Origin of the sequence: Nocardia flavorosea NBRC 108225, assembly GCF_001613385.1 — a bacterium.
GTDB lineage: Bacteria > Actinomycetota > Actinomycetes > Mycobacteriales > Mycobacteriaceae > Nocardia > Nocardia flavorosea.
Genome location: NZ_BDCG01000004.1, coordinates 230,686 through 346,028, shown reverse-complemented (window position 1 = coordinate 346,028; position 115,343 = coordinate 230,686). Strand labels below are relative to the sequence as shown.

Below are 115,343 nucleotides of genomic sequence, written 5' to 3'. Positions count from 1 at the left end.
TCGTGTTCATCCACGGCTGGAGCTGCTGTATCGAGTACTGGAATCCGCAGATCAACGCCTTCGCCGGCCGCTACCGGGTGATCTCCTACGATCAGCGCGGCCACGGCGAGAGCACGCTGGGCCGCGCTCCGCTCGGCGACCGCACCCTCGCCGATGATCTCGCCGCCGTCCTGGATGCCACCCTGCGCCCTGCTCGCACTGCGCTGCTGGTCGGCCACAGCATGGGCGGCATCACCTTGCAGGCATGGGCCGCCCGCCATCCGGAGCAGGTCACCCGGCGGGCCCGCGCAGTGGTGCTCGCCAACACCACGTCGGGCAATATCCGCTACGACACCGATCTGCTCCCCCTGCTGAACAAGCCACTCAGCGTGGGAAACCAGCCGATCACCGTGCTCGGCTCGCCCGTCCGGCTCCCGATGATCGTTGCGGAATCCATCCTCACGTCTCCGGTACCTCTGCCCGGCGGCTGGGCGGCCCGGGAACTGCTCAAACAGCGCATCATGGCCCGTGGCGCCACCAACGAGCAGGCCGATTTCGCCCTGAGCATCGTGCGCTCCTGCCGCCCCTTGGCCCGCGGCCGGCATGCCGCCATCCTGGCGGACCTGCAGCTGGGCGAAGCGGCCGCGAATCTGACGGTGCCCACCACAATCATCGCCGGACAGTACGACCGGCTACTGCCCGAACGGATGTCACGCATCATCGCCGACACCATGGAGAAGGCCGGTCACCGCCCCGATTACCAGGTTTGGCCCACCGGCCACCTCGGCAATATCGAGGCCGCCGACCGCTTCGACACCGAGCTCACCTCCATCCTGAATCGCACCGGTTCGCGGTCTGTGGCCGCGGGCTGAGCGGAGGTCCCCGAGTTCGGTCGACGATGCCCGGCTCGGCGGACTTCATTACGGCGCCACCGGCGAAAGCCGGCGGCAGGTAACTGCGTCCCGCCGGGCAGGGACGCCGACCCACCACCGCGACAAGGACGGACGGCGCCACGCGAACAGAAATATCGGCAATGGCGCGTCGTTGCACCCAGCGACAGCACCCTCCGATAGGAATGGACTATGCGCGCAGCGACCTACGACCGCTACACCGCCGACGACAACGATGTACGAGTCCGTGACCTGCCCACACCCAAACTGTTCCCCGGTTCGGTCCTGATCGAAGTCCGCGCGGCCGGGGTGAACCCGGTCGACTGGAAGTTGATGTCGGGCGCGCTCGACGGATTGATCGATGCAGTGTTCCCCGTGATTCCCGGTTGGGATGTCGCCGGAACCGTGGTCGATACCGGGTTGGACACCCCGGAGTTCTCGGTGGGCGACGACGTACTCGCCTACGCCCGCAAGGACGTCTTGCACGCAGGCACCTTCGCCGAACTGGTCACAGTGGCGGCCGCGCACATCGCCCGTAAACCGGCCGAGCTGCCCTGGGAGCAGGCCGGTGCCCTCCCGCTGGCCGGTGGCACGGCACTGCGCACCCTCGACTTACTCGAGGTGACCGCCGACGACACGGTGCTGATCCACGCCGCGGCGGGCGGTGTCGGCAGCCTGGGCGTGCAGATCGCGACGGCCCGCGGCGCCCGGGTCCTGGGCACCGCCTCCCAGAAGAACCACGAGTATCTGCGGGAACTCGGGGCCGAACCGGTGGAGTACGGCGACGGCGTCGTCGACCGGATCCGCGAACTTGCCCCCGCCGGTGTACACGCGGTGGCCGATTTCGTCGGTGGTCAGCTCGGCACCACACGTGCGGTCCTCGCCCCCGGTGGCCGGCACGCCTCGGTCGCCGACAACGCCGTGGCCGAACATGGCGGGCATATCGTCTGGGTCCGGCCCGACGGTACGCAGACCCAGCGCCTGGCCGACCTTGCCGCCGAGGGCGGCCTCACGGTCCCCATCGCTCGCACCTTCTCCCTCGACGAGATCCCCGAGGCCTTCGCGGCGAGCCGCACCGGGCACACCCGCGGGAAGAACGTCATCGTTCTCTAGGGCTCCCGGTAGCGCGGCTCTCGAACCGGTCACATACTGCGGCGTCCGACCTCCCGGCTCGGCGAAGGAGATCTCGTGCCCACGTTCCCGTTCCGGCCGGCTCTTCCGCATCAGGTGTTCAGCGCCGGTTTCTACCCGGATGCGGAGGCCGACTATGTGGTGCGCTGCGTCCTCGGCGCCACCGCATCCGGAGCGGCCGATATCGGCGAGGTCCTGTGGGCAATCGATGCCGCCGATCCCGGTGACCACGAAAACTGGTGCCGCGCCTGGGAGGCCGCCGGCGACCGTGCGCGCGCCCTCGCCGACACCGCCGCTGCCCGCGGCCACCGGCTGAGCGCATCCTGGGCATACCTGCGATCCGCCACCTATTTCGCCGCCGCCGTCGATGCGCTCAGCGGTTCCGGCGCCGACGGCCGGCTTCTCTCGGCCTTCCGTAACCACCGTTCCGGTTGGGATCGTTTCGTCGATACCGGCACGTATGACGTCGAACGCATCGCCATACCGTACGAGAACGGCACTCTGCCCGGCTATTTCTTCCGCCCCGGGCCGGACAGCACGCTCCGGCCCACGTTTGTGATGGTCAACGGCAGCGACGGCGCGCTCAGCACACTGTGGAACTCGGGGGCCGCCGGCGCGCTGGCCCGCGGCTACAACGTGCTGATGTTCGACGGCCCGGGCCAGCAGTCGATGTTGTTCGAACGGGAAACGGCATTCCGTCCGGATTGGGAGGCGGTACTCACCCCGGTCTTCGACCATCTGCTCGAACTGCCCGGCGTCGACGCCGAACGGGTCGCGCTGTACGGGATCAGTCAGGGCGGATTCTGGATCGCCCGGGCGCTGGCCTTCGAACACCGTTTCGCGGCCGCTGTCGCCGATCCCGGCGTGGTCGATGTTTCGGCCTCCTGGGCGGCGAATATCCCGAATTCGCTGATGAAGCTGTTCCGTGCAGGCAAGAAGAAGCAGTTCGACACCGAACTGGGCATCGGCCTGAAACTCTCCGGGAAAAGTGCCCACACCTGGAACTTCCGGGCGCGGCCATATCGGCGTGACAGCTACTTCGACACCCTCACCGCGGTCGGCGAATACACACTCGGCACAGCCGAGGCCGCCCGGATCACGACCCCACTGTTCATCGCCGATCCCGAGGACGAACAGTTCTGGCCGGGCCAGTCCCGGCGTCTGGCCGACATGGTTTCGGGGCCGGTGCACCGCTGCCGGTTCACCGCGGCCGAAGGCGCGAACCACCACTGCCAGCCGCTGGCCCGGACCCTCACCGACCAGCGGGTATTCGACTGGTTGGCCGAAACGATGGGCATACGGTGACATCGGCGCGGCCACCACTGACTGGGACCGGCCTTCCGTCGGATGCAGCGGTACGCGTATTCCCGGATCCGGCCGCCCGTCCGGAAGGTAGGTTCGCACGATGGCTTTGCGTGTAGTTCAGTGGGCGACCGGGGGTGTCGGACAAGCCGCGATCGAACATATCCTGGCCCATCCCGACCTCGAACTGGTCGGCTGCTGGGTTCATTCACCGGAGAAATCCGGTAAGGATGCCGGCGATATCGTCGGGTCGGACAAGACCGGTGTCATCGCGACCCACAGTGTCGAGGAAATCCTCGCGCTGGACGCGGACTGTGTCCTGTACGCACCGCTACTGCCCGACGCCGGCCAGGTCCGGGCGATTCTGCGTTCCGGCAAGAATGTCGTCACTCCCCTGGGCTGGTTCTGGCCGACCGACAGGGAGCGGTCGAAAATGGAACCCGCGGCCCTGGAAGGCGGGGTCACCTTGCACGGCACCGGTATCGACCCCGGCGGCGCCACCGAACAGCAGCCCCTCTTCTTCAGCGGACTGTCCTCGGCGATCACCTTCGTCCGCGGCGAGGAATTCTCCGATATCCGCACCTACAACGCGCCCGATGTGGTCCGGCACATCATGGGTTTCGGTGGAACCCCCGAGGAGGCGAAAGCGGGGCCGATGCTCGGCCTGCTCGCGCGCGGTTTCGAACAGTCGGTGCGTATGTGCCTGGATACGCTGGGTTTCGCGGACGCGGAGATCCGCAGTAGCCACGAGATCGCGGTTGCCACCGCAGAAATCGATTCTCCGGCCGGCGTGATCGAACCCGGCCGTGTCGCCGCGCAGCGTTTCGCCTGGGAAGCGTTCATCGGCGAGACCAAGGTCGTGCGGGTGGCGGTCAACTGGCTGATGGGCGAGGAAAATCTCGACCCGGCATGGGAATTCGGCCCGGGTGGTGAACGCTTCGAAATCGAGGTCGAAGGCGACCCCGACTGCTCGGTCGTCATCCACGGCTGGCACCCGTCCAGTGTCACGGCCGGACTGCTCCGCAACCCCGGGATCGTGGTCACCGCCGCGCATTGCGTCAACTCGATCCCCACGGTCTGCGCCGCGCCGCCCGGCATTCTCACGTTCGTGGATATGCCCGTGGTCACCGGCCGCGCGCACCCTGATCTCGCGAGATAACAACACCTTTCGGGACAACAGCGAACGAACCGGTACCGGTCCGGTTCGTTCGGGCAGCCGTCAGACGGCGGCGATCACGACCGCCAGCGCGATCAGCGCGGTCAATTGCAGTCCGACCCGCGGGAGAATGATGCTGTCCCAACGCTGTTGCAGCGCACGAGCATTCTCCGGGATGACCCCGGAAACCGCGGCCGCCTTCTGCGCCACATTGACCGGTTTCGCGATCCGCGCGTAAAGGGCGAGCCAGACGACCAGCGCAACCACGGCCACGGCCGCTGCTACCGCAGAAACCGAGCGACCGCCGAGAGCGGCCACAACGGCGGCTGCGAGCGCGCTCACCAATCCGGTGATGCCGACTGGCGGCATTCGCGCGTCGGCGTAATAGTGACCCCATCCGGCGCTGAGGGTCATGGTGGTGTCGTCGAGCCGGGAATTGACCGAGCGCGCGACGAGCGCGGCGAACGCATCGGTGCCGTATACCACGGCATTGGTGGCGAGGGCGAGCACGGCGAGCAGGTGAATGAGCGTGGTCACGGAAGCTCCTGAAGGTTCTCGGTTTCGGATGGTTCCGCTGCGCTATGCGGCCTGGGCAGCCGCATCGGCGCCGGCGCGCTCGCGGATCAGCAGCACCCCGGTGAGTGCGACGAACACGGCGGTCAATCCATGGATCCCGAATGCCGCGGCGGTGGAACCGTTGTGGAACAGAACGGTGAGCATGTCGCCCACCGGGATCAGCGCGAACCCGAGCAGCACGACTCCCAGCGCGTACCGCTGTCCGAGCGCGAGGAGAGCGAGCCCGACAATTCCGGTGACCGTGTCGCGAACTCCTTTGAGATTCAAGAACGCTGCCGCTTCACCGGTAGGCCATACAGGCAAACCGAAGCCGGTAGCGATCCATTCCGGAGCGACCAGGTAGCTGATCCCCAAGTACAGGATGAATGCCGCCAGACTCAGGGACAACACGGTGGCGATGCGGTGTGCGGTAATCATGACCAACTCCATATCTAGCATTGCTATATTGAGTAGCGACACTATATTTTTTGCGCTATTTTGTCTAGCGCTGCTAGTTTCGAGACTGTGGGCATCCAGAACAGGCGAGAACGAGAACGAGCCGACCGGTATCGACTCATCGTCGATACCGCCCGCGAACTGGCGGAAACCGAAGGCTGGGATGCCGTCACCATCCGCAAACTCGCGGACCGCATCGAATACAGCCAGCCCGTCCTCTACAGTCACTTCGCCGGCAAACGCGCCATCGTCACCGCGGTCGCGCTCGACGGCATCAACGAAGCAGCCGCCGTCCTCCACCGCGCCCGCACCGCCGCCCCGGACGAATCCACCGCCCTCGCCGCCGTGGCCCGCGCATACACCGATTTCGCCGCCGAAAACCCCGCCGTCTACGACGCCATGTTCGTCCTCCCCACCGATCTCACCTTCGGCGACGGCGCCCCCGAACCCCTCCGCAACGCCTTCACCGAACTGGTCACCACCTTCGCCCCCTTCGCCGCGGAAACCGACGTGGAAACCCTCACCGAAACCATCTGGAGCACCCTCCACGGCCTCGCCACCCTGGAGCGCAACAATCGCCTGCGCCCAGGTCACCGACAAGAACGATTGACCATCCTCCAGAAGTGGCTCGAAACAAGCCGAAACACCGCGACCGATTGAGCGCGGAAGCAAAGCAGCCGGTCATCGACGCCATACTCCACCGGGCGGGCTGGTCCGGTTAGCCCGCGTATCCGGGCGTCGGCTGCCGCGCTGAGCGTGATACGGGCGCGCCGGCGGCGGCTTCGTCCGCGACCCGCGCAGCCGGTTCGTTGACCCGCGTGGGCGGGTGGGTTTCAATGCAGCGGCGCCCGAAGGGCGTTTTTCGCTGCTCAGGCATATGCACAGCCCGTCAGACCGCACCGGCATCCGGCCGTCCGGGGCCGCGCGTGGAAACGCCGGCGGTTGCCGGGGAACGGAGGCGCCGATGAGGAGGGTCGCGTTCGATTCCGGGGTGGGGTCACGGCTGATCCGCATCCTGGTCACCACGGCGCTGTTGCTGGCGGGCGGCACAGCGGTGATCCCGGCCGCCGTGAACGCCGAACCGCCACTCCCTGCCGACGACCCCTTCTACGCCTACGACCAACCACTGGCCAACACCACTCCAGGCACAGTCCTGCGTTCCCGGCCCGCGCCGTTCGCCTTCCCGAAGTTATCCACACCCATCACCAGTACCCAGGTGCTGTACCGGACCACCACCCAGCAGAACAAGCCCACTGCCGCAGTCACCACCGTGCTCCGGCCGCTCGTCCCCGGCCCCACGCGGCTGCTGTCGTACCACATGGCCTACGACGCGCTCGGGTCCCAATGCAACCCCTCCTACACGCTCACCGGCCGCACCGACAGCCCCGGTGCCGTCCTGGAGCAGGCCGTTGTCGCCGGCTATCTCGCCGCCGGATACACCGTCGTAGTGCCCGATTACGAGGGCCTCGACCTGGAGTGGACCGTCGGCCGGCAATCCGGCTACGCCGCCCTCGACGGAATCCGGGCCGCCGAACAGATCCTGGGCTTACCCGCATCGACACCGGTCGCAATGACCGGGTACTCGGGCGGTTCGGTGGCCACCGAATGGGCAGCCGAGACCGCCCCGCACTATGCCCCCGAACTCGCCCTGATCGGCGCCGCCGCCGGCGGGTTACCCGTCCACCTCGCCCATAACCTTCCCTATGTCAGTGGCAGCGCCAACTGGGCGGGCGTCATCCCGGCCATGGTCGTCTCCTTCCGGCGCGCCTACGGCCTCGACACCGCGGCGTTCCTCTCCGCACGCGGAGCCGAACTCACCGACGCCGTGGAAAATCTGTGCCTCGGCCAGTTCGCGAAGCGCTACCCCGGCCTCACCGACGCCGAAATGGTCCGCGCCCCCTACCGTTCCCTACTCGATGTCCCCGCGGCCGCGGCCGCAGTCAACGACAGCATCATGGGCACCGCCGGCACACCCGCAGTTCCGCTGTTGCTCGCCGTAGGCCAGAGCGATCCGATCGGCGACTCGGTAATGGTCGCCCGCGATATCGAAGCCCTGGCCCACCGGTACTGCGGCCGCGGCGTCCCGGTGACCTACGCCCGATACCAGCACCACGACCACATTGCCGCCTTCGCCCGCTTCCAAGCCGACGCCGCCCAGTTCCTCACCGGCCGTTTCGCCGGCACCCCACCCACGACGAACTGCGCCGCCATCGGCCGCGGAAACTCCCTCGCACCGGTCCCCACCCCGGCAGGTTGATCGACCGGCCCCGCATCCGCACCGGCGTCGAGTTATGGCCAGGTGTCGCAAGACACGCGGATCGAAGGGTGCCACCATCGGAACATGCCGAAAGATCCCGTGGACCTGGCCGCGAAGTTGTCGCTGTTCTCCGAACACTGGTCACCCAAAGTGGTGGCGCGGCTGAACGATTACGAAATCAAGGTGGTCAAACTGCAAGGCGAGTTCGTATGGCACAAGCACGACGACACCGGACGAACTCTTCTTCGTGGTCGATGGGGAACTGACGATCCAGATGCGTGATGGCGATGTCCAGGTCCGGCCGGGGCAGTTGTTCGTCGTTCCGAAGGGGGTCGAGCACTGTCCCGTAGCAGATGGGGAAGTGCACGCGATGCTCATCGAACCGGCAGGAGTTCAGAACACCGGCGATGCGGGTGGTTCGCTCACCGCGAGGTACGACGACTCACTCGCGTGACGGAGATCGCGCCGGCACCCCGAGCGCCGGACCGGAACGGCCGCATTGGTCGACAATGCGCCGCGGTTGGCGGCGGAGCATCCGAAGGTCACCGCACATCCGGCTGTCGCTCGTACCGCCACAGATTTTGTTAACTCACCCGTGCTAACATAACCGGGTGCCGATGCTGATCGACCATGAGCAACGGCGAGCCGAGCTCGCCGCCGCGACCTGGAAAGTCATCCAGCAGAAGGGCGTCGCTGCGGTGTCACTGCGCACCGTCGCCGCGGAGGCCGGATTGTCCACGGGCTCGCTCCGTCATGTTTTCCCAGCGAAGGCCGATCTGCTGGCGTTCTCGATGGAGCTGGTACACCGGCATTTCAGCGCCCGCGTCGAGAAACACAACACCGAACAGACCCCAGACCTCATGGCGTGGCTCTGCGAGCTGTTACCGCTGGACGACGAACGCCGGCTGGAGATGGATGTCAACCTCGCCCTCTTCGCCGAAGGTGGAGCAAGTCCGCATTCGTTGCGTATGCGGGAGAGCACGGCGTCCGGGGTTCACGAGGTCTGCCGACACGCTCTGCGGCATCCCGGAATCCGTTCCCGCCTCCGACCCGACCTCGATCTCGAAAGGGAGGTGCCGCGATTGGCAGTGCTCGTCGACGGCCTGGCACTCCAGCTACAAGCACGGACCCCACTACTCACCCCGGAATCGGCGGTGCAGATCCTGCGAGACCATATCGAGAACCTGCGCGCACACTGACCGGGCACTTCCCCCGACTACGCGACTCCGCCGGACATCACACCATCTCTGGAGCATCAATGGCCTCCCTGCCGACCCGATCCCGGATCGCCGCCGCCTGGCACCGAGCCCCCACCCCGCTCCACTGGCTGATCTGGTGCGGTGTGCTGAGCATCATCGCGCTCATCGCCTTACCGATCGTCATGACCTTCGACCGGGTCGGCATCGAAACGACGATCGCACAAGCGAATCCGGGTCTACCACCGGATCAGATGGAATTCGCCTGGATCGCCTCGTTGGCCTACACCTATATCCTGCATTTCGCGAATGTCGCCGTCTTCGTCTGGCTCGGGTGGAAAATCCTGCTCGGCCGCCGCTGGGCGCAGGTAACACTGACCGTGGTACTCGTCTCCGTGATCTGCGCGGCGATGATTTCGGCGACGGCCGGCTCCATGTACCTGTGGGCTGTCGCGATCGGCCACCTGGCCCACTCGGCCGGATTGGCATTGTTGTGGATACCGCCAACGGTGCGCGCCTACTTCCGCACCGAGCCGAGCAGACCCCGCCCAGCGCGAACCGGAACTCTCGGAGGCAGCCGACCCGGCCCACGGTGACGCAGTTGCCGAAATGCACGCCGGTCAAATCCAAACTATTGGACGAAACATCCGGCGGCCGCCATGATTGCAGCGGCCCGACGTCGGGCCATGTGCGAAAAGAGAGAATATCGATGAGCATGATGGGTAAGGCCGCTTTCACTCTCGCGGTCAGCTGCCTTTCTGTGGCGGTGGTGTCCGGCGCGGGGTCGGCAAACGCTCAGGGCGGTCTGTACGCGGCGATCGCGATGAGCGAAAGCACGTTCATCTACGCAGTGAGCACCGATGAACCGGGCTTCGAAGAAGCGAAGGCCGCGGCGATCGCCAATTGCGGTGTCGAGGACTGCAGGGTGCTGGTGTCATGGGCGAACGGCTGCGGTGCGCTGGCCGAGAGTAAGGATGGTGTGGGCGCAGGATCCGGCCCGAACCGGGCCGAGGCCGAGCGCGCCGCCTATCAGCGGCTCGCGGAACTCACCCCGACGGCGGTACTCGCCAACTTCGGCTCCGCCGACCTGAGCGGCGCAAAGATCGTCGAGGTCGCCTGCACGAGCAACGCCCGCTGATTCGGTCCGGGCTCCGGACGCCTGGAGCCCGGCCTTCCGAAATATGGTTACAGCGGGTCCTCGACCCGACAAACCAACCGGTGTTCCTGGGTGATACCCATCGACCTCCATCCGGCTCCATCCGGCGAGACTGTGCAGCGGCTCCGGCTTGCCGATCCCATCGGCTCGGCCATTGACGACGATGTCATCGACAAGGCGATTCATCGTGCGTGGGAGATCTGATTCATGCACCTACGTACAGGTTTCTGTACATCGGTCAGCGCTGCTGCACCTGGTCAGTCCATCGACGTCCGTCGAACCAGCGTAGTTGTGCACGATTCCAGCTGTCCGGGTACCAGCCGGGCTGGGGCGCAGTAGGCAGTTGCTGCGGGCGAGGCCGACTCGATGTCATACCCGCCACGACCACTATCAGCGGCACAGCCACGATCAAGAGAACAACGAAAGGATGACGAAGTGCCAGGTACTGAGTGCTCCCACTGATCGTCGTCCTGTCACCTAGCTCGGCGCCTCGGCGAGGGAGCGGCCATCCGTCCGGTTCGGGATACCGAACCGCAGCCGGTTGAACCGGGCAGATCAGCAGCGGAAACCAACTGGCTGGAGTTGGTTTCCGAGTGGAGCCGCCTAGGAGAATCGAACTCCTGACCTTTTCATTACGAGTGAAGCGCTCTACCGACTGAGCTAAGGCGGCGTGCCTTTCGGCGTGGCGAGTCTATCGTCTCCCGCCGGGGAACGCGAAAACGGGTGGTCAGGACGCTTGAGCGAGGAGGGTGGCGGCCATCGCGGCGAGGGCGAAACGGGGTTTGACGTTCCGGTCGAGGGCTTCGCGGCAGGCCAGTACGGCGTCTATCGAGCGGAGCAGGCCCTCGGGGCGGATGCGGGTGGCGAGGTTGCGGGCGCGGTCGGCCATATCGGGATGGGTCATGGTGAGGCCGGTGGGATCGCCGAAGCTCACCGCCAAGGCGTCGCGGTAAAGGCCGGCGATATCGAGGAGAGCGCGGTCCAGGGCGTCGCGGCCGGTGCGGGTGGCGCGGGATTTCTGGCGTTTTTCCAGATCTTTCAGGACCCCCGCGGAACCGCGCGTGGCGCCCGCCGCACCCTTGCCGGTACCACCGGCGCCCAGGGCGGTGGCGAGTTCGTCGCGTTCGCGTTCGTCGCGTTCGGCGCTGAGCTCCTTCGCCTCGTCGTCGGCAGCCTTCACCAGTTCATCGGCCGCCAGGTAGGCGTTGCCGCGGAAAACTGCGGCGACCAGGTCGAGCGCGCGGCGGCGACGGTCGCGGGCCTCGTCGTCGGTGGCGAGGCGGCGGGCGCGGCCCACATGGCCACCGCTCACCGCGGCCGCCCAGTCGGCGGTTTCCGCGTCCAGGCCGTCGTGGTCGCGCAATACTTGGGCGATGGCGGCGGCCGACGGGGTGACCAGATGGATATGGCGGCAGCGGGAGCGCAGCGTCACCGAGATGTCCTCGGGATCCACCGAGGGGGCGCACAGCAGGAAAACCGTCCGTTCCGGCGGCTCTTCGACCACCTTGAGCAAGACATTGCCCGCGGCTTCGGTGAGCCGGTCGGCGTCTTCGATCACGACCACCTGCCAGCGCCCGGTGCTGGGGCGGCGAGCGGCGATCTGCACGATTGCGCGCATCTCCCTGGTGGAAATGCTCAATCCCTCCGGTATCACTCGGCGCACGTCGCCGTGGGTTCCGGCCATCGTGGTGGTGCAGGCGTGGCAGTGGCCGCAACCCGGCCGGTCGGGATCGGTGCATTGCAGGGCCGCGGCAAAGCACAACGCGGCGACGGACCGTCCGGAACCCGGCGGGCCCGTGAACAGCCACGAATGTGTCATCGCCGAGTCCGCGGTGCCGGAGCGGCCCGCCACCGCGGCGGCGGTCAATTCGGCCGCTACCGTCTCCTGCCCCACCAGCCGATCGAAGACGTCCGTCACGTCCGACACCCTAATGGACCCGCGGGGCCCTGCTCACCGGATGGCCTCGGACGGCCGAGCGGAGGGGCCGCAGGCTTATCCAGCACGCTGAGCGGTGGTGTTCGCACCGTCCAACTGTTCGCGGATGATATCGGCGTGCCCACTGTGGTGGGCGATCTCACGCAGGATGTGCAGAATCAGGAAACGCGCCGACCACCACACCCGGCCGGGTACCCACGGGTTGGTGGGGGTGGGGATGGAGGCATCCAGATCGGCCACGGAACGGATGAGTTCCGCGGTGTTCGCCGCCACGATCTCCCACTCCGCGAGCAGCCCGGCCACCGTTTCCGAATCGCCGATGCTGTACTGGCCTTCGAAGTCTTCCAACTTCTGTTCCGCGTTCTCGTCCCGGTCCACGAGGACTTTTGTCCACAACCGTTCACAACCGACCAGATGGTGCAGCAGCCCGCCCAGGGTGAGTTCGCTCGCGGTGGTGCGTTGTCTTGCCTGCTCTTCGCTGATACCCCGGACGGTGATACGGAACATCTCGCGCTGTTCGTCCAGCAACTGGATGAGGTCGTCGTGCTCCTGGCGACCGGCCATGAACGCTCCTTCTGATCGGTGACGCGCGTCAGGCTACGGCTCGGGTACGACAGGTTTATTCGCCGTCCTCGGCAGCGGCACCGCTCGCTGCCTGCTGTGCGGGCGCCTTCTTCGCGGCGGCCTTCTTGGCAGTCGTTTTCTTTGCCGTGGTCTTCTTCGCGGTGGTCGACTTCTTCGCCGCGGTAGTGGTCTTCTTCGCTGCAGCCTTCTTCGCCGGAGCCTTCTTCGCGGTCTTCTTGGCCGCTTTCTTCACCGGCCCCCGGGCACGGCGGTCGGCCAGTAGTTCCGAGGCCCGTTCGTCGGTGATCGACTCCACCTCGTCGCCCTTACGCAGGCTGGCGTTGGTCTCCCCGTCGGTGACATAGGGCCCGAAACGCCCGTCCTTGATCACCATGGGTTTACCGGTGGCCGAATCATTGCCGAGTTCCCGCAGCGGCGCAGCGGCCGCGGCCTGTCTACCTCTACGTTTGGGTTCGGCATATAACTTGAGGGCCTCGTCCAGGGTCACCGTGAAGATCTGATCCTCGGTGGCCAGCGAACGCGAATCCGTACCCTTCTTGAGGTAGGGGCCGTAGCGTCCGTTCTGCGCGGTGATCTCCTCACCGGATGCCGGATCGGTACCGACCACCCGCGGCAGCGACAGCAGCTTGAGCGCGTCGTCGAGCGTGACGGTCGCCGGATCCATGGATTTCAGCAGCGAGCCGGTGCGCGGTTTCGGGCCGTTGTTCTTCTTCGTCGTCTTCTTGGCCGCCTCGTCCTCCGGCGGTTCCGGCAGGATCTCGGTGACATAGGGCCCGAAACGCCCTTCCTTGGCGACGATTTCGTGCCCGGTCACCGGATCGACACCCAGCGTCCGTCCCTCCTGGGGGGTCGCGAACAGTTTCTCCGCGACATCGGGGGTCAATTCGTCGGGCGGCAGATCGTCGGGCAGGTTCGCGCGTTGCGAGGTCGGTTCCGCGTCGGGCTTGTCCGGGTCGGTGACCATACGTTCCAGATACGGCCCGTACCGGCCGACCCGCACCACCACATCGCGGCCCGCGTCATCGGTGAAGAGTTTGATCGAGTTGATCTCGCGAGCATCGATATCGTCGAGCCGCTCCCCGACCATCTTCTTGAGCCCGCCCGACCGCGCGACCGATCCCTCGGCACCGTCGTCGCCACCGAAGTAGAAACCGGACAACCAGTTTCCGCGCTGGGCCCGGCCCGTGGCGATGGCGTCCAGATCGTCTTCCATCGCGGCGGTGAAGTCGAAATCCACCAGCCGACCGAAATGCGACTCCAACAACCCGGTCACCGAGAACGCCACCCAGGACGGCACCAGTGCGCTGCCACGCTTGTAGATATAGCCGCGGTCGAGAATGGTCTTGATGATCGAGGAGTAGGTGGACGGACGCCCGATGCCCAGTTCCTCGAGCGTTTTGATCAGCGACGCTTCGGTGTATCGGGCAGGCGGATTGGTGCTGTGCCCGTCGGGGTTCAGTTCGACGGCGGTTACGCCCTCGCCCTCCGCGAGCTGCGGCAACCGGGTTTCCGCGTCGTCGGATTGGCCGCCGGCCTCCTCGTCGACGCTCTCCACGTAGGCCCTGAGGAACCCGGGGAAGGTAATGGTGCGGCCGGAGGCGGAGAACACACACTCCTCGCCGGTACCGGCCGTGCCGGTGATCCGGAGGGTGAGCGTGGTGCCCTTGGCGTCGGCCATCTGCGAAGCGACGGTGCGCTGCCAGATCAGTTCGTAGAGCCGGAACTCGTCGTTGTCCAGCCGGGCATGGAGCTGGCCTGGCGTGGCGAAGGTATCACCGGCCGGGCGGATCGCCTCGTGTGCTTCCTGCGCGTTCTTGACCTTGCGGGTGTACTGCCGCGCGGTCGGGTGCACGTATTCCGCGCCGTAGAGCTGGGTCGCCTGGGTGCGGGCGGCATTGATCGCCGACTCCGACAGTGTCGTCGAGTCGGTACGCATATAGGTGATGTAGCCGTTCTCGTACAGCCGCTGCGCGGTGCGCATGGTGCGTTCCGACGTGAAACGCAGTTTGCGGCCGGCTTCCTGCTGCAGGGTGGAGGTCATGAACGGCGCATACGGTTTGCGGGTGTACGGCTTGGACTCGGCCGAGGTCACCACCAGATCGACGCCGTGCAACGCCTCGGCCAGCCGCCGAGCGCGCGCCTCGTCCAGTACCAGGGCACGCGAATCGACCTTGAGCTGCCCGTCGGAACCGAAATCCCGGCCGGTGGCGACCCGGGCACCGTCGACATCGACCAGCCGCGCGGAGAACACTCGCGGGTTGGCGGTATCGGAGTCCCCACCGGCGTCCAGCCTTGCCGCGATATCCCAGTACTCGGCCGACCGGAACGCCATCCGCTCACGTTCACGCTGCACGACCACCCGGGTCGCGACGGACTGCACCCGGCCCGCCGACAGCCGCGGCATAACCTTCTTCCACAGCACCGGGCTGACCTCGTAGCCGTACAGCCGGTCCAGGATGCGCCTGGTTTCCTGCGCGTCGACCAGGTCGTTGTCCAGGTCGCGGGTATCGGCGGCGGCCGCCTGGATGGCGGATTCGGTGATCTCGTGGAACACCATCCGGCGAACCGGGACCTTCGGCTTCAACGTCTCCAGCAGATGCCAGGCGATCGCCTCGCCCTCACGGTCGGGGTCGGTGGCGAGATAGAGCTCGTCGGCGTCGGCCAGCAGCCCCTTGAGCTCGGTAACCTTGCCCTTTTTGTCCGGACTGACCACATAGATGGGTTCGAAGTCGTTGTTGACGTCCACCCCGAGCCGGGCCCAGTCCTGCCCCTTGTATTTGGCCGGCACATCGGCGGCGCCGCGGGGCAGATCGCGGATATGTCCTACCGATGCCTCGACCGTATAGTTCCGGCCCAGGTAAGGCGCGATTTTACGGGCCTTTGTCGGGGACTCGACGATCACGAGACGACGCACGGGACGACCCGCCTCGGCTGCGCTACGGTCTCGTGTTGCCACCGGCGAATCCCTTTCCTTCTCGACCCGCTGGACGCTGCTGGGGCGCAGGACGCGGCTGGATGAACAGATGGTGAAGGCGAACATCACCACCAGACACGTTTATACCTTGACGCTGCGCGTGGTCGAGCGGTTGCGACCATCGGGCGATGGCGCGTCGATGCCGTTCAGTATGCAGGGCGCGGGGCCACCACAGCACGCACGGTAGGTCACGAAGTCGTGCCTTGTCGAGGTGGGCGGTGTACGAAGACGGTAATCGGCCCTCCGTCCGCGCGTGGCGCAATTCGGACGAGCCGAGCCGGCGACTCGCGGAAAGTGTGACGCAACACCATGCGCCGGAGTCTGATCGCAGGTGCCCGGAAAATTCGTGGCCGACGGCGGTATACCCGGATACCGTACGGCCGGAGCCGAAACCCGGCGGCGCGGCGAGCGCACGACTCGGGCGGGCGCGCCGGGGCGCGCGGGCTTCACGACCGCGGAAGTACACATACTGCACATATAGTTCGTCCCTCGCTCCCGTTACGGGATCGAGGGACGAACTGGGAGGTGTACTCGCTCAGCTGAGCGCACGAACTCCGGTGGCCTGGGGGCCTTTGGTGCCCTGACCAACCTCGAACTCGACCTTCTGGTTTTCCTCGAGGGTACGGAACCCCGAACCCTGGATTTCGGAGTAGTGGACGAAGACGTCCGCAGAGCCGTCTTCGGGCGCGATGAAGCCGAAGCCCTTCTCCGCGTTGAACCACTTCACAGTTCCCTGTGCCATTCTGTTCCTTCTCTTTTCTTACTCGGAACGGCGGACAACTGTTTCATCCACCGGGCCTGTTCCGAACCCCTGTACTCTGGACTCCCGCAGGGCCTTCGTAAGCGGTTCGCAACATCGATCCTGCCAAGGTTTGGACTTTGCATCCGTTCCCTCGAACACAGAAGCTTGCGACCGAGACCCAGTGAACCATGTCTTTGGGAAATTCAACAGCGGAGTTACCGACAATTTGCAAAAAAATTGATCTCGCGAATGCGGCTATAAGGGATAGCCCAGCGGAATCTGAACCTCCGGTATGTTTGCCTACCGATAACCAGCGAGCGGACCGCCTACCCGGCTGTGACCCAGATCGCTATTGGGTATCGAATCCGCAGGCAACAGGCCGCGGATGCCGATGTTTCACATCATTCGGACGCGCGGAGGGTGTTGCGACATGACTCGCGAGGTCCGATCCGAGGAAAGCTACGGGCGATCGTTGCTGAATCGTGTCCTGCGCGGAGCAGAGGATACCGATTCGCGGCTGACGCATATCGCGGAGGTGCCCGGCCGCGCGGCCCGGACCACCGAATGGCCGATCTGGGCGGCACCTGCGGTGATCGATGGCCTCCGCGAGGAAGGCATCGGGGCGCCGTGGAGTCATCAGGCCGCCACCGCCGAACTCGCCCACGGCGGGCAGAACGTGGTCGTATCCACCGGAACCGCCTCCGGGAAATCGCTGGGCTACCACCTCCCGGTGCTCACCGCCCTGCACGACGACCCGCGTGCCACGGCGCTCTACCTCGCGCCGACCAAAGCGCTCGGCGCCGACCAGTTGCGAATGGCCGGCGAGCTCACCCGGCACAAACCGCTACACCGGATCCCGGTGGCCGCCTACGACGGCGATACGCCGACGGAAATCCGTCAGCTGGTGCGGGCCGAGGCCCGCTGGGTGTTCACCAACCCCGATATGCTGCACCTCGGGCTACTGCGCTCCCATCAGCGCTGGGCACGACTGTTGCGCCGGTTGCGCTATGTGGTTGTCGACGAATGCCACGCCTACCGGGGAATCTTCGGCTCCCATGTAGCACTGGTACTGCGGCGCCTGCGCCGATTGGCCGCCCACTACGGCGCCGACCCGGTGTTCGTGCTGTGCTCCGCGACCGCCGCCGATCCGGCCGCCGCCGCATCGCGGTTGATCGGCGCGGATTGTGTCGCAGTGACCGAGGACGGGTCGCCCCGGGGACCGCGCACCGTCGCGTTCTGGGAGCCCCCGCTGCTCACCTCGGTACAGGGCGAGCACGGAGCCCCAGTACGACTCGGCGCCACCACCGAGGCCGCCCGCATCACCGCCGGCCTGGTACTCGAGGGAGCCCGGACGCTGACCTTCGCGCGCTCTCGGCGAGCTGCCGAGCTGATCGCCCTGCACACCCGGCAGCGACTGGCGGAAACCGTCCCTGAACTGGCCGATCGCATCGCCGCCTACCGTGGCGGCTACCTACCGGAAGACCGCCGGGCACTCGAAGCGGGACTCGCCGACGGATCGCTACTGGCCGCGGCGACGACCAATGCCCTGGAACTCGGCGTGGATATCGCAGGCCTGGACGCAGTGGTGCTCGCCGGTTTCCCCGGCACCGTGGCGTCGTTCCGCCAGCAGATCGGACGCGCCGGACGGCGGACCCAAGGGGCCCTGGCGGTACTGGTGGCCCGCGACGATCCGCTGGACACCTACCTCGTGCACCATCCGGAGGCCCTGCTGGACCGCCCGGTGGAGGCCACGATCATCGACCCCGCCAACCCCTATGTGCTCGGTCCGCAACTGCTGTGCGCGGCCGCGGAACTGCCGCTCGACGATGCCGAGGTCCAGCACCTTGCCGACCACCACATAGTTGCTGAACTAGCAGGTAGAGGGTTGATTCGCCGGCGACGGGCGAACAGCGGCCACCGCTGGTTCTATACCGCTTCCGAACCACCCCACGATTCGGTCGATGTCCGCGGCGGTATCGGCACCCCCGTGGCGATCGTGGTCGGCCAGACCGGGCGGTTTCTCGGCACGGCGGACGCCGCCCGCGCGCCGGCCACTCTCCACCAGGGAGCGGTACACCTGCACCAAGGCGAGACCTATGTGGTGGACGAACTCGACCTCGACGGGGGCGTCGCATTCGTACGCGAAGAGACGCCGGGCTGGACAACCAGCGCCCGGCAGATCACCTCCCTCACCATTGATTCGATCCGGGAAACCCGCGCATTCGGGCAGGTCACTGCCGCTTTGGCAACGGTGACTGTGCACAGCCAGGTCATCGGTTACCTGCGTACCGCGGTCACCGGCGAGGTACTCGATATGGTCGAGCTCGACCTGCCGCCGCAGCAGTTGCCCACGACCGCGGTGCTCTACACGGTGACCCCGGACTTGTTGACGCGTGCAGGAATCGCAGCCGCCGACGTACCCGGCTCCTTACACGCGGCCGAACACGCTGCGATCGGACTGTTACCGCTGGTCGCGACCTGCGATAGGTGGGATATCGGCGGTGTGTCCACCGCCGAGCATCCCGATACCGGTCTGCCCACGGTGTTCGTCTACGACGGCCAGGCCGGTGGCGCCGGCTTCGCCGAACGCGGTTACGCCCTGATGTGGCATTGGCTGGGTGCCACGCTGGCCGCCGTGGAGTCGTGTTCCTGCCGCACCGGCTGTCCGTCGTGTGTGCAATCACCCAAATGCGGAAACGGGAACGACCCGCTCGACAAGGCCGGAGCAGCCAGGTTGTTGACGGCCATTCTGGCCAAGGCGGCCGGGTATGGCCGCCCATCCGGCCTTGCTTGACGAGTACACACTGGTCAGTACGTTCGCCGGCCACGGCAACATCGGGCAACCACCCCACACCCTCGCTCGATTTAAGAGGAAGATGATCATGTTAACTGGATTGTTGCCCTGTAACGAATCGGTAGCTGCGGGCAATGCACCCGAATCAATTCAATAACAAACTCCTATTTCCGGTAGCGGGCCATTAATTGCCCTACCTAAGCGAATGCTGTATTCGCCGTTAACATATTTTTCCGAAAGCCGATCACCCACCTTCTTCGACCGGGCCTGCACGCGCAATCGCTCGTATACTCGGCGAACCGAACGGACCCGCCGGTACTTTTTCTTCGACCTCGATCAGCACGTCCCATCCGGCAACCTCGCATCGGACGACTCCGGCCTTCATACGCCGACCGAGCGCTTCGGCGGCGGCACATCCCGCATCGGCGCCTTCGACCAGTTCCGCAGCAGCGGCCAGCGCCGCAAGATCGGCCGCTGCCTGTGCCCGGTGCCGGGCAGCGATCACCCCGCCCACGTGCGCGACGAGCACAGTCAGCGCAAGCAGCGCGGCCAAGGCGAGGCACGCGGTCACCGTTGCCGAGCCGTCGTCCCGGGAAAAGCGCGCGGTTTTCATACGCCCTCCCCTGGCTCCCGCGCGGCCACCGCCTCGGCACGCAGCTCGAGAACGGGTAACAGCGGAACATCTGCGATGACCACCGCGACCACCCGACCGGCCTCGTACCGCACCGAGATATCCGCACCGTCCGGCGCGACCCGCCGTGCAGTGGGCTCGGCAGCCGCCCGGTCGCCTCGTGCGGCGAGCCGGGCAGCCTCCCGGGCGGCGTCGACACAGCGCACCTGGGTGACGGCAGCGAAGACGGCCCCCATGCACAGGGCGACCGCGGCGGCCAGCGCCGCGAGAGCAATCGCCGCCTCGACAGTCACCGAACCGGTGTCGTCCCCCAGCATCGCCGGTGCACGCGCAGCCGCAGGAGATCGGGGGCCGGACCGCCGGTGAGTCTCGACCTGCTCGCTAGACACTTGTGTTCAAAGCTTTTTCGATGATCCCGGTCAACGCGTCAGGGATACTGTCGCCGGTCACCACCGTGTACAGGACAGCGCCGAACGCCGCCGCCGCGATCGTGCCGATTGCGTATTCCACGGTGCTCATCCCGTCGTCCGCGACCACGGCATGCATGAGGCGTGCATTGAACTGCCCGCCCGCCGTGCGCAATCGCCGTACCGGCCCGCATCCGATCACTTTCCACATCTGTATTCCCCTTGTCTCGACCTCGTACGGCCGGTCCGTACGCAGGTACATCTCGGTGTCCGGCGGTGCGATCACAGCAGTGCACCACCCAGCACCCGGCCTGCCAGCCCCACGATCACCGGGACGATGCCCAGGCAGACGAACGCCGGCAGAAAGCACAGGCCCAGCGGGCCGCCGATGAGTACTCCGGCGCGTTCGGCGCGCGCTGTCGCCGCTTCCGCGACCAGGGCCCGGTGCTCTTCGGCCAGCTCACCCACCGCCGCCGCCAGCGAAGCCCCGGAGCGAGCCGACCGGCGTGCCAGCCGAGCCAGAGCTTCGAATTCGGGTGCCGCGGCATGCGGCTCGGCCGACGCCCAGGCGGTGGCCGGGTCGGCTCCCATGGCGAGCAGGTCGGCGGCGTGCTGTAGCGGTGCCGCCAGGCGGGCGGGGCATGTGGGCACCACGGCGCGGACCGCGGCATCGGCCGGTAAGCCGGCACGTAAACACGCCGCAAGCAGATCGAAGAGGGTCGCAGTCGCTACCGGATCGGCCGGGCCGCGCGTACCCGGCACCGCCGGTCGTACCTCGACCGGGCCGGCACACAGCCGAGCGATCACCGGCACACGAGCCGGGACCAGCAGTAATGCAGTGGCCAGTAGCAGGTAGGGCCATTCCGGACCGGCCGTCATCGGCCGCGCCTGTACGGCAGCGCGCGGCAGCCCGGATACCGTCCGGCCTCGGACCGGTATCGAAAGTGCCGGCGTGGGCGACGATCACGGCGGGCAGGCGGGCTCATCGCGATACCACCCGGTGTGTTATCTCGTCCGCCCACAGCAACCCGGCACAGGCCAGGCCGGCGCCGAGCGGCAGGAGGTAGGTGCCTATACCGGAGAACAGGAGAACGCGTAGCGGATCGGCCCCCATCAGCTGCCCCAAACCGATGCCCAGCACGGGCAGTATCGCCAGGATGGCTGCGGTGGCACGGGCGCCGGCCAAGGCCGCTTCCGTGCGGCTGCGGAATTTGGCCCTGGCTGCCAGATCGGTGCGGGCCGCCGACAGCAGATCGGCGAGGGCGAGCCCGTGACGCTCGGCGACCCGCCAAGCATCCGCGACCCGGGCCAGCTCGGCGGCGACGATCGTTCCCGGGCACAGCATCCCGTCGGCCCCGGATCCCCCCAGCCGGCTGCGGGCAGCGCCGACCGCGAACGCCTGTGCCGCGATTCCGGCGGTTTCGCGGGCTGCGACGGCGGCAGCAGCGCTGGGATGCGCCCCCACATGTAGTTCCGCGATCACGGCCGCCAACCCGTCGAGCAGATATCCGCATTCGGTGCGGTGCCGCCCGGACCGGCGGGCCCGGCGTACCCGCACCGCAACAGTCGCCCCGACGAGAACTGCGGCGACGAGTACCCCGCTGCCCAGCCCCAGCGCCATCGCGCCGCCCGCTCCGGCGAGGCAGAGGAGGGATCGGTGCACGGGTATCCGGCGCCTCCGCTTCGAACGGAGAGCCTGCGCGTATCGCCGCTGAGCAGCCGGTGCCGGGAGGATGAGCAGTCCAAGCACAAGACAGCCGAGGGCCGCGATCGCCGGCCCGGCCGGTCCTCCGGGAATCATCCGCCCAGCCGTTCTTCGAGCAACCCGGTCAGCAGCTCCGCTCCGGGCCCCGGTCCGCCGAGGCCCCAGGCCGGGCAGATCTCGACCCACCCGTGGCCGTCCCGTCGCACCACGCCGATTTCCCGGAGGATGCGCGCGCCGTCGGTACGCCGCTGAACGTGCAGTACGACCTGAACCGCTGCGGCCAGCTGACTGTGCAGGGCAGGGCGATCCATACCGCCCGAGCCGGCAAGCGCCTCGAGCCGGGCCGGAACCTCATGTGGCGAGTTGGCATGTACGGTTCCCGCACCGCCGTCGTGGCCGGTGTTGAGAGCGGTGAGCAGGTCCACGACCTCTGCGCCGCGCACCTCCCCGACCACGATCCGATCGGGCCGCATCCGCAGCGCCTGGCGCACCAGATCGCGCAGCGTGATCTCACCGGCGCCTTCGATATTCGCCGGGCGGGCCACCAACCGGACCACATGGGGATGCGGCGGCGCGAGTTCGGCGGCATCCTCCACGCAGACGATTCGCTCCCCGACCGCCACCTCGGCGAGCAGCGCCGACAGCAGCGTAGTTTTCCCGGCTCCCGTTCCACCCACAACCAGGAATGCGAGCCGAGCCCGGATGATCCTGCGCAACAGGGCTTTCGCTTCGGCCGATACCGTCCCTGCCCGGGACAGGGCGTCCAGGCCCTGAGTCGCCGGACGCAGGACGCGCAGCGATAGGCAGGTACCGCCGAGCGCGACCGGAGAGAGTACCGCGTGCAGGCGGACACCGAAATTGTTACCCAGGACGAGTTCCCGACCCGAGAGCCGCCCGTCCACCCAGGGTTGCGCGTCGTCGAGCCGACGGCCCGCCGAGAGCGCCAGCCGCTGGGCCAGGCGCCGTACCGCGGCTTCGTCGGGGAAGGTTACCGAGGTTTTCTCGACCCCGTGCCCACGATCGACCCATACCGCGTCGGGCGCGGTCACCAGGACGTCGGCAACTGCCGGATCGTGCAGGAGCGGTTCGAGTACGCCGGCGCCGGTGAGTTCGGTCTGCAGTAGTCGCAATGCGCGCAGGAGATCGGTATCACCCAGCATTCCGCCTGCTTCGGCCCGGATGGCCGCGGCGACCCGCGCAGGTTCGGGCTCGGCGGATTCGCCGGCCAGCCGTCGGCGCACCCGGTCCAGGAGTTCGGCCGTGACGACGGTGTCCTCGGCGCCGGCGGTCATCCCGGACGCCGTTCGTCCGGTGGGCTCAGTACCGCGAGAACCGCGTCGCAGGCAGTACGCAGTGGACCACGCGGTAACCGCAGGCCACCACGTTCGAGGCGGGCACCGAGGCCCGGCTGTGCGCGTACGGCGGCCAGGAGCGGCAGTTGGAGGACCTTGGCGATTTCGTGACCACGGAGATTACCGGGGGCCGGACCGCGAACCACCAGGCCTTGATTCGGATTCCGGTCTGCTATCCACCGCGCAACGGCCTCGGCCGCAGCCACCGCGCGTAACCGGGCGGGTACGACGAGCACCACCAGATCCGCAGCGTCCAGTACGCGGTCTACATGAGGGCCCCGTTCGCTCGAGATATCGCAGACGACGAGATCGCCTGCCCCACGGGTTGCTTCGATCACCGCGTGGACGGCGGCGGCGCCGATAGGACTCGCCCGGCCCGCGCCGCGGCCGCAGGACAGCACAGACAGGCCGGCGCAGGCGCCGGGCAAGGCCTTGTGTAGTTCGGCGGCGGCCACCCGGCCGTCGTCGATGACCAGATCGGGCCAGCGCAGGCCGGGCGTGCCCTCGATACCGAGCAGCAGATCCAGACCCCCGCCCTGTGGCACGCCGTCGACGAGCACGGTATGCGGCCGGAACCGGGAGGTGGCCGATCGCAACGCGACCGCCGCGGCCAAGGTGGACGCCCCCGCACCGCCACCGGCGCCGGCCAGCGCGATAACAACTCCACCGTCGGCATGCTGTTCGGCGTATTCGGCGAACTTTTCGATGAGCCCGACGGCCGCGGCGGGCAGCGCGACCACACGTTCGGCGCCGATCACCGCCGCCGCCTGCCAATCGCGCGATTCGGGTTCGCCGTCGGTGACGGTGACCACCCCGTTGCGCCGCGGCGGCGCGGCCGCGGCGCATTCCACCGCGGCCCGGGTGTCCAAGACGACGAGTGGCGCCACCGACCAGATATGCCGGCCCGCCGGTGGATCGGTCTCCTCGATGCGCCGACCGGCCGCCGCGGCCACCCGCCGGACTTCCTCGCGGAGCCGGTGATCCCGAATGACCACCAGTACAGCGGGTTCGGTGTTCTCCGCAGTGGTCGTGTCGTGGTCCATAGAGCCAGCGTGGCCGACGAAACCCCGGCCGATGTGGGCCGTGGCGGCGAATGTGGACAACTCGCGGGCTGTGGATAACTCTGCGGGACGTGACCGTCCCTTGAATAGAGGACGGCCCCAGCCGGGGGGGGAGGAGGCTGGGGCCGTCGGGGTTCAGCCCCGGGGGGTCGGGCTGAACGCGCCTGGAACATGTCCAGGTGACAGCCATACTACACCCAATCCCCGACGGGAACGCAAGCCCCGCGGCAAAGAAGTTCGCCGGTTCACACCCACTCGCGCATACCAGAAGAAAGCACAGGTCAGGACGGCCGAAATGCACCCGGCAGCGCAGACACGCCAGGTACGGATATCTATCCTGAACCCGTGACGGACTCCGACGATTCGACACCGCTGACCGGCGATCGCCACGGCACGAATGGCCGTATCGCCGCCTTTTTCGACCTGGACAAGACGGTGATAGCCCGCTCGAGCACCTATGTGTTCAGCAAACCCTTCTTCGCCGAAGGCCTGATCAACCGACGCGCGGTACTGGAGAGCAGCTATGCCCATTTCATGTTCCTGCTCTCGGGAGCCGACCACGATCAGATGGAGCGGATGCGCGCCAACCTGACGAATATGGTCGCCGGCTGGGATGTCGCCCAGATCCGGTCGATCGTGGCCGAAACCTTGCACGACCTGGTGGATCCGCTGATCTATGCGGAGGCAGTCGATCTGATCGCCGATCACCGGATCCGCGGCCACGATGTGGTGATCGTCTCCGCCTCCGGGGAGGAAGTGGTGGCGCCGATCGCCGAGGCGCTCGGGGCCACACATACCGCCGCCACCCGAATGGAGGTCGTCGACGGTAAGTACACCGGCGCCGTCGACTTCTACTGCTACGGGGAGGGCAAGGTCACCGCCATGGAAAAACTGGCCGCCACAGCAGGTTACGACCTGTCGCGGAGCTACGCGTATTCCGATTCGATCACCGATCTACCGATGCTGTCAGCGGTCGGCCACCCGACCGCGGTCAATCCCGATCGCAGCCTCCGGCGGGAGGCAACAGCGCGGGGTTGGCCGGTCCTCACGTTCTCCAATCCGGTTTCGCTGTGGTCACGGTTTCGCGCACCGTCGAAAACGACGGCCACCGGTATTGCGGTCGGCCTGAGCGCGCTTGCCGCCGGCGCGCTCACCTACCGACTCCTGCGTCGCCGCTGAAGATGTCCATCCACCTGGTCTTATAGCACATTCCTCCGATTCACGGGACCGTTCGGCGAATGTCCGGCGATGTTCCACGAAGGCTTGATGTGAGTGCAATCACAGTGTAGAAATGGAGGCACGGAAGGACGGAAGGCCAAGGCGCAGCCGGAAGAGAAGGCTCCGCCTCCCGACCCACCCTTCCCAGCACGGACACCAGGTACCCACGCGGAGCTCGCCGCGACAAGGGCAGGAGTGTTGTGGGCCTGCGAAATCCGGTTCGTTGCCGGCGATGGCCTCGCATAGCTGCGGGGATGAGCTGCTGCGGAGCCCGGAGGAACGCCGAGGCCGGAGAACACAACCCATTTCAGCACGCATGGTAACCGGGTAGTCCGTGCTCGCGGGCGGTGAGGTCCAAAGGACCACGCCGCCCGCTTTAACATGCGGGGGCGGCCGCGTTCGAACTCAGCCGGCTGCCGCCTCTGCGATCGACATCGCTTCCCGGGCGCCGTCTTCGAGTGCCCCGCAACAGAAAACCACCCATCCGCCGACTCCCGCGGCGGTACCGGCGCCGAAACCCGCCGCCGCGTCCAGGTAGGCCTGCCGGCGCCGCAACAGGAAAACCTCCGGTACACCGAGCGCGTGCGGATCCAGCCCGCTGGACACGGTCACCAGCCGCGACGCCGCCCGGGCGACCATTGCGTCCGCGGTCCCGAACGGTTTCAGCGTCATCAGCTCACCGTGAACCACAGCTGCCGTCACCGGGGCGGGTGCCGAGGTGGACAGCAGGGTCTGAGCCAGAACGTCCAAGCGTTCGGCAACACCTCCGTGGGCACGCGGCCGGCCCAGTTCGCCTTCGTCGTCGACCAGGTCCGCGGCGGCCAGCAGGTGCAGCCGGGCCAGCGCCTGCAGCGGCGCCCGCTCCCAGACCCCGACCAGGTTGCGCAGCGCATCGCCTTCCAGGGCCTGCCCCACGCGCAGCGCCCCGGCCAGGATCGGATCGGCGACCGCGCCGTCGGCCGGGAGTTCGGTACTGCCGCCGTCGAGCGCCGCCGAGGATCGCGCGGCGCGGACCGCAGCCTCGGCCGCGGTGGTCGGCCAGCCCCGGCGATTGGCTTTGTGCCGGTGTACCTCGGCCAATGCGTCGCGGGCCTTGTCGGCGGCGGCCCGGACACCGGGCAGTTCGGTGAGGGGCGCGAGCGGATCGGTCACGGGGTAGCAGGCTACGCGGCGCGGCGGCAGGGCGGGTGCGAGACCCGCGTGGTCCCCGTTACCCGACGAGCAGGTCCCGCCCCGGAATGGCCGCGAGCAGGCTGCGCGTGTACTCCTCGGCGGGTGATTCGAAGATCTGCTCGGTCGGTGCTGCCTCGACGATGCGGCCGTCGTGCATCACCAGGACCTCGTCCGCGATCTGGCGGACCACGGCCAGATCATGGGTGATGAAGAGGTAGGTGAGACCCAGGTCGCGCTGCAGACGATCCAGTAGGTCCAGGATATTGGCCTGGACGAGCACGTCGAGCGCCGAAACCGCCTCGTCGCAGACCAGCAGATCCGGTTCCAGGGCCAGTGCCCGGGCGATGGCGACCCGTTGCCGCTGCCCGCCGGACAGTTCGTTGGGGTAGCGGGATGCGATATCGGCCGGCAGCGCGACCTGATCCAGCAGTTCACGGACCCGGGCATCGCGTTCGGCACGGGTTCCGAGGCGGTGGGTCCACAATGGTTCGGCGATGCACCGGTGGATCGAGTACATCGGGTCGAGCGAGGCGTAGGGGTTCTGGAAAATGGGCTGTACCCGGCGGCGGAAGCGGGTCTGTTCACGCCTGGACAGCCGCGCGAGATCGGTACCGTCGAAAATCACCGACCCCGAGCTGGGGTCGAGCAGACCGAGGACCAGTTGGGCAACCGTCGATTTTCCGGAACCCGATTCGCCGACCAGCGCAGTGGTGGTGCCGCGGTCCAGGCGGAATGAGACGTTCTCCGCGGCCGTGCTCTCCCGCGAGCGCCACGGGGCCGAACCGCGCACCCGGTAGCGCTTGGTGAGCCGGTCGGCGACCAGGATCGGTTGTGTGCCCGCCCGGACCTCGGCATCGCGGATACGCGCCACTCGCCGCCCGGCGGCCAGCGAAGGTGCCGAATCGACCAGTTTCCGGGTGTAGGCATGGCGCGGATCCCGCAGTAGTTCGAGCGCCGGACCCGATTCGACAACGCGGCCCCGATACAGCACGACCAGGTGTTCCGCACGTTCGGCGGCCAAAGCCAGGTCGTGGGTGATGAGCAGCATGGCCGTGCCGAATTCACCGGTGAGACTGTCTATGTGGTCGAGAATCCGGCGCTGCACGGTGACGTCCAGGGCCGATGTGGGTTCGTCGGCGATCAACAGCGCCGGTCGCGCGGACAAGGCCATGGCGATCAGCGCGCGCTGCCGCAGCCCGCCGGACAGTTCGTGCGGGTACTGGCCCGCCCGGCGTTCCGGGTCGGGTATTCCGGCGGCGCGCAGTAATTCCACCGTCCGTTCCCGGGCCGCCCGGCCGCGGGCTACACCGTCGGCGACCAGGGTCTCCCGGATCTGGAAGCCGATCGTATAGACCGGGTCGAGATTCGACATCGGATCCTGCGGTACGAAACCGATCTCGGTCCCGCGCACGGCCAGCAGCCGGGATTCCGGCGCGCGGGCCAGTTCCGTACCGTGGAAGCGGATACTGCCGCCGGTGATTCGGCCACCGGGCGGCAACAGGCCGAGGACGGCGTGCGCGGTGGTCGATTTACCGGATCCGCTCTCCCCGACGATCGCCACGGTTTCGCCGGTGTACACGCTGAGATCGATACCGCGTACCGCTTCGACGCTGTCGTCGCCGGCTCCGAAAGCGATGTGGAGATCCCGGATCTCCAGCAATGGGCGGTCGTCGGTGGCACCGGTCATGATCGCTTCCTGTCTCGGGTCCGCGGATACGGTGCGCCGTACCGGCTTCCGGCCGGCCGTATTCGCCGGTTTCCGTCCTTCACCGGGACCGCCGGGTTTTCGGATCGATGGCGTCGCCCAGCGCGTCGCCGAGCATGATGAAGCTGAGCACCGTCAGCGCCAGGGCGGTGGCCGGGAAGAACAGAATCAGCGAACCTCCGCGCAACTGCTGCTGGCCGGTGGCGATATCGGCTCCCCAGGAAACCTCGGTCGGTGGCAGGCCGACGCCCAGGAACGACAGTGTCGCCTCGGTGACGATGAAAACGCCCAGCCAGATCGCTGTCACCACGATGATCGGGCCCACCGAGTTCGGCAGCACATGGCGGATCAGAATGCCGAGGCGGGATACGCCCAGAGCGCGGGCGGCCAGGACATATTCGCTGTTATTCGCAGCGATCACCGAACCGCGGGCGATACGCGCAGCCTGGGGCCACGTGAAGCCGGCCAGGGTGCCGATCACCAGCCAGATGGTGCGCTCGGTGGACAGCTGCATGAGAACGATGGCGGCGAGCATGAGCGGGATGGCGTAGACGATCTCCGAGATCCTGGATATGACCGAATCGAGCAGTCCACCGTAATAGCCGGCCAACGCCCCCAGAGTGGCTCCGATAAGGACGAACAACGTCGCAGCCCCGACTCCGGTGAGGATGGAGGCCCGCGCCCCGTAAACGGTACGCGCGTATATATCGCAGCCCTGCAGGTCGAAACCGAACCAATGCGCCGAACTCGGCGGCAGCAGACTGTTGTCCACCAGGCAGTAGCGCGGGTCCTGGCCGGTGAACAGTCCGGGGAACGCGGCCACCGCGACCACGAGCAGAATGAGCGCCGCCGCGATCCAGAACAGCGGATTGCTGCGCAGATTCCGCCAGGCCTGACCCCAGAATCCGCGCGGTGCGCCCGCGACCCGGACCCGATCGGCGGGCTCCACTGTCACTGCGTCCGGTTCGGCGACCCAGCGTTGCCGGCCGGGACGGCGGGGCAGCTCATCCGACATTGCCGCACTCCTGTTCAGGCATAACGGATCCGGGGGTCGAGTACCGCGTACAGCAGGTCCACCACGAGGTTGGCGAGCAGGAACACCACGATCAGCACCGTGACGAAGGAAACCACGGTCGGCGCTTCACCCCGCACCACCGCCTGATACAGCGTGCCGCCGACACCGGGGACGTTGAAAATGCCCTCGGTGACGATCGCGCCGCCCATGAGCGCGCCGAGGTCTGCCCCCAGGAAGGTGACCACCGGTATGAGCGAATTCCGCAGGATGTGGACGGGGACCACGCGGCGCCGGGGCAGGCCCTTGGCCGTCGCCGTACGCACATAGTCGGCGTCTCGATTGTCCGCGACCGAATTGCGGGTCAGCCGCAGAACGTAGGCGAACGAAAGCGAGCCCAGCACCAGCGCGGGCACCACCAGGCGACCCCAGCTCGCGTCCGCGCCGACCGTGACGGGTGCGATCCCCCATTTCACGCCGAACAGGAATTGTGCAAGGAAGCCGAGGACGAAAACCGGTATCGCGATCACCAGCAGGCTCACCACCAGCATGGCCGAATCGAACAATTTGCCCTTACGCAATCCGGCCAGGACACCGAACAGCACCCCGAGCACCGCCTCGAACACCAGCGCCAGGATCGCGAGCCGGAAGGTGATCGGAAATGCGCGTACCAGTTCGTCTTTCACCGAACGGCCGGAGAACGAGGTGCCCAGATCGAAGGTGAAGATGCCTTTGAGGTAGTAGAAGTACTGCACGAAGAAGGAACGGTCCAGGTGGTACCGCGCGCGCAGTTGCTCCTCCAGGGCGGGGGTGAGGGTGCGGTCACCGGCCAGCGCCGCCACCGAACCTCCGGAGATCTTGTAGATCAGGAAGTAGACGAGCAGGGTGGCGCCGAAGAACACCGGAACCATCTGCAGCAGACGCCGCACTACGTACCAGGCCATACGCGCTCCTCACGCCTGTGGGGTCCGGGCGTCATATCAACTCGAGATTCTCGAAATCCGCCATCCCGTTCCAGCCGAAGGTGACTCCGCGGACGCGGTCGGAGTATCCGGACGAGTTCACATAGTCGAAGACCGGAATAGTGGGTAGATCGTGCAGGAGAACCGTCTGGGCCCGGGCGACGAGCGCCCACGATTCCGGCTCGGTCGCCGCGGCTTCGGCGGCCGCGATGAGGGCGTCGAATTCGGGGTTGTGGTAGTCGAAATCGTTGGTTTCGGAATGGCTGAGGAACGAGGGCTCGAGGAACTGGAGCATGGTCGGATAGTCGCCCTGCCAGCCGGACCGGAAGGCCTTACCGACGGTCCGCGAGGTGATCTGGTCGCGTAACTGTTTGAACGTCGGATAGGCAGCCCCGACCGCCTCGATACCGAGGGTGTTCTTGATACTGTTCGCGACCGCGTCGACCCAGGGCTGATGGTCGCCGTCCGCGTTGTACGCGATCTCGAAGCGGCCACTCCACGGCGCGATCTCGTTCGCCCGCGCCCACAGCCTGCGCGCCTGCACCGGATCGAACTCGAGAACCTCCGATCCCGGCAGGTCGTCGTCGAAACCGGGCAGCACGCTGGAGGTGTAGTCGCGGGCGGGCGCGCGGGTACCGCGGAAGATCTTGTCGCCGATGGCCTGCCGGTCGATAGCCCGCGATATCGCATGCCGGCGCAGCCGCCCCTCCTCACCGCCGAAATGCGGGAGTCCCGGTTGCGTACCGATCCACTGGTTCTTCGCGGTCGCCGCGGTGACGGCACGATCCCCCAGGTCGGCGTGGACGACGGTCAGCGCGCTGGTGGGAACCGTATCGAGCACATCCAGGTTGCCGGCGAGCAGATCGGCATAGGCGGCATCGATATCGGAATAGAAGACGAAGGTCAGACCCTTGTTCCGGGCCGGCCGCCCACCCCGGTACGACTCGTTCGGCACCACATCGAGTTTCACATCGTGCTGCCACGCCTCCGGACCCGCGAAACGGTAGGGGCCGTTGCCGATCGGGTGCTGCCCGAATGCCTCCATATCCGCGAACGCCGCCGCGGGCAGCGGGTAGTAAGGGGCATAGGCCAGGCGGGTGCGGAAATCGATGGTGGGTACCTTCAGGTCCACGGTGAAGGTGAGATCGTCGAGCACCCGCAGACCCGACATGGTCTGCGCCCGCGGCGGATCGGCCTGAACATCTTCGAAACCGACGATCGGCTCGTAGGTATAGCTCTGCAACTGGGCGTTGGTGATCAGGGCACCGTAGTTCCAGGCGTCCACAAAGGAATGGGCAGTGACCGGTGAGCCGTCGCTGAACGTCCAGCCGGATTCCAGGCGGATGCGGTAGTGCTGCTGATCGGTGGTCTCGATGGATTCGGCGACCTCGTCGTGCAGGCTGCCGTCGGCGGCGATCCGGCGCAGCCCCGCGAACAACCGGTCGACGATCCGCCCGCCGCCGTTCTCGTTCGTATTCGACGGCACCAGCGGATTCTGCGGCTCCGAACCGTTGACGGCAATGGAATCACCCAGCGCCGGCGTCACCGTGCAGGCGGGCAGCATCGCTACAGCCGCCAGTACCAGCACCAAACCGATCGCCCGCCACGACCACGACGCTCCCCGCACCCAAACTCCCCGCTCGTTCGCTCCGCTCGGTGTCAAGAGTTGACCGAGGATACCGGCACACGCTCGGTCACGCGCGGCTTCGCGAACTTCGCGCCCGGTTGCGGACGACCGTTCATCCGGTCCCGGCGGCCGTTCGTCCCATGTCCGCGGCCTTTCGTCCGGGGATGCGCACGGCCGGGGCCGGGAGAGTTTAGGGTCACAGTCAGCCCTCATGGTGCAGGTAACGCGAAGGAAGTGACTCAGATGACCGAAACGCCGGACGCCTACCCGCCGAGCGCGGAGTTCGCTGCCGCGGCGAATGTGGATGCTGGTATCTACGAGCGTGCCGCGCAGGATCACGAAGGGTTCTGGGCAGACCAGGCCGACCGGCTCCACTGGCACCAGCGCTGGAACCAGGTGCTGGACTGGAGCGAGGCCCCGGTGGCGAAATGGTTCGTCGGCGGGCGCCTGAACGTCGCCTACAACTGCGTGGACCGCCACGTCCTCGAAGGGCGCGGCGACAAGGTCGCACTGCACTGGGAGGGCGAGCCCGGCGATTCCCGCACGGTCACCTATGCGGATCTGCTCGCCGAGGTCGGCCGGGCGGCCAACTATCTGACCTCGCTCGGGCTCACGGCCGGCGATCGGGTGGCGATCTACATGCCGATGATCCCGGAGACCATCGTGGCGATGCTGGCCTGCGCGCGGCTGGGGTTGACACATTCGCTGGTTTTCGCCGGGTTCTCCCCGACCGCTCTCCGCCAGCGCATCGACGACGCCGAAGCGCGGCTGGTGATCACCACCGACGGCCAGTGGCGCCGCGGTAATCCCGCACCGCTGAAAGAAGCGGTCGACGAGGCGCTGTTCGCGCACGGTGACGTTCCGTCCAGCGTGGAACACGTGCTGGTGGTGCGCCGGGTCGGTATCGAGGTGGCCTGGACCGAGGGCCGCGACCTGTGGTGGCACGAAACAGTCGCCGAGGCCGAGCCGGCACACGAGGCCGAGGCGTTCGATTCCGAACATCCGCTCTTCATCCTCTACACCTCCGGCACCACCGGTAAACCCAAGGGCATCCTGCACACCAGCGGTGGATACCTGACCCAGACCAGCTACACCCACCGCGTGGTGTTCGACCACAAACCGGAAACCGATATCTACTGGTGCACCGCCGATGTCGGCTGGGTGACCGGGCACAGCTATATCGTCTACGGTCCGCTTGCCAACGGCGCCACCCAGGTGCTCTACGAGGGCACCCCGAACTTCCCCGACGAGCACCGGCACTGGCAGATCATCGAGAAGTACGGGGTGACGATCTACTACACCGCGCCGACTCTGGTCCGCACCTTCATGAAGTGGGGCCGCCAGATCCCGGATGCCCACGATCTGTCCTCGATCCGGGTGCTCGGCTCGGTCGGCGAGCCGATCAACCCGGAGGCCTGGCGCTGGTACCGCGATGTGATCGGCGGCGGTACCGCGCCGATCGTCGACACCTGGTGGCAGACCGAGACCGGCGCCATCATGATCTCTCCGCTGCCCGGTGTCACCGCCACCAAACCGGGCGCCGCCATGACCCCGCTGCCCGGTATCTCGGCCACCGTGGTGGACGAGGAGGGCAACACGGTGCGCCGCGGCGAAACCGAGGCCAACGGATATCTGGTCCTGGATCAGCCGTGGCCGGCCATGCTGCGCGGCATCTGGGGCGATATGGAACGCTACCGGGCCACCTACTGGGAGCGTTTCGCCGAACAGGGCTGGTACTTCGCCGGTGACGGCGCAAAACTCGATGTCAACGGCGATCTCTGGGTGCTCGGCCGGGTCGACGACGTGATGAACATATCCGGGCATCGCATCTCCACCGCCGAGGTCGAGTCCGCTCTCGTCGGCCATTCCGGAGTCGCGGAGGCGGCGGTGGTCGGCGCCACCGACGAAACCACCGGCCAGGGCATCGTGGCCTTCGTGATCCTGTCCGCCGGTGCCACCGATACCGGGGCGGCCATGGTCGACGAATTGAAGGCCGAGGTGGCGCGCGAGATCAGCCCGATCGCCCGCCCGCGGGAGATCCACGTGGTGCCGGAACTGCCCAAGACCCGCAGCGGCAAGATCATGCGCCGGTTGCTGCGGGATGTGGCCGAGGGCCGCGAACTGGGCGATACCTCCACCCTGGTCGACCCGCAGGTCTTCGAGAACATTCGCGCGGGCCGTTCCGAATAGCCCACTCGCCGGGCCCGGGACAGCCCACGCTTCCCGGGCCCGCACGGGGCACGAGTTCGACGCCGACATCGCTCCCGGCGATCGGGTGAGCCCGCCCAGGCGCCGAACGTCCTTGCCTGCACACCCGAGCGGCGCGCTGCCGGCGAGTGCCGAACCGGTGTTCCGCGCTGCCGGGTACCGCCAAGGGTTGCTGGTCGCTCGCGCAGCCCGCCAGGCGTCCGGAACAGGGTGGCCGGCGTGGTAGTCCATAACGCGTCGATCCGAGGGGCGAACCCGTTCGGAGGTGTGCGTGGCGAACGCCGGATTACCGACCGTTAAGATTGCATATGGTGTGCCGGGAAGTCTGGTCGGCGAGAAGGTCGTGCGTTCGCCGGTGATCACCCGGTCGAGCGGACGCAGCAATTGTCCGTACGACCGAAAGGTTCCCCGTGCTGAGTAGCCCCCGGTCGGAACTCGCCAGATATCTGCGCACCGAAACCGTGGGCGGTTCACTGTTGTTGGTCGCCGCCGCGGTGGCGCTGCTCTGGGTGAACTCACCGTGGGGTGAGAGCTATCTGACTCTCACCGAAACCCATCTGGCGATTCCGCCCCTGCACCTCGACCTGACCGCCGCCGACTGGGTCAAGGACGGCCTGCTGGCCATCTTCTTCTTCGTCGTCGGGCTGGAACTCAAACGCGAACTCGTGGTCGGTGAACTGGCCGACCCCAAACGGGCCGCGCTGCCGATCATCGCGGCTGTGGGCGGTGTGATGACCCCCGCGCTGATCGCCTACGGCGTCGGTTTCGGTGTCGTGGGCATGGACCGCGCCTGGGCCGTCCCGGTCGCCACCGATATCGCCTTCGCGCTGGCGGTGCTGGCGATGACCGGGTCCCGGATCCCCGCCAGCGCTCGGGTCTTCCTGCTCAGCCTCGCCGTGGTGGACGATCTGATGGCGATCTTGCTCATCGCGGTGCTGTTCACCACCGGGCTGGCACTCACCTGGCTGCTGGTAGCGCTCGCATGCTGCGCCGCCTGGTGGTTCGCCCAGCATCGGCGCTGGAACTCCCCGCTGATCTATATCCCGCTCGCGCTGCTGTGCTGGTACGCGCTGCACGAAGCACATATTCATCCGACTCTCGCCGGGGTCGCCTGCGGCTTGCTCACCCGCGTCCGCACCGACGAAGGTGAGGACGAAGCGCCCGCCACCCGCTGGGAACACAAGTTCCAGCCGATTTCGGCCGGTCTGTGTGTACCGCTGTTCGCGCTGTTCGCCTCGGGCGTGCCGATCAACGGCGAAGTCCTGGGTGACCTGTTCACCGAACGGCTCTCTCTGGCGATCATCCTCGGCCTGCTGCTGGGCAAGACCATCGGCATCTTCGGGATCAGCTGGGTCGCGATCCGCACCGGGCTCGCCAAACGCCCCGCGAACCTCGCGTATCTCGATATGTTCGCCCTGTCGGTGCTGGGTGCGATCGGGTTCACCGTTAGCCTGCTCGTGGCGGAACTCGCATTGGAGGACTATCCCGCATCCGCCGAATTGGCCAAAGCCGCGGTGCTGGTGACATCCATGGCCGCATCGCTGATCGGTTCGGCGCTACTGTTGCGGCGTGGGCGTGTCCACCAAGCGCAACGTGACGCGGATGCGCTAGAACCAGAACAGTAAGACCGAGCAGAATCGGGACAGGGAGAGGGTCGACCACGTGAGTGTCACACAGGGCGGTAACGGCGACGGCGCACGAGGCGGCACTGTCACCTCGATTCCGCTGTCCGAGATCGACCCGCATGCCTCGGCCAGTTTCGGCAGCCTGGTCCGCGACGCCTCCGAACAGGTCTCGACCCTGGTCCGCGCCGAGGTGGCGCTGGCCAAGGCGGAGGTCACCGGTGAGATCAAGAAGGGGTTGCAGGGCAGCGTCTTCTTCATCGGCGCGCTGACCGTGCTGCTGTTCAGCAGCTTTTTCTTCTTCTTCGCAGTGGCCGAAACGCTGGATATCTGGCTCACTCGCTGGGCCGCATTCTGGATCGTCTTCGCCTTCATGATCTTGGTCACGGTCCTGCTCGCGTTCCTGGGCTACCGCAAGGTCAAGAAACTGCGGGCACCGGAGAAGACGATCGATTCGCTCAAGCAGACCCGCACGGTGCTGCCCTCCGGAATCGGCAGCCACGACACCCCCTCCGGACTGGAGAAGACCACCCGCTGAGCGGGTCAGACACCGGACGCGACCGGGGGTTCACTACGCTCGGACGCCGTGGCGTCGAACTTTCCCCCGGACCCGTCGAGCGTGCGCTACGACGGCGTCTGGACGCACCGTGATGTGCACGCCAACGGGATACGGCTGCACGTAGCTTCCGCGGGCCCCGGCGACAACCGCGCCGGGCCCGGCGATCCCGCATCGCAGCTGGTGGTGTTGCTGCACGGATTCGCCGATTTCTGGTGGACCTGGCGGCATCAGCTCACCGCGCTGGCCGAGCTCGGCTATCACGCCGTCGCCGTCGATCTGCGCGGCTACGGTGACAGCGACAAACCTCCACGCGGCTACGACGGCTGGACACTGGCCGGTGATATCGCCGGGCTGATCCGTGCACTCGGCTACAGCGACGCAACGCTGGTCGGGCATGCCGACGGTGGTCTGGTGTGCTGGGCGACCGCGGTTCTGCATCCGCGGCTGGTTCGTGGAATCGCCGTGGTGTCCTCACCGCATCCGGCGGCACTCAAGAGCTCGATCTGGCGCGACAACGCACAACGCCGCGCCTTCCTGCCGGGCTTCCTACGCGCCCAGCTGCCCCGGTATCCCGAACATCTGCTCACCCGCGAAGACGGTCGCGGGGCCGCCGATCTACTGGCGGCCCGCAGTTCGCCCGACTGGGCCGAGACCGTCGAATGCGCCGATACCGCGGCCCGGATGGCTTCGGCGATCCGGATCCCCGGTACGGCTCATTGCGCTCTGGAATACAAACGGTGGGCCTTCCGCAGCCAATGGCGTCCCGACGGGCGCCGGTTCATCGCGGTGATGCGCAAACCCGTAGACATACCGGTGGTCTCGATGCGCGGCGAATCCGATCGCTACATCCTCCCGCATACCGTGCACCGCGCACCACATCTCGCGCCACGCCGGCGGGTGGTGACCGTCCGCGACGCCGCGCATTTCGCGCATCAGGAGAACCCGGAGGCCGTCACCGCCGAGATCGCCAAACTCCTCGCCGGCGAAGCTCACCCGGCCCGCGATAGCAGCGCCTGACCGCCGCCCCGAACCCGCTCCGGTGCGGTTTCGCCGAATGAGTCCGGTGCGGGCCGCCCGCCGAGGAGTAGCAATTCGCCGCCGTGATGTGCCCGTCGGGTCGATAAAGGACCGAACCGGCTGAGTGCAGGGCCTCGGTGCGGCTCGGGCGTAGGAGCCGTGCCCGGCGTGAAAAGACACCCGGCTCGCAGCCTCGACGCCGGCGCAGACGAACTCCTCGCCGCGTGCCGCTGTGGTCCGGGCGTGCCCGGGCCGACCCTGCACTCCGCTCCTATGCGCGGCCACCGGCTCAGCTCAGCACACAAGGGCCTGTGGCGACCTGCGCGGTCGACGAGGGTGCCGCGGTGATCCGTTCGCGGACCTCGTTGAGCGTCAGCACGTATCCGGTGTCGTCGTCGGTGACAGCGGCACCGAAGACCACACCCAGCACCTTGCCCTCGGTATCGACCAGCGGACCACCCGAGTTGCCCGCCCGCACCTGGCCGCGCACGGTGTACACCTCACGTTCGACGGTCCCGTCGCGGTAGATGGTGGGCCCGCTCAGATCCAGCGTCTCCCGGACCCGGGCCGCGCTCGCGGTGTAACGGCCGCCGCCCGGATAACCGAGCACGATCGCGCTTTCGCCCGAACCCGCCGCTTCCGGCGCCTGCGGTATCACCGGCGCGGTGAGCCCGGGCACCGACAGCACCGCGATATCCATGGACGGATCGAATTCCACCACTGTCGCTTCCAGCGGGCCGGCGGCCGAATCCACCGTCACGCTGGTGGTTCCGGCCACCACATGCGCGTTGGTCATCACCCGTTCCGGCGCCACCACAAAACCCGAACCCTCCAGCGCGCGCTGGCAACTCGGCGCGACGCCGCGGATACGCAGCACACTCTGTTGCAGCGATTCGGCCACGGGGCTGGCCAGCACACTCGGATCCGGAGGTTCCACCGCCGCGATGGGCGCGCGCCCGAACGGCCCGATCACATCCGGCAGACCCGAGGTGTTGAGCAGTTTCGAGAACTCGTTGGGCAGTTTGCGCAACCAATCCGGGGCGACCCGGTTGACATCGGCGAGCACCCGGGAGCTGTTGATCGCCGAGGCGATGGCCGGCTGCGACGAAGTGGCCAGCGGTAGCGCCAGCAGCCACGCCGTGACCAGTACCGCGCCAGCCATGAGCACGGCGCCGACCGTGCTGTCGGCGCCGCGGGCGAAGGGGTGGCGCATCCCACTGCGCGCCGCCCGGCCGAGCACCATTCCGGCAATCTCCCCGACGATCACCAGCAGCACGATGAGCAGCACACCGGCGAGAACCCGGCTGCGGCCCTCGTCGATGTGCACGAGAATATGCGGGGCGATCAGGATCCCGGCGACAGCGCCCAGCACCACCCCGAGAAAAGCCAGCGCGGAACCGACCGCGCCCTGGCGCCAGCCGGAGGAGGCCGCGGCCAGCGCCAGGATGATCACCGCGATATCGAGCCACGCCGAAGAGCTCACAACACCATCCCCACCGCGGCCAGCGCCTGCTCCAGATCACGCACGTCGGTTCGGTCCCATTCCGATTCCCAGCCCAGTGAAGTCATGAGTCCGGCCAGTATGCCGCCGGTGAGCCCCCAGACCAACATTCCGTCCACCTGGAACGCTGGGCTGCGGTAACCGAGCGCGCTGCGTACCAGGAAACGGTTCGCCGGATCCAGCAGGTCCGCCATCGGTACGCGGACCACCCGATCGGTTTCTCCGCGATCCATGACGCGTACCTCGCTCGGTGTGCGCCAATAGGCGACCACCGGGGTCACATCGAAACGGGACGGCGGTACGAACAGCTCGGGCAGGGTCGTGACCGGTACGACGCCCGCGCGGTCGAGCCCGGTCTCCTCCCACGCCTCGCGCAGCGCGGTATCGACCGGGCCGTCGTCGCCGGGATCGACCGCCCCTCCGGGGAAGGCGACCTGGCCGCGGTGCTGACGCATGGTGGAGGCGCGTTGCGTGAGCAGTACCTCGGCATCCGCGGGCAGGCCGCCCGGCGCCGCCGGATCACCGGCGGCGTCACCGGCAAACAGCACCAACACGGCGGCCTTGCGTACTTTTCCGGCCATGGTGCGGCGCAGAACCCGCGTTCGCCCCAGGGTGTCGGCGAAATCGGGCCGCCCGGGACCGGCCGCCCTGCTCAGCCAGGGCGGCAATTGCTCTTCGGTCATGCGGTAACTCCCAGGGCACCGGCCACGGCATCGGCGATATCGTCGACATCGCGAAAGGGGCGGGCGACGTATTCGGCAATCGAACCATCCGGCCGGATCAGCACTGTGATCGGTAGCGCGTTCGGCGCATTCGCCGCCGCGCGCACCCGGGCATCGGGGTCCTGCAGACCCGGCAGCCGCAGCTGCGGCCGGTGCCCGGCTCGGAGTTCCTGGTTCAGCGCGGCCAGCAGCGATAGCGCTTTCGTCTCGTCCGGATCGCTGTGCACGGTCAGCACCCGCACCGCGGAACCCGCCCGGTCCGCGTACTCCTGGAACAGCGGCAATTCGGTCCGGCAGGGCTCACACCAGTAGGCCCACAGGTTCAGCACCATCGGGACGCCGGTCATCCGGCCGGGCGTTGCGGGAGTGCCGTCGGCCAGGCAGGTCAGGACGGTATCCGCCAGAGGTCCCGCCGCCGGCGGCGGTTCGGATCCCGGTGGGCAGACCGCGGCGCCCGAAGCCTGCCGCAGCGCGGGATCGACGCTGCGGGCAGGTTCCGGAGGTGCCCCGGTGCCCTCGGAATCCGAACCGCCGCGGGGCCACAACGCCACCGCCGCCGCCAAAGCCACGATCACTGCCGTCAATGCCCATTTCCACACAACCGGTCGGCTCACCGGCCCACCAGTCCGAGCAGATGCGCGGCCTCCGGGCCTTTCACCAGAGCCGCGGCCGTATCGGGATCGGTCGGGCCGGCGCCGAACGAAGGACAATCCTTGGCCAGAACACACACACCACACGCGGGTTTACGGGCATGACAGACACGGCGCCCATGGAAGATCACCCGATGGGACAGCAGTGTCCACTCCTTGCGTTCGATGAGCGCGCCCACAATGTGCTCGACCTTGACCGGATCCTCCTCGGCCGTCCAGCCCCAGCGACGCACCAGCCGCCCGAAATGGGTGTCGACCGTGATACCCGGAATTCCGAACGCGTTCCCGAGAATGACATTGGCGGTCTTCCGGCCGATTCCGGGCAATCGGACCAGTTCGGCCATCGTGTGAGGTAATTCACCGTCGTGCCGTTCGAGCAGTGCCTGCCCGAGACCGATCAGCGAATTGGCCTTGTTGCGGTAGAAACCCGTCGGCCGGATGAGTTCCTCCAGCTCCGTACGGTTCGCCTCGGCATAGGCCCGGGCATCCGGGTAGGCGGCGAAAAGCGCAGGAGTGGTCATATTCACTCGCACATCCGTGCACTGCGCCGACAGGATCGTCGCGACCGCCAATTCCAGCGGATTACCGAAATCCAATTCGCAGTGCGCATCCGGAAATGCCCGCGCCAGCATCCGGTTCATACGGCGCGCACGGCGCACCAGACCCAAACGGGTTTCGGCCGGTCGGGAACCGGTTTTCCGATTTCGTACCCCACCGGAAACCGAGGGCGCCGCACCCGCCGCGGCTGTTCCGGAAAGGGGGCTTCCGGCGGTATCGGAGGGGGAGATTCGCACCCATCCACCATACGGAACCCACCGACAACCTTGCCCTGCCAGTTCTGGTCCCGTATTCCATCTGAGACCTCGACCGTGTTTACTACCCGGCATGCAAGGACTCGCTGTGGCGCTCTTCCCAGTGGTGTTGATGCTGTTCGCCCTCGGTATGGAACGAGTGGAGAACCGTCTTCGCAAACTTGTCGAGCCCGACGAGGAGGTCCAGGCCTACCTGGACAAAGCCAGCAACGCCGAGGTCAACGAGCTCACCAAACTCGGCCTACCGGCGGCGGTCGCGCGTATGCGCCGCCGTCGCAACCGTAGCGAGGAGGCCGAGGAACCCCTCGATATCGCCCGGGCGAGCTGATTCGGCGCGCCCGCTGCCGTGGACCGGACAGCCCCCGGTTAACCTGCCTTTCGTGGTGTCTGTCACTGCGCGTCGATAAGGCCGCGTAGACTGCACTGTCGGCCGAACTGCTTCGGTCCGACGACTACAGCCATTCCCGATAAGGAGCACATTCGTGGACGAGGCCCTCGCCAGAGCCGGCATCTTCCAAGGCGTTGAGCCCACCGCGGTGGCTGCGCTCGCCAAACAGCTGCAGCCCGTGGATTTCCCCCGCGGCCACGTCATCTTCAATGAAGGTGAACCAGGCGATCGGCTGTACATCATCACCGCCGGCAAAGTGAAGCTCGGCCGCCGTTCCCCGGACGGCCGGGAGAACCTGCTGACCATCATGGGACCGTCGGATATGTTCGGCGAGCTGTCCATCTTCGATCCGGGTCCACGTACCTCCACGGCCACCACGGTGACCGAGGTGCGCGCCGTCACGATGGACCGGGACGCGCTCAAGTCCTGGATCGATCAGCGCCCCGAGATCGCGGAGCAGCTGCTGCGCGTATTGGCTCGCCGCCTGCGCCGCACCAACAACAACCTCGCAGACCTGATCTTCACCGACGTCCCCGGCCGGGTCGCGAAGGCGCTGCTGCAACTCGCCCAGCGTTTCGGTACCCAGGAAGCCGGTGCGCTACGCGTCACCCATGATCTGACCCAGGAGGAGATCGCCCAGTTGGTGGGCGCTTCCCGGGAGACGGTCAACAAGGCGCTCGCCGATTTCGCGCATCGCGGCTGGCTGCGTCTCGAAGGCAAGAGCGTGCTGATCTCCGATTCCGAACGGCTGGCCCGCCGGGCGCGCTGAGTCCGAGTCGCACGGCCGGGCTACGGGTGCGGGCGGTTCGCGGCGACAGTGCTGCTCGGCCACCCGTGAACGATTCTCGGGGTCGTTCGTTCGTCGGTACCGGCTGCAGCGCAGATTGCCGGATGCCGCTGGTCACAGGGCAACACCATGCCCACAGGGCGGCTGTACAGCGGTCCTGTAAGTTCGTCGTCCGCCGGGACTCGCCATCGGCCGCCCCGTCGGTCGGCGGAACATCCCGGCATGCCCAGTCGGCCCCGCGCCGACACCTCCGGATATCTGCCGGTTGTCGCGCACCCAGCCACCTGATCTACGGGGCGCCGCCGAAATGTGCGTTCGGCGGCCGGCACCGTCGGTATCTCCAGCCGTCTGTACCAGGTACTCGACGGGCCCGGTCTCGTAGCTTTCCGGCAGCGGACCCGCCTATCCGGGGGCCACGACCGGGACCGGCTACAACGCGCGTATCGGCTCGTGTTCGAGGTGTCCGCACAGAGCCATGCACGGGCCGGAACGGGTCGAACGCCGACGACCGCTCAGGCGTCCGCTTCGGACCGCAGATAGGTGAGCTGCGATTCGACCGAGTTGCGTGCCATCGGCCACATGCTCTCGTCCACATCCACGTACACCTTGCGCACCACGTCCATGGCGTCGGCGTCCGCACCGAGTTCGTCGAGTGCGGCGCGGACCTGCTCGAGCCGCTCGTGCCGGTGGGCGATGTAATACCGCGCGACCGGTTCCAGATCCGGATGGTCCGGCCCGTGCGCGGGTAACAGTGCCCGTCCCGCACCTTCCTCCAGCAACCGGTCCATCGAACGCAGATAGTCGCGGAGGGTGCCGTCACGGTCCAGCACGGTGGTGCCGCGCCCCAGCACGGTGTCACCGGACAGCACCGCGTCCGCGAGCAGGAAGCTCACCGAATCGGCGGTATGCCCGGGAGTGTGCAGCACGGTGATCCGCAGACCGGCGATCTCGATGACCTCACCGTCGGTCAGCGGCGCGACATCACCACGCAGGAATTCCGCTTCCATGGCGCGGACCGGCGACCCGGTCGACCGGACCAGTTCATCGATTCCGCCGGTGTGGTCCGGATGCCGGTGGGTGATCAGCGTGAGCGCCACCGCGCCACCGGTCACCTCGGCTATTGCGGCAATATGCTCCGAATCGTCCGGGCCCGGGTCGACCACTACGCAGTCGGTTTGCCCGGGGGCCCGCAGAATCCAGGTGTTGGTTCCGTCCAGGGTCATCGGCCCCGGATTGTTCGCGAGCAGTACCGCCGCGGTCGGCGTGACCGGACGTAACTGTCCGTAGGCGGGATGGGTGAGTGTCATCGACGACACCTCCGATCAGAAAGCAGCAGAGTCGAATCTACGGTCCACGGCGCCGGAACGCCGGTACAGGTCTCGGGGGCCGGGACAGTTCGGGTTTACCGGGCAGCCGCAGGCTCACAGCAGATTCCCACAGCCATCGGAAGGCCGGAGATATCCGCGGGGCGAAGTGACAATCCGCACTCCGCCCGCGCCCTGCCCGGTCCGCCCGTGTGAAGGTGGGCCTATCGGACCTCGGCGATCAATTCGACCTCTACCGGGGTGTTCTTGGGCAGCTCGAAAACGCCGACCGCCGACCGCGCGTGCGCACCGGCGGGGCCGAACACCTCACCCAGGAGTTCCGAGGCGCCGTTGATCACCAGCGGCTGGTCGGTGAACCCGGGTGCCGAGGCCACGAAACCGACGACCTTCACGATCCGCACCACCTCGTCGAGGCCTACCAGATCGTGGACCGCGGCCAGTGCATTGAGCGCGCACCAGCGGGCCGCGAGCACCGCCTCTTCGAGCGATACCTCGGCGCCGACCTTGCCGACCGCCGTCAGTTCGCCCGAGACGAACGGCAACTGCCCCGAGGTGTAGATATGCGCGCCGCTACGCACCGCCGGCACGTACGCGGCGACGGGGGCCACCACCTGGGGCATTGTCAGTCCCAGCCGGTCGAGATTGGCGCGCCATCCGGTAGCGGGTCCACTCACGTCGGATTCCCCCACGACGCCTACTGCTTCGGCCGCTTCAGGTATGCGACATGCTGCTCACCGGTCGGGCCGGGCAGCACGGTCACCAATTCCCAGCCGTCGGCGCCCCACTGGTCCAGGATTTGTTTGGTCGCATGCGTCAGCAGCGGTACGGTCGCGTACTCCCACGGGGTGATATCGCTCATGCGCACCGAGCGTACTGGGTCGCGGGCCGAGCACCGGGCGCAGGACCGGGTGCGGCCGAACAGGTGTCGGATCCCGGTGTCTGGTACACCACAGCGGGACAATCCGGAGTATGCGGGCATCCGTCCAGTCCGGGTTATAGGCTCGCGACCGTGGCAGAACCAACGACGATGCCGGAATCGGCCCACCCGGAGATGAAAACCGGCTGGCCCGAGCGTGCGGCGAACGCCCGGCTGCACTATGTATCCGGTAAAGGCGGCACCGGTAAGTCCACGGTCGCCGGGGCGCTCGCGCTGGCGCTGGCCGCGGGTGGACGGCGTGTACTGCTGGTCGAGGTGGAGAACCGGCAATCGATCGCGCAACTGTTCGACCTGCCGCCGCTGCCACCCACCGAAACGAAGATCGCCACCGCCGACGGTGGCGGCGAGGTCGTCGCATTGGCACTCGATATCGAGCACGCCTTCCTCGAATACCTCGATATGTTCTACAACCTCGGCTTCGCCGGACGTGCGATGCGCCGGATGGGGGCGATCGATTTCGTCACCACCATCGCGCCCGGTCTGCGCGATGTCATCCTGACCGGCAAGATCAAGGAATGCGTGGTCCGGGTCGGCAAACAGGGCTCGCCGGTCTACGACGAGGTCGTGGTCGACGCCCCGCCGACCGGGCGGATCGCGAGCTTCCTGGATGTCACCAAGGCGATGGCCGAACTCGCCAAAGGGGGCCCGATCGCCGGGCAGGCCGAGAGCGTATCCCGGCTGCTGCATTCGGATCAGACGATGATCCATCTGGTCACCCTCCTCGAGGCGCTACCCGTCCAGGAGACCCTCGATGCCGTGGCGGAGTTGAGTGCGAACGATCTGCGGATCGGCAGCGTCATCGTCAATCGCGCTGCGCAAAGCCCGCTGAGTGTGGAAACCCGCACGGCAGCGGCCGCAGGTGAGCTCGATACCGAGGCCCTCCGCGCCGGTCTGGAAGCCGCCGGGATCACCCTGACGGCCGCCGATTTCGCAGGTCTGCTCACTGAGACGGTCGAGCATTCGACCGTGCTGAGCGCCCAAGACCAGAGCGCCACAGATCTGCTCGATCTGGATATCGCACGATTGCAGCTACCCACCCTCGACGAGGGGATGGACCTAGGCGGCCTGTACGAGCTGGCCTCCTATCTGACCGAACAGGGAGTCCGATGAGCACCCGACCGGCCGGCCCGGCAGCCCTGGACATCTCCGGCATCCTCGCCGATCCCACCGCTCGGGTCGTGGTGTGTTGTGGTTCCGGCGGCGTCGGCAAGACCACCACGGCAGCGGCAATCGCCTTGCGCGCGGCCGAACAGGGACGCAAGGTCGTGGTTCTCACCATCGACCCCGCGCGGCGACTGGCCCAGTCGCTGGGGGTCGCGGATCTGGACAACAGCCCGCAGCGAGTGGACCTGGGCCCTGAGGTCAAGGGCGAACTGCACGCCATGATGCTGAACATGCGGCGCACGTTCGACGAAATGGTGCTCGAACACACCACGCCGGAGAAGGCCGAACAGATTTTCGCCAACCCCTTCTACCAGGCGGTGGCCTCGTCGTTCGGTGGCACGCAGGAATACATGGCGATGGAGAAACTGGGCCAGTTGGCGGGGCGGAAGGAATGGGACCTGATCGTCGTGGACACCCCGCCGTCACGGAACGCGCTGGATTTCCTGGACGCCCCGAAACGGCTGGGAACCTTCCTCGAGGGCCGCATGATCCGGGTCATCATGGCACCCGGCCGGGGGGTCGGACGGTTCGTCACCGGCGCGATGAGTCTGGCGGTCCGCGGGGTGTCGACCATTGTGGGCGGTCAGATGCTCAAGGACGCCTCGAATTTCCTGCAATCGCTGGAGTCGCTGTTCGGCGGCTTCCAAGAGCGGGCGAATCGCACCTTCGCGATGCTGGCCAAACCCGGCACGCATTTCCTGGTGATCGCCGCACCGGAACCCGATGCGCTGCGCGAGGCATCGTTCTTCGTGGACCGGTTGTCGACCGAGCGGATGCCGCTGGCCGGGCTGGTGCTCAACCGCACTCATCCGGTGTTGTGCTCGCTTCCGGCCGATCACGCCCTCACCGCCGCCGACCGGTTCGGCGAATCGGATCCGCTGACCGCCGGAGTGTTGCGGGTACACGCCCACCGGGTGGCCACCGCCCGGCGTGAGCAGCATCTGCTGCATCGGTTCACCGGTGCGCATCCGCGGGTGCCGATGGTCTCGGTAACCGCGCTGCCGTTCGATGTCACCGATCTGACCGCGCTGCGCGCGGTGGGAGCCCAGCTGGCAGGTACGGAATCCTCGGCTGCCGACTGACCGGTCTCGCGGCCGGATGCCGGCCGATTCATTCGGCCGCCGGGCATTCGGCGATTCGAATGCCCGGCGGCCGGTCGTCCAATAGGGATACGGTTACATCGCCATCTGGTGCTGGCGCTGGGCGTGGAAGAAATCCGCCCAGGAGGTCACCTCAGGATGCTGTTTGAGCAGCGCCCGTCGCTGCCGCTCGGTCATACCACCCCACACTCCGAACTCGACCCTGTTGTCCAGTGCATCCGCCCCGCACTCCATCAGAACCGGGCAGTGCCGGCAGATCGTCGCCGCCTTGCGCTGAGCCGCGCCGCGTACGAACAACTGATCGGGATCGACTTCCTTGCATCGGGCCTGGGAAACCCAGGCGATCCTTGCTTCGGCCTGCTCTACATCCAAGCGAGCGACGGGGGTTGTCATGTGCATTTGGTGTGCCCCTTTGCCAGTCCGAACACCGGGTCACGGCGCTCCGGAATCGCGTGTACTCCGCAGCAACCCGAACCCCGCTGCGAAGTGCACCACATTCCACATTGAGTGTTAGCTCTATCACACTGAGCTCTCAATCTAGGTAAAGGTATGCCGCGAGCGCAAGACCGGATGATGACTTTTTGGTACGTCCGTCCCTGCGACCCGGTGGCTGTCGCCCGCCCACACGGCCGAATACGCACGTCAGGCGGGTTCCCTCGGATCAGGCCCCTCATCGGCGAATCCGGATACACAACACCGGATGTCCACACTCCACGGACGCCGGACGGCCACCCTCTACCCTGGTGCTGTGCCGATCACACGTGCGCTCCTCAAGCTGGCGGGCAGCTGTGTACTCGCCTCCGTACTCGTTGCCGGAATGTTGTTCCCGGTCGCCGGAGGTTTCGGATTCGTCTCGAACCGCGCCGCCGACGCTGTGGACAACGTGTCGGCGGAACTGGTCGAGGGAACCGTGCCGGCCGTGTCCACCATGGTGGACACGGCCGGTAACCCCATTGCCTATCTGTACGAGCAGCGTCGCTTCGAAGTGCCCAGCGACCAGATCTCCAACGATATGAAGCTGGCCATCGTCTCCATCGAGGACAAACGCTTCGCCGACCATCACGGTGTCGACTGGCAGGGCACCATCCGCGCCTTCCTCACCAACACCAGCAGCGGCGAGGTGCAGCAGGGCGCCTCCACGCTCGACCAGCAGTACGTGAAGAACTTCAATCTGCTGGTGGTCGCGAAAACCGATGCCGAACGCCGGGCCGCCATCGAGACCACTCCCGCACGCAAGATCCGCGAGATCCGCATGGCGCTGACCCTGGACAAGGAGCTCAGCAAGGACGAGATCCTCACCCGGTATCTGAACCTGGTCCCGTTCGGCAACTCCTCCTACGGCATCCAGGACGCCGCCCAGACGTACTTCGGTATCGATGCGAAAGACCTGAACGTCGCGCAATCGGCAATGCTCGCGGGCATGGTGCAGAGCAGTTCGAAACTGAACCCCTACACCAACCCGGAGGGCGTGACCGCCCGGCGCAACACCGTCCTGGACACCATGATCCAGAACATCCCCAGCCGAGCCGAGGAGTTCCGGGCCGCGAAGACCCAGCCGCTGGGCGTGCTGCCGGAACCGAAAGGCCTGCCACAAGGCTGTATCGCCGCCGATGACCGCGGCTTCTTCTGCGACTACGCGCTGCAATACCTGGCGGAGGCCGGGCTGAGCCAGGAACAGATCCAGAAGGGCGGGTACCTGATCCGCACCACCCTGGACCCGGTCGTGCAGGACGCGGTCAAGCGTTCCCTCGCCGAGCACGCCGACCCGCACCTGCCGAATATCGCCGAGGTCATGTCACTGATCGGCCCCGGTAAGGACAAACATCCACTACTGGCGATGGCCAGCAGCCGCACCTACGGCCTGGACCGGGAGGCACACGAGACACTGCTCGCCCAGCCGTATTCGATGGTCGGCGACGGCGCAGGATCGGTGTTCAAACTCTTCACCACGGCGGCAGCCATGGAAAAGGGCATGGGCATCAACGCCCAGCTCGACGTTCCGGGCCGGTTCGACGCCCGCGGAATGGGGAACGGCGGCGCCCCCGGCTGCCCGCCCGCCACCTACTGCGTCGAGAACGCCGGTAACTACAAATCACCGATGTCGGTGACCGAGGCGCTGGCCACCTCCCCCAACACGGCCTTCGTGAAACTCATCCAGGCCGTCGGAGTGACGCCGACCGTGGATATGGCGGTCCGGCTCGGCCTGCGCTCATACACCGAGCCGGGGTCGTCCGGTGTCGACAACCAGAGCCTGGCCGACATGATCAAGGGCCAGAACCTGGGTTCGTTCACCCTGGGCCCGGTCGCAGTGAACCCGCTGGAGCTGTCGAATGTGGCGGCCACCCTGGCCTCCGGCGGGACCTGGTGCCCGCCCTCGCCCATCGCCGAGGTGATCGACCGCTACGGCAAACCGGTGCCGCTCACCGAACAGGCCTGCGAGCAGGTCGTCGAACCGGGTCTGGCCGACACTCTGGCCAACGCGATGGGTAAGGACCACGATCCGGGCGGTACCGCCGGGGCCGCCGCGGCGGCGACCGGCTGGCAAGGGCCCGTGGCCGCAAAAACCGGGACCACCGAAAGCCACCGCTCCTCGGCGTTCGTCGGTTTCACCAATTCGATGGCGGGCGCGGCCTACATCTACGGCGACAGCCCGACCCCCGGCGAGATCTGTTCGTTCCCGCTGCGCAACTGCCCGGCCAGCGACGCCAACGGCCTGTTCGGCGGTAACGAACCGGCGCGCAGCTGGTTCAAAGCCGTCAAGGAAGCCTCGGTGAACTACCCGCCGCCGGCCCTGCCGCCGGTGGACGAGAAGTATGTCCGGGGCTCGGAGAACGCTCAGGTCCCCGATGTGGTGGGAATGACAGCGGGCGAGGCAACCGGAGCTCTCACCGGCGCTGGTTTCAAGGTCACCTCGGTGACCTCGCCCGGCTCGGCGCCGAAGGGCACGGTCACCGGGTCGACACCGAACGGTTCGGCCATTCCGGGTTCGCAGGTGACGATCTATCTCAGCGACGGCACCATCCGGCAGGCGCCGGAGCCGGGGCGTCCGCCCGCCTCGGCACCGAACGCGCCGGGGCTGCCACCGCTGCCACCGTTCCTGCCGCCGATTCCCATACCGGTACCGATACCCCGGTGATCTCCGGCGGTGAAGGTGCGGCGCGTAACGTCTAGAGCCGCGCCTTCACCGCCGCCGAGACCCGGGATCCGTCGGCCTTCCCGGCGGCCAGCCCGGTCGCGACCTTCATGACCTGTCCCATCTGCCGCTTACCCGGCCGCTCGCCCAGTTCCTCCGCGACCTGGGCGATAGCGGTATCGGCGATATCTGCGACCTCCGCGTCGGTCAGCTGGGTGGGCAGATATTCGTCGATGATCCGCGCCTCGGCATGCTCGTTGGCGGCCAGCTCGCCACGCCCGGCCTGGGTGTAGACCTCCGCGGCTTCGTTGCGCTTCTTCGACTCCTTGGTGAGCACCGCAACGACCTCCGTATCGGAGAGTTCCCGGGCTTCCTTGCCGGCCACCTCGGCCGTCTGCACGGCGGCGAGCAGCATCCGCAGCGTGTTGAGCCGCAGCGAATCCTTCGCCTTCATCGCGGCGGTCATATCGGCGCGTAGCCTCGTTTTCAGTTCCGACATGAGCGCAACGGTAGCCGCTGCGCTGCGCCACGCCCATCGGTTCATCCTTCCACACCGGGCGTGTCCACCTGCGGTTATCGCATTGTTTCCCAAGGCCACGGGCCCGGTGCGGGCGAGCGTGAGCAGGTAATCCGCCTGCTACGGCGCCATAACTGTGGTTCATCACGCTGCGCACTGCGCCTGCTGGTCACCTATGCTGGGCAAATGCCCGTGATCTCGACGTCGGCCCTGCGCCGGACCGCGTTCGGCGCAGCCGGAGCCGCGGCTGCCGGAGTCGGCTACGCCTCACTGATCGAACGCAATGCTTTCGTTCTCCGCGAAGCCACCATGCCGGTACTGCGGCCGGGTTCCGCTCCACTGCGGATATTGCATATCAGCGATCTGCACATGACGCCCGGGCAGAAGCTCAAACAGCAGTGGTTGCGAGAGCTCGACCGCCTCGAACCGGACCTGGTGATCAACACCGGTGACAATCTGTCCCACCAGAAGGCCGTACCCGCGGTGGTGCAGTCGCTGGGCCCGCTGTTGTCACGCCCCGGGCTGTTCGTATTCGGCAGCAACGACTATTTCGCGCCGGTGCCGAAGAACCCGCTGAAATACTTCGACAAGAATCACAAACGGGTCCACGGCGCTCCGCTGCCGTGGAAGGATCTGCGCGCCGCGTTCACCGAACGCGGCTGGCTCGATCTCACCCATACCCGCCGCGATATCGAGGTGGGCGGTATCCGGATCGCCAGTGCGGGCGTCGACGACCCGCATATGCAGCGCGACCGCTACGACACCATCGCCGGCGCCCCCAATCCGCTGGCCGATCTGCGGCTCGGCCTCACGCATTCGCCGGAGCCGCGCGTCCTGGATCGCTTCGCCGATGACGGCTACGACCTGGTCCTCGCCGGTCATACGCACGGCGGCCAGCTGTGCCTGCCCGGTTACGGCGCCCTGGTGACCAATTGCGATATCGACCGCTCCCGCGTGAAGGGCCCGTCCAAATGGGGCGCCCACACCCGGCTGCACGTATCCGCCGGTATCGGTACCTCACCGTGGGCGCCCTACCGTTTCTGCTGCCGCCCGGAGGCGACTCTGCTCACCCTGGTGGCGGTGCCGCCGAAGAAACCGGCCACCGATGCCGGCCACGTCTCCACTTCGCAGGCAGTGGCCAGATAGGTCCGACGCCCAGGAAAAACGGCCTCGAGCTGCCGGTTTCTTTTCCGGACCGGACCTGAGGTAAGCTTCCTCAGGTCCGCTTCACGGGGTGTGGCGCAGCTTGGTAGCGCGCTTCGTTCGGGACGAAGAGGTCGTGGGTTCAAATCCCGCCACCCCGACTCGTGTGGTCGAGACACGATTGACCCCTGATCAGTTCTTCTGGTCAGGGGTTTTCTCGTATCCGGGCCCCATTTTCCCCGGTCAGTGCAGAGAGGGCTGCGCCGAGTTCCGCACCGGTGGGCAGGGCGCCTTCTGGATGGCTCATCCATTGCATGACCAATCCGTTGAGCAGGATCATGTAGAGCCCGCCGAGAGCATGCGCCTGCGCCGAGTCCAGATCCGGATGAGTTTCGGCCAGCGTGGCCGCGAGTTCGGTGGCCCCGGTCTTGCTCAGCTCCCCCATCCGCGCTTGTTCGCTGGGCGTCCGGTGGATCCTGACCAAGTTCTCCACACTTGCCACCAGGACTTCCCGGTTGCGCTCGAACAGCTCGGCGATACCCGCCCAGACCTGCGGGAACGCGGCGGCGGGCGGTTGCCCCGCGGTGGCGCGGATACGGAGTTCGAGGTCGTCGCCGATCACGCGGCCGGTCTCGTCGGTGAAGGCTTCGGTGAGGAGCCGGTCCTTGGAGCCGAAGTGGTAGCCGATGGCGGCGAGACTCACGCCTGCTTCGGTGGCTATACCCCGGGCCGTGGTCGCGGCGAATCCGCGCTCGTAGATGCAGGTGCGCGCGGCAGCCAGCAGATCCTCCTTGTTTCCCATGGAACACACCTTAACCACTCGTCTTAGACATTCGTTCTAGACAACTGTTCTACGCTCGTGTTAGACATTTGTCTAAGACATACGAACAAATCAGCTGAGCGAGGAACCGATGACCACAGACTCCAGTGCCACGGCTGCCAGGGTGCTGATCTCCGGCGGCGGAATCGCCGGCAACGCCGTCGCCCTGCAACTGTCCCGAGCCGGGATCCGGCCGACCGTGGTCGAACGCGCCCCCGCTCCCCGGCCCGGTGGTCAGGCCGTCGACCTGCGTGGCCCCAGCCGGACCGTCGCCGAGAGGATGGGCCTGATGCCCGGAATCCAGCGGCAACGGCTCGACGAACGCGGCATGGTGCATGTCGATTCCACCGGCCGAGAGATAGTCCGTATGCCCGCGGACCTCTTCGGCGGCAACGGCGCAGTCGCCGACATCGAGATAACCCGCGGCGATCTGAACCAGGTTCTCCTGGACGTGATCGCCGATGCCACCGGGGCCCCCGGCAATCCGGGCGTCGAATACCGGTACGGGGAGCGGATTCGCGACCTACACGAACACAGGGACGGTGTCCGCGTGGATTTCGCCTCGGGCGCCACCGCGGAATTCGACCTGGTGATCGGCGCCGACGGCCTGCACTCGGCAACCCGCCGGCTGGCATTCGGCCCGGACGAACAGTTCAGCACCTACCTCGGCGCCTACACGTCGTACTTCACCATGCCGACCCCGACCGGAATCGAACCGCACTGGATGACCATGTATTCGATGCCCGGCGGAATCGTGGCCGGGCTGCGCCCCGATGCCGATCCGGCCACAGCCAAGGCGATGGTTATCGTCCGGACCGATCCGGATCCGGCGCTCCGGCGCAATATCGCGGCCCAGCAGGAACTCATCCGTGCAAGCCTCGCCGGCGGCGGCTGGCAGACGGCCGCCATCCTCGACGCGATGGACCGGGCCGAGGACTTCTATTTCGACGAAATCGCGCGTATCACGATGCCGCACTGGACCACGGGGCGGGTGGCGCTGGTCGGCGACGCCGGCTACTGCGGGTCACCGCTGAGCGGCCAGGGCACGGCCATGGCGCTGGTGGGCGCTTACGTGCTGGCCGGTGAGATCGCCCGCACCCCACACGACGCGGCCGCCGCCCTCATCCGCTATACCGAAACCCTGCGACCGTTCGTCGACACCGCACAGCAGCTGCCGCCGGGTGGTGTGAAGGGAATGGCCCCGCGCACCAAGGCCGGTATCCGGGTCGCGCACACCTTCGTCCGCCTCGCGACGTTGCGGATGGTGCAGCCGCTGATGACTCGCATGCTGTCGGAGACCGAGAGCTACACCCTCCCGGAATACCTGGCGGCACAACCGGTACCCCGCTGATCTCCCCGGCCGCCACGGTGCAACCCCGAACCGAGCCCCGTGCGGCAGCCGCGCCCGGCGCACCGAACCACCGCACACCGTTGCGCGGTGACGGAACCGTAGTGCGCCACCGACCCCGCGATCTCACACTCATCGAACGGCAGCCCGTTGCCCTGATACCGCGACGGCTGCGCATATCCGCACCGGTCGCCTGCCGGCTGCATAGAGTCAGCCATATGCCGTGCCGGTGCCGCAGAAGGCGATCTCGGTGGAGCCCCGGCGTGCACGGAGTCATTAGTGTCTCGAGCGTTGTGGGCATCCAGAACCTCGTAGCGCGGACCGCGACGGCGGCTCACCCGCCTGTGTGCCAGGAGCTACCGGTTCGGGCGGTGCGTGTCGGTATCGGAGTCCTTCCCGCGGGCGACCGTCGCCAGGGTGCGCCCTCCCGAATACCGCGAGTGCAGTCGTCGCACAGCGTAGTTCGGATCGTGGCCGCGTTTCCTACCGATGTGGACATCTCACCGGTGTTGCCCGCGTGCCCGGCCGCGGGCGGCAGGGATGCGCGGTCCGGTGGCGCGGCGGGTGCCGAGAGCGGCGGGACGGACGGGACGATTCGCACCACGTTCCATCCGCACCGAGAGCGCTCCGCCGACCAGCAGCATCCGCATCATGCGTTCGGCGGCGTCGGTGAGCAGGCGTTCGGCATCGGCCACCGCATCGGCGAGGGCCATGGGCACCGGGATGATCGAGGCGATGGCGCCGATACCCACCTCGTGGACCGACGGCGCGCCCTCCCCCAGCGAACCGGCCAGCGCGACCACCGGCACCCCCTGCGCGCGGGATCTACGGGCGATTTCGGCCGGCACCTTGCCGTGTGGGGTCTGCAGGTCGATCGCGCCTTCCGCGGTGATCACCAAGTCCGCCAGGCCGATCCGGCGATCCAGGTCCGCTCCGGTGAGGCCGGAGTCCAGCAGTGCGTCGAATCGGGAGCGCAGCGCAGCGCCCACTCCGCCGGCCAGGCCCGCGCCGAGCCCACCGGATGCGCCCGTCACCGGTCCGGTGCGCAGATCGCCGAGTGCCCGGCCGTCGCGTTCGAGTATCGCCGCCCAGTTGTCGAGCGCAAGCGACAGTGTTTCCACCTGCGCGGGTGTCGCTCCTTTCTGCGGTCCGAAAACGCGTGCGACACCGCGGGGCCCACAGAGCAGGTTGTGCGGATTACCCGCCACCACGATTTCGGCGCGGGACAGACCGGGATTCAGTCCGGAGAGGTCGAGGCGCTGGGCGCGCGCGAGTTCGTAACCACCACTCCCGATTTCGCGTCCGGATCGGTCGAGGATCCGCGCGCCCAGCGCCTGTAGCGCACCGGCACCGCCATCGCAGGTACCGGAATCGCCGCAGCCCACCACGATCCGCTCCGCGCCCGAATCCAACGCTGCGGCGATGAGTTGGCCGACCCCGGTTGTCGTGGTGGCGCCGGGATCTCGGCGATCACGCGGTACCTGCCGCAGCCCCGCGGCGGCCGCCACCTCGACCACGGCGGTCTTCGCCGCCGGGAACCCGAGCCGGGCCCACTGGGCACGCACCGGGATGTTCACCGGTCCCGTGACATCGAGGTGATGCAGCGTGCCGCCGGTCGCGGCGGCGAGCATGGCGGCGGTGCCCTCGCCGCCGTCGGCGATCGGTGCGAGATCGACGTGCACGCCGGGCAGCACGCGGCGTAAGCCCGCAGCGATGGCGTGCGCCACGGATCCTGCCCCGAGACTTTCCTTGAATCCACTGGGGGCCACGAGGATACGCTGCGGAACGGTTACCGACATGGTGGTGCCTTTCGAGAGAGCCGACCACTCGGGTCAGGGGGTGGGACTCAGACCCAGCTGCGGCCAGCCCCAGACCGCGAACGCAAGGAGTAATGCCACCGATAACGGGGCGAGGACGGCGGAGTACCGCAGTAGATGTTCGGGCCGGTACCCCGGAACGGTGTCGGATGCGGCGAAGACGGCCATCGGTTTCGCCGAACTGGTCATGGTGTGACAGAAACCGGCCGCCGCCGTCGACAGGAAGGCCGCTGCCGCGGCGTCCACGCCCACCGCCGGGGCGGTCGCGACGATGATCGGCACCAGCACGGCCGAACGCGCCGAACGCGACTGGATCATCAAGTGGGCCAGCAAAGAGACGACCACGGTCAGCACCAGGAAGACCGCACCGGCGGCAGTCCCCAGTGAACGCACCGGGTCGAACACGAGTCCGGCGAGCCAGGCGGACGCGCCGGTGGTCGTGAGGGCGATACCCAGGCACAGTGTGGCGGCCATGAACAACAGCAGGGTCCACGGGACGGTTTTCGCGGCCGCGGGCAGCGTGGTTGCGCCTATCTTCGGCGCGGTCGCGAGCAGGGCGCCGAGCACGGCGACCACCGCCGGGTCCACACCGTGCAGACCCTCGGTGCACCACAGCACCACAACGGCGCCGAGCACACCGAGTACCCGGCGCTGAGATGCGGACAGCGGCCCCCGCACATCGGCACTCGCCGTCTCGGCGAAGGCGGTTGCGGGCACGGTGAGCGGTGTACGGCGCTCGGTGCGGTCGGCGAACAGCGCGAGCGCGACCTCCGCGGCCAGATGCGACCACACCACTGCGAGCGGAAGTCCGAGGATCAGCCACTGTCCGAAGTGATAGCCCTCACCGGTGGCAGTCGCGACGATCTCGCTGGTGATGAGATGCGCGCCCGCGCCGAGAAGTGAACCCACCGCGGAGAACAAGATGACCGAAGGAATCCCCACCGCGAACGCCAGCACCAACTGGGGCCGATGCCGCAGTACCGCAGCGAGCGCCAGGAAAACGGGTAACGCCAGCGCGGCACGCCCGGAGGTCGCCGGAATCGCGAAGGTGGTCACCAACAGGACGGCCGTGAGCAGATGTATCAGCTGCCGCGGGGTCCGGGCGATCGTGAGAACCCGCGCGGCGATCCGCGCCGGCAAACCGGTCGCGGTGACCGCAGCCGCGATCACGAACGACCCCACCAACAGCCAGATCACCGAATCACCGAGAGTTCCGGTGAATGTCTCGGTATCGATCGGTCCGGTGACGACGAGCGCCACCGCGGCACCGAGCGCAACATAGGTGTCGGGCACCGGCGCGAAAACCCACATCCAGATCGCGGCCACGAACACCACGAGCGTGATCAGGGCATCGCGGCCGAGGTCACCTGCTGCCGCGGCGGCGAGAAAACCCAGGCACACAAGGATTCCCGCAATCGCGGCCAGCAGCGGTGCCCATGCGGGCTCGCGTGCGGGAGATCCGGCGGGTGGGCGCCGGCGCGGTACGGTCCAGAATTCGGTCGCTTCGACGTCCTCCCGGCCGGGAGCGACCGGTGTTCCTGCTACACCGCGACGCGGCGTCTCGGTGGGTTCCTGATTCACCGGCCACCGCCGGAATTAGTCCCGGTCTCACCCGGCCGGCGTTGCGCTGTCATGAGAGGCGGTATCCCATCCCGCGCACGGTCTGCAGACGCTGGGCACCGATCTTGCCCCGTAGCGCACGTACATAGACATCGACCACGTTGGAGGCGGGGTCGAAATCGTAACCCCACACCTGCCCGAGGATCTGCTCTCGGCTCAGCACCTGGTCGGGATGCCGCAGAAATACCTCGAGCAGGCCGAATTCGCGAGCGGTGAGGTCCACTGTCCGGCCGTCGACATGTACCCGCCGGGCGCGGAGGTCGAGGCCGATACCGTTGTAGGACAAAGAAGCCGACGGCGCGCCCGCGGTCGTATCGTCCTGGAGGCGCAGCCGGACCCGCGCGAGGAGTTCGGCGAACTGGAACGGTTTGGTCATGTAGTCGTTGGCGCCGCCCTCCAGCCCGGCGACCGTATCGTCGACACTGTCGCGGGCGGTGAGCACCACCACCGGGGTCCGCACACCTTCCCCGCGTAACCGGCGCAGCACGGTGAATCCGTCCATCGAGGGCAGCCCGATATCGAGAATCACCATGTCGAAGCCTCCGGACCGGGCCATCAGCAACGCGGTTTCGCCGTCGCCGACATGCTCGGTGGTGTACCCGGCGGCCCGTAGGCCTTTGCCGACGAACGACACGATGTGCACATCGTCCTCGGCGATCAGGATCCGGCTCATCTCCTACCCCTTGCGTTCGTGCGGATCGGCGGTATCGCGGTGTGCGGGATATCCAGGATCGGCCGGCAGGTCGAGACCGAAGGTGGCGCCGTCACCGGGCACACTGCGCACCCACGCCGACCCGTGGTGCGCGTCGGCGATCGCGCGGACGATGGCCAGGCCGAGCCCCGCGCCGGCCCGCCGGTCGGCCCCGGAACTATCGGCCGGGCGCCCCCGCCGAAAGCGTTCGAAGATCACCCGCGCATCTTCCGGCGCGACCCCCGGTCCCTGATCCGATATCCACAACGACAGCGTGCGATCCGGTTCGGTCCCGGTGAACCGGGATCCCAGCTGCACGGTCGTCCCGTCCGCCGAATGCGCGACCGCATTCGCCGCGAGCTGCAACATCGCCTGGGTGACGCGCTGCGCATCGATCCACGCGGTGCCCTCGGCCACCTCCATCAGATGCCAGCGCCGCTCCCCCAGGGGTTGCACCTTGGATTCGATATCCAGCATGGTCTGCGCGATATCGACGGGGCGCCGGACCACGAAGTCCGGCTGTTCGGCCTTGGCCAGCATCAGCAGGTCGGAGACGAGCCGGCCCATCCGGTTCAGTTCGGAATCGACGAGGGCCAGCGTCCGGCGTCGTTCCTCGGGGTCCTCGGAGAGCAGTTCGAGATGCCCCCGGACCACCGTGATCGGCGTGCGTAGTTCGTGGCCCGCGTCGTCGACGAATTGCCGCTGGGTCGTATAGGCGTGTTCGAGGCGGTCGAGCATATCGTTGAAGGTCTCCGCCAGCGCCGCGATATCGTCACGCCCCTCCACCGGCACGCGAGCGGTGAGATCCGATTCGCCGATATCGGCGGCCACCGCCCGTACGGTGCGCACGGGCAACAGGATGCGTCCGGCCACCAGATAGGCGACCCCGGTGGTCAAGGCCAGCCCGGCCAGCGATACCGCGGCGATGGTGCGCATCGTCCGGTCCACTCCCGCCCGGCCGACCTCGGTGAATGCGGCCACGACGAACGACCCTCGATCGGCCCCGGATTCGACGTCGACGCGGCCCCACCGCATCTCCCCGGCCGCGGAGGTGACCACTCCCGAAGTCCGGTCCGCCGCCGCTGTCGCGGTGAACAGGCTCGGATCGGCGGCCATCGGCGCGGGCAGGTTGCCCCGGATGCCCCCTAGCTGCGTACCGTCCACGACCCCCACCATCACCTCGCCCTCGATCGGCGACTGCCGCAGCAGATAGGTCTCGAGCAGCCTTTCCACCGAGGTGAACGGCTGGGTGGTGGTCGGGTCCACCCCCTCGGCGGCGAAGGTCCGGAATTCGTCGGCTTCCTGCGCGATATCGGCGTTTGCCCGGGTGTTCACATCGCGCAGCAGCAGGTTGCGGGCGGTCACCAGCACCACGACCAGAAGCAGGAAAGTCGTGAGCATGATCCATGCGGTGATCTTCCAGCGGGCCGGCAACCGGGAGCCGCGCCGCCGGAGTATCCGCGGGACGGCCGCTGCCGGGCGGGGATCGAGGGTGTCGAGTTCGTGCGCTGGTTGCCGCAGGGTCGGCTCCGTGGTGGCGGCGGGTCGCGCGGGGTCGAGATCAATCATCGTCGTCGGACGGCCCATCCATATCGGGCTGATCATCCGCGTCGTCGTCGAATCCGTCGTCGGTATCATCATCGCCCTGTTGCGGTGCGGGCGCCGGTGCAGCCGGTCCGGGTGGCGGAAAAGCAGGAGCCGGAGCCACCGGTCCCGGGGCCGGAGCGGGCGCCACCGGACCGGGGGCAGGGCCTGGAGGTGCCGGTGCGGGAACCGTGGCGTCCGGAGCCGGTGGCACGCGGCCCGGACCGACTTCCGGTTGCGGTACCGCACCCCCTGGGGCGCCCGGGGCCTCCCGGCTCGAATCCGGGCCGGTGTCCGGCGCGGCCGGCGATTCCGATTCGTCCGGCGCCACACTCACCGACACCGAGGACGGATCGAGCTCCGGTTCGGGCGAACGGGTCAGGGCGAAACTCACCAGCACCACGGCGGCGGCACCCGCGAGGACTAGAGCGGCGGCGAAAGAACGAGAACCGGACATAACAGCCACTATGCCCAACTCTGATGACCCTGCCGTGAGGCGTAGATGAGGATTTCTTCATCGCGGTCGCGTTCGACCGGCCGGACGATTCGACACTTTCTCGTCCGGCCGGCCGCCGTTCAGAGGCGCTGCCGTACCGATTCTCGAACGGTTACCTTTCGCGGTGCCGGACCGGCGGACGACTGTGCGCCCGGTCCGTCACTGAGCATCCGGAAGAGCCGTACGGTGCGACGGCTGCCGACCGGACCGGTCACCCCGCGAGACCGGTCCGATCGACGACGCCCTGCCCGTGGGCCGGTCTGTCACCCCACGAGACAGATCGGCCCACCCGGTCGGCATGCTCCCCGCGCGCCGACCGGCCCCGTTCCCCCACGGTGGTTCCGGTTCCCCTCCCCGGTCACGGACCACCACACCCCCCGCGGATCCCCCACGATGCCCCCGGATCCGTACTTTCCGGGATGCGTACCGGGTCCTCCCCAGGCACCGGCTCGCATCCCGCCCCCTCATTCAGGAGCGTCGCGACTACTGGCGGGTGTCGACGACGCCGGGCTCGGCGCGACCGTCCTGGATCAGGTATCCGGTCGTATACGGTTCGGTGGTCGGCGGGGTGATCATCTACGGGGTTCCTCTTCGCGGTGTGAGTACCGGTGTGTTCTCCGGCGTGACTCAACAATGCGGCCCCGCGCTTGGCGCGCCCTTAACGTGAACTTGTAACGCTGGGAACACGATCCGTCACAGTGCAGTCAAGGTCGTGGCACGGGTTGTGCGGGTGTCCCGCGGACCGGGTATCTCGGGCATCATGGAGGGCATCCGCTACGACAAGAGTGGGAGTGTCGATGGATACGTTGGTCCTATGGGCGCTGGCCTCGATGGTCTATTGGTTCGGCCTGCTGTAGCCGCGCCCATACCGACATCGTGAACGGCACGATACGAGTGCCGCTGAGTGTGACGCCCCTGATCGATCCCGGATCGATCAGGGGCGTCATGTATCTGCTCCGGTGTCACGCCCGGCGGTACCGGCGCTGCCGGCAGCCCGGCATTAGGGTGTGCGCATGGCGCGTTTCGGTGGGCTCCTGGCGGGAGTCGCAGCGGTAACACTGGTGGTGGGGCAGGTTTTCGTGACTCAGGCGCAGGCCGCGCCGGCGCAGGTCGAATGCGCGGTGAGTTCCGGCCGGGAACCGCAGCGCGCGCACCCCGAGCAGGTGGGCCTGGACGCGCAGCGGCTGGCGGACGCACTGGCCTTCGCCGGTGGCCGGAACCGACTGAATGTGCAGGTGTTCCGGCACAACTGCCTGGTGGGCGAGGGCCCTGCCAACGAGCGGACGGGGCATATCCCGTGGAATGTGTGGAGCGTGACCAAGAGTGTGGTCTCACTGCTCACCGGGATCGCCGCCGACCGCGGTCTGGTCGATATCGCAGCTCCGATCGACCGATATCTGCCGGTGGGTCTCGGCGATCCTCGCCGCCGCGCGATCACAGTCGAGAATCTGCTCACCGAAACGTCGGGGATGCGCACCGGCGTGGTGACCGAGGGCATCACGGGAGCTGTCCCCATCGATCCCAACAGTGCTGTTCAGGCGCTGGGGGTACCGCTGGATCACGAACCCGGCACCGTGTTCACCTACAGTCAGCGCACCGTGGACCTGCTCTCGTATGTGGTGGAACTGGCCGTCGGGGAACCGCTACAGGAGTTCGCGCAGCGAGAACTGTTCACGCCGTTGGGGATCGAACGGGGTGACTGGTATTGGGCGCGGGACCGCAGCGGCCACACCTACGGTTACGCACATCTGCTGATCCCACCGGACGACCTGGCCAAACTGGGGCTGCTGGTGGCCAACAACGGCGATTGGGGCGGACAGCAGGTCGTATCCGCGCAGTATCTGTCCCGCGCGACCACCCCGTCCCGGGCGAACCCGTGTTACGGCTATCTGTTCTGGCTCGGATCGGCCTGCGCGGAGAATCCGTCGTTTCTGCCGCCGGATACCTACGCTATGTCCGGGATGGGGTTGCAGAACATCTTCGTGGTACCGAGCCTGGATCTGATGGTGGTGTGGACCGGCGTTTTCGGCAATATCAGCAAGTACGGCCCGGCCGGGATCATCCAGAACTTCGAGGAGTTGCCGCACGAATTCTTCCGGCGGCTCATGGCGGCGTTTCAGGAACCACCCGTCACCGATCCCGGCCCATACGTGGAGCCGCCGGTGCAAGCGGACCCGGATGCCTATATCGACACCGAAATCCTGCTGGCGGTCTTCGGGATCGGTAATTCTGCCTATCCGGGCTGTGATGTGTTCGCGTGTCTGGGTGAACCGCTGGCGGCCCCGTTCACCGACGCGCCGCCGGGTTGTGTGCTGCTGGCCTGCGTCGGGCCCGACCCACGGACACCGGGAATCCACTGAGCCCCCTGTCTCCCCGGCACGTGCCGGGGAGACAGTCTCGTCACCGGTCGGCGAGCAGGACTTCCGCGATCTGGATGGTGTTGAGCGCGGCACCCTTGCGCAGGTTGTCGCCGGAGATGAACAGCGCCAGACCGCGACCGTCCGGCACACCGGGATCCCGGCGGATACGGCCGACCAGGGATTCGTCCTTACCCGCAGCGGCCAGCGGGGTCGGCACATCGGTCAACTGCACACCGGGCGCCTTCGCCAGGATCTCCTGGGCCCGCTGCACCGACAGCGGATCGGCGAATTCGGCGTTGATCGACAGCGAGTGGCCGGTGAACACCGGAACCCGCACGCAGGTGCCGCTCACCAGCAGCTCCGGCAGACCGAGAATCTTGCGGCTCTCGTTGCGCAACTTCTGGTCCTCGTCGGTCTCGCCGGAGCCGTCGTCGACCAGCGAGCCCGCGAGCGCGAGCACGTTGAACGCGATGGGTGCCACATATTTGTTCGGAGCCGGAAACTCCACGGCACTGCCGTCGTGAGTGAGTTTCTCGGCGTCGTCGATCACCGCTCGGGTCTGCGAGACGAGTTCTTCGACGCCGGCCAGCCCGCTACCCGAGACCGCCTGGTAGCTGGACACGATCAGCCGCTGCAGCCCCGCCGCGTCGTGCAGCGGTTTGAGCACCGGCATGGCGGCCATCGTGGTGCAGTTCGGGTTGGCGATGATGCCCTTGGTGAGATTGCGGGTCTGCTCCGGATTGACCTCGCTGACCACCAGCGGAACATCGGGATCTTTACGCCAGGCCGACGAATTGTCGATCACCGTGACCCCGGCCGCCGCGAACCGCGGCGCCTGCACGCGCGACATGGTCGCGCCGGCGGAGAACAGGGCGATATCCAGGCCGGTGGGGTCGGCGGTTTCGGTGTCCTCCACGACGATCTCGCCGCCGCGCCACGGCAGTTTCTTACCGGCCGAGCGAGCCGAGGCGAAGAACCGCAACTCGTCGGCAGGGAAATCACGTTCTTCCAGCAGTTTGCGCATCACGGCGCCGACCTGTCCGGTCGCGCCGACCACGCCTACACGTACGCCCATCGGCTCTGTCCTTTCGACATGCTCGGGAGCGCTGCGTGGTTACGCTGCGCTTCCTCCTCCGCGCCTGACCCGATCATGTCAGCGCCCCGTTCCGGCGTGTACGACGGCGACCTCGTCGCCGCCGAGATCGAAGGCGCGGTGCAGTACCTGCACGGCGTCGTCGAGTTCGGTGTCCTTGACCAGCACCGAGATGCGGATCTCGGAGGTCGATATGAGGTCGATATTGATACCGGCCTCGGCCAGCGCCTCACAGAAGGTGGCGGTGACCCCGGGGTGGCTCTTCATACCGGCGCCGACCAGCGATACCTTGCCGATGTGATCGTCGTAGAGCACCTGGGAGAAGCCGATCTCCTCTTGGTGCCCGGCGAGCATCTCCACCGCCCGCTGACCGTCGGAACGGGGCAGGGTGAAGGTGATATCGGTCTTCCCGGTCTCCACTTTGGAGATGTTCTGCAGGACCATATCGATGTTGATCTCGGACTCGGCGACGGCGCGGAACACCTTGGCGGCGTATCCGGGAACGTCCGGTAGCCCGACCACGGTCACCTTGGCCTCGCTGCGGTCGTGCGCGACGCCCGTGAGGATTGCTTGTTCCAAGGGGATGTCCTCCATCGATCCGTATACGTAGGTGCCCGGCTTGTCGGTATAGGACGAGCGCACATGCACGGGCACGTTGTAGCGGCGCGCGTATTCGACGCAGCGCAGCATCAGCACTTTGGACCCGCAGGCCGCCATCTCCAGCATCTCCTCGTAGGAGACCTGCTCGAGTTTCTGCGCGTCGGCGACGATGCGCGGATCGGCGGTGAACACTCCGTCCACATCGGTGTAGATCTCGCAGACGTCGGCTTCCAGCGCCGCAGCCAGGGCGACGGCGGTGGTATCCGAACCGCCGCGGCCCAGCGTGGTGACGTCCTTGCTGTCCTGGCTCACGCCCTGGAAACCCGCGACGAGCACGATCGTGCCCTCGTCGAGAGCTTCCTGGACGCGGCTGGGGGTCACGTCGATGATCTTGGCCTTACCGTGCACCGATGTGGTGATCACGCCGGCCTGGGAGCCGGTGAACGACCGCGCCTCGGCGCCGAGAGTGTGGATGGCCATGGCCACCAGTGCATTGGAGATGCGTTCACCGGAGGTGAGCAACATATCCATCTCCCGCGCGGGTGGCGCGGGAGCGACCTGTTCGGCCAGGTCGAGCAGTTCGTCGGTGGTGTCGCCCATGGCCGAGCAGACCACGACCACGTCGTGGCCTTGCTTCTTCGTCTCGACGATCCGTTCGGCGACGCGCCGGATCCGGTCGGCCGAGGCGACCGAGGATCCTCCATACTTCTGGACAACGAGTGCCACGAGGGGTCCTCCAATGTCGGCGAACAGGCGATCAGTGCATAAGCGTACCGAGCCCGCCGCGCATGTTCCGGCAGTATCCGCCCTGGCTGTGGAATAACACACAGCCGTGCGACGTCACGTTTACCGCGCCGGACAGCCGCCCGACGCGCGTGCGCCCGACCGCGCCCCGGAGCCGCCCTCAGCCGCGTTCGAACCAGGTGACCTGGGCCCCGTTGCCGAACTCCTTGCGCCGCACGGGAGTGAACGGCGTCGGCCGGAACGCCCCGCTGATGATCGGGACGCCCGCACCGGCCGATACCGGATAGCTCTTGACGATCAGTTCGTCGATCTCGTCGATCAGCGCCCCCGCGAGCAGACCGCCCCCGGCGAGCCAGATGTCCTTACCCTCCGGACCCTCTTCCCGCTTCAGACGCTGCACCAGTTCGACGGGGTCGGTACGGACGAGTTCGATCTCGGGATCGTCGATCCGTTCGAGCGTGGTCGAGACGACGTACTGCTTCATATGTGGGTAGGGGCTGGCAATCCCGGCCTCGAGGGCCGGATCGTAGGTACCGCGGCCCATGACGAGGGTGTCCCAGCGCTGGTTGGGTGTATCCACGGGCAGGCCGACGAGTTCCCGGATATGGCGTGGGACCGTTTCCGGGTAGCGGGCATTGATCCACTCCATCATGTCGTCGGCGACCGGGTAGAAGTCGACTTCCCCGTCCGGACCGGCGATATAGCCGTCGATGGATGCGCCCACGTAGTAGGTCAGCTTTCGCATGAGGTACCGCCCGTTCATATCACTCTAATTGAAGTGGTTTGAACATAGTACTACATATGAAGTGGTGTCAAGTATCGGATTACTGCGGCGCATATCGACCGCGGTCGAACAAGTAATAGCCATTCGATTCGGGTTGTGAGAACCGACACGATCGCCGAATAATGGGAATCATGATGGCAAACGTCGGAGACCGCTTGCACGTGCACGGGCACACCGTCGGGCAAAGTGATCACGAAGGGGAGATCGTCGAAGTACGCGGACCGGAGGGATCACCGCCGTACATCGTGCGTTTCGACGACGGCCACGAATCCCTGGTGTTCCCCGGACCGGACGCTACGGTCGAACATCCACACTGAGCCCGCACACCCGGAATCAGACCCTGAGCAAACGCCCGCAGTTATTTACGAGCCGCATGCCCACGGGCCGGGCACCCTAATCTCACCGGGCAGCGTGTTGACGATCACGCGCCGACCGGGAGACAATCGTGGCCTATTCGTAATAACCGGGGGCGAGGGACCAGATGCGTACGAAGACCGATATCAGTTTCGACGTCCAAGCCGATCCGTCACAGGTAATGGACGCACTGATGGCGGTCGAGATGTTCGCCGAATGGTCACCCGATTTCACCGACGCCAGGGTCGCCACCCGCGACGACGCCGGCCGCCCGCGGCGGGTGTTCATCCAGATCGACGTCTCGAACACACCCGATATGCAGGTGTGGGAGTTCAGCTGGTCCGACCACCGGATGTCGTGGGAGGTCGCCGACAGTACGCGCGGGATCAGAGGCGGCGGATCCTTCGAGGTCACCGGCGACGTGGGCGCTAGCCAAGTGCTGCTGCGAGTCGAACAGCACACCCCGGTCCCGCTACCGGGTTTCCTGGCCAAACGCACGGTCCGCAGGACCTACGAGACTCTGGTCGAGAATTTCACCGACTACGCCGAACAGTTCGGCGAATCCGAGGCCTACGACCTCGTCTGACCCCGCTGCCCGTTGATATGGCGGGCGGTGAGATGGTGTGGTGTCGGCCCGTAGGCCGAGGGCTCGACCTTGACCCCGGACCGCACGGAATCGCGGATCTGATCGACGTTCTCCCGGATCATGTCCGAGACCAGTTCATCGGTGCGCGGATCGGCCAGCACCTGGAACAGGATGCGGAAAACGGTATCGGCGACCAACCGGATGATCTCGTCGTGGAACGGGATGTAGCGCACCCGGCCCGTCTGCGGATCGTTCTTGATCATCTCGACGATCATCTCGTCGAGTTCGCCGCGGTTCTCTTCCAGCGCGTTCGCGATATTGCGGGTGTAGTGGCCGGTGCGCAGGACCGCGGTGACCTCCTCCATGATCGCGATGGTCATCGGCCGTTTGATGACCTCCACGATCGTGCCCACGGAATGGTTGATCACCGCCGCGGTGACCCGGTCACCGAATACCCGGTCGGCCACCCGGGCCAGGCGTACGAGGATCACAATGATCCGCAGCAGCCGGAATGCCCGGAAGAACGGGCTGGTCACCGGGATCATGCCGAGGATTTCGTACCAGTAGACGAACGGGTAGGTCCACGGCCAGCCGGCCCGACGCCAGCGCCACACGAACTCGGCCGCGAAAACGGCGCAGATCGTGTAATCCGCGATGACGATGTATCGGTAGGTATCGGGGTCTACCTCGAAGAAGGTGATCCAGCAGACCAGCACCACCGAGGCGACGGCCAGTGCCAGCATGACGAAATCGGTCCACAGCGCCGGCGGTTTCCGCGGGAATTCGTCCGGTCCGGCCGTTGCGGCTACGGCCATCGGCCCGGGTTCCGTGGACGACGGTGTTGACACCTACATTCCCTTCGACGCCGAAAGATCGTAGTCAAGTATTACCCGCTCACTGCCCGCCCGAGCCGCCGAATACGCCGCCCTGCGGGCCGCGCACCCGCTGAGTGGGACGGTCACGTGCGACCCGCGCACCTCGGCGCCGCGCACAGCGTGACCCTGTTCAGCGACCCTCGCGAATGATCGCCTCGATATTGCGCTCGGCCAGCGCGGTAATGGTCAGTGACGGGTTCGCTGTCGCCGTACTGCCGGGAATCGCCGCACCGTCCATCACGTAGAGACCGCGATAGCCGTGCACCCGGCCGTAGGAATCGGTCGCCTTACCGAGCACGGCGCCGCCCAGGGGATGGGCGGTGAACAGGGCGTTCGCGTCGTATCCCAGCGCACTGTATTCGGCAAGCGCACCGGCGCGCTCCGCAATCCGCCGATCCACCGCGAGCGCGGCCGCGGTCACCTCCTCCTGCGCCTGTGCCGACCAGGAGAGCCCGACCCCGCCGGTGGCCGGGTCGAAACCGAAGCGAGTGCGCGTGGGGTCCAGCACCACGGCAAGCGAGGCCAGCGCGCCGGTCTCGAACGGGATACCGGGGATGTACCAGTTCTCCAGAGTGAGCGCGGTACCGCTGTCGTCGTGGATCCGGCTGGCACTGGGCACACCCTGCCCGTTTCCGGCGACCGAACTGGCGCCGCGGGCCAGCACCACATCACCGTTGGTGCCCCAGCCGTCGCCGATATGCTCGTTCAGCCGCGGCAGCGCACCGGTCTCGCGGGCGCGGACCAGCAGTTCCGAGGTCCCGATCGAACCGGCACCGAGGAACAACTTGTCGCAGGTGATCGTGCGAGTGCCGACCACCACACCGGTGGGATGGAGTTTGGATACCGTGACCGCGAACCGGCCGCCCGGTTCCTCGGCGATGGCGTCGACCCGGTGCCCCGGGAAGATCCGTGCCTTGCCGCCGGCCTGAGCATCCTTCAGGTAGTTCTGGTTGAGATCGAATTTGGCGCCGTTGGAGTTGCCGAGGTTGCTGCGGCCGACGGTCGCCGAGGGCCGGGTGGACCCGTTCAGTTCCCCGCGCAGCACATCCCAGGTGAAGATCGAATCGTTGGGAACAGGCCGGTACCCGGCCTTACGGACCTGGTCGTCCCAGGCGCGCGAATGGCTGAACGGCGACGAGTGGTAGATATCGGCGGGCATCGTGTCCAGCCGGAGCATGGACCGGACCCGCGGATAGTAGACACGTTCCAGCTCCCCGTAGTCGACCACACCGCCGAAGACGTGGTCGAACAGCCGGCGCTCCGGTGCGATCATCGCGCCGGTGAAGATCACCGATCCGCCGCCCACCGCGGCACCCCGCCAGACGTCGATACCCGGGTAGCACGTGCAGTCCAGCACGCCGCCGAAATCGGCGAATTGCATCGGCACCTTGGTGACACCGGTGAAGCTGGTGGCGTGCCAGAAACCGCGGCCGTCGGGCAGGTCGTCACCGGTGAAGATCTCGCGCCAGGGGTCGTTGGGCCAGCGTGATCCGCGTTCCAGCACCGTGGTCGCGACCCCCGCCTGGGCCAGCCGTAGCGCGGTGACGGCCGCGCCGAAACCGGAGCCGATGACGATGGCCTCGGTGTGTTGGGGCGCGTCGGGTATCGGTTCGAAGATTTCCGGAACCCATTGGGCGAAAAGTTCGTGCCAGATCGGCTGCGCCGCGGCCCGCGGAAGGACGGAGCCGGGTTTCGCGGCCGATCCCACCGCCCCGACCAGCGCAGCCATCCCCGCAGCCTTGAAAAGGGATCGCCTATCCACCCCTGTACCTCTTTCGTAACGCAACAAGCGCAGGGATGGTACCGATATTCACCGGTATTGAACAGCGGAAGCCGCGAACGCCGGTGGGCGCGAGGCGGATTCGTACTGGTCAGGCGAACAACTTGCTGGTCAGCCGAATATCAGGCGGATCACCGCGATCGTGCCGACCACCACGATCACCGCGCGCAGCACATTCGGTGACAGCCGCCGCCCCACCCGCGCACCGATCTGTCCCCCGAGGATCGACCCGGCAGCGATCAGCGCGACCACTCGCCAATCGATCTCGGCGACCGCGATGAACACGGCCGCGGCCAATGCGTTCGCCAGCAGCGCCAGCACATTCTTCACCGCATTGAGCCGCTGGAGTTCGTCCTGCACGAACACCCCGAGCAGACCCACCAGCAGCACGCCCTGGGCGGCGCCGAAATAGCCGCCGTAGATACCGGTCGCGAAAATCGCGGCCAACAGGATCGGGCCGCCGTGCGCGGACGTGGATTCCTTATCGCGCTGCCGTTCGCGTACCCAGGCCGAAAGCCGGGGTTGCATTACCACCAGCACCAGCGCGGCAATGATCAGCACCGGCACGATCGCGACGAACGCGTCTTCGGGCAGGTTGAGCAACAGCACCGCCCCGACCGCGGCTCCCAGCAGCGACGCCGAGCCGTATCGCAACAACCGGGCCCGCTGCCCGGACAGTTCCCGGCGGTAGCCGATGACGCCGCTGAGCGAACCGGGGACGAGACCGACGGTGTTGGAAACGTTCGCCGTCACCGGCGGCAGGCCCACGGCGAGCAGCACCGGAAAGGTGATCAGGGTTCCGGACCCCACGACCGCGTTGATTCCGCCCGCGGCGATACCCGCGGCGAAAACGGCCAGCATCTCCAGCCAACTCATGCTCGACCTCTCGACCCTCGCCGGAACAGTCCGGTCACTCGCACCGCACCCGGGCACGCTAACTGTTGTGGCCCCGGCAGTGGCGACGACCCTGTCTCGGCGATTATCGCGGGCAGGGTCCGGGTGGGCTCTGCACCCGGGCCCTGTGAAACGTCGACCCTCCGCACCGCCTTGTCAGGGGTGGTGGCGCAGGGGGTAGACTCGCACGGGTCATGCAGCGGGCACTTCTTCTCGGCCGCCGCGACGGGGTCTGATCGGACCGGCTTCCCGTCGCGGGGTTCCGCCGCGCCGGTCGACCCAATTCGGGAAACAATCTCACCCACGGAGAAATCGCATGTCACCCGCTGACGCCTTCGTATCGAGCACGCGCACCATCACCGCGCCCGCCAAGCCCGCGCCCGCCGACCAGCCCGCGTGGAACCAGCAGAAGAACTCCTCCATGCCGGTGTTCCGCTACCGGCCGTTCGCCGAAGAGATCGAACCCGTCACGCTGCCGGACCGGACCTGGCCGGACAAGGTGATCGATCGTGCCCCGGCCTGGTGCGCCGTCGACCTGCGCGACGGTAACCAAGCACTGATCGATCCGATGAGCCCCGCCCGCAAACGCCGGATGTTCGATCTGCTGGTGCGGATGGGTTACAAGGAGATCGAGGTCGGTTTCCCGTCGGCCAGCCAGACCGATTTCGATTTCGTCCGCGAGATCATCGAAGACGGCGCGATTCCCGACGATGTCACCATCCAGGTGCTCACCCAGTGCCGCCCCGAACTGATCGAACGCACCTTCGAGGCCTGCGCCGGCGCCACGAACGTGATCGTGCACTTCTACAACTCGACCTCCATCCTGCAGCGGCGGGTGGTGTTCCGAGCCGATCGCGACGCGGTCCGCAAGATCGCCACCGACGCCGCGCGGCTGTGCCTGGAGGTCGAGCAGCGCTATCCGGACACCAACTGGCGTTACGAATACAGCCCGGAGTCCTACACCGGCACCGAGCTGGAATACGCCAAGGAGGTGTGCGACGCGGTCTCCGAGATCATCGCCCCGACCCCGGACAAACCTCTGATCATCAACCTGCCCGCGACCGTGGAGATGGCGACCCCGAACGTGTACGCCGACTCCATCGAATGGATGCACCGCAACCTGGCGCGGCGCGATTCGATCGTGCTGTCGCTGCACCCGCACAACGACCGGGGCACCGCCGTCGCCGCCGCGGAGCTCGGCTATCAGGCCGGTGCCGACCGGATCGAGGGCTGCCTGTTCGGTAACGGCGAACGCACCGGCAACGTCTGCCTGGTGACCCTGGGCATGAATATGTTCTCCCAGGGGGTCGACCCGCAGATCAACTTCTCCGATATCGACGAGATCCGCCGGACGGTGGAGTACTGCAACCAGCTGCCCGTACACGAACGCCACCCCTACGGCGGCGACCTGGTGTACACCGCGTTCTCCGGCAGCCATCAGGACGCCATCAACAAGGGTCTCGACGCCATGAAGGCCGCCGCGGACGCCGCCGACACCGATGTGGACGATATGTCGTGGGAGGTGCCCTACCTGCCGATCGACCCGAAGGATGTCGGCCGGACCTACGAAGCCGTCATCCGGGTCAACTCGCAGTCCGGTAAGGGCGGTGTGGCCTACATCATGAAGACCGATCACGGCCTCTCGCTGCCGCGCCGGCTGCAGATCGAGTTCTCCCAGGCCGTTCAGCAGATCACCGACGGCGAGGGCGGCGAGGTCACGCCGAAGGAGATGTGGGACGCCTTCGCCGACGAGTACCTGAACCCGATCCGGCCACTGGAGCGGATGCGGCAGAAGGTGACCGCCTCGGAAACCGACGGTGGTACCGACAGCATCACCGCCGTGGTCAAGGTGGACGGCGTCGAACAGGAGATCTCCGGTAGCGGTAACGGCCCGCTCGCGGCCTTCGTCGACGCCATCGCGGCGGTCGGTTACCAGGTCGAGGTGCTCGACTACTCCGAGCACGCGCTGTCGGCGGGTGACGATGCCCAGGCCGCGGCATATGTGGAATGCGCGATCGGTGACCGGATCGTCTGGGGTGTGGGTATAGCCACCTCGATCACGACCGCCTCGCTGCGCGCGGTGGTCTCGGCGGTCAACCGGGCCGCCAAGCAATAATCCGAGCTCGTCGGAGCACCCTCGGCCGCCGCACCCGCACTCGCCGGGTACGGCGGCCGAGGTCGGGAATCCACCGGCGTGCGTTACGCTCCGCACCTGCTAGCGTTGGTGCCGACTCCACGCCGCCGAGCTCTCTGCTCGAAAAACCCGAGCAGATGGGGGAACTGTGACTACTGACGACCACAACCCGACTTCCCAGCCCTGGCCCCCGAGTCAACCGGCGGATACCGCCGGCGGCGCTGAGCCGGAGAAAAAACCGCCCACCGATCCGGCAACCGGGTCGGCTTCGGAGACCGACGCGGATTCGCGGTCCGTAGATACCGACAGCTCCACCGCGGCGGTGAACGAGAACGCCGCCGGAACAGACGCGGAGCCGGCACCCACCGGCAACCTTCAGTTCCAGGCTCCCGAGGCCGGTGCGCCGGCACCGTGGCCTGCCGATCCCGCTGACGGTCCATGGGGCGGACAGAACGGGTTTGCCCCGCCCGGTGCGGACGGTCAGGCACCGGCCGGTAATGGTGCGGCGCCGATCGATTCGTTCGCACCGCCGGCCCCGGCCGGCCAGTTCACCGCACCCGGCGCCGAATCCTTCGCACCCGGCGGCGGTCAGTTCGCCCAGGCGGACCCGAACCAGTTCGCACCCGGCAGCGGTCAGTTCACGCCGCCGGACCCGAATCAGTTCGTGCCCGCGAACACCGGATACCCGAGCGGCCAGTTCACGCAGCCGGATCCCGGCCCGTACCCGCCGCACGGAAGCGGACAGTTCGTGCAGCCGGACCCGAATCAGTTCCCGCCCCCGCACACCGGATATGCCGGCGGCCAGTTCGCACCGCCGGACGCGAACCAGTTCCAGGCCACGAACTTCGCCCCGGGCGCCGGCCCGTTCGATCAACCGAACTCCTACCAGGCCCCCGCCGGTCCCGGCGGATTCGAGCCGCCGCAACCTGGTGGATTCCAGGCCCCCGAGGCCGGCGGCCCGCACAGTAGCGGGCAGTTCGAGCAACAGCCGGGGCTCCAGGCTCCCGGGCCCGACAGCGGTGCACCGCACGGCAGCGGACAGTTCCCGGCAGCCGACCCGAACCTCTATCCCGGACAGCACAACCCGGAGCAGCCACCCTACAGCGCTCCCGGCGCGACCGGCCCGGGAGCGGATGGCGGCGGCCGATTCGATCAAGCCCCGGGCGGTTACGCCCCGCCCGGCTCCCCCGAATCCGGTGCCCCCGGACCACAGGGTGATGCACCGGGTAGCCCGGACTACGGCTGGGCTCCGCCGCCGATGCCGGCCGCGCCGCCCCAGCAGCAGCCGTTCCAGCAGACTCCTCCACCGGTGGGCAATCCGATGTCCGGACAGTTCGGTTCACCGGACTGGGGTGGCAACCCCGCAGCGCAGGCAGGCGGCGGACAGCAACCCCCGCAACAGTCGTTCCAGCAGCAGCCGGGCCAACCGCCGCAGGGACAGTTCCAGCCGCGGCATATGCCCGAACCGGGGCAGCCGGGTCATTCGGTCAACGATCTGAACCTGCTCAAACGTGCACGCAAGGCACCCCGGGGCGGCTGGCGCCGGGCGGTGCACAAGGTTTCGCGCGGGGTGATCAATCCGGGTGAATCGGCCGCCGACGTGGTCCACCGCGATTTGGTGGGCCGGGTGAACGCGCCGGTACACGGCGATTTCCGGATCGCGATCCTTTCGCTGAAGGGCGGGGTCGGCAAAACCACCACTACCGTCGGCCTGGGCGCCACCTTCGCCTCACTGCGCGGCGACCGGGTGATCGCCATCGACGCCAACCCCGATCTGGGCACCCTCGCCCACCGGGTGCCGCGGCAGACCCGTTCCACCGTGCGCAATCTGCTGGAAGACCGGAACATCACCCGGTACTCGGATGTGCGGGCGCACACCTCGCAATCGCCGAGCCGGTTGGAAGTGCTGGCCAGCGAGCAGGATCCGGCGGTTTCCGAGGCGTTCAGCGAGGCCGACTATCGGCGCGCGATAGGGATCCTGCAGTCGTTCTACAACATCATCCTCACCGATTGCGGTACCGGGCTGATGCATTCGGCGATGTCCGGGGTACTCGATATGGCGAGTTCGCTCGTCCTGGTGACCTCACCCGCCATCGACGGTGCCCGCAGCGCCTCCGCGACGCTGGATTGGCTGGATTACCACGGGTATTCGCATCTGGTGCGGCAGACGGTGGTCGTGGTGAACGCCTCGCGGCGGGGTTCCACCTCGGTGAACCTGGATCATCTGCGCCGGTTGTTCCTGGACCGCACCCGTGCGGTGCAGGTGGTGCCGTTCGACGATCATCTCGCCGAGGGCGCGGAGATCGACCTGGAGCTGGTGAGCAAGCCGACCCGGCTCGCTCTGCTGGAACTGGCCGCGATGGTCGCCGACGATTTCGCCAATGTGGACGGGTATCCGTACGGCAACCGTTACTGACCGGGCGCCGCGGGCGGTGGCTCTGCGGTGGTCCGGCGGGCCGCTGCCACGAAGGAGTCCAGTACGGCCGCGATCGCCGGACGGGAATCGGCGCGCGGCCGGGTGACCAGATCGTAGAGCCGCGCGGCGCGGACCCCGGACAACCGGAGCTGGGACAGGCCGGTGTGGGTGACGACGTAGCGCGGCATGAGCGCTACCCCGTAGCCGGCAGCCACCAGGGTTTCAATCATTCGGAAATCGTTGAGCCGCTGGACGATTCGTGGCGCCACGCCGGTGACGGTGGCGATCGACCGCAAGACATCGTCCACCGGGAAACCGCCGCGCACACTCAGCCATGCCTCTTCGGCCAGTTCCGCCGGCGTGACCGCAGATTTTCCGGCCAGCGGATGGCCGGGAGGCACGAGCACATCGATGGGCTCGCGCATGAGTACCCGGGAGCTGATCCGGGGCCCGGAAACCGGGGCGGCGCGTTCGTCGCGGTGGGTGAGCACGATGTCGTAATCGGCGAGCAGGCGCGGTGTCTCGGTGGGTGGCACATCCTCGTCGCCGGCCACGATGTCGACGCCGCTGCCCGCCATTGCCGGCAGGACATGCGGTAGCAGCAGCGCCCCGCCCGACGGGAACACCGCCACGCGCACCTGCCCGCGGGGCGAGCCGCGGTAGTGGGCCATTTCGGCGACCGCGCGATCGAGTGCGGCCAGTACCTCGTCGGCGCGGACCACGAGGGCGTGGCCCGCATCGGTCAGCCGCACGCGGCGGCCGCTGGGTTCGAGCAGGGTGACCCCCGCCTCCCGGGTGAGCACCTTCAATTGCTGTGATACCGCCGACGGCGTCATCGACAAGGCCGCTGCCACGGCGCCGACCGTGCCACGATCGGCGAATTCCCGCAGGATGCGGAGCCGTTCCACCGATAAGTTCGAACCCGGTGACATCATTAAGTAATTCTAAATCGTCCATCCATAACAATTCGATTGTTCTCATTGTTCAAACATCCCATGATTGAACGGTGACCTCCCGTGACCGCCTCCTCGCCGCGACCGTCGTCCTGCTGTGGGGTGTGAACTTCCTCGCCATCCGGGTAGGGCTCGACCACCTCCCACCTTTCTTCTTCGCCGCCCTGCGCTTCGCGATCATCGCAGTGCCCGCGCTACTGTTCATTCCGCGGCCACGGGTGCGATGGCGCTGGATCCTGCTCTACGGCACGGGTTTCGGCATCCTGCAATTCGCTTTCCTGTTCACTGCGATGCGAACCGGCATGCCCACCGGGCTGGCTTCCCTCGTACTGCAATCCTCCGCGCCGTTCACAGTGGTCCTGGGTGCAGTGCTGCTGCGCGAACGGCTACGGCCCGTACAGGTCGCCGGGCTGCTCGTCGCGGTGGCGGGTATGGCGCTGATCGGCCGGCACCAGTTCGCACACGCCGCGCTGCTGCCCGTGCTGCTGACGCTGGCCGCCGGATTCGGCTGGGCACTGGGCAATATCGGGGCTCGCCAGGCGAGCGTTGAGGCACCCGGACTCAATCCGCTGCATCTCACACTATGGATCACCACAGTGCCGGTACTGCCGCTACTGGCGATATCCGCGGTCTGGGAGGGGCCCACCACGGGGATGAAAGCCCTACTGGACACCTTCACCGCGGACGGCTGGCCAGCACTGGTGGCTCTGCTCTATACGGCCGTGCTGGCGACCGTGGTCGGGTCGGGTATGTGGACCTACCTGATGACCCGGTACCCGGCGGGGAGCGTCGCACCGCTATCCCTGCTGGTTCCGGTGGTCGGGTTCGCCACGGCATGGATATTCCTGGGCGAGAAGCCCGCACCGGCGAGCCTGATCGGTGGCGCGGTGGTCATCGCTGGTGCGTTTGCAGCCACCGCGGGCGCCCGCAAACCGACCGGCTCGCGGCGGGAGGTCCCGGCAGCGGCCGGGCAAACCCCCCCATCCGGGCAGGGAGATCTCGACACGCAGCAAGGCGCCGTATCGGGGGCAGGATCCGCCCCGGCACCGGAGCCGGATACCTCCCTGATTCGGTACGGCGGCAGGGTAACCGGAGCGGTCGTGCCCACAGACGCTGCACGCCCCGCCGCGCACGCGATCCGGTAGCGCCGAGTGTCCCCTCGGTCGATGCGCCGTGGACAGCCCATCCCGTTAGAGTATGGCGCAATCGCGACAGCAATCCGGATCGAGTAGTGGACACAATGGCACAGCATCGGTGGCCCGCCATGGGTACCGCAACAGCTTCTGATCAGCGGACCACCGGTTTCGGGGTAGTTTCCCGGCGTACCGCGCTCCGGGCGGCAGCCGCCGGAGTCGGCGCCGCGGCCGCGGCGGCACTACCCGCAGGCCCGGTAGCGGCGGCGAAAACCCGGGTCGCGGTACTCGGCGGCGGCGTCGCCGGACTCACCGCGGCACACGAACTCGCCGAACGCGGGTACGAAGTCACCGTCTACGAACGCCGGGCACTGGGCGGGAAGGCCCGCAGTATGGGCGTACCCGGCACCGGCAGCGGCGGCCGGCCCGACCTGCCCGGCGAACACGGCTTCCGCTTCTTTCCCGGTTTCTACCAGCACGTCCCCGACACGATGCGGCGAATCCCGTTCGCCGCCAACCGCAACGGCGTATGGGACAACCTGGTGACAGCGCCCGACGCCCGGTTCTCCAGGGCCGGCGGCGATGATATCCGCGCCCCGATGGCATTCGGCGATCTGTCCACCGTGACCGCCGACGGTATGCGCGAAAGCCTCGCCTCGGTGATCTCCACCATGTTGAAGATGCCGCCCCAGGAGGGGTTGTTCTTCGCCAACCGGCTGCTGGTGTTCAACACCAGCTGCGATGCCCGCCGGCTGCAGCAGTGGGAGCGGACCTCCTGGCTCGATTTCGTGGGCGGACACGAGCGCTCACACGAGTTCCGGGCGCTGGTTTCACGCACGCTGACCAGCCTGCTGGTCGCGGCCAAGGACGAGCTGGCCAGCGTGCGGACCATCGGCACGATGGGTGAGCAGTTCCTCGGCAACCCGCTGCGGATCGGCTTCGACGGGGGCCTGGACCGGGTGCTCAACGGCCCCACCAACACCGCCTGGATCGACCCCTGGGTGGCGCTGTTGCGCGATCTCGGTGTGCGGTTCGAGCTCGGCGCCGAGGTCCGCGGACTCGATATCACCGACCGGCGGATCACCGGCGCCCGGATCGTTTCGGCGAACGGCGGCACCGAGACCGTGACCGCGGATCATTTCGTGGTCGCACTACCCGCAGAGCGCGCTCGCGACCTGTGGAGCGCCGATATTCTCACCGCCTGGCCCGAGCTGGCGAAGATGAGCAGTCTCTACACCGACTGGATGACCGGAATCCAGTTCTATCTGCGCCGCGGCGCCGCGCTCGGCAGCGGTCACAGCGCCTATATCGACTCGCCCTGGTCGCTCACCTCGATCGCCCAGAACGCCCTGTGGGCGCGCAAACTGCCCGAATACGGCGACGGTACAGTCCAGGACTGTCTCTCGGTGGATATCTCCGACTGGAACTCCCCCGGGATCCTGTTCGGCAAAACCGCCAAGGAATGCACCCACGAAGAAATCGCGAAGGAAACGTGGGCGCAGATCCTCGCCCACCTCAACGACCGCGAAGAACTGCTACGCGATACCGATCTGCATTCCTGGTTCCTCGACCCCGGGATCACCTGGCATGCCGACCGCGGCGAGAACAGTAACGCCGACCCGCTGCTCATCAACACCGCCGGCTCGTGGGACGCCCGCCCCGAACCGCACGGCGGGGTAGAGAATCTTTTCCTGGCCGGCGACTATGTGCGCACGAATATCGACCTGGCCACCATGGAGGGCGCCAACGAATCCGCCCGGGCGGCGGTCAACGCGCTGCTCGCCGTCACCGGATCGGACGCGCCGCGCTGCCGTACCTACACCCTGTACCGAGCCGTCGAACTCGAACCGCTGCGCCAGGCCGACGCCGCCGACTTCGCCGCCGGCCGCCCGAACCGGTTCGATATCCAGTTCTGACAGCGAACCGCGCCGCCTTCGGGCCCATATTGTCACCAGGGCGTGAACTCACCTGCGCCGAGTGAGCGCGAGCGCCGCGGATCATTAGACTGCCCGGCGTGGCAGATATCTCGGTGCGCGGGCGAACAGCCCTCGGAGTGGCCGGCGCGGCGGCGTGGGCATCGCGCAAGGCGGGCCGTGGCAACGGTTCGATGATCGGCGGCCTGCTGGCCCTGCGCATCGATCCCACGATCATGAAGCAACTCGGCCGCGGCAAGCGGACCGTGCTGATCACCGGCACCAACGGGAAATCCACCACCACCCGGATGACCACCGCCGCGCTGAGCACCCTCGGCGAGGTCGCCACCCAGGCCGACGGCGCCAATATGGATGCCGGAATCGTCTCGGCGCTCAACGCCCACCGCGACGCGCCGCTCGCCGCCATCGAAGTGGACGAACTACATCTGCCGCATATCACCGACGCGCTGAAACCCGAGGCGGTCGTCCTGCTCAATCTCAGCCGCGACCAGCTGGACCGGGTCGGCGAGATCAATATGATCGAACGCCGGCTGCGCTCGGGCCTGGCCCGCCATCCGGACACCGTCGTCATCGCAAACTGTGACGATGTCCTGGTCACTTCGATCGCCTACGACCATCCCAATGTGATCTGGGTCGCGGCGGGCAGCGGCTGGGCGATGGATGCCACCAGCTGCCCACGCAGCGGCGAACCCATTCTGTGGGAGGGCCCGCACTGGCACAGCACCGGCACCGATTTCGCCCGGCCACAACCGGATTGGTGGCTCGACGGGGATAAACTCTGTGGGCCGGAAGGTGCCCGGCTCCCCCTCCGGTTGGCGCTGCCCGGCCGCGCCAACCGCGGTAACGCCGCGCAAGCCGTTGCGGCGGCCGTGGCCATGGGCGCCGAAGTGGAGCAGGCGTGCGCGGCCACCGGCACCGTGCAGGAAATCGCGGGCCGGTACCGCACCGTGCAGGTCGGCGAACATGCCGCCCGGCTGTTGCTCGCCAAGAATCCGGCCGGCTGGCAGGAAGCGCTGTCGATGATCGACCACAGCGCCGCGGGCCTGGTGATCGCGGTGAACGGGCAGGTCCCCGATGGTGAGGACCTGTCGTGGCTGTGGGATGTGCGCTTCGAACATTTCGAGGATGTCCACGTCGTGGCCGCCGGTGAACGCGCCACCGACCTGGCGGTGCGCCTGACCTACGCCGGGGTCGAGCACACCACCGTGCCGGACCCGGTCCGCGCGATCGCTTCCTGCCCGGCGGGGCAGGTCGAAGTGCTGGCCAACTACACGGCGTTCCGCGATCTGAACCGTGACCTCCGGGAGCGCACACAATGAGCGAATCGACCGTCCGGATCGGGCTGGTACTGCCCGATGTGATGGGCACCTACGGCGACGGCGGCAACGCCGTGGTCCTGCGGCAACGACTGCGGTGGCGCGATATCGACGCCGAAATCGTGGAGATCACCCTGCCCGACCCGGTCCCGGACTCGCTGGACATCTACGCCCTCGGCGGCGCCGAGGATTCCGCCCAGCGCCTGGCGACCCGCCACCTGCTGCGCTATCCGGGCCTGCAGACCGCAGCCGGTCGCGGTGCTCCGGTACTGGCGATCTGCGCGGCGATCCAGGTACTCGGCCAGTGGTACGAAACCTCCAGCGGTGAACGCGTAGAGGGAGTCGGTCTGCTGGACGCCACCACCACCCCGCAACCCACCCGCGCGATCGGCGAGGTGACCACCACGCCACTGCTGCCCGGCCTGTCCGCCCCGCTCACCGGTTTCGAGAATCACCGCGGCGGTACCATCCTCGGCCACGATGCCACCGGTCTCGCGCGGGTGACCCGCGGCGTCGGCAACGGTGTGGGTGATGGCCTGGAAGGTGTGGTGCAGGGTTCGGTTCTCGGCACCTACATGCACGGCCCCGCGCTCGCCCGCAACCCCGAACTCGCCGACCACCTGCTCTGCCGAGCCCTCGGCGTGGAGTCGTTACCTCCGCTGGACCTCCCCGAAGTAGACCTGCTCCGTCGCGAACGCCTCCGCGCTGCCTGATCGCAGGACTGCGGCGACACTACCGGCAAGGGGGCCGGGCCGCGCGCGTAGGTTCGTGCCGTAGACACTGGGTGGGTGAGCTACGACCATATGCTGCTGCCATCCGGTGTCGCCGCTACACCGGCCGAGGTCGATGCGTATTTCGTTACGCAGGAGGGGCGCGCGGAAACGCCCGCCGTGGCGGCCCTGGCGGCCGAGTTGAACGACCGCAACGCCGAACTTCCTGAGGCGGACAGCTTTCTGAGCACGTCCGTCGGCGGGGTGCCGTACGGGGCGGCGCTGCATATAGCCAGTCCTTACGATGCGATCGGTTTCGTCCGGAGTCTGGTGTTCGAACTGGCGACACCACGCGACTACGCGGTCTACGACCCGCAGCTGACCTGGCTGATCGACCCGGCCGGGCATATCCCCGTCACCGTCACGCACGGCGGCGCAGGAGAATTCCCGTACCTGACCGAAACCCTCGCCCATTTCTGGGTTCGCGAACTGGCCGATCCGAATCCGTATCTGATCGTGGAACGGGAGCCGCAGGTCTATATCCAGACCTACCGGAATTCGGCGCAGGATTTCACCCTCGAATACCGCGACGGCGCCCCCGGCCGGCATTTCACCACACAGGTCGCAGGGGCGGATACCGTGGCCGAACTGATCTGGGCCTGGACCCGCCGCAACCACGAGCGGCTCGACCAGCTGTCCTGGGAACGACTGGAACTGTAAACGCCGGCTACTGGCCGCAACGGGTATGCCAACAGCCATGACACCGAAACAACAACCAACCCCAGCCCTCGATACTGCGAGACCGGCGAGAAATTCCTGGCGTAACCCGAGGGCGCCTGGTAACGCCTACGCGGCGTTGTGGTGACGTCCCCGGCACGTTCACCGATGTCGAACGGACCGCCACCGATCCCGACGTAACCAGCGGCGCAGCCGAGTCCTACGAGGCCCTGTGAGGTTTTGGCCCGTCCCTGCTTTCCGCGCTCGATGCGATGCGGCGAAGCCGCGAGTGTCGAGTGCGGAAAGCAGGGACCAAGGGCGGCCGAAACCCCGCGCCGGCGGAGTCGGCGCCAAAATTACAGCGGCGCCGAATTACAGCGCGCGGCGGCCGGAGAAAGCTCGGCCCAGAGTCAGTTCGTCGGCGAATTCCAGATCGCCGCCCATGGGGAGGCCGGAGGCCAGGCGCGTGACGGTGAGTCCCGGGAAATCGCGCAGCATTCGCACCAGGTAGGTCGCGGTGGCCTCGCCTTCGGTATTCGGGTCGGTGGCGATGATGACCTCGGTGACGTCCACACCGTCGTCCTGATTACCGATCCGGGTGAGCAGTTCCCGGATCCGCAGCTGTTCGGGCCCCACACCACTCAAGGGATCCAATGCGCCGCCCAGCACGTGATAGCGGCCGCGGAATTCGCGGGTGCGCTCGATGGCCGGAACGTCCTTGGGCTCCTCGACGACGCAGATCATGCTGCGATCCCGGCGGGGGTCTGCACAGATCCGGCACAGTTCGCCGTCGGCGACGGTGCCGCACTGCACGCAGAACCGGACACCGTCGCGGATCTTCTGCAGAACCGCTTGTAGCCGGTCGATCTCCGGCGGTTCCACTTGCAGCAGGTGGAAGGCGATCCGCTGGGCACTCTTGGGGCCGACGCCCGGTAGTTTGCCCAGTTCGTCGATGAGATCCTGAACCGGACCCTCGTACACCGCGATACTCCGGAACGGCTCAGAAGCCGGGCAGGCCCGGCGCGCCACCGCCGCCGGCGAGCGGACCCAGCTGCTCGGCCGCCAGCTGCTGGGCGTTGGCCATCGCCTGGTTGATCGCGCCGATCACGAGATCCTGCAGTGTCTCCACATCCTCGGGATCCACTGCTTTGGGGTCGATATTCAGCGACACCACCTCACCGGTCGCTTTGATCGTCACCTTGACCAGGCCGTTTCCCGCCTGGCCCTCGACTTCGGCAGCAGCGATCTCGGCCTGCGCCGCCATCATCTGTTCCTGCATCTGCTGGGCCTGCTGGAGCAACTGCTGCATATCGAACTGACCATCGGGCTGCACGGCATTCCTCTCTACGGACGAGTCACGATTCAGCCTAGTGGGCGGACCGCCGCGTTCGCTCAGGCCATGCGCAGGAACTTGCCCTCGCGACGACCACGTCGCTCGGCACCGGCCTCCGCCGCCGGTGCAGTGCACGATCCGCGCACGAACGGCGCGAAGAAACGACCGGTAACTACTCCGCGGCACTGTGTGTCCGCGGAGCGGCCGATTCTTGTCGGTGCGACAGTGAATGATGCGGGCAATCATTCGTTCGAGGACAGGAAGCACCATGGCCCCGACCATTGCCGCTACCACTTACGATTGCGCGGACGCCGCCGCACTGGCGGATTTCTACGCGCGCCTGCTCGACCACCCGGTCGATCCGGATGCCAGCGAATACGTCGCCACCGTCGGACGCGAATCCGGGCTGACGCCGCCGCTGTTCTTCTTGCAGGTACCGGATAAGACACCGGGCAAGAACTCGGTCCACCTGGATCTGATCGCGCCCGATCTGGCTGCCGAGGTCGAACGGGCCGTGGCGCTGGGCGCGAAGCATATCGGCGATTTCGACGAGCACGGCTTCCAGTGGGCCACGCTGGCCGATCCGGAGGGCAATCTCTTCGATATCGCCGTCCATTCCTGACTCGGGGTTTCCTCGCTCCGGCCGCCGCGGTGGCCGAAGCCGCTCCGCAGGTGCCGGCAGTCCGGCTCGCCGCGGGTAACTGTCACGGTTGGCCCGCGCCGGTCACCCGCGGCATGATCGGCGGTCTCAGCCGAGTTCGCGCTTCAGGTTGGCCAGCACCTCGGCCTGGATCTTGCGCAGACCCAGCGGGGCGAAAATACCCTCGAAGATGCCGGCGATCCCCCCGGCGCCCTGCCAGGTGGTTTCGAGGGTCACGGTCGAACCGGCACCGGACGGGGTGACCTTCCAGGTGTTGACCAGCGTCGAGTTGGCGTCCTTCTCGGTGACCACGGTATCGGCCACGGAAACCTGGGCGCGGATATTGCGGACTCGTTTCTCGGTGGCCTGCAGGGTCCACTCGGCCACGGTGCCGTCGCCCTGGCCGCCCTCCACCACCTTGTAGTCGCGATAGTGCGCGGAGAGAATCTTCGGCCGCACTTCCGTGTAGTCGGTGATGGCCGCCAGCGTGCGCTGCGGATCCGCTCCGACCTCGATCGAACTGCCGGCCTTGACCTGTCCCACTTGAACACTCCTTAGACGGATGGGTTCTGACAGCACCATCCTGCCCTGTACCCACCGAACACGCCCCGCCAGCCCGGTAATTACGGACAAATGTCATAAAGCCGACCATTCGACAAAGCCGATCGAAACGGTTACACATTGGATAACACAGCGGACGTTCGGAGCCCACTCGAAACAAACGTACCGAACGGTGACGCCGTGTTCGGCACGGCGCCTTGAAGGTTTTGGTTCGTCCACGCGGCCGGACTCGCACGCACGCAGGCCTGCGAATGACACAAATATGTGACATTTCAATCTGGATGAACCCCCTGCGCTGGCCGACCAAGACCATGTAGGACTAGCGTCTAGACGTGGCAATGAGTCTGTTGGGGAAGGCCGGCCACGGTCCGGCCGCATATGAATCCGGGTTCTCCGCATATCGGGCAGGTGTCGACCGCCTGCTCGCGAGCTACCATGCGATCCCGGCCGATGCCGATGTGCGATTGGCCAAGAAGACTTCCAATCTGTTCCGGGCGCGGGCGAAGAACAGCGCACCGGGACTGGACGTCTCGGGCCTGACCCGGGTGATCGAGGTGGACCCGCAGGCGAAAACCGCCGAGGTCGCGGGAATGACCACCTACGAGGATCTGGTGGCCGCCACCCTGCCCTACGGGCTGGCCCCGCTGGTGGTTCCGCAGCTCAAGACGATCACCCTGGGCGGTGCGGTCACGGGGCTCGGGATCGAATCCACTTCCTTCCGTAACGGCCTGCCGCACGAATCGGTGCTGGAGATGGAGGTGCTCACCGGCGCGGGAGAAATCATCACCATCACCCCCGACGGCCCGGATGCCGATTTGTTTCGCGGCTTCCCGAACTCCTACGGCACCCTGGGTTACACGACCCGCCTGAAGATCGAACTGGAATCGGTGCCCCCTTATGTGGCCCTGCGGCATCTGCGGTTCCATGACCTGCGTGAGCTCGAGGCCACGCTGGATCGGATCGTGCTGGAGCGCAGCCACGACGGGGAAGCCGTCGACTACCTGGACGGTGTGGTGTTCAGCGCCGGGGAGAGCTACCTGACGCTGGGGCGGCAGACCGACGAACCCGGGCCCATCAGCGATTACACCGATATGGATATCTACTACCGGTCCATCCAGCACGACGGTCCCGCGCCGAAACGGGACCGTCTCACCATCCACGATTACCTGTGGCGCTGGGATACCGACTGGTTCTGGTGCTCGCGCGCGTTCGGTACGCAGAACCCGAACATCCGCCGCTTCTGGCCGAAACGCTACCGCCGCAGCAGTTTCTACTGGAAACTTATCGCTCTCGACCACCGCTACAACATCGGCGACAAACTCGAGGCGCGTAAAGGAAATCCACCGCAGGAGCGTGTGGTCCAGGATATCGAGGTCCCGGTGGAACGTACCGCGGATTTCATGGAATGGTTCCTGCGCGAAATTCCCATCGAACCCATCTGGCTGTGCCCGCTGCGACTGCGCGATACCGGCGCCGCGACCGGAACGCAGCCCTGGCCGCTGTATCCGCTACGAACCGGCCGGACGTACGTGAACATAGGCTTCTGGTCGGCGGTGCCCAAATCGCCCGGCCGGATAGATGGTGCGGCAAATCGCGCCATCGAGAAAACCGTCACCGAATTCGACGGACACAAATCCCTGTACTCGGATTCATATTACGAGCCCGAGGAGTTTGCCGCCCTGTACGGCGGTGAGAGATACAAAGAATTGAAGAAACGCTACGATCCCGACCAGCGCCTGCTGGATCTGTATTCGAAGGCGGTGCAACGCAGATGACGACATTCAAGGATAGATCCGATGCTCTCGCGGATCTGGGCACCCGGCTCAGTATCGCCGAAGTCGTCGAGACCTTGGTCGACGGCGATGTTCCCATCAAGCTGACCGCCTATGACGGCAGCACCACCGGCCCGGTGGAATCCGATTTCGCGCTGGAGATCCGCAATCCACGCGGTATCAACTATCTCGCGAACGCGCCGGGTGATCTCGGCCTGGCCCGGGCGTACATCGCCGGAGATATGGACGCCGCGGGTGTGCACCCCGGCGATCCCTACGAGATCCTCGCGGCGATGACGAACCTGAAGTTCAAACGCCCGTCGGCGCTTTCGCTGGTGGCGATCGCCCGCTCGCTGGGCTGGGAGCGGCTACGCCCGGTACCGCCGCCGCCGCAGGAAACGGTGCCGCGGTGGCGCCGTATCGCGATGGAGGGCCTGCGGCATTCCAAGACCCGCGATGCCGAGGTCATCCACCATCACTACGACGTCTCGAACACCTTCTACGAGTACGTGCTGGGTCCTTCCATGACCTACACCTGTGCGTGTTACGGCGAACGGGATTGGACGCTGGAACAGGCCCAGGAGAACAAGTACCGGCTCGTTTTCGAGAAGCTCCGGCTGAAGGAAGGTGACCGGCTGCTCGATATCGGCTGCGGCTGGGGTGGCATGGTGCGCTACGCCGCCAAACGCGGAGTCCATGTCATCGGGGCAACCCTCTCGGCCGAACAGGCCGCGTGGGCGCAGAAGAAGATCGCCGAAGAAGGACTGAGCGATCTCGCCGAGGTGCGGCATTCGGATTACCGCGATGTGTCCGAGGGCCAATTCGACGCGCTGTCCTCGATCGGACTCACCGAGCATATCGGCGTCCACAACTACCCGTCCTATTTCCGGTTCATCCAGAGCAAACTGCGCGACGGCGGCTTGTTCCTGAACCATTGCATCACCCGGCCGGACAACACCCGCACCACGAAGGCCGGAGACTTCATCGACCGGTATGTCTTCCCCGACGGGGAGCTCATCGGCTCGGGACGCATCATCAGCGATATCCAGAATGTCGGACTCGAGGTTCTGCACGAGGAGAACCTGCGCGAACACTACGCGCTGACCCTCGCGGAATGGTGCAAGAACCTCGTGGCCAACTGGGACGCCTGTGTAGCCGAAGCCGGCGAGGGCACCGCGAAGGTCTGGGGGCTGTACATGGCGGGCAGCCGCCTGGGGTTCGAGCGCAACGTGGTGCAGTTGCATCAGGTACTCGGCGTCAAGCTGGGCAGCTCCGGCACACCGGAGGTACCGCTGCGGCCTTGGTGGCAGCCCTAGATCAACTCAGCAGCTCGTCCAGGAAACGGATCGGGACACGGTTCTCACCCAGCGTGCGAACCGTGTCCGTCCCGTCCGGGGTGGATACCGGTAGATCGTCGCGCAGGACCCGCAGGATCTCGAGGACCGCCGGACCGGCATCGAGCAGCGGCCTGGTCCAGCCGAGTTCGGCGCAGGTCGCGACCACCGGCGCCAGCAGCGCGGCAGCCTCGCCGACCCAGCCGGCGGCGGCCAGGGATTCGGCGAGCAGCAGCGAGAGGTCCAGCTCGGCGCGGGGCCGCCCCTGTTCCCGTATGCGGCTTTGGAGTGCCCGCGCATGCCTGGCCGCGCGTTCGTGTTCCTGCCGGGTACCACCAGCCAGCAGGGCCCGGATGGTGGCGATCTCGCCGGCCTCCATATCCAGCACCGACGGCACCGCGGGACGCTCGGGCTCGCGGCGGGGTTCGAGGAAGTCGCCGGCGACGGCCGCGGTACTTTCCGGGGCGCGATCGGGCGCGACCACGCCCAGCCGGAACTGCTCGGCCCGGATCTGCGCGGCCAGCCGGGTCAGTTGGTGGTCGGCGGCGATCCGTGCCCCCTCCGCCAGCCGCACCGCGGCCGCCGGTAGATCACCGAGCAGTGCCTTCACCCGCGCGCCGGTCACGATGGTGGCGATGAGCGATTCGATCGGCCCGACTCGTGCTACCAGCTGGTAGGACTCGTCGAACAGTTCCTCGGCTGCGGCCAGATCACCGCACCGGTATTCGAGCTCTCCGAGCAGTCCGGCGGCGGCCCGGACCCCGTGTGAACGCGGCCCGGCCCGCATCTGAGCCGTTTTGTAAGCCTGCCGGTAGGCACTCAGCGCCACCGCGATATCCAGCTGTTCGTAGGCGATGAGACCGCGTCCGCACCAGGCGAAGATCTCGCCGAGCGGCTCGCGGGAGCGTTCCTGATACGGTCGCGCCCACTCCAGCATTTCGCTCGCCGCCCGATAGTCGAATTCGCAAATTCGCACGTAGGCGTGGATATTGGCCGCTGTGGCGACCGTCCAGGCGGGCAGTTCGCTCGGGTGGCGCAGTGATTCGGCGACCTGTTCGAGTACCCCCGCGGAGCGGTCGTGCGAGATCTCGTCGGCCGCCGCCAGTACATCGGCCTGGCAGCGCTGTTTGCGCACTTCCCCGTCGCCCTCCGGGCTCCGGGACAGCACATTCGACAGCCGGCTCAGCGCCGACCGGGCCGCGCTGGACTGCTGGAGGTTCACATTGGCCCGCGCGACCGCCATCAGCAGCTTCGACCGCGAGGCCACCTGCTGGACGGGCAGCTTGGACACCGAACCGAGCAGTGTCGCGACCCGCGAACCGTCGACCAGATCCATCCCGCCGTTCTCGAGCAGGTCCAGCGCCGTCTTGAAATCGGTCCCGGCCAGCGAATGGTCCACCGCGCGGCGCAGCAACTGGTGTTCGGCATACCAGCGCGCGGCCCGGCGGTGCAGGGTTTTCACCCGGCCCGGATCCGTCCGGTCCAGGCGGGCACGCAGATATTCGGCGAACAACGGCTGCATCTGGAACCATTCCGGTTCGTCATCGGCGCGCCGCACGAACAACTCGCGCCGCTCGGCCTGCTCCAGCAGCCGCGGCGCCTCGGAGTTGCCGGTGAGCGCGATGGCCAGCGAACCGTTCGCCTGCTCGGCCACCGCGATCACGGCGAGGAAGTCGAGCATCTCGGGCTCGAGGGCGTCCAGCACGTTCTCGGCCAGATATTCGCGGATACCGTGCCCGCCCTCGGACAGGCGTTCCACCAGGACGGCCGGATCGGGGTCGTCGCGCAGCGCGAGACTGATCAACTGGATCGCCGCGGGCCAGCCGTCGGTGGCGGTGTACAGCCGATCCAACTGCTCGTCGTCGAGAGCGAAACCGTTGCGGCGTACCAAGATCTCCCCGACCTCGGCGCGGGTGAGCCGCAGCTGCGCGGAATCGACCTGCACCAGTTCGTCGTTCATTCGCATCCGGCCGATGGGAAGTTCCGAAGGATCGCGGCTGGTCACCACGAGCCGCAGATGGTGGCACCCGCTGTCCAGCAGGCTCGACAGCACCCGTTTCGCGCCGGGGTCGGAAAGCCGATGCCAGTCGTCGATGATCACCACTACCGGTTCCCCGCTGGTGTGTAGTTCGGTGATCAGGCTGGATACCGCGATGGTGACCGAATCCGCGGGCCGCTCCTCGAGCATCTGCCCCAAACCCGTCCCGATATCGGGCCGTACTCGGTGAATGGCCTCGATGAGGTGTGCGAGGAACCAGACCTCGTGGTCGTCGCCGCTGTCGATCCCGATCCAGGCGACCGGTAGTCCGAGCCCCTCCAGCTCGTCGCGCCACTGCGCCGCCAGCACGCTCTTACCGAACCCGGCGGGGGCGTGGATCACGGTGAGCCGGCGTTCCACACCGGTGCGCAGAATATCGAGCAGCCGGGGCCGGCGCACCGGCTCCCGGGGTGGCGTCGGCGGCCGGAACTTCGTGGCCGGGCTCGGCGGCAGGGTGGCCGGGGACCGCCGTTGCGCGCCCGACACCGCTTTCCGCCGGCCGGAAGTGCTGCCGCGCGGACCGGTCTCGCCGGTGGTCCTCCGTGGACGTTCGCCGGTGCCGCTCAACCAGCCGGCGGCCGTCGGCGGCAGCAACGGCCAGCTGCGGCGGGCGGTCACCGCGGGCGGCTGCCGGTCGTGCGCCGGTGGCCCCGTTTCCACCGCGGTGATCTCCGGGTCCAGTAACGCCATATCGTCGGGGACCTGGCCGTGCGCTATCTGAACCTCTCGCAACATCTCACCGAACTCGTAGGCGGAGACCGGGCGGTCCTGCGGGTCCTGCGCCATCGCCTCCTCGATGGCGGCGGCCACATCGGCCGGTATGTCCTGGTCACGGAGATCGGGCACCGATTCCGTGGTGATCCGCAAGAATTGCGCGACCACCCGTTCACCGGCCTGCCGTTCGAATGCCGCATGACCGGTGAGCAGAGCGAACAATGTCGCGCCCAGTCCGTACACATCGGATCGGACGGTGGGTTCCTCGCCTTTGAGCACCTCGGGCGCGGTGAACGCCGGCGAGCCGGTGATCTGACTGTCCGACGTGCGGAAACCGCCGGGCATTCGGGCGATCCCGAAATCGGTGAGCTGCGGTTCGCCGTAGGAACTGAGCAGCACATTGGCCGGTTTCACATCGCGGTGCAGAATGCGGGTCCGGTGGGCGCTCTCGATCGCCCCGGCCAGTTTCACTCCGGCACGGAGAGTATCGGCCCAGCTCAGCGGCCCCAGGTCATGGACGAGGCGTTCCAGCGACCCGTGCGTCGCGAACGGCATCACGATGAACGGCAGGCCACTGGCTGTCACATCCACCTGCAGGATGTCGACGATATTCGGATGCCCGGACAGCCGCCCCATGGCGTGCTCTTCACGCAGGAAGCGTTCCCGGCTCTCCGGGTCCAGGTCCGACGACAGCACCTTCACCGCGACCACACGGTCCAGTGCCCGCTGCACACACCGATATACGACGCCGAAGCCGCCGCGGCCGATCTCCTGCGCCTCGGTCAGCCCCATGGCGGCCAAGTCCTCGACTATGCGCTCCGGTTCGGCGCCCGCGGTCTCCGGTCCCGGTCCCGGAACCGCCATCGTGGGCTCGGGGCCACCGCTGTCGGGGTCGGCTCCGCTGGGGTCATCGCTGCCGGACTCGGTGCTGCCGGGAGCCGCATCACCGTACTCCGGAGGCTCCTCGGTGCTCGGATGCGCCGCCTGTTCCGAAGCTCCCGGGCCGGACCTACCGCTTTCCACCCCAGTGCTTTCCGGCTCGGCGGCGGCAGTGGCGTAGGAGTCCTCCGATTCGCGGCCCGGTGGGCCCGAACGCGTTCGTGGAATCATCTCACCACCTCGCACTCGTTACGAACCGGCTGCGGTGGAGTACGCCGCCGCGGCGCCGTTCCGGTATCCACTTCCAACGTAGCGCGCGCAATACCCGGATGCGCGGCTTTCCTCCTTGCTCGCGTGTTGAGTTCTCTGCAGGGCGTTCACCGCCCCGCGCAACCGCTGAACACGCTGGTCGGCGAAGGCCTGTATGTAGTTCTGGCGAGCCGGGCACCGTCGCGCTGCTCGGCGGCACACTTACCGGGCGGCCCCCGGACAAGCCGGCTGATAAAGGTATATCCCTGGTATCCGACAACAAACCGGCCGCGCTGCCCGGGTCGCGTTCCGATCCCAATAGATGTATCGGTCGCCCCGGCCCGGCCGTTGCCGATTCCCGGCGAACCTTCGAAGCTTCCGAGGTCGGCCGCAACCGAACACATTCGGCGACACGCCGAGCGGAGCGAATTACTCCAGGGCGTGGTGTGAACCCGGTCGAGACACCGAGCAGTTCCGCGAGCTCAGCGAAACCCGAGAGTTCGGCACCGGAGGAGCCGCGAAAAAACACAGCCCGCCCCACGGAAAGGCGGGGCGGGCTGTGCCGATCGTCCGAATCGGACTGTTCGTCCGGTCCGGGACTACTTGCGCAGCGAGGCCGGGACCTCGAAGCGCTTACCGTACTTCTCGGCCAGTTCGTCGGCGCGGGCCACGAAGGCTTCCTGGCCGCCGGGGTAGCCGACGATGAACTGGTGCACGCCACCGGTCCAGGCCGGGAACCCGATACCGAAGATCGAGCCGATATTCGCGTCCGCAGTGGACTCGAGCACGCCTTCGTCGAAGCACTTCTGGGTTTCGATGGCCTCGGCGAACAGCATGCGGTCGATCAGGTCCTGCAGCGGCACGCCGAAACCGGCCGTGGTCTTGAAGTGCTCACGCAGCTGCGGCCAGATGTTGAGACGCTTGCCGTTCTCGTCGTACTCGTAGAAACCGGCCTTCTCGAGACGCCCCGGGCGCCCCTGCTCGACCATGTAATCCACCACGTCGATGGCCGGATGCCGTTCGGTGCCCATGGCGGCGTCGCCGGCCTTGGCAGCCTCCTCGGTCTCCCGGGCGATCTTCTGCATGAGCTTCATGTTCAGCTCATCGGTCAGCTGCAGCGGCGGGGCCGGGTAGCCTGCCTGCGAACCGGCCTGCTCGATGGTGGCGGGCTCGATACCCTCACCCAGCATGGCGATCGCCTCGTTGACGAAGGTGCCGATCACGCGGGAGGTGAAGAAACCGCGGCTGTCGTTGACGACGATCGGGGTCTTCTTGATGGCGAGGGTGTAGTCGAACACCCGGGCCAGGGCCTCGTCGGAGGTCTTCTCACCCTTGATGATCTCGACCAGCGGCATCTTGTCGACCGGCGAGAAGAAGTGGATACCGATGAAGTCCTGCTCGCGCTTGACACCCGCGGCCAGACCGGTGATCGGCAGAGTGGAGGTGTTGGAGCCCAGCAGCGCGTCCGGGGTGACGATATCCTCGATCTCCTGGAACACCTTGTGCTTGAGCTCGGTGCTCTCGAAGACGGCCTCGATCACGAAGTCGACGCCCTCGAAGTCGGCGACATCGGCGCTCGGCTTGATCCGGTCGAGCAGTGCCTTGGACTTCTCCTCGGTGGTCTTGCCCCGGGACAGCGCCTTGGCCTCGATCTTCTCCGAGTAGCCCTTACCGCGTTCGGCCGCCTCGATGGTGACGTCCTTGAGCACGACCTCGTAGCCGGCCTTGGCGGAGACGTAGGCGATACCCGCGCCCATCATGCCCGCGCCGAGCACGCCGATCTTCTTGATCTCGCGCTTGGGCACATCCTTGGGCCGCGAACCACCGTTGTTGATGGTCTGCAGGTCGAAGAAGAACGCCTGGATCATGTTCTTCGCGACCGGCCCGGTGAGCAGGTGCACGAAGTAGCGGGACTCGATCAGCGAGGCATCGTCGATGCCGACCTGCGAGCCCTCGACCGCCGCGGCCATGATGGCGCGCGGGGCGGGCATGTTCGCGCCCTTGAGCTGCTTGCGCAGGTTGGCCGGGAAGGCCGGGAGCTGGGCGGCGAACGCCGGGCTGGCGGGGGTGCCGCCGGGGATCTTGAAGCCCTTCTTGTCCCACGGCTGCACGCCGCCTTCGGGGTTGGCCTTGATCCACGCCTTGGCGGCGGGCACCAGTTCGTCGATCGAGCCGACCAGCTCGTCGACCAGGCCGATCTCCTTGGCCTTGGCCGGCTTGTTGCGCTGGCCCTGCAGCAGCACCTGCATCAGCGCGTTCTGCAGGCCGAGCATGCGCACGGTGCGGATGATGCCGCCGCCGGCGGGCAGCAGACCGAGGGTGGCCTCGGGCAGGCCGATCACGACGCCGGGGATATCGGCCGCGATCCGGTGGTGGGTCGCCAGCGCGATTTCCAGGCCACCACCCAGCGCCGCGCCGTTGATTGCGGCAACGACGGGCTTGCCGAGGGTCTCCAGCCGGCGCAGCGCCGACTTGATCTCGCCCAGCTCTTCCATCAGCTCCGGACCGTTGTCCGGGCCGACCTGCATCATGTTCTTCAGATCGCCGCCGGCGAAGAAGGTCTTCTTCGCGGAGGTCAGCACGACACCGGTGATGTCGTCCTTCTCGGCCTCCAGCCGGTCGACCGTTTCGGTCATCGACTTCTTGTAGAGGTCGTTCATCGTGTTGGCGCCCTGGTTCGGATCGTCCATCGTCAGTACGACGATGCCGTCCGAATCCTTCTCCCAACCGATCATGTTGGCTTCGCTCACGGTTTTTCTATCTCCTTGAATCCGAGTCGGGAGGGTCAGACGCGCTCGATGATGGTGGCCACACCCATACCGCCGCCGATGCACAGCGTGACGAGGGCGCGACGGGCGCCGCGGCGCTCCAGTTCGTCGACCATGGTGCCGGTGATCATGGCGCCGGTGGCCCCCAGCGGGTGGCCCATGGCGATGGCACCACCGTTGACGTTCAGCTTCTCGTCCGGGATCTGCAGATCCTTCTGGAACTTCAGCACGACCGAGGCGAAGGCCTCGTTGATCTCGAACAGATCGATATCGTCCATCGTCAGACCCGCCTTGGCCAGCACCTTCTTCGCCGCCGGGGTGGGTCCGGTGAGCATGATGGTGCTGTCGGCGCCGCTGGTGGCGGTCGCGACGACGCGGGCACGCGGAGTCAGGCCGGAGGCCTTACCGGCCTCTTCGCTGCCGATGAGGACCAGCGCGGCACCGTCGACGATGCCGGAGCTGTTGCCGCCGTGGTGGACATGGTTGATCTTCTCGACGAAGTGGTACTTCTGCAGCGCTACCGCGTCGAAGCCGCCCATTTCACCGATACCGGCGAACGACGGGTTCAGCTTGGCCAGATCCTCCATGGTGGTGCCGGGACGCATATGCTCGTCGCGGTCCAGCACGGTCAGGCCGTTGATGTCCTTGACCGGGACGATGGATTTGGCGAAATAGCCGCCGGTGGTCGCCTTGGCGGCCAGATCCTGCGAGCGCACCGCGTAGGCGTCGACATCGTCCCGGGAGAAGCCTTCGATGCTGGCGATCAGGTCGGCGCTGATGCCCTGCGGTACGACGTAGGTGTCGTAGTTGGTGGCCGGGTCGAGCATCCAGGCGCCGCCGTCGGAGCCCATCGGCACGCGCGACATGGATTCGACGCCACCGGCGATGACCAGGTCGTCGAAGCCGGAACGGACCTTCTGGGCACCCAGGTTCACGGCTTCCAGGCCCGAGGCGCAGAAGCGGTTGAGCTGGAAACCACCGACGGTTTCGGGCAGGCCGGCGGTGAGCACGGTGGTGCGGGCGATATCGGAGCCCTGGTCACCGACCGGGGAGACGACACCGAGGATCAGATCCGAGATACGGTCCTCGTCCAGGTTCGGGAAGCGGTTACGCAGCTCCTGCACCAGGCCAGTGGTGAGATCGATCGGCTTGACCGAATGCAGCGACCCCTTCTTGTTGCGGCCGCGCGGGGTGCGGATGGCCTCGTAGATGTAGGCCTCTGTGGTCATATCGGAGTGTTTCCTTCCTAGGAATACGCCCGCCCGCACCTGGCGGAGCAGACGCGAGTTACCTCGCCGACCGGCCGTTCGACCGACCGTCCGTATTCAGTTGGCAGAGCGCCGGCGGGCCGGAGAACCCGCGCGGGCATACGCTGTACAAACCACGGCACGAACCAGCGGACGGGTATCCGGCGGCCCGCTCGTCAGGGCCCACCATAGAACCTTGTCTCGCGGAAGTCCGCAGCCACCCGCCCATAGTACCGCCGGATGCGAACTCCGGTTAACTTAACGTGGTCGAGCCGGTGCTTGTCAACCATTCAACGGGGTGGCGCCCAGCTCACTCGCCAGCAATTCCAGAGCGACCTCGTCCGGATCGCGCCGCTGGCCCGGATCGACCGGCCGCGCGGCGTCGGCGAGCATCTCCTGCTCCTCCTCCGGAGTGGAGGCCGGAACGGCACCGGATCCGTAACCGTAATCGTCCGGACCCGGGTCGTCCGGGAGGTCCGGATAGTCCGGTGGCGGTATGTCGTCATAGGGATTCCCGGCCGCGCCCGCGCCGGAATTGCCGGGTCCCGCCGAACCGGGGTCCCCGGTCGCCGCGGCCCCCCGGGCCTGACTGGGCCGGGAGAACCGGGGAGCCGGTTTACCGGACGCACTCGGCGCACGGTTCGGCTCCCCGCTACCGGCACCGGACTGCGCGGTTCCTGCGGCACCGGCGGCTTCCGTGCCGGATTCCCCGCGGGCGGTTTCGTTGTCACCGGCGCCGGGCCGGCCGGTCCACGTCCGGCGCGGACCGCCTCGACGCCCCCCTTCGGAATCACCGGAATCGGTATCACCGGACCGCCGGCCGCCCCGCTCCCGGCCCCCGGGACCGCGCGAAACCTGCTGACCGGCCACCACCCAGCGCACCGGATGTTCGTGCCCGAGCACCGCGGCGACCGCAGACCGGACGGCCCCCATCGGCTGCGGCTGAGACAACCGCTGCACCAGTGCCGCGTGGTGAGCGAGAACGATCTCGCCCTGCTCGACCCCGGCGACCGATGCCCCCGAGGTGAGCATCGCGCCGATGGTCGGCCCGAATTCCCGGACCTTCACCTTGATCTCGGCCCAGGCGGCCTCGACGGCCGCCAGCAATTCGGCGTCGGTATCCGCGCCGGCCGGCCCGGCGGGTGCGGTCGATCCGCCATCGGGCCGACGGGTGCCATCGTGATCGCCGGCGGAACTGTCCACGCCCGCGCCCGTCGCCGCAAGTCCCCGATCACCCACGCCGCCGCTCTCGGCCACGTCGGCACTCGCACGATCCCGGCTGCCAAGCGCTACCTGAGCCCCCGCACGACCTCGCTCCCCGGCCCCCACCGCCGGACGACCCCGCTCACCAGCATCGGCCTGCGCTTCCCGCCGGTCTCCCGCATCGGCGCCGGTAACTACGCGATTCTGGCCACCGGCCGCCTGAGCACCTCCACGACTTCCCTCCCCGGCTCCCGCCGCCGGACGATCCTGCTCACCAGCAGACGCCTGCGTTCCCGGCCGCTCTCCCGCACCGGAGCCGGCATCCATACGGCCCCTGTCACCGGCCGCCTGCGCGCCCGCACGATCTTCCTCCCCGGCTCGGGCACCCTGATGATCCCGATCACCGGTGCCCGCCTGCGCCCCCGCACGGACATCCGCACCGACCTGGGTGGTCCGGCCATCCCGCTCGCCGGCTGATGCCCGCGCTCCCGCCGGGCCTCCCTCAGCGCCGGTCCGCACGCGATCCTGGCCGCCGGGCGCCGTCCGAGCACCCACACGCTCGTCCGCACCGGCTCCTCCCGCTGGAGAAACCCGATCCTCGACTGACGCCCGAGGTCCCGGCAGGTTTTCCGGACCGGTGCCGGCGTTCGGACGATCCCGATCATCTGGCGTCGCCTGCGCGACAGCATGATCTGCCGGGCCGGTCTCCGCCCGCTTATTCGCACTGCCCGCATCGCCGGGGCCCCTGTCTCCGGCCTCCGAAGCGTCCTGCGGATGCCCTGAGCTGCCGGGTTCTGCGATATCGGGCCGCACCGTCGGCTGCGATGGTCCCGCGGGCCGGCCGGCCGCAGGCGCGCGGTGCGGGTCACCTCCGGGCGTCGCGACCGTTGCATCGGCCGACTCCTGTGCCGCCGAGGCCGTTTCGTTCCGGGGATGCGATTCCGCCGGTCGCGGAGCGGGACCGGCCGTGCGGGCGCCCGGTGGGGCCCCGTCGGCGGGACTGCCGGATGTGTGCGCGGTCTTGGATTCGCGCAGCGCCGCCAGCGCTTCGGCCCCACGCCGGCGGGACGGGTCCGCAGCCGGACGGGCGGGTGCCGGGGGCGCACCGCCGGACACCTGCGTCGCGGGCTCCGCAGCAGCACCGGCCGGAGCCGCCGCGACTCCGGAAGCCACCCGCCGCTCCAGTTGTTCCAGCCGCTGCAGAGTTGCGGCATCGGAGGTATCGGCCGCGGGCAGCAGCATGCGGGAACACACGACCTCGAGCAACAGCCGCGGCGCGGTGGCACCGCGCATCTCCCCCAGGCCGGCATGCAGGAGTTCGGCGCAACGGGTGAGCGTCGCAGGACCCAGCCGGGCGGCTTGATCGCGCATCCGGTCCAGCAGGTCGCCGGGGGCGGCCACGAGACCGCGCTCGGTGGCATCCGGTACGGCCTGCATCAGGATCAGGTCGCGCAGCCGTTCGAGGAGATCTACCGCGAAACGGCGCGGGTCGTGGCCGGCCTCCATCACCCGATCGACCGTGCGGAACAGCGCGGCACCGTCGCCGGCGGACAGCGCGTCGATCGCATCGTCGATCAACGCCACATCGGTCACCCCCAGCAACGCGACGGCGCGCGTATAGGTGACGCCGTCGCTACCGGCGCCCGCGAGCAACTGGTCGAGAACACTCAAACTATCCCGCGGGGAACCTCCGCCGGCCCGGATGACCAGCGGATACACCGCTTCGTCCACCGGTACATGCTCCTGGGCGCAGATATCGCCGAGCAATCCACGCATCGTGGCGGGCGGCAGCAGCCGGAACGGGTAGTGGTGGGTGCGCGACCGAATGGTCGGCAGCACCTTCTCGGGCTCGGTGGTGGCGAATACGAAGATCAGATGCGCGGGCGGTTCTTCGACGATCTTGAGCAGCGCGTTGAAGCCGGCGGTGGTCACCATATGCGCCTCGTCGACGATGAACACCCGGTAGCGGGACTCGGCGGGCGCGTAGAAGGCGCGATCGCGCAGTTCCCGGGTGTCGTCCACACCACCGTGGCTGGCCGCGTCCAGTTCGATCACATCGAGGTTCCCGCCGCCTCCCGGAGCAAGGGAAACACAGGAAGCGCAGGTACCGCAGGGGGTCGAGGTGGGGCCTTCCACACAGTTCAGCGATCGCGCCAGGATCCGGGCGGAGGAGGTCTTCCCGCAACCACGCGGACCGGAGAACAGGTACGCATGACTGATCCGCCCGGTATCGAGCGCAGTACACAGCGGGTCGGTGACATGCTCCTGGCCCACTACGTCAGCGAACGTTGCCGGTCGGTACTTCCGGTACAGAGCCACGCGGAGAGTGTAGGGCGCGACTACGACGGGTGGGGGCTCGGCCCGTCGGCCGACCGCTCAGGTGGAAGGGTCTTCCATCGATGTGTTAACAGCGTTACGCTAACGCCACTAACCTACGAGGCGGGGGCTTGCACATGCTGATCCGAATCGCACAACTCGTTACGAGATACCCGCGGGCGATACTCGCCGGCGCATTGGCCGTCGCGCTGCTGTGCGGCCTTTTCGGCGCCACCGCCGCATCGGGACTGAAATCGGGCGGGTTCGTCTCTTCCGATGCCGAATCCACGCAGGCCACGGAACTGCTCACGGATAATTTCGAAGGCGCCGCACCCAACTACATCCTGCTGGTCGACTCCCCAGAAGGGGTCGATACACCCGCCGTACAGGCCCGGGCACAGGCGGCCGTCGATACGATCCGCGCGCATCCGGACACGACCAGCGTCCAGTCGTACTGGACCGCGCCCTCGCCCGCGGTGGCCGCGGCACTGCGCAGTACCGATGGCAATTCCGGACTGATCGCCGTGCACCTGGCCGGCGACGAAACGCAGATGCAGGAAGCCGCGGGTGAGATAAGCGCCCAGGTGACCGGCACAACCGACGGGGTCACCGTCCGGGCGGGTGGCGCGGCCGCCACCTTCCACGAAGTCAACGAACAGATCACCCACGACCTGGCGGTCGCCGAGGCCGCGGCCATCCCGCTGACCCTGATCGTGCTGATACTGGTGTTCGGCAGTCTGGTCGCGGCGTCGCTGCCGCTGTTGGTCGGGTTGTTCGCGATCGCCGCCACCCTGGCGATTCTGCGGCTGTTCACGCTGTTCACCGATGTGTCCATCTACGCGATGAACCTCACCACCGCACTCGGCCTGGCGCTGGCCATCGACTACAGCCTGTTCATCGTCAGCCGGTTCCGGGAGGAGCTCGCGGGCGGTCTGGACCCCCGCGCCGCGACCGTACGCGCCTTGCAAACTGCGGGCCGCACCGTACTGTTCTCCGCCCTCACCGTGGCACTGTCACTTTCGGCGATGCTGGTGTTCGACCTGTACTTCCTGCGTTCGTTCGCCTATTCCGGTGTGGCGGTCGTGGTGGCCGCGGCGGCGGCCTCGGTGATCGTGCTGCCGGCGGCGCTGGTACTGCTGGGTCACCGGGTGAATGCCCTGGACCTGCGCGCACCGCTGCTGCGCTTGTTCGGACGGGAGCCGGCGCCGCTGGGCGCGATGGTTCCGGAACAGACGGGCTGGTACCGGATGGTCCTCCGGGTGATGCGGTTCGCAATCCCGGTATCCGTGGTGATCGTGGCGCTGCTGCTGGCGCTGGGATCGCCGTTCCTGTCCGTGAAATTCGGCTACCCCGACGAGCGCGTCCTCCCGGAAACCGCCGCCAGCAGGCAGGTGGGTGACGAGGTGCGCGCCGAATTCCCGCGGGCCGATCCGGGCGGCAACACCACGATCGTGCTGAACGGCTACCAGGACGAACAGGGAGTCGGCGCCTACGCGGCCCGATTGTCCGAAGTCGACGATGTCACGGGCGTGCTCTCCAGCGCGGGCGTGTACGTCTCCGGTAACCGGCTCGCGCCCACCCCACCGGGGATGGCCAACAACACCGGCACCTATCTGACCGTGAACACCTCTCTCGACCCGTTCTCCCCCGCCGGCGGCGACCAACTGACGGAGCTCCGGGCGGTACCGGCACCGGCACCCCCGTTGTTCTCCGGCGCCGCCGCGATGAACGAAGATTCTCTGGACGCACTCGCCGACCGGCTCCCCCTGGCGGCACTCCTCATCGTTCTGACCACCTTCGTCGTGCTGTTCCTGTTCACCGGCAGCGTGATCTTGCCGCTGAAAGCGTTGCTGTTGAACACTCTTTCGCTGACCGCGGCGTTCGGCGCCATGGTGTGGATATTCCAGGACGGCCACCTCGAAGGTCTGCTCGGCTTCACCGCCGTCGGCTACCTGGTGCCGACCATGCCGATCCTCATGTTCTGCCTGGCCTTCGGCCTGTCCATGGACTACGAGGTATTCCTGCTGTCCCGGATCCGGGAGGAATGGCTGCGCCGGCGTGCCGGCCGCACCGGCAGCGAATTCGCCGCGGAGGACAACACCGCGTCCGTCGCGATCGGGGTGGCCCGCACCGGCCGGATCTTCACCGCCGCCGCCGTGCTGATGGCCATCGTGATCGGCGCATTGGCCACCTCGCAGGTCTCGTTCATCCAGCTGATGGGGTTGGGTTTGACGTTGACGGTGCTGGCCGACGCCACCATCATCCGGGCCCTGCTGGTACCGGCGCTGATGCGACTGATGGGCCCGCTCAACTGGTGGGCCCCGAAACCACTGGCCCGCCTGCACAACCGGTTCGGGCTCGGCGAGGAAACCGAACCGCGGCCCGCCGCCGCCGAACCACCGGTGCGGGTATGACCGGACGGCCGCGGTCACCGCGCGGAACCGGTGGCCGCTTACGAACGGAGATCCTCGCCGCGACGCGCGAACTGCTCGAACGCACAGGCAGTGTCGACGCCGTATCCATCCGCGCGGTCGCGGGGATGGTGGGTGTCAGCGCCCCGTCGATCTACCGGCATTTCGCCGATAAGGACAGGTTGATCGAGGCCGCGGTGGCCGAGGTTTTCGAGGCGCTGAACACCGCCATGCAGTCCGCGGTGGACCCGGCCGATCCGCCGCCGCTACGCCTGCGCCGGCTCGGCCTGGCCTATGTCCGATTCGCACTCGACCATCCGGAGCAGTACCGGCTGGCCACTATCCCCACCCATACACACGGCGCGGTGGACCTCGTGCTGACCAGTGGTGCCTTCCGCTTCTTCGCGACCACGGTCGAAGAGGCCATGGCAGACGGGTTGATCGACCGCGGCGACCCGACCCCGCTGGTGCTGGAACTATGGGCGGCCGCGCACGGTATCGCCTCCCTGCTGCTGGCGAAACCGTTCCTGCCCTGGGGGGATCCGATGGCCGTGGCCGGCCGGGTGCTCGACGCCGCCTGCGCCGGACACGTCGTCACCGAATTGATCGGCCCCGAGGCGGGCCCGGCGGAGATGACCGACTGGCTCACCCGCCTGCGGAACCGGGTGCGCGGCACCGGACCGGCCGCGGACTGATTCAGCTCACCGCATCATCCGGTGCGGTGAAGGTGTTGCACTGCGCCGTCCGATTGTGTTCCACACCGAGCCCGAACCAGCGCCCGCCGTTCTCCGGCGTGCCGTGATCGCGCATATCGCCGCTTCGGTCACCGCGGTTGTCGGCATCGATACGCGCCTGCGCCATCTGTTCGGCGGTCAGCGAACCGCCGTCCGCCGAGGACGCCAGGTACATCCCGTCGAAACAGTTGGCCTGCAGTTCGACCCGCCGCGACAGTTCCAAACCCTCGGGGCTCTGCGCACCCACATCGACACGTTCACCGTTGGCCGCGAGCAGGATGCCGGACAGGTTCTGGACGTGGTGTCCGTACTCGTGCGCGAACACCGACAGATAGACCACCCAGTTGTCCCCGTAGTAGTCGGTTTGCAGCTGGCTGATCGGCATATACACGGTGCGATTGGCCGGACAGTAGAAGGCGGCGAAATTACTGGTCGAGCCGGTGCACGGGGTGGAAATCCCCTCGGTGGTGGCCGATACCTCGACGGTCGGCGGTTCGAACGGCAATCCCGCGTTTTCCAGTACCGGCTGCCACGCCGCCTGCAGGCATTTCTCGGCGCTCCCGAAGAATGCGCGGGCCGTTTCCTCGTCGGTCGACCACTCGGTATAGGGACAGTCGGCCGGAATGAGGGTCGCCCCGGTATCGATGAGTAGCGGATTCGTACCGGTTTCGGACGGCCCGGTCACACCGGTGTCGTAACCACGGTCGGGCTGCGGGCCGAGCACATTCAAGCCACCCGAATCCAGCGCCCCGCGAACCAATGCCGCCAGCACGAACACGATGACCGCGAGCAATATCCACAGCGTCCGGCCGCCACCGCGCCGAGGCCGAGGCGGACGGCCACGCGGCGGCCGCTGCGGGACCGGCGGTGGCATGGGCGGGGCGACGATCGGCCGGTAGCCCGGTACCGGACCACGCTGCGGCGGCGGGCACGGCCGCGGCGGATAACCGGGCCGCGGCGGCGGATACCCCGGTGCGGCCGGGTATCCCGGCCTCATACCATGCGGTAGCGGCTGCTGCGGGCGGGCCGGCGGCGGGCCGTACGGCGGCCGCCCGTGTGGTGGAATCGGCTGTCTGCCAGGAGGAACCGGTCCACGTTCATAAGGTGGTCGAGTCACTCCCCCGGTACCTCTCGAATTCTCGGAACGCCAACAGCCGCTGACGCAGGATAGCAAGCTGTCTAAAGTTACGGACCATGCTCACTTTTCGGGGGGGCGCCGCGGCGCTACTACTCGCACTGACCGGATTGTTCGCCCTGTTCACGCCCACCGCCCGGGCACAGGAACCCGCCGGTGTGATTCTGAACTTGGACATGACCCTCAGCCGCGAGGGCGTCCTCGAAGTGAACGAGCGGGTGACCGTTCCGCCCGGTGAACAATTCACCATGTCCCTGCCGCTGCGGGTGCAGATCAGTGAGGATTCCGAACGCCGGTTCGCGGTCACCGATATCGAAACGACCGGTCCCGGTACCGCGCAGGTGTCCGATGATCTGTTCACCATCGAAGCCGGGCCCGGCGAATCGACCTTCCGGTACTCGGTGCAGAACACGGTCAGCGACGCCGAGGGCAGCCAGGTGTTCCGCTGGTTCGGGGTGCTCAACGTCGATATCGCCGAAATCCACGCCAGCCTGATCAGTCCGAGTTTCGAAATGGGCATCGTGGAATGCCTGCTGGGTCCGATCGGAAACACGCGGCCGTGCGCCCAGGTGCGCATCGAACCCGACGGGGTGCTGTACCTGGACCAGACGAACCTGCGCAAGGGCGAATCGGTCGACCTGACGCTGCAGATCCCGCCCGGCACTGTACCGGCGAACGCCGATATCAGCGGTCCCGGCAACTCGCCGTTCGCGATCACCGGCCCGGTCCTCATCGCTTTCGCCCTGCTGCTGGCCGCATCGGCCGCGCTCGCCGGATACCTCATCTGGGCACGCCGGCAGATCGGTGCCGCCGAACCGATGCAGCCCCTGGTCCACGCCGAGGGCCGCACCCAGTTCAGCTCCCCCGCGGGCATCCTGCCCGGCGAGGCGGGAGTGCTGCTCGACGGGCACGCCGATACCACCGATATCGCCGCCACCGTCGTCGACCTGGCGGTGCGCAACTACCTCTGGATCGGGCGCATCGGCGAAACCCAGTGGCGGATGGTCCGGGTCAACCCGGTCGACGAACAACTCCGGCCGTACGAACGAGCGGTCTACGACGCCCTGTTCCCCGCGGGTACCGACGAGGTCACGGTCGCCGATCTGGGATCCCCGGGCCGGCTCACGACCGAACCGCTACGCCGCACGATGCTGGCCGACGCGGTCGAGCGCGGCGCGTTCATCGACCCGGCCCGCCGGCGAATACCGCTCTGGCTCGGCGCAACCCTGATCGTGCTCGGTGCCGGGGTGACCGTCGCCGCGGCGCTGCTTTCCGGGCACGCGCTGGTGGGCGTCGCGATCGCACTTGCCGGTGCCGGACTGCTCGCGGCCCAGCGTTTCCTGCCCACCCGCACTGCCTACGGCCGCGCGCTCACCGGCCAGGTGCGCGGACTGCAACAGGGCCTGGAACAGGTGAACAGCGCACAGATTCCCGCCGGCGACCGGGAACTGGTGTTCTCCCGCGGACTGTCCTACATGATCGTCTGGAGCCGCGCCGACAACTGGGTGCGCACGTTCCGCGATATCGACCCGTCCGCCGACGACGATCCCGGCCTGTACTGGTTCGGTGGTTTCGAAGGTGACCGGGACCTGCACCGATTCGCCGGCCACTTCCCGTACTTCATCACCGCGGTGGAAGGCGTGTTCTCGGCGCGCTGACGTGCGTGCCCTGCGTTCCGGCACCGCCCGGTTCGACCTCCACCTTGCGGACCCCGCTGGAGGGTGGCGTCGCGACCTCGGACCTACCCGAGACCGGGCAGAGCCACCGAGCGTTGGATACCGTGAGCACCGACCGGACCGCGGACCGTCCGGATTTCGGCGTTGTCTGTCCGACGGGGAGGCGCTGACCTACAGCCTAAGACCGGTGAAACCGTCCCGGACGACGCGGGAACCGCGGTTCACACCCTATCGGGGTGAACCGATGACGCCCGAGTAGAACTGTGTCCGATAACCCGTACGAGTTATCGGACACGCTGTCAGGCCTGGATACGGCGCAGCGCAGCGACAGGGTCGGCGTAAAGGGCACTCAGCGAAGTGACCACGGCCGCGAACTCCTGCACCTTCGACGCGTAACCGGTGACCCGGATATCGGTGGGCGGCAGAACCGTTGCCTCGTTGAACGAGCGCGCCACATGCGCCAGACCGGGACGGTAGGTGGTGAAGGCCTGCCCGCCGAGTACCACGCGGTCCGGGTTGAGCATATCCCGCACCAGGGCGACGGTCCGCCCGAGAACGGTGGCGCGTTCGGCGAGCAGCTCGCGGGCCGGTTCCGAGCCACGTACCGCGGCGCGATACAAGTCGCCGATGGCCGAACTGGCTTTTCCATTGTACGCGGGGATGATTCCGCGGCCCACCGCGCGAGCGTGTAACGCGCGATCACTGACGGTGGCCTCCAAGCATCCGCGCCGGCCGCACTGGCATTCGACATCGGTGCCGGTCGGTAGATGCGCGATCGAGCCCGGACCGTTGTTCGGGGTGTGCACGCGACCGTCCAGGGTTACCGAAATACCCACCATTTCACGGACATAGAAGTACAAGCTGCTCCCGTGCGCGTGCGCCTGTTCGGGCGCCTCGGCCGAATCCTGCTGTACGCCGGGTAACAACAGCTCCGCGGCGGCCATGGCCTCGACATGGGGCGCCACCGAAATCGGCAGTCCGAGCACCTCGCTGAACACCGCGCCCACCGGCGCCTCCTGCCAGCCGAGTTTCGGATGATCGACCACACCGGTACTCGGGTCGACCCGGCCGCCGATCGCCACCCCCACCCACAGCGGCGTGCGCCGATACCAACGCTGCAGGAAGGACTTCGCACTGTGCGCGACGGTTTTGACCGCGAATTCCTGACCGGTTTGCGGAGTGGCGATGGTGAGGCCGCCGAGGATGCGCCCCCGCAGGTCGGCGACCACGATCCGGGTGGACGCGGAACCGATATGGATACCCAGGGTGCCGAAGGTGTCGATATCCACCTCGAACGGAACGCGCGGCCGGCCCACCGCGCCGGAGGCGGTGAGGTCGGCACGCTCGCGCAACAGTCCGGCCGCGAGCAATGCGGAAACCTGCCGGTTGACGGTGGCAATGCTCAAGCCGGTGGCGCGGGCGGTTTTGTCACGGAACACCGGCCCGGTGGTGGCCGACCGCAGCACGGCGGCGGCGGGGTTATCGGAGATCCGCAGATCCGGGGGGACGACGGGGCGGGGAACACGGATGCGGGTAGTGGAAGCCTGCGACGCGATGCGTTCGGCGGTGCGGACAGCCATATGATTTCCTCGATTATTCCGGCCTACGCCGGTATATGCCTACAAATGCGCAACGAGGCGGCGAGTGGATCGGAATCGCTCAACCGCAGCGGCGGGAGCAACACAACTCACGGGTGAGCGGCAGGCGCAAACCGAGCGCGGCGGTCACATATGTGACCGGCTTCGGTGTGGTGCCGCTGGTAGACATAACAAATAAATTAACACCCCCTGCGGCGCCGCACCAAGAGGTTCCTTCACGACGCACCCGTCACCCGGTCGTTTCCCCAGCTCAGCAGCAAAATTATCGGCGAGTCTGCCGACAGCGGGCATCGGCCGCCCGGCCGGGCCGCCAACCAGAAAAGTAGCTCCCGGGAGGCCTGGACCGGCGGCCGCGTCCGCCGTTTGCCCGATATCCGCAAACACGGGGTGAATCACCGGCGCGCCACACTCACACATTCCCCGCAGATTTCCGGATAATACTCTTCCGGTCGGATCGGACTAATTGTCCTGAATTATCCGGGGAATATTCCCCCGACGACACGGAGAATCCGGGCGGGCGCAGTTGCCGGGCCGACCGCCCCCAACACACAAACCCACCTACCGGGTACATCGACCCTGGTCCGGGACATTTTCCGCTGCTATGCTCCGACCACGAGGCGGGGAGTCCGAAGGGGGAAGACGATGTCCGTACCAGATCTGGGGCAGCAGGCGGGGATTCGGCTCTACGAATCGGCCCGGGGCGGGGAATTCCATATGTCGGCGGATGCGGCCCGGGAACTCGCCGCGTCCTGCGACCGGCTCGTGGAGCGAGTACGGCAGGCCAGGGCCGATGCCGCGGCCCTCACCCGGGTGTCCGGGTTTCCGGATCTCCCCTCGGGACGTGCACTGACCGCGGGTTTCGAGGCGAAGGGTCTCGAGTACCTCGGGATGCTCGATGCCTTCGAACAGGCCGCCCTCCGGCACAAGGCGGCCTACCTCGCGGCGGGGGCCCTGTTCCACGAGGCCGATGCGGCGAACGCCGCTGCTCTGGCCGCTGCGCTGGCGGAGACCCCCTGAAGTACGGCATCATATCGAAACACGCAGGGGTGCAAAAGAATTGAAACCACACACGGTCCGGATCGCGTTTCGGTGGTCGCGGACCGACAGGCAAGGGGGCCGACCGTGACATATCAGGGGCAGACCGGTACAACGAGTACCGGCACCGAGCCGGCCTACGTACCGGATCGTGAAGTATTCGACGCCTATACCCATCAGCAGATCTGGGACCTCGCACGCGAGCGCCTGGCACCGGCCGAGCTACGCCGGGTAGCCGACGCGTGGGGTCGCACCGCCGACGCGTTGGAATCGGCATTCGACGAGCACGCCCGCGAACTCAACCGGCTGTCCGGCGAATGGTCCGGTATCGCGGCAGGGGCAGCTACGCAGGCCGCAGCCGCCCTGGTACAGGCCGCTGATGGCACTGTCGAAGTCTGCCGGGCGCTCCGGCATCTCATGACGGCGAATTCCGATGCCGCCGAATCGCTCCGGGCGGCCATCCCACCGCCACCGGAACCGTACCGACCGGATCCGGATGCCGCCGTCGAAGCCGCTACGGGAGCGCAGCGGCGTACGGCCCACAACCTTGCGACGGCCGCGGCGACAGCGGCCGCTCAGGACGCCATGACCTTCGGTTACAACCCGGCCATCCCGGCGAGCGGGGACAGCGTTCCCCGGTTTCCGGCCGTGGTCGCGACGGCGCCGGAAAGCACCGGTACAGCGCCGGTTCCGGAACGAGGCTCGGCCCCGGCACCGAGCTCGGGCCCCGGAACGGCCGTCGGGGCGGACCCCGAATCGCCGGACAACGATTCGCCGGGATCCACGACTTCGCAGATCGACGGGGACACAGCTCCCCTCACCCTTCCCGGCCGAGTCGCCGATGGGCCGCAACCGTCGCCCGGCAACCCTCCCGCACCCGCTCCGAGCGCCCCCGAGAACGAATCGCAACCGGCGGGTATCCCCGCAGATCCATCACCGGAGCCAGGCTCCCCCGCGGAATCCCCGGTGTCTCAGGGCGCGTCTCCACAGCCGGACAACCCTCCGGGCCCTGGATCTCCCCAGCCCCCGGATACGCCCACGGCCGATACATCACCCGCTGCCGCGTCTGCGCCGGACACCCGGCATGCACGCTCGGAACCCGCGGTGCAGCCCTCCTCGGCCCCGGCCGACCGCGGAACGGGCCCGGCTACCGGCCCGGGCGTCACCGACCTTTCGCCGCGCTCACCGGCGAGTCCACCCACCACCGGCCCAACCGCTCCGATCCCGCCCGGGCCCAGCGCATCCATCCCGATCCCGGCCGGTCCCGGCCCGGCAGGTCCGGCCCCGGCCGGACCTGTACCCCCCTCGCCCAGTGCTACGGGTGGTGGCGCCGCACCTGGCCACAGCAGTCCGACCGGCGGCACTTCGGGGCCCGCGCACGCACCGGGCACCAATACGCCGCAACACCGTCCGGCAGCGGGCATCCAGCCGACCTTCACCGGTGGTCCGGGAGCAGCCCCCGGCACACCGCCCGCTTACGCACCGGGTTCCACGGCACCTGCACCGGGCACGGCGCCCGCCACCGGAAACGAACGGTCGCCTCAGACGGCAGGAAACTCCGCGTCCATCGCCCAGGCCCCGCCGTGCGGGGCCGGGCCGGAAGGCCCGAGCCGGAACGGGCCCGGCGCTGCGGCCTACGACGGATCGGTCACTGCCTCTTCCACCCCCTCGGAGGGGGCGGCTCCCAGCGGATCGGAAAGCGCAGGTACCACCGGAGCCGGTGGCCCGGGCCCGGGCCACATCGGTTGCGGCACTCCGCCCCACACAGAATCGGATCCGGGCGCCCCCGGCGGCTCGCAGAATCAGGCCCGCACCGGGCCGGAAACCGCCGGACTCGATGCACCGGTGGTCCGAGCACCCGCCGCATCGGGTTCGACAACTGCGCCGCCCGGGCCGGTAGCTGTCCCCTATTCCCCCGACCCGTCCATCCGGACCCCGGCGGGCCATGCCGATCCGGTGGTCCATCCACCGTTGCCCGGGGAGCGCGAACCGCTCGGCCCCGCCGGAACAGGCCCGAACGGTTCCACGGCGGAAGGGCACGAACATCCTGGGCAGCGGCCGGTTCGACTGGTCCCCGCGGGCATGCCGCTGCCATCCACCGCCGGTGTACCTCCGTCCCGCCCGGCCGATCCCGAGCGGGCCAGCCCCGATTACCTGCACGCACCCAACGAAGCTCTGACCGCGAGCGATCCGAGAGTGCCACCGGTTCTCGGCGAGTACACCGAAGCCGAACGAGCCGAACACGACGACCCGGGCGGTGGGAGCCGCTGATGGAATGGGTGTTCACGCCGGACGAGTTCAGCTACATCTGGCAGACCGAGACAGGACTCGACCGGCGGCCCCATCCCATCGATCTCGCGCCGCGCGCCGCCGCCGCCACCGAGAGCGCGCGGGCGGCACTGGAGCTGGAACAGCGGTTTCCGCCCAACGGTGACCCCGATCTCACCGGCACCCTGCGCTTCCTCGCCCGGACCGATGTCACGCGGGTGACCGTATTCGGGGACGATTTCGACAGTTCCGGCCGTCGCGGCGATCCTGTGCTCGCGGTCGCGGTCGGGTTCGGCAACTGGGGCGCGCTGGTACGCGCGCAGAACGAGGAGATCACGCTGATCGCCTGTCATGCCCGGACCGTCGGCAAACACCTGGTCAGCACCTTGGGCCCGGCCCGGGCCGGGCGGCTGCCCGCCATGCGCGAACCACGCGCCGCAGTGCTCTGCCCGGAGCAGGGCCCCGGCGAGCCCGGCGCCGCGGAGATCCGGGCTCGCCGGCTGCGCGATGCACTTCACCGGCCGATCGATGCCCGCGGGTTCTTCACCATCACGATCGCACCGGAGAATCCGATGTCACCGCCACCGATCCACCGCACCTGGCTGGATTTCACCGGTGACGGACGCTATCTGCTGGCCGCCGGAGCCGATCTGTCGCTCACTCCGGTCGGCGATGCCGGGCTGGCCGCCGAGCTCACCCGGCTCGCGCGCCTCCGCTGACAGGGGGCGCTCACTTCTGTTTCGCCGCGGCCTTCATCTTTTTCTTGAAGGCGCGCACCTCGAGCAAAGTCTCGCCGTCGACGATATCGGCCGCCGATCGTCGCGAATCCGGTTCGGCGTAGTCACCGGCCGCCACCTCCCAGCCCGCCGGCCGGATATCGAGCTGTTTGCCCAGCAGGGCGAGAAATATCCGGGCCTTCTGGTCGCCGTAGCCCGGCAGCGCCTTCAACCGCCGCAGCACCTCTTTGCCGTCCGGGTCGCCGGCGGTCCAGATCGCCGTGACATCGCCGTCGTAATGTTCGATCACATAGCGCGCCAGATCCTGGATCCGCCGTGCCATGGACCGCCCGTAGCGGTGGATGGCCGGTGGAGTCGCCGCCATCTCCTCGAACTCGGCCTGATCCGCCGCCGCGATCGCGTGGATATCCAGCCCGCCCATCCGGTCGGCGATCTTCTTCGGGCCGCGGAAAGCGTGTTCGAGCGGGTACTGCTGGTCGAGAAGCATCCCGATCAACAGCGCCGGCGGACTTTCCGACAGCAACTGGTCCGCCTCGGGTTCCTGCGCGAGACACAACTTGGCCATGGCCTGCTCTCCTCACTGCGCTGTCGAGCATGGGGGCCTCCCGGCTACGGCCGCCTCCGGGCCCGGCCCACACACGCTGCGCTTGTCGAGCGTGCGGGCGAGGCCTGCGTGGTCACGCTTCGCTACCGCCGCCGGGCCTGACTCCCTCACGCTGTGTACTACCAGCGATCATCCCACGCGCCCGAGTTAGGCTCACGACATGCCACACACGGCGATACACCCACCCACCACACTGGATGGACACGGACCCATGGACAGTTTCGGGTTACGCCCCGACCGATTCGATGCCGCCGGCCAGGATCAGCTGGTCGATATCCGCGACCTACAGGCGGCACTCCCCGGACTCGACCGGTTACGCGACTGGGCGCACCAGGCGCTCGCGCTGCAGCCGGGTGAAATGGCCGTCGATATCGGTTCCGGTACCGGTTCCGAAGTAATCACCTTCGCGGCGGCGGTCGGCCCCACCGGTGTTGCCGCCGGGGTGGAGCCCGACCCCCACCTGCTGGCCGCTGCCGAGCGGCGGGCAGCCGCTGCACACTCCACCGCGACCTTCCACTCCGGCGATGCCTACGGTGTGCCCTTCGGTCCCGAGACCTTCGACGCCGTACTGTGCGAGCGCGTCTTCCAGCACCTCACCGCACCCGCGCGTGCTGCCCGCGAGATCGCCCGCGTCCTGCGGCCCGGTGGGCGGGCCGTGGTGATGGATGCCGACTGGGGTTCGGCGATCGTGCACCCCGGTAACACCCGGGTGGTGCGCGAGGTCGTGGACACCCTGATCTCGGCGACCACCAACCCCTACTCGGGCCGCCGATTGCAGGGGTTGCTCACCGCGGCGGGCCTGGAGGCCGAGAGCACCGGGTCACATGCGCTCGTACAGGAGCGTTCGGTGGGGGCCGGCGCGCTGGTCAGCAGGGTTTCCGCCATGGCGGTGGCGCGCCGGGTCATCACCGAGGCCGAGCGCGAACAGTTGCTCGCCGACCTGGCCGCGGGCGCCGCGAGCGGCGATATCCACCTTTCGGTGACGATGTTCGCCGTGCACGCCCGCAAACCGGCCTGATTCCCTACTTCTGCAGTTTCTCGGTCGCTGCCAGCAGCACGCAGGTCGCCACTCCGTCCATGGCCTGCTCCAGCTCCGGTAGCGCCGGGAAACTGGGGGCGATCCGGATGTTCTTGTCCTCCGGGTCCTTCTTGTACGGGAAGGCCGACCCGGCGGCGGTCAGCGCGATACCGGCGTCCTTCGCCAGTTCGATGACCCGCGCCGCGGTGCCCTCGAGCACATCGAGACTGACGAAGTAACCACCCTTGGGTTCGGTCCAGGAGGCCACCTTGGAGGAGCCGAGGCGATCCTCGAGGATCCGCAGCACCAGCGCGAACTTCGGTTCGAGGATGGCGCGGTGCTTCTGCATATGGGCCCGCACCCCGGCGGCATCGCTGAAGAACCGCAGATGCCGCAGCTGATTGATCTTGTCCGGGCCGATGCTCTTCTTCGACGCATGTCCCAGGTACCAGTTCAGGTTCTCGGTCGAGGCGCCGAGGAAGCTCACCCCCGAACCGGCGAAGGTGATCTTCGAGGTCGAGGCGAAAACGAAGGGCCGGTGCGGGTTTCCCGCCGCCGCGGCGAGCCCGAGTACATCGATCACCGGCGCGGCGGTATCGGTGAGCGGGTGCACGGCGTAGGCGTTGTCCCAGAACAACCGGAAATCGGGCGCCGCAGCCGGCATCGAAACCAGTTCGCGCACGACCTCTTCGGAGAACACCGCACCGGTCGGATTGGAGTAGTTGGGAACCGCCCACAAACCCTTGATCTGCGGATCGGCCGCCAGCAGTTCGGCAATCATCCGGATGTCGGGCCCGTCGGGGCCCATCGGCACCGGGATCATCTCGAACCCCAGCGATTCGGTGATCGCGAAATGGCGGTCGTAGCCGGGGCTGGGGCACAGGAACTTCACCACCGGCTCGTCGGCCCACCTGCGCGGCGAATCGGGCAGGCCGTGCAGCGTGGCGTAGACGATGGTGTCGTGCATCAGCTCGAGGCTGGCGTTGTTACCGGCGATCAGGTTGTCGACACCGATACCGAGCAGTTCACCGAAGATGGCGCGTAGCTCCGGAAGCCCGTGCAGACCACCGTAGTTGCGGCAGTCGGTGCCGGTTCCGTCGCGGAAATCGCCGTCGCCGGGCAGCGACAGCATGGCAGAGGAGAGGGCGAGTTGTTCCGGCGAAGGCTTTCCCCGGGTCAGATCGAGGGTGAGCGCAGCGGCCTGCAGTGTCGCGTAGTTCGCGGACTGGAGTTCGTGCTCGGCGGCGAGTTCCTCGGGACTCATCAAACCGATCTGGGTTTGCCGGGGCATCCTGGACAGCCTTTCCAACGACCTGGTGGGTGAATGCACTTACGGGCGGCCGGTGGTGCCGGGCGCCCCGGGCCACGTTACCCGGACGTCCACGACAGCCGGGAGGTGTTGGGATTCTCGGTGCCGATCGGGAAACGTCACCGTGGCGGGTTCTCCTCCGGGGATCCGATGAACACCGGTCCGGATCAAGGGGACCCCGCGCACCCGGCAGAGCCCGTTGACCCTTGCTGCCTTCCGGCCCTGGGGGAGTTCACAGGATGCGCGCCGCGCGGGATCCGTGGGCCAGTGTAGCGGCCTCCGCGCACACTGCACAGCGGGGGCCTCACCGGCAGAACCGGGACAGGACAGGCGGCACATAGCGCCCACCCCCGGGGCCGGTAGTAGCGGCAGCCGCTGTCTGCGATCGGCGAAGGGCCGGGTCCGAACAGAGAACGGCCCCGCCGAGGGAATGTTCCACGGGCGGGGCCGGCTGCGGAGGATGCGGGATTCGAACCCGCGAGGGCTGTTAACCCAACCCGCGTTCCAGGCGAGCGCCATAGGCCACTAGGCGAATCCTCCGCCGAGCAGCATACCTGCCACCCGGCGCATCGTGAAAACGCCCGCTCATTCCGCCCGCCACAAGCCGTCCGCCACCCCGGCGACTCGGCCGACATATCATGAATTATCTTATCCTGCAAGATATCCAATGCCCGAACCCCACTGAGCACCCAATTGTGACGGCCGTCGCGCCCGGCCGCGGCGACGGTGCCATTATGGGCGCCGTGGATCCCCAGGTGATCGAGATCGTTCAGAGTTCCCCGGCCTGGTGGCAGTCGTGGCTGCCGCTGCTCGGTTCGCTCGCGCTCGGTGGTGCGGCTGTGATCGCCGTACTGGTCAACAATCGGACGAACCGGGATGCGATCGCCGCCGCCGACGAGCGGGCCCAGCGGACCCTGTCCGTCGCGGCCCAGCACCAGACTGCCAGCGCTCAACAGCAGGCCGATTCCACCCGGCTGCAGCTCGACGCCGCCCACTCCCAGGTGGAATCCGCCCATGCCGTGGCCTTGGTCCAGGCGAGCGAGCACTGGCGCCGGGATGCCGTCGCCGGTGCGGTAGCCGATTCGCTGGGTATGTCCAGCCGTATTTGTCAGGCGCTCCGGCGCGACGAGGACTTGACCGACGAACTGATCGGCGATCTGATCCACAACCTCGAAGCCGGCTCGGATCGGGCCAATGTGTTGCGGCTGGTCGGTTCGGATACGCACTACAAGCAGTGGCGCCGGCTGGCCGATACGCTTTCCGACGTCCTGCTGTCGGCCCTCACCCTGCAGCGAAAGAAGCTGCAGGACGCACCACCGGAGGAGATCCGGGCGGCCCGCGACCACAAGACCCAGATGCTGGGCGAGGTACGCGTCGCCGAACGCGACCTCATCATCGCCACCCGGGAAGAACTGGGTATCGACCCGAACTGATCGGCCGGCAGACCGGCACGCGTGCCGAACGTCACGCCGGGATGCCGAGGGCCATGACCCGGAGCATCTCGAGACGCCGCTGTGCGCAGGTTCGGTGCCGGACTGCACTACTGGAGCGCGCGGCAGACTTGCTGCCCGATCAGCTGTTGCCAGGCCGCCGGGCCCCTCGTAAGCAGCGGATCTGCACGCCGCGCGACTACACAGGCCGAACCTGAACAGCCGTACACGTTGGTGATCTCGGGTCATCGCCGGCCGCGCAACGACCGGCGACCGGTGTCACCGCACGATGCTGTGCCGTCGCCGGAGTGGCCTCCACCGCGATGGCCGGAAAGCCGCATCGAGGCCGCTCGTCAGTCCCTCAGCGCAGGTAGTTCACTCAGGGCGTCCCGCAGATGGCCGGCATAGGTGTCCAGGTCCACGACCCCGGGGTCGGCATGCACCGACAACGTGACGGTTTCGCCCAGCCCGTGGAGCCCATGGGTGAGATGCATCACCGCGCCCAGTGCGGGGAAACCGCCGGTGAATCGCACCGGGGCGCCACCGAAGGCCAGATCCGCCGGTCCCCGGTTCACGCTGGAGACGACGGTATGGCCGGTGATCCGATCGGGAGTGGTGTCGATCGGATAATCACGTACGTCCCTGCGCAGTAGGAGCGGCGGTAGCACGGCATCCACGGCACCCTGCGCCTCGTGTAGCGGATGCCGGGCGCGCTCGCGGCGAGCGGCCAGTTCCGCCGCGATCGCCGCGGCCCGGCGCCGCGGGTCGGGTTCACCGGCGGCGAGGTCCACGCCGAGGCTGCGATAGTTGTTGCGGACCCCGCGGCGCGGCGGCAGGGCCATCGGCACCTGCGCTCCCATCCGTGTGACCTCCTCACCTCGCCCCAGCAGATACCGCTCGAGTGCGATCGATACCGCCGTCAGCCCGACCACCGTGACGCTGAATCCGGGCACGCGGAAATCCTTCGCCGCGCACACCAGCATCCGTACCGCATGCCCGGCCACCTCGGCGGGCCTGTTCAGCGGCCC

General features: G+C 67.4%; 94 protein-coding genes, 3 tRNA genes, 1 other RNA gene and 2 pseudogenes (2 of these 100 only partly in view). 44 read left to right on the top strand and 56 right to left on the bottom strand.

The window, feature by feature from the left end:
* From NFL01S_RS05410 to NFL01S_RS05395, 4 genes are all read left to right on the top strand, one after another.
* Positions 1-851: the 3' portion of an alpha/beta fold hydrolase gene (locus NFL01S_RS05410; RefSeq protein WP_062972008.1), read on the top strand. 202 nt of this gene lie to the left of the window's left edge; only the last 851 of its 1,053 coding nucleotides appear in the window; its start codon lies off the left edge, out of view; it ends in the stop codon at positions 849-851.
* Between the two features lie 210 nt (positions 852-1,061).
* On the top strand, positions 1,062-1,982 hold the full coding sequence (locus tag NFL01S_RS05405) for an NADP-dependent oxidoreductase (protein ID WP_062972007.1): 921 nt from the start codon (positions 1,062-1,064) through the stop codon (positions 1,980-1,982).
* 75 nt (positions 1,983-2,057) lie between these two features.
* Complete coding sequence (locus NFL01S_RS05400; RefSeq protein WP_062972005.1) at positions 2,058-3,305, top strand: alpha/beta hydrolase family protein; 1,248 nt, start codon at positions 2,058-2,060, stop codon at positions 3,303-3,305.
* A 100-nt stretch (positions 3,306-3,405) separates the two neighbouring features.
* On the top strand, positions 3,406-4,461 hold the full coding sequence (locus tag NFL01S_RS05395; protein ID WP_062972003.1) for an NAD(P)H-dependent amine dehydrogenase family protein: 1,056 nt from the start codon (positions 3,406-3,408) through the stop codon (positions 4,459-4,461).
* A gap of 60 nt (positions 4,462-4,521) precedes the next feature.
* On the opposite strand, the gene NFL01S_RS05390 is transcribed toward NFL01S_RS05395, so the two are convergent.
* Both NFL01S_RS05390 and NFL01S_RS05385 read right to left on the bottom strand, forming a co-directional pair.
* Entirely contained in the window at positions 4,522-4,995 is a 474-nt protein-coding gene (locus NFL01S_RS05390) for a hypothetical protein (protein WP_062972001.1), read from the bottom strand.
* A gap of 42 nt (positions 4,996-5,037) precedes the next feature.
* Positions 5,038-5,451, bottom strand: coding sequence for a DUF4267 domain-containing protein (locus tag NFL01S_RS05385; protein WP_210744531.1), 414 nt, complete (start codon positions 5,449-5,451; stop codon positions 5,038-5,040).
* Between the two features lie 87 nt (positions 5,452-5,538).
* Here NFL01S_RS05385 and NFL01S_RS05380 point away from each other — a divergent pair, with 87 nt between their 5' ends.
* The 6 genes and pseudogenes from NFL01S_RS05380 (at position 5,539) to NFL01S_RS05355 (ending at position 10,060) form a co-directional block, all read left to right on the top strand.
* Positions 5,539-6,129 carry a TetR/AcrR family transcriptional regulator gene (locus NFL01S_RS05380; RefSeq protein WP_062971999.1) on the top strand — a complete coding sequence of 197 codons (591 nt, stop codon included), beginning with the start codon at positions 5,539-5,541 and terminating at the stop codon, positions 6,127-6,129.
* 304 nt (positions 6,130-6,433) lie between these two features.
* Positions 6,434-7,726 carry a lipase family protein gene (locus NFL01S_RS05375; protein ID WP_062971997.1) on the top strand — a complete coding sequence of 431 codons (1,293 nt, stop codon included), beginning with the start codon at positions 6,434-6,436 and terminating at the stop codon, positions 7,724-7,726.
* A gap of 84 nt (positions 7,727-7,810) precedes the next feature.
* Positions 7,811-8,180, top strand: a pseudogene (locus NFL01S_RS37445) (cupin domain-containing protein).
* A gap of 163 nt (positions 8,181-8,343) precedes the next feature.
* Positions 8,344-8,925 (top strand): TetR/AcrR family transcriptional regulator, encoded by a 582-nt coding sequence (locus tag NFL01S_RS05365; protein WP_245670542.1) that lies wholly within the window; start codon positions 8,344-8,346, stop codon positions 8,923-8,925.
* A 59-nt stretch (positions 8,926-8,984) separates the two neighbouring features.
* Positions 8,985-9,518: a hypothetical protein gene (locus NFL01S_RS05360; RefSeq protein ID WP_062971991.1), complete on the top strand. Its 534-nt coding sequence runs from the start codon at positions 8,985-8,987 to the stop codon at positions 9,516-9,518.
* The gene (locus NFL01S_RS05355) at positions 9,515-10,060 is read left to right on the top strand and encodes a DUF4189 domain-containing protein (protein ID WP_245670525.1); all 546 of its coding nucleotides are present in this window, start codon (positions 9,515-9,517) and stop codon (positions 10,058-10,060) included. The genes NFL01S_RS05360 and NFL01S_RS05355 overlap by 4 nt, the downstream gene beginning before the upstream one ends.
* A gap of 256 nt (positions 10,061-10,316) precedes the next feature.
* Here the strand turns inward: NFL01S_RS05355 and NFL01S_RS37540 are convergent, their stop codons facing one another.
* The 6 genes from NFL01S_RS37540 to NFL01S_RS05330 all read right to left on the bottom strand — a co-directional run bounded on the left by NFL01S_RS37540 (position 10,317) and on the right by NFL01S_RS05330 (position 16,315).
* Positions 10,317-10,451 carry a DUF2510 domain-containing protein gene (locus NFL01S_RS37540; RefSeq protein WP_371851781.1) on the bottom strand — a complete coding sequence of 45 codons (135 nt, stop codon included), beginning with the start codon at positions 10,449-10,451 and terminating at the stop codon, positions 10,317-10,319.
* 221 nt (positions 10,452-10,672) lie between these two features.
* A tRNA-Thr gene (locus NFL01S_RS05350) sits at positions 10,673-10,748 on the bottom strand.
* A 57-nt stretch (positions 10,749-10,805) separates the two neighbouring features.
* Positions 10,806-11,996: a DNA polymerase III subunit delta' gene (locus tag NFL01S_RS05345; RefSeq protein WP_062972453.1), complete on the bottom strand. Its 1,191-nt coding sequence runs from the start codon at positions 11,994-11,996 to the stop codon at positions 10,806-10,808.
* Between the two features lie 75 nt (positions 11,997-12,071).
* Positions 12,072-12,578, bottom strand: a complete 507-nt coding sequence (locus NFL01S_RS05340; protein ID WP_062971988.1) for a mycothiol transferase — start codon at positions 12,576-12,578, stop codon at positions 12,072-12,074.
* A gap of 55 nt (positions 12,579-12,633) precedes the next feature.
* Entirely contained in the window at positions 12,634-15,555 is a 2,922-nt protein-coding gene (topA, locus tag NFL01S_RS05335) for a type I DNA topoisomerase (RefSeq protein ID WP_062972451.1), read from the bottom strand.
* Between the two features lie 553 nt (positions 15,556-16,108).
* Positions 16,109-16,315, bottom strand: coding sequence for a cold-shock protein (locus NFL01S_RS05330; RefSeq protein WP_011206895.1), 207 nt, complete (start codon positions 16,313-16,315; stop codon positions 16,109-16,111).
* Positions 16,316-16,745: 430 nt separating this feature from the next.
* On the opposite strand from NFL01S_RS05330, the gene NFL01S_RS05325 reads away from it, so the two are divergent.
* Positions 16,746-19,109, top strand: a complete 2,364-nt coding sequence (locus NFL01S_RS05325) for a DEAD/DEAH box helicase (protein WP_062971986.1) — start codon at positions 16,746-16,748, stop codon at positions 19,107-19,109.
* A gap of 244 nt (positions 19,110-19,353) precedes the next feature.
* Here the strand turns inward: NFL01S_RS05325 and NFL01S_RS05320 are convergent, their stop codons facing one another.
* The 7 genes from NFL01S_RS05320 to ssd all read right to left on the bottom strand — a co-directional run bounded on the left by NFL01S_RS05320 (position 19,354) and on the right by ssd (position 24,247).
* Complete coding sequence (locus NFL01S_RS05320; RefSeq protein ID WP_062971984.1) at positions 19,354-19,722, bottom strand: Rv3654c family TadE-like protein; 369 nt, start codon at positions 19,720-19,722, stop codon at positions 19,354-19,356.
* Positions 19,719-20,057, bottom strand: coding sequence for a TadE family type IV pilus minor pilin (locus tag NFL01S_RS05315; protein WP_062971982.1), 339 nt, complete (start codon positions 20,055-20,057; stop codon positions 19,719-19,721). Before NFL01S_RS05315 ends, NFL01S_RS05320 begins: the two co-directional genes overlap by 4 nt.
* A gap of 64 nt (positions 20,058-20,121) precedes the next feature.
* Positions 20,122-20,286: a DUF4244 domain-containing protein gene (locus NFL01S_RS05310; RefSeq protein ID WP_157116287.1), complete on the bottom strand. Its 165-nt coding sequence runs from the start codon at positions 20,284-20,286 to the stop codon at positions 20,122-20,124.
* Positions 20,287-20,429: 143 nt separating this feature from the next.
* A complete protein-coding gene (locus NFL01S_RS05305) occupies positions 20,430-21,026 on the bottom strand; it encodes a type II secretion system F family protein (RefSeq protein ID WP_157116250.1) in 597 nt (198 codons plus the stop codon).
* Between the two features lie 103 nt (positions 21,027-21,129).
* A complete protein-coding gene (locus tag NFL01S_RS05300) occupies positions 21,130-21,948 on the bottom strand; it encodes a type II secretion system F family protein (RefSeq protein ID WP_062971978.1) in 819 nt (272 codons plus the stop codon).
* Positions 21,945-23,144, bottom strand: coding sequence for a TadA family conjugal transfer-associated ATPase (locus NFL01S_RS05295; protein WP_062971976.1), 1,200 nt, complete (start codon positions 23,142-23,144; stop codon positions 21,945-21,947). Before NFL01S_RS05295 ends, NFL01S_RS05300 begins: the two co-directional genes overlap by 4 nt.
* A complete protein-coding gene (gene ssd / locus NFL01S_RS05290; protein WP_062971974.1) occupies positions 23,141-24,247 on the bottom strand; it encodes a septum site-determining protein Ssd in 1,107 nt (368 codons plus the stop codon). Before ssd ends, NFL01S_RS05295 begins: the two co-directional genes overlap by 4 nt.
* A gap of 363 nt (positions 24,248-24,610) precedes the next feature.
* On the opposite strand from ssd, the gene NFL01S_RS05285 reads away from it, so the two are divergent.
* Positions 24,611-25,444 carry an HAD family hydrolase gene (locus NFL01S_RS05285; RefSeq protein ID WP_371851773.1) on the top strand — a complete coding sequence of 278 codons (834 nt, stop codon included), beginning with the start codon at positions 24,611-24,613 and terminating at the stop codon, positions 25,442-25,444.
* Positions 25,445-25,888: 444 nt separating this feature from the next.
* Here NFL01S_RS05285 and NFL01S_RS05280 read toward each other — a convergent pair whose 3' ends face one another.
* From NFL01S_RS05280 to NFL01S_RS05260, 5 genes are all read right to left on the bottom strand, one after another.
* Complete coding sequence (locus NFL01S_RS05280) at positions 25,889-26,635, bottom strand: Fic family protein (RefSeq protein ID WP_062971972.1); 747 nt, start codon at positions 26,633-26,635, stop codon at positions 25,889-25,891.
* 58 nt (positions 26,636-26,693) lie between these two features.
* Positions 26,694-28,343: a dipeptide ABC transporter ATP-binding protein gene (locus NFL01S_RS05275; RefSeq protein ID WP_062971967.1), complete on the bottom strand. Its 1,650-nt coding sequence runs from the start codon at positions 28,341-28,343 to the stop codon at positions 26,694-26,696.
* A 79-nt stretch (positions 28,344-28,422) separates the two neighbouring features.
* Positions 28,423-29,376 (bottom strand): ABC transporter permease, encoded by a 954-nt coding sequence (locus NFL01S_RS05270; protein ID WP_062971965.1) that lies wholly within the window; start codon positions 29,374-29,376, stop codon positions 28,423-28,425.
* 14 nt (positions 29,377-29,390) lie between these two features.
* Positions 29,391-30,317 carry an ABC transporter permease gene (locus NFL01S_RS05265; protein ID WP_062971963.1) on the bottom strand — a complete coding sequence of 309 codons (927 nt, stop codon included), beginning with the start codon at positions 30,315-30,317 and terminating at the stop codon, positions 29,391-29,393.
* Positions 30,318-30,348: 31 nt separating this feature from the next.
* Positions 30,349-31,899, bottom strand: a complete 1,551-nt coding sequence (locus NFL01S_RS05260) for a peptide ABC transporter substrate-binding protein (protein ID WP_062972445.1) — start codon at positions 31,897-31,899, stop codon at positions 30,349-30,351.
* 306 nt (positions 31,900-32,205) lie between these two features.
* Between NFL01S_RS05260 and acs the strand changes: the two genes are divergently transcribed.
* The 4 genes from acs (at position 32,206) to NFL01S_RS05240 (ending at position 37,368) form a co-directional block, all read left to right on the top strand.
* The gene (gene acs, locus NFL01S_RS05255) at positions 32,206-34,152 is read left to right on the top strand and encodes an acetate--CoA ligase (protein WP_062971961.1); all 1,947 of its coding nucleotides are present in this window, start codon (positions 32,206-32,208) and stop codon (positions 34,150-34,152) included.
* Between the two features lie 431 nt (positions 34,153-34,583).
* On the top strand, positions 34,584-35,795 hold the full coding sequence (nhaA, locus tag NFL01S_RS05250; RefSeq protein WP_062972443.1) for a Na+/H+ antiporter NhaA: 1,212 nt from the start codon (positions 34,584-34,586) through the stop codon (positions 35,793-35,795).
* Positions 35,796-35,832: 37 nt separating this feature from the next.
* Positions 35,833-36,330 carry a phage holin family protein gene (locus tag NFL01S_RS05245; protein ID WP_062971959.1) on the top strand — a complete coding sequence of 166 codons (498 nt, stop codon included), beginning with the start codon at positions 35,833-35,835 and terminating at the stop codon, positions 36,328-36,330.
* Between the two features lie 48 nt (positions 36,331-36,378).
* Positions 36,379-37,368: an alpha/beta fold hydrolase gene (locus NFL01S_RS05240; protein ID WP_062971957.1), complete on the top strand. Its 990-nt coding sequence runs from the start codon at positions 36,379-36,381 to the stop codon at positions 37,366-37,368.
* Positions 37,369-37,657: 289 nt separating this feature from the next.
* Here NFL01S_RS05240 and NFL01S_RS05235 read toward each other — a convergent pair whose 3' ends face one another.
* Genes NFL01S_RS05235 through nth form a run of 4 tightly spaced genes read right to left on the bottom strand, consistent with a single transcriptional unit; the run spans position 37,658 to position 40,909 of the window.
* Positions 37,658-38,851 (bottom strand): MarP family serine protease, encoded by a 1,194-nt coding sequence (locus tag NFL01S_RS05235; RefSeq protein ID WP_062971955.1) that lies wholly within the window; start codon positions 38,849-38,851, stop codon positions 37,658-37,660.
* Positions 38,848-39,552 (bottom strand): NUDIX hydrolase, encoded by a 705-nt coding sequence (locus tag NFL01S_RS05230; protein WP_062971952.1) that lies wholly within the window; start codon positions 39,550-39,552, stop codon positions 38,848-38,850. The genes NFL01S_RS05235 and NFL01S_RS05230 overlap by 4 nt, the downstream gene beginning before the upstream one ends.
* Positions 39,549-40,205 carry a TlpA family protein disulfide reductase gene (locus NFL01S_RS05225; RefSeq protein WP_062971950.1) on the bottom strand — a complete coding sequence of 219 codons (657 nt, stop codon included), beginning with the start codon at positions 40,203-40,205 and terminating at the stop codon, positions 39,549-39,551. Before NFL01S_RS05225 ends, NFL01S_RS05230 begins: the two co-directional genes overlap by 4 nt.
* Complete coding sequence (nth, locus tag NFL01S_RS05220) at positions 40,202-40,909, bottom strand: endonuclease III (RefSeq protein WP_062972441.1); 708 nt, start codon at positions 40,907-40,909, stop codon at positions 40,202-40,204. Before nth ends, NFL01S_RS05225 begins: the two co-directional genes overlap by 4 nt.
* 232 nt (positions 40,910-41,141) lie before the next feature.
* On the opposite strand from nth, the gene NFL01S_RS05215 reads away from it, so the two are divergent.
* The gene (locus NFL01S_RS05215; RefSeq protein ID WP_081595241.1) at positions 41,142-41,381 is read left to right on the top strand and encodes a hypothetical protein; all 240 of its coding nucleotides are present in this window, start codon (positions 41,142-41,144) and stop codon (positions 41,379-41,381) included.
* A 154-nt stretch (positions 41,382-41,535) separates the two neighbouring features.
* Positions 41,536-42,210, top strand: coding sequence for a Crp/Fnr family transcriptional regulator (locus NFL01S_RS05210; RefSeq protein ID WP_033243926.1), 675 nt, complete (start codon positions 41,536-41,538; stop codon positions 42,208-42,210).
* Between the two features lie 530 nt (positions 42,211-42,740).
* Here NFL01S_RS05210 and NFL01S_RS05205 read toward each other — a convergent pair.
* The 3 genes from NFL01S_RS05205 to sp36 all read right to left on the bottom strand — a co-directional run bounded on the left by NFL01S_RS05205 (position 42,741) and on the right by sp36 (position 44,412).
* Complete coding sequence (locus NFL01S_RS05205) at positions 42,741-43,535, bottom strand: MBL fold metallo-hydrolase (protein ID WP_062971948.1); 795 nt, start codon at positions 43,533-43,535, stop codon at positions 42,741-42,743.
* A 221-nt stretch (positions 43,536-43,756) separates the two neighbouring features.
* Positions 43,757-44,227 (bottom strand): RidA family protein, encoded by a 471-nt coding sequence (locus NFL01S_RS05200; protein WP_280507855.1) that lies wholly within the window; start codon positions 44,225-44,227, stop codon positions 43,757-43,759.
* Between the two features lie 20 nt (positions 44,228-44,247).
* Positions 44,248-44,412 carry a Sp36 family protein gene (sp36, locus tag NFL01S_RS35195; RefSeq protein WP_157116249.1) on the bottom strand — a complete coding sequence of 55 codons (165 nt, stop codon included), beginning with the start codon at positions 44,410-44,412 and terminating at the stop codon, positions 44,248-44,250.
* Between the two features lie 168 nt (positions 44,413-44,580).
* On the opposite strand from sp36, the gene bagA reads away from it, so the two are divergent.
* Both bagA and bagB read left to right on the top strand, forming a co-directional pair.
* Positions 44,581-45,600, top strand: coding sequence for an ATPase BagA (gene bagA, locus NFL01S_RS05195; protein WP_062971946.1), 1,020 nt, complete (start codon positions 44,581-44,583; stop codon positions 45,598-45,600).
* Positions 45,597-46,736, top strand: a complete 1,140-nt coding sequence (bagB, locus tag NFL01S_RS05190; RefSeq protein ID WP_062971944.1) for an ATPase BagB — start codon at positions 45,597-45,599, stop codon at positions 46,734-46,736. The genes bagA and bagB overlap by 4 nt, the downstream gene beginning before the upstream one ends.
* A 93-nt stretch (positions 46,737-46,829) precedes the next feature.
* Here bagB and NFL01S_RS05185 read toward each other — a convergent pair whose 3' ends face one another.
* Positions 46,830-47,153 (bottom strand): WhiB family transcriptional regulator, encoded by a 324-nt coding sequence (locus NFL01S_RS05185; RefSeq protein WP_062971942.1) that lies wholly within the window; start codon positions 47,151-47,153, stop codon positions 46,830-46,832.
* A gap of 349 nt (positions 47,154-47,502) precedes the next feature.
* Here NFL01S_RS05185 and NFL01S_RS05180 point away from each other — a divergent pair, with 349 nt between their 5' ends.
* Positions 47,503-49,890: a penicillin-binding protein gene (locus NFL01S_RS05180; protein ID WP_281181487.1), complete on the top strand. Its 2,388-nt coding sequence runs from the start codon at positions 47,503-47,505 to the stop codon at positions 49,888-49,890.
* 31 nt (positions 49,891-49,921) lie between these two features.
* Here the strand turns inward: NFL01S_RS05180 and NFL01S_RS05175 are convergent, their stop codons facing one another.
* A complete protein-coding gene (locus NFL01S_RS05175) occupies positions 49,922-50,386 on the bottom strand; it encodes a GatB/YqeY domain-containing protein (protein WP_062971940.1) in 465 nt (154 codons plus the stop codon).
* 204 nt (positions 50,387-50,590) lie between these two features.
* Here NFL01S_RS05175 and NFL01S_RS05170 point away from each other — a divergent pair, with 204 nt between their 5' ends.
* On the top strand, positions 50,591-51,550 hold the full coding sequence (locus NFL01S_RS05170; RefSeq protein WP_062971939.1) for a metallophosphoesterase: 960 nt from the start codon (positions 50,591-50,593) through the stop codon (positions 51,548-51,550).
* Positions 51,551-51,634: 84 nt separating this feature from the next.
* A tRNA-Pro gene (locus NFL01S_RS05165) sits at positions 51,635-51,708 on the top strand.
* A gap of 44 nt (positions 51,709-51,752) precedes the next feature.
* On the opposite strand, the gene NFL01S_RS05160 is transcribed toward NFL01S_RS05165, so the two are convergent.
* Positions 51,753-52,349, bottom strand: a complete 597-nt coding sequence (locus tag NFL01S_RS05160; protein ID WP_062971937.1) for a TetR/AcrR family transcriptional regulator — start codon at positions 52,347-52,349, stop codon at positions 51,753-51,755.
* Positions 52,350-52,458: 109 nt separating this feature from the next.
* Here NFL01S_RS05160 and NFL01S_RS05155 point away from each other — a divergent pair, with 109 nt between their 5' ends.
* Positions 52,459-53,718: an FAD-dependent monooxygenase gene (locus NFL01S_RS05155; RefSeq protein WP_062971935.1), complete on the top strand. Its 1,260-nt coding sequence runs from the start codon at positions 52,459-52,461 to the stop codon at positions 53,716-53,718.
* Positions 53,719-54,215: 497 nt separating this feature from the next.
* Here the strand turns inward: NFL01S_RS05155 and NFL01S_RS05150 are convergent, their stop codons facing one another.
* The 5 genes from NFL01S_RS05150 to NFL01S_RS05130 form a co-directional block, all read right to left on the bottom strand.
* A complete protein-coding gene (locus NFL01S_RS05150) occupies positions 54,216-55,514 on the bottom strand; it encodes a glycerate kinase family protein (RefSeq protein WP_062971933.1) in 1,299 nt (432 codons plus the stop codon).
* A gap of 33 nt (positions 55,515-55,547) precedes the next feature.
* A complete protein-coding gene (locus tag NFL01S_RS05145) occupies positions 55,548-57,113 on the bottom strand; it encodes an SLC13 family permease (RefSeq protein ID WP_245670524.1) in 1,566 nt (521 codons plus the stop codon).
* A 49-nt stretch (positions 57,114-57,162) separates the two neighbouring features.
* Positions 57,163-57,825, bottom strand: coding sequence for a response regulator transcription factor (locus tag NFL01S_RS05140; protein ID WP_062971927.1), 663 nt, complete (start codon positions 57,823-57,825; stop codon positions 57,163-57,165).
* A 3-nt stretch (positions 57,826-57,828) separates the two neighbouring features.
* Complete coding sequence (locus NFL01S_RS05135; RefSeq protein WP_062972436.1) at positions 57,829-59,244, bottom strand: sensor histidine kinase; 1,416 nt, start codon at positions 59,242-59,244, stop codon at positions 57,829-57,831.
* A 160-nt stretch (positions 59,245-59,404) separates the two neighbouring features.
* On the bottom strand, positions 59,405-59,884 hold the full coding sequence (locus NFL01S_RS05130; RefSeq protein ID WP_062971925.1) for a hypothetical protein: 480 nt from the start codon (positions 59,882-59,884) through the stop codon (positions 59,405-59,407).
* Between the two features lie 1,052 nt (positions 59,885-60,936).
* On the opposite strand from NFL01S_RS05130, the gene NFL01S_RS05125 reads away from it, so the two are divergent.
* The gene (locus tag NFL01S_RS05125) at positions 60,937-62,283 is read left to right on the top strand and encodes a serine hydrolase domain-containing protein (RefSeq protein ID WP_062971924.1); all 1,347 of its coding nucleotides are present in this window, start codon (positions 60,937-60,939) and stop codon (positions 62,281-62,283) included.
* A gap of 40 nt (positions 62,284-62,323) precedes the next feature.
* Here the strand turns inward: NFL01S_RS05125 and NFL01S_RS05120 are convergent, their stop codons facing one another.
* From NFL01S_RS05120 to NFL01S_RS05110, 3 genes are all read right to left on the bottom strand, one after another.
* Entirely contained in the window at positions 62,324-63,358 is a 1,035-nt protein-coding gene (locus NFL01S_RS05120) for an aspartate-semialdehyde dehydrogenase (RefSeq protein ID WP_062971922.1), read from the bottom strand.
* A gap of 78 nt (positions 63,359-63,436) precedes the next feature.
* Positions 63,437-64,702: an aspartate kinase gene (locus tag NFL01S_RS05115; RefSeq protein ID WP_033243913.1), complete on the bottom strand. Its 1,266-nt coding sequence runs from the start codon at positions 64,700-64,702 to the stop codon at positions 63,437-63,439.
* A 178-nt stretch (positions 64,703-64,880) separates the two neighbouring features.
* Positions 64,881-65,465, bottom strand: a complete 585-nt coding sequence (locus NFL01S_RS05110; RefSeq protein ID WP_062972433.1) for a dihydrofolate reductase family protein — start codon at positions 65,463-65,465, stop codon at positions 64,881-64,883.
* 170 nt (positions 65,466-65,635) lie between these two features.
* Between NFL01S_RS05110 and NFL01S_RS05105 the strand changes: the two genes are divergently transcribed.
* Positions 65,636-65,821, top strand: coding sequence for a DUF1918 domain-containing protein (locus NFL01S_RS05105; RefSeq protein WP_033244474.1), 186 nt, complete (start codon positions 65,636-65,638; stop codon positions 65,819-65,821).
* A 164-nt stretch (positions 65,822-65,985) separates the two neighbouring features.
* Positions 65,986-66,444 carry an SRPBCC family protein gene (locus NFL01S_RS05100; RefSeq protein ID WP_062971920.1) on the top strand — a complete coding sequence of 153 codons (459 nt, stop codon included), beginning with the start codon at positions 65,986-65,988 and terminating at the stop codon, positions 66,442-66,444.
* Here NFL01S_RS05100 and NFL01S_RS05095 read toward each other — a convergent pair.
* The 3 genes from NFL01S_RS05095 to NFL01S_RS05085 form a co-directional block, all read right to left on the bottom strand.
* Positions 66,429-67,259: an ion transporter gene (locus NFL01S_RS05095; RefSeq protein ID WP_062971919.1), complete on the bottom strand. Its 831-nt coding sequence runs from the start codon at positions 67,257-67,259 to the stop codon at positions 66,429-66,431. The two genes, NFL01S_RS05100 and NFL01S_RS05095, sit on opposite strands and share 16 nt — an antisense overlap.
* A gap of 190 nt (positions 67,260-67,449) precedes the next feature.
* Entirely contained in the window at positions 67,450-69,048 is a 1,599-nt protein-coding gene (locus NFL01S_RS05090) for a GMC oxidoreductase (RefSeq protein ID WP_084492415.1), read from the bottom strand.
* Positions 69,049-69,210: 162 nt separating this feature from the next.
* Entirely contained in the window at positions 69,211-69,975 is a 765-nt protein-coding gene (locus NFL01S_RS05085; protein WP_062971917.1) for a sulfite exporter TauE/SafE family protein, read from the bottom strand.
* Positions 69,976-70,309: 334 nt separating this feature from the next.
* Here NFL01S_RS05085 and leuA point away from each other — a divergent pair, with 334 nt between their 5' ends.
* On the top strand, positions 70,310-72,109 hold the full coding sequence (leuA, locus tag NFL01S_RS05080; RefSeq protein ID WP_062971916.1) for a 2-isopropylmalate synthase: 1,800 nt from the start codon (positions 70,310-70,312) through the stop codon (positions 72,107-72,109).
* 766 nt (positions 72,110-72,875) lie between these two features.
* A complete protein-coding gene (locus tag NFL01S_RS05075; RefSeq protein WP_157116284.1) occupies positions 72,876-74,543 on the top strand; it encodes a MinD/ParA family ATP-binding protein in 1,668 nt (555 codons plus the stop codon).
* Here the strand turns inward: NFL01S_RS05075 and NFL01S_RS05070 are convergent.
* Positions 74,537-75,478, bottom strand: a complete 942-nt coding sequence (locus tag NFL01S_RS05070; RefSeq protein WP_062971915.1) for a LysR family transcriptional regulator — start codon at positions 75,476-75,478, stop codon at positions 74,537-74,539. The genes NFL01S_RS05075 and NFL01S_RS05070 overlap by 7 nt on opposite strands.
* Positions 75,479-75,549: 71 nt before the next feature.
* Here NFL01S_RS05070 and NFL01S_RS05065 point away from each other — a divergent pair, with 71 nt between their 5' ends.
* The 5 genes from NFL01S_RS05065 (at position 75,550) to NFL01S_RS05045 (ending at position 81,309) form a co-directional block, all read left to right on the top strand.
* Positions 75,550-76,641, top strand: a complete 1,092-nt coding sequence (locus NFL01S_RS05065) for an EamA family transporter (protein WP_084492414.1) — start codon at positions 75,550-75,552, stop codon at positions 76,639-76,641.
* A 119-nt stretch (positions 76,642-76,760) separates the two neighbouring features.
* Positions 76,761-78,545, top strand: a complete 1,785-nt coding sequence (locus NFL01S_RS05060; RefSeq protein WP_062971914.1) for a hydroxysqualene dehydroxylase — start codon at positions 76,761-76,763, stop codon at positions 78,543-78,545.
* Positions 78,546-78,643: 98 nt separating this feature from the next.
* Positions 78,644-79,882 carry a MurT ligase domain-containing protein gene (locus tag NFL01S_RS05055; protein WP_084492413.1) on the top strand — a complete coding sequence of 413 codons (1,239 nt, stop codon included), beginning with the start codon at positions 78,644-78,646 and terminating at the stop codon, positions 79,880-79,882.
* Positions 79,879-80,592 (top strand): type 1 glutamine amidotransferase, encoded by a 714-nt coding sequence (locus NFL01S_RS05050; RefSeq protein WP_062971911.1) that lies wholly within the window; start codon positions 79,879-79,881, stop codon positions 80,590-80,592. The genes NFL01S_RS05055 and NFL01S_RS05050 overlap by 4 nt, the downstream gene beginning before the upstream one ends.
* Positions 80,593-80,667: 75 nt before the next feature.
* Positions 80,668-81,309, top strand: coding sequence for a hypothetical protein (locus tag NFL01S_RS05045; protein ID WP_062971910.1), 642 nt, complete (start codon positions 80,668-80,670; stop codon positions 81,307-81,309).
* A 369-nt stretch (positions 81,310-81,678) separates the two neighbouring features.
* Here NFL01S_RS05045 and recR read toward each other — a convergent pair whose 3' ends face one another.
* Entirely contained in the window at positions 81,679-82,287 is a 609-nt protein-coding gene (gene recR, locus NFL01S_RS05040) for a recombination mediator RecR (protein ID WP_062972431.1), read from the bottom strand.
* Positions 82,288-82,306: 19 nt separating this feature from the next.
* Positions 82,307-82,639, bottom strand: coding sequence for a YbaB/EbfC family nucleoid-associated protein (locus tag NFL01S_RS05035; RefSeq protein ID WP_062971909.1), 333 nt, complete (start codon positions 82,637-82,639; stop codon positions 82,307-82,309).
* A 268-nt stretch (positions 82,640-82,907) separates the two neighbouring features.
* Between NFL01S_RS05035 and NFL01S_RS05030 the strand changes: the two genes are divergently transcribed.
* Positions 82,908-83,261, top strand: a complete 354-nt coding sequence (locus tag NFL01S_RS05030; protein WP_062971908.1) for a VOC family protein — start codon at positions 82,908-82,910, stop codon at positions 83,259-83,261.
* A 126-nt stretch (positions 83,262-83,387) separates the two neighbouring features.
* Here NFL01S_RS05030 and NFL01S_RS05025 read toward each other — a convergent pair whose 3' ends face one another.
* A complete protein-coding gene (locus NFL01S_RS05025) occupies positions 83,388-83,822 on the bottom strand; it encodes an SRPBCC family protein (protein WP_062971907.1) in 435 nt (144 codons plus the stop codon).
* Between the two features lie 356 nt (positions 83,823-84,178).
* On the opposite strand from NFL01S_RS05025, the gene NFL01S_RS05020 reads away from it, so the two are divergent.
* On the top strand, positions 84,179-85,615 hold the full coding sequence (locus NFL01S_RS05020) for an FAD-binding oxidoreductase (protein ID WP_062971906.1): 1,437 nt from the start codon (positions 84,179-84,181) through the stop codon (positions 85,613-85,615).
* Positions 85,612-86,928, top strand: coding sequence for a class I SAM-dependent methyltransferase (locus NFL01S_RS05015; RefSeq protein ID WP_062971904.1), 1,317 nt, complete (start codon positions 85,612-85,614; stop codon positions 86,926-86,928). Before NFL01S_RS05020 ends, NFL01S_RS05015 begins: the two co-directional genes overlap by 4 nt.
* Position 86,929: 1 nt before the next feature.
* Here NFL01S_RS05015 and NFL01S_RS05010 read toward each other — a convergent pair whose 3' ends face one another.
* The 4 genes and pseudogenes from NFL01S_RS05010 to NFL01S_RS35190 all read right to left on the bottom strand — a co-directional run.
* Complete coding sequence (locus NFL01S_RS05010) at positions 86,930-90,562, bottom strand: serine/threonine-protein kinase (RefSeq protein ID WP_245670541.1); 3,633 nt, start codon at positions 90,560-90,562, stop codon at positions 86,930-86,932.
* Positions 90,563-91,425: 863 nt separating this feature from the next.
* A complete protein-coding gene (locus tag NFL01S_RS05005) occupies positions 91,426-93,576 on the bottom strand; it encodes a 3-hydroxyacyl-CoA dehydrogenase NAD-binding domain-containing protein (RefSeq protein ID WP_062971903.1) in 2,151 nt (716 codons plus the stop codon).
* 35 nt (positions 93,577-93,611) lie between these two features.
* Positions 93,612-94,823: an acetyl-CoA C-acetyltransferase gene (locus NFL01S_RS05000; RefSeq protein ID WP_062971902.1), complete on the bottom strand. Its 1,212-nt coding sequence runs from the start codon at positions 94,821-94,823 to the stop codon at positions 93,612-93,614.
* Between the two features lie 1,959 nt (positions 94,824-96,782).
* Positions 96,783-98,363: pseudogene (locus NFL01S_RS35190) on the bottom strand (DNA polymerase III subunit gamma and tau); the annotation flags it as partial.
* 134 nt (positions 98,364-98,497) lie between these two features.
* On the opposite strand from NFL01S_RS35190, the gene NFL01S_RS04990 reads away from it, so the two are divergent.
* Positions 98,498-100,774: an MMPL family transporter gene (locus tag NFL01S_RS04990; RefSeq protein ID WP_062971900.1), complete on the top strand. Its 2,277-nt coding sequence runs from the start codon at positions 98,498-98,500 to the stop codon at positions 100,772-100,774.
* Positions 100,771-101,466 (top strand): TetR/AcrR family transcriptional regulator, encoded by a 696-nt coding sequence (locus NFL01S_RS04985; protein WP_062971899.1) that lies wholly within the window; start codon positions 100,771-100,773, stop codon positions 101,464-101,466. Before NFL01S_RS04990 ends, NFL01S_RS04985 begins: the two co-directional genes overlap by 4 nt.
* Position 101,467: 1 nt before the next feature.
* Here the strand turns inward: NFL01S_RS04985 and NFL01S_RS04980 are convergent, their stop codons facing one another.
* Positions 101,468-102,298 (bottom strand): neutral zinc metallopeptidase, encoded by an 831-nt coding sequence (locus NFL01S_RS04980; RefSeq protein ID WP_245670523.1) that lies wholly within the window; start codon positions 102,296-102,298, stop codon positions 101,468-101,470.
* A 401-nt stretch (positions 102,299-102,699) separates the two neighbouring features.
* On the opposite strand from NFL01S_RS04980, the gene NFL01S_RS04970 reads away from it, so the two are divergent.
* Positions 102,700-104,298, top strand: coding sequence for a DUF2207 family protein (locus NFL01S_RS04970; protein WP_062971896.1), 1,599 nt, complete (start codon positions 102,700-102,702; stop codon positions 104,296-104,298).
* A 317-nt stretch (positions 104,299-104,615) separates the two neighbouring features.
* Here the strand turns inward: NFL01S_RS04970 and NFL01S_RS04965 are convergent, their stop codons facing one another.
* On the bottom strand, positions 104,616-105,896 hold the full coding sequence (locus tag NFL01S_RS04965; RefSeq protein ID WP_062971894.1) for an ROK family protein: 1,281 nt from the start codon (positions 105,894-105,896) through the stop codon (positions 104,616-104,618).
* A gap of 660 nt (positions 105,897-106,556) precedes the next feature.
* Between NFL01S_RS04965 and NFL01S_RS04960 the strand changes: the two genes are divergently transcribed.
* Positions 106,557-106,931 carry a hypothetical protein gene (locus NFL01S_RS04960; RefSeq protein ID WP_062971892.1) on the top strand — a complete coding sequence of 125 codons (375 nt, stop codon included), beginning with the start codon at positions 106,557-106,559 and terminating at the stop codon, positions 106,929-106,931.
* 2,288 nt (positions 106,932-109,219) lie between these two features.
* On the top strand, positions 109,220-109,936 hold the full coding sequence (locus NFL01S_RS04950; protein WP_062971890.1) for an ESX secretion-associated protein EspG: 717 nt from the start codon (positions 109,220-109,222) through the stop codon (positions 109,934-109,936).
* Positions 109,937-109,946: 10 nt separating this feature from the next.
* Here the strand turns inward: NFL01S_RS04950 and NFL01S_RS04945 are convergent, their stop codons facing one another.
* Positions 109,947-110,519, bottom strand: coding sequence for an HhH-GPD-type base excision DNA repair protein (locus NFL01S_RS04945; RefSeq protein ID WP_062971887.1), 573 nt, complete (start codon positions 110,517-110,519; stop codon positions 109,947-109,949).
* Between the two features lie 250 nt (positions 110,520-110,769).
* Here NFL01S_RS04945 and NFL01S_RS04940 point away from each other — a divergent pair, with 250 nt between their 5' ends.
* A complete protein-coding gene (locus tag NFL01S_RS04940; protein ID WP_062971885.1) occupies positions 110,770-111,576 on the top strand; it encodes a methyltransferase domain-containing protein in 807 nt (268 codons plus the stop codon).
* A 4-nt stretch (positions 111,577-111,580) separates the two neighbouring features.
* Here the strand turns inward: NFL01S_RS04940 and NFL01S_RS04935 are convergent, their stop codons facing one another.
* The 3 genes from NFL01S_RS04935 to NFL01S_RS04925 form a co-directional block, all read right to left on the bottom strand.
* Positions 111,581-112,867, bottom strand: a complete 1,287-nt coding sequence (locus NFL01S_RS04935; RefSeq protein ID WP_062971883.1) for an aspartate aminotransferase type Ic — start codon at positions 112,865-112,867, stop codon at positions 111,581-111,583.
* A gap of 185 nt (positions 112,868-113,052) precedes the next feature.
* Positions 113,053-113,147, bottom strand: an RNA gene (ffs, locus tag NFL01S_RS04930) — signal recognition particle sRNA small type.
* A gap of 192 nt (positions 113,148-113,339) precedes the next feature.
* Positions 113,340-113,425 (bottom strand) — tRNA-Ser (locus tag NFL01S_RS04925).
* Between the two features lie 194 nt (positions 113,426-113,619).
* Here NFL01S_RS04925 and NFL01S_RS04920 point away from each other — a divergent pair.
* Positions 113,620-114,318: a hypothetical protein gene (locus tag NFL01S_RS04920; RefSeq protein WP_157116247.1), complete on the top strand. Its 699-nt coding sequence runs from the start codon at positions 113,620-113,622 to the stop codon at positions 114,316-114,318.
* Between the two features lie 350 nt (positions 114,319-114,668).
* On the opposite strand, the gene NFL01S_RS04915 is transcribed toward NFL01S_RS04920, so the two are convergent.
* Positions 114,669-115,343, bottom strand: the final stretch of a protein-coding gene (locus tag NFL01S_RS04915) for a wax ester/triacylglycerol synthase domain-containing protein (RefSeq protein WP_062971879.1). Its footprint extends 885 nt past the window's final position; 675 of the gene's 1,560 nt are visible here — the last part of the coding sequence; its start codon lies beyond the right edge, outside the window; the stop codon is at positions 114,669-114,671.

Bases quoted from the DNA above. Each gene is read 5' to 3' on its own strand.
- NFL01S_RS05010 (WP_245670541.1), bottom strand. From the start codon at position 90,562: ATGGCGGTTCCGGGACCGGGACCGGAGACCGCGGGCGCCGAACCGGAG.
- NFL01S_RS05305 (WP_157116250.1), bottom strand. From the start codon at position 21,026: ATGACGGCCGGTCCGGAATGGCCCTACCTGCTACTGGCCACTGCATTA.
- NFL01S_RS05395 (WP_062972003.1), top strand. From the start codon at position 3,406: ATGGCTTTGCGTGTAGTTCAGTGGGCGACCGGGGGTGTCGGACAAGCC.
- NFL01S_RS05095 (WP_062971919.1), bottom strand. From the start codon at position 67,259: ATGGCCGTAGCCGCAACGGCCGGACCGGACGAATTCCCGCGGAAACCG.
- NFL01S_RS05325 (WP_062971986.1), top strand. From the start codon at position 16,746: ATGACTCGCGAGGTCCGATCCGAGGAAAGCTACGGGCGATCGTTGCTG.
- NFL01S_RS05295 (WP_062971976.1), bottom strand. From the start codon at position 23,144: ATGACCGCCGGCGCCGAGGACACCGTCGTCACGGCCGAACTCCTGGAC.
- NFL01S_RS05110 (WP_062972433.1), bottom strand. From the start codon at position 65,465: ATGCGAAAGCTGACCTACTACGTGGGCGCATCCATCGACGGCTATATC.
- NFL01S_RS05070 (WP_062971915.1), bottom strand. From the start codon at position 75,478: ATGATGTCACCGGGTTCGAACTTATCGGTGGAACGGCTCCGCATCCTG.
- NFL01S_RS05375 (WP_062971997.1), top strand. From the start codon at position 6,434: ATGAGGAGGGTCGCGTTCGATTCCGGGGTGGGGTCACGGCTGATCCGC.
- NFL01S_RS05320 (WP_062971984.1), bottom strand. From the start codon at position 19,722: ATGAAAACCGCGCGCTTTTCCCGGGACGACGGCTCGGCAACGGTGACC.
- acs (WP_062971961.1), top strand. From the start codon at position 32,206: ATGACCGAAACGCCGGACGCCTACCCGCCGAGCGCGGAGTTCGCTGCC.
- NFL01S_RS04945 (WP_062971887.1), bottom strand. From the start codon at position 110,519: ATGGCCAAGTTGTGTCTCGCGCAGGAACCCGAGGCGGACCAGTTGCTG.
- NFL01S_RS04940 (WP_062971885.1), top strand. From the start codon at position 110,770: ATGGACAGTTTCGGGTTACGCCCCGACCGATTCGATGCCGCCGGCCAG.
- NFL01S_RS05275 (WP_062971967.1), bottom strand. From the start codon at position 28,343: ATGACCGGTGCCACCGACGACCGCCCATTGCTGGAGATCCGGGATCTC.
- NFL01S_RS05170 (WP_062971939.1), top strand. From the start codon at position 50,591: ATGCCCGTGATCTCGACGTCGGCCCTGCGCCGGACCGCGTTCGGCGCA.
- NFL01S_RS05120 (WP_062971922.1), bottom strand. From the start codon at position 63,358: ATGGGCGTACGTGTAGGCGTGGTCGGCGCGACCGGACAGGTCGGCGCC.
- NFL01S_RS05340 (WP_062971988.1), bottom strand. From the start codon at position 12,578: ATGGCCGGTCGCCAGGAGCACGACGACCTCATCCAGTTGCTGGACGAA.
- leuA (WP_062971916.1), top strand. From the start codon at position 70,310: ATGTCACCCGCTGACGCCTTCGTATCGAGCACGCGCACCATCACCGCG.
- NFL01S_RS05405 (WP_062972007.1), top strand. From the start codon at position 1,062: ATGCGCGCAGCGACCTACGACCGCTACACCGCCGACGACAACGATGTA.
- NFL01S_RS05230 (WP_062971952.1), bottom strand. From the start codon at position 39,552: ATGACCGAAGAGCAATTGCCGCCCTGGCTGAGCAGGGCGGCCGGTCCC.
- NFL01S_RS05315 (WP_062971982.1), bottom strand. From the start codon at position 20,057: ATGCTGGGGGACGACACCGGTTCGGTGACTGTCGAGGCGGCGATTGCT.
- NFL01S_RS05105 (WP_033244474.1), top strand. From the start codon at position 65,636: ATGATGGCAAACGTCGGAGACCGCTTGCACGTGCACGGGCACACCGTC.
- NFL01S_RS05125 (WP_062971924.1), top strand. From the start codon at position 60,937: ATGGCGCGTTTCGGTGGGCTCCTGGCGGGAGTCGCAGCGGTAACACTG.
- NFL01S_RS04960 (WP_062971892.1), top strand. From the start codon at position 106,557: ATGTCCGTACCAGATCTGGGGCAGCAGGCGGGGATTCGGCTCTACGAA.
- NFL01S_RS05330 (WP_011206895.1), bottom strand. From the start codon at position 16,315: ATGGCACAGGGAACTGTGAAGTGGTTCAACGCGGAGAAGGGCTTCGGC.
- NFL01S_RS05100 (WP_062971920.1), top strand. From the start codon at position 65,986: ATGCGTACGAAGACCGATATCAGTTTCGACGTCCAAGCCGATCCGTCA.
- NFL01S_RS05060 (WP_062971914.1), top strand. From the start codon at position 76,761: ATGGGTACCGCAACAGCTTCTGATCAGCGGACCACCGGTTTCGGGGTA.
- bagB (WP_062971944.1), top strand. From the start codon at position 45,597: ATGAGCACCCGACCGGCCGGCCCGGCAGCCCTGGACATCTCCGGCATC.
- NFL01S_RS05155 (WP_062971935.1), top strand. From the start codon at position 52,459: ATGACCACAGACTCCAGTGCCACGGCTGCCAGGGTGCTGATCTCCGGC.
- NFL01S_RS05130 (WP_062971925.1), bottom strand. From the start codon at position 59,884: ATGTCCGGTTCTCGTTCTTTCGCCGCCGCTCTAGTCCTCGCGGGTGCC.
- NFL01S_RS05090 (WP_084492415.1), bottom strand. From the start codon at position 69,048: ATGGCTGCGCTGGTCGGGGCGGTGGGATCGGCCGCGAAACCCGGCTCC.
- sp36 (WP_157116249.1), bottom strand. From the start codon at position 44,412: ATGAGCGATATCACCCCGTGGGAGTACGCGACCGTACCGCTGCTGACG.
- NFL01S_RS05205 (WP_062971948.1), bottom strand. From the start codon at position 43,535: ATGACACTCACCCATCCCGCCTACGGACAGTTACGTCCGGTCACGCCG.
- NFL01S_RS05310 (WP_157116287.1), bottom strand. From the start codon at position 20,286: ATGCATGCCGTGGTCGCGGACGACGGGATGAGCACCGTGGAATACGCA.
- NFL01S_RS05135 (WP_062972436.1), bottom strand. From the start codon at position 59,244: ATGCTCACGACTTTCCTGCTTCTGGTCGTGGTGCTGGTGACCGCCCGC.
- NFL01S_RS05030 (WP_062971908.1), top strand. From the start codon at position 82,908: ATGGCCCCGACCATTGCCGCTACCACTTACGATTGCGCGGACGCCGCC.
- NFL01S_RS05270 (WP_062971965.1), bottom strand. From the start codon at position 29,376: ATGTCGGATGAGCTGCCCCGCCGTCCCGGCCGGCAACGCTGGGTCGCC.
- NFL01S_RS04990 (WP_062971900.1), top strand. From the start codon at position 98,498: ATGCTGATCCGAATCGCACAACTCGTTACGAGATACCCGCGGGCGATA.
- NFL01S_RS04970 (WP_062971896.1), top strand. From the start codon at position 102,700: ATGCTCACTTTTCGGGGGGGCGCCGCGGCGCTACTACTCGCACTGACC.
- NFL01S_RS04950 (WP_062971890.1), top strand. From the start codon at position 109,220: ATGGAATGGGTGTTCACGCCGGACGAGTTCAGCTACATCTGGCAGACC.
- ssd (WP_062971974.1), bottom strand. From the start codon at position 24,247: ATGGACCACGACACGACCACTGCGGAGAACACCGAACCCGCTGTACTG.
- NFL01S_RS05150 (WP_062971933.1), bottom strand. From the start codon at position 55,514: ATGTCGGTAACCGTTCCGCAGCGTATCCTCGTGGCCCCCAGTGGATTC.
- NFL01S_RS05360 (WP_062971991.1), top strand. From the start codon at position 8,985: ATGGCCTCCCTGCCGACCCGATCCCGGATCGCCGCCGCCTGGCACCGA.
- NFL01S_RS05140 (WP_062971927.1), bottom strand. From the start codon at position 57,825: ATGAGCCGGATCCTGATCGCCGAGGACGATGTGCACATCGTGTCGTTC.
- NFL01S_RS37540 (WP_371851781.1), bottom strand. From the start codon at position 10,451: ATGACATCGAGTCGGCCTCGCCCGCAGCAACTGCCTACTGCGCCCCAG.
- NFL01S_RS05175 (WP_062971940.1), bottom strand. From the start codon at position 50,386: ATGTCGGAACTGAAAACGAGGCTACGCGCCGATATGACCGCCGCGATG.
- NFL01S_RS05160 (WP_062971937.1), bottom strand. From the start codon at position 52,349: ATGGGAAACAAGGAGGATCTGCTGGCTGCCGCGCGCACCTGCATCTAC.
- NFL01S_RS05020 (WP_062971906.1), top strand. From the start codon at position 84,179: ATGAGTCTGTTGGGGAAGGCCGGCCACGGTCCGGCCGCATATGAATCC.
- NFL01S_RS05265 (WP_062971963.1), bottom strand. From the start codon at position 30,317: ATGGCCTGGTACGTAGTGCGGCGTCTGCTGCAGATGGTTCCGGTGTTC.
- NFL01S_RS05300 (WP_062971978.1), bottom strand. From the start codon at position 21,948: ATGATTCCCGGAGGACCGGCCGGGCCGGCGATCGCGGCCCTCGGCTGT.
- NFL01S_RS05000 (WP_062971902.1), bottom strand. From the start codon at position 94,823: ATGACCACAGAGGCCTACATCTACGAGGCCATCCGCACCCCGCGCGGC.
- NFL01S_RS04965 (WP_062971894.1), bottom strand. From the start codon at position 105,896: ATGGCTGTCCGCACCGCCGAACGCATCGCGTCGCAGGCTTCCACTACC.
- NFL01S_RS04920 (WP_157116247.1), top strand. From the start codon at position 113,620: ATGGGCGCCGTGGATCCCCAGGTGATCGAGATCGTTCAGAGTTCCCCG.
- NFL01S_RS05260 (WP_062972445.1), bottom strand. From the start codon at position 31,899: ATGCTGCCCGCCTGCACGGTGACGCCGGCGCTGGGTGATTCCATTGCC.
- NFL01S_RS05185 (WP_062971942.1), bottom strand. From the start codon at position 47,153: ATGCACATGACAACCCCCGTCGCTCGCTTGGATGTAGAGCAGGCCGAA.
- NFL01S_RS05050 (WP_062971911.1), top strand. From the start codon at position 79,879: ATGAGCGAATCGACCGTCCGGATCGGGCTGGTACTGCCCGATGTGATG.
- NFL01S_RS05015 (WP_062971904.1), top strand. From the start codon at position 85,612: ATGACGACATTCAAGGATAGATCCGATGCTCTCGCGGATCTGGGCACC.
- NFL01S_RS05085 (WP_062971917.1), bottom strand. From the start codon at position 69,975: ATGAGTTGGCTGGAGATGCTGGCCGTTTTCGCCGCGGGTATCGCCGCG.
- NFL01S_RS05385 (WP_210744531.1), bottom strand. From the start codon at position 5,451: ATGATTACCGCACACCGCATCGCCACCGTGTTGTCCCTGAGTCTGGCG.
- NFL01S_RS04935 (WP_062971883.1), bottom strand. From the start codon at position 112,867: ATGCCCCGGCAAACCCAGATCGGTTTGATGAGTCCCGAGGAACTCGCC.
- bagA (WP_062971946.1), top strand. From the start codon at position 44,581: ATGCCGGAATCGGCCCACCCGGAGATGAAAACCGGCTGGCCCGAGCGT.
- NFL01S_RS05365 (WP_245670542.1), top strand. From the start codon at position 8,344: ATGCTGATCGACCATGAGCAACGGCGAGCCGAGCTCGCCGCCGCGACC.
- NFL01S_RS04985 (WP_062971899.1), top strand. From the start codon at position 100,771: ATGACCGGACGGCCGCGGTCACCGCGCGGAACCGGTGGCCGCTTACGA.